Source organism: Mesorhizobium sp. M0437 (assembly GCF_040321335.1).
In the GTDB taxonomy this organism is placed as follows: Bacteria; Pseudomonadota; Alphaproteobacteria; order Rhizobiales; family Rhizobiaceae; genus Mesorhizobium.
On sequence record NZ_JAMYRK010000002.1, the window covers coordinates 55,206 to 168,890 of the forward strand.

Sequence of the window (113,685 nt, forward strand, 5' to 3'; positions counted from 1 at the left end):
CCCGACATGCCCACCCGATGAATAGCGCCGACCCAAGGGCGCCGCGGCGCGTTCGATGGCCAGGCGCCTATTTTATTAGACTTATCTGATATGACGGCGCAAGCGCAACTGCGACCCTCGGAATGACCAGCGTAGCAGCTGCCGGAGAACTTCAAAGCGGCGGCTACCGCCTCACTGCCCTCCTCGTCTCGACGAAAGAGTTCGTTCGAATGATGCTTTTCCGTGGCTTTGCTCGCAAGTTTTCGTCAGCCAGCACAGGGCCTCCTCTTACGGTCGCTGGTCGTCAAGGCCCAGCGGCCACTAGCTGACAGTCCCCCCCGTAGCCAAGCCGCTGGGCCCCTCGACGTGGGGAACGAGCATTGGAGAGATGTCTCGCTTTCCGTTACAGCCCGAAGGCGGGTGACAGATGACCGCGTCAGCCTCTCCACTCCGAGCTACGTTTTCACGCATTCGATCAGGCACAGCTCTCTCGGGCTAGCGCGCCAAGCATGAGTCAGCTCCCGAATGAGCAGGTGCCGCCCAGTTCAGCTTCGGCCCTTGCGCGCGCAAAGTATTGGGCGAGATCGATCGGCAGTCCGATCGGCAAATTGGGGCAGCGATGGCGAGAATGAATGCCAGGAACTTCCCTTCGGTGCCGCTTCGTCGATCTGTTTGCCGAGAAGACGCGCGCTGCGTGCCGCCCCCCATACCGCAGAGAACTCACTTCAGGTCACACACACACGACGCCACCGAGATCCTGCATCACTTTTCTACTCCGACGCCGCCACGTCACCAAGATCAGTCGCAAGCGTGATCGCGGCTATCGATCGCGCACCAGAGCGCTCTATGAGTGAGCCCCGAACGGCGCGCTCGAGCAATCCGGCTCGACGTAAGGCGGGCCATCCGTGCCGGCCTCGTGACTAAGACGGGCGAATGGCGGTTCCTGGACTCACCTTTTTGGTCTGAAGTCGCTTCCTTGAGCCGGTGGCGGAGTTCTTGCTTGATCGACCTCAGCACTGTTTTAGAATCGGTTTTCGGAAAATTTGTCTTGTGGCATCAATTTTCATGGGATAGGATCATTTTTCATAGGTTTTGCCGACTAAACCAAAATTCAATGGAAGGATTCGCGTTTCATGCCTGCGGTGCAACAGCACCAATTTTCAGGTCCTGTTACCGTTTTTCAGGAAATCCGCCTTCCTGAAACGGCGACCCCGGCCGGGTACAGCGCCCTGATCGGAGCCTACAGGCTCGCCGCGCCCTTGCCCCGTAGGTTGTTCGCCACTGGCGAGCATCATCGCATTACCGAACGGGATGGCTGGCGGATCATGACCCCCCGCCATGCCCCAAATCCTACCCTCGAAGGCCACCTGACCTTTGCGCTCAAGTACGAGGGACTGGACCTTGCCGTCCTCAAGCGGCTGTTCCAAGTGACCGGTCCCGCGCCGATCGAGGCGCTGGTCCGTGAAAGCCCGACCGGCAGTTATGCCCGCCGCATCTGGTTTTTATATGAATGGCTGAGGGACGCGCGTATCGATCTGCCGGACGCGGAGGCCGGACGATACATTCCGGTTGTCGATCCCGAGCTGCAGTGGCCCGGACCCGACAAGACCGCTTCGCGCTATCGCGTAAGGGACAATCTCCCCGGCACGCGTGAGTTCTGCCCTCTGGTGTTCCGCACCAAGATTCTCGAAAAATTCATCGGCCTTGAACTACCGCGGCGCGCGGAGGCAATCGTAGCGGACGTGCCGCGCGACCTCCTTGCTCGGACCGCCGCCTTTCTTTTGCTCAAAGACTCGCGATCAAGCTATGCGATCGAGGGCGAGCACCCGCCGCAAGATCGCATCCAGCGCTGGGGCCGCGCCATCGGCGAAGCCGGCCGCTGGCCGATCGATCGCGATGAGCTGCTGCGTCTGCAAAGAATTGTACTTGGTGACGCTCGTTTCGTAAGACTTGGCTTCCGAAAAGAAGGAGGTTTCGTCGGTGAGCATGATCGAGACAACGGTACGCCCTTGCCCGATCACATCAGCGCTCGGCCCGAGGACCTGCCGCGGCTAATCGATGGAATGGCGGCGTTCGATCAGGGCCCCGCGCAAAAGCTTGATGCAGTCGTAGCCGCCGCAATCCTCGCCTTCGGCTTTGTCTATATTCACCCGTTCGAGGACGGAAACGGCCGCATTCACCGCTACCTAATCCACCACGTCCTTGCCATGCGCGGCTTCAATCCGCCGGGAGTGGTCTTTCCCGTCTCGGCCGCGATCCTGGACCAGATCAACGAGTACAGGGGCGTGCTCGAGAGCTATTCGCAGCGCCTTCTGCCGTTGGTGGAATGGGAACCGACGCCGCAATTCAACGTCCGGGTGCTGAATGACACCGGTGATTTCTACCGGTTCTTCGATGCAACCCCGCACGCCGAATTCCTCTATGCTTGCGTTCAGCGGACGATCGAACGGGACCTTCCCGAGGAAACCGCATTTCTGCAGCGCTACGATCAGTTCCGGCAGCAGGTGGACGCCTTTATCGACATGCCCGAGCGGTTGACCGATCTGCTCTTCCGTTTTCTTCACCAGAATGATGGCCATCTATCGAACCGCGCGCGCGAGAAGGAATTCGCCGCGCTGACCAGTGACGAGGCAGGAAGAATCGAGGCGATCTACGCGCAAACCTTTGGTGCCCATTGAAGGTGTGATCATCAGGATCGATTTTTAGTCCGACGCTTTGCGATTCCCTTGTCCTTGCCTTCATCTCCGACGCTTGACTTGTCACCGAGACATGCACGATTTTTTCCGCACGGTCTGACCGGCCGCCGATCAGCCGCGGCCAGAACGCGCTTGACAAACCGGAGCCGTCCCGTCCAACCTCACGCATTCACCAGGGGAGTCCCGGCAAGGGGCTGAGATACTGCTGGCTTTCGCGGCGCAGTGACCCGTTGAACCTGATCCAGTTCATACTGGCGTAGGGACGGTGCAAGCGCTTTGCGGGAGTTCACGCCCGAGGTCCTGTTTCGGCAGGTCGACAGAAGCGTCTTTTCATCCTTCCGGCACAGAACTGGGTCTCCAATGCACGAGCAAAGGAGCCTCAAGATGAATGCCCTCACCCCCGCCGTGTCGACGGGACCGCTGCCTGCCTCACGCAAAATCCACAAGCCCGGTGCCATCCACCCGCAGATCAGGGTGCCGATGCGCGAAATCTCCGTCCATCCGACGGCAGGCGAGCCGCCGGTGACCGCTTACGATCCGTCCGGCCCCTATACCGACCCGACTGTCGAAACCAGCATCGAAAACGGCCTTGCACGGCTTCGCCATGAATGGGTCACCGCGCGCGGCGATGTCGAAGCCTATGACGGCCGCCACGTCCGGCCAGAAGACAATGGGTTTGCGGCGGGCGAGCGCCTAACACCGGAATTTCCAGTCCGCAACCGGCCACTCCGGGCCCAGACCGGCAAGGCGGTGACACAGCTTGCCTATGCGCGCGCTGGCATCATCACGCCCGAAATGGAGTTCGTCGCCATCCGCGAGAACCTTGGTCGCGAGATCCTGCACGGCAAGCTTGAGCGCGACGGCGAGGCCTTCGGCGCGGCGATCCCCGACTTCGTCACGCCTGAATTCGTGCGCAACGAGGTGGCGCGCGGACGGGCGATCATTCCCGCCAACATCAACCATCCCGAGAGCGAGCCGATGATCATCGGCCGGAATTTCCTGGTCAAGATCAACGCCAATATCGGTAACTCCGCCGTCACATCGTCGATGGCTGAAGAGGTCGAAAAGATGGTGTGGGCGATCCGCTGGGGCGCCGACACGGTGATGGATCTGTCGACCGGCCGCAACATCCACAACATCCGCGAATGGATCGTCCGCAACTCGCCGGTGCCGATCGGCACGGTGCCGCTCTACCAGGCGCTCGAGAAAGTCGGCGGCATTGCCGAGGATCTTACCTGGGAGGTTTACCGCGACACGCTGATCGAACAGGCCGAACAGGGCGTCGACTATTTCACCATCCACGCCGGCGTGCGGCTGCATTACATCCCGCTGACCGTTGACCGGGTCACGGGTATCGTCTCGCGCGGCGGCTCGATCATGGCAAAATGGTGCCTGCACCATCACCGGGAAAGCTTCCTCTACGAGCACTTTGCGGAGATCTGCGACATCTGCCGCGCTTATGACGTCTCCTTCTCGCTCGGCGACGGCCTTCGTCCCGGCTCGATCGCCGACGCCAACGACGCGGCGCAATTCGCCGAGCTGGAAACGCTCGGCGAGCTGACGCAGATCGCCTGGGCGAAAGATTGCCAGGTGATGATCGAGGGGCCCGGCCACGTGCCGATGCACAAGATCAAGGCGAACATGGACAAGCAGCTCGCCGTCTGTGGCGAGGCGCCGTTCTATACGCTTGGACCGCTGACGACCGACATCGCGCCGGGCTACGACCACATCACTTCCGGCATCGGCGCGGCGATGATCGGCTGGTTCGGAACGGCCATGCTCTGCTACGTCACGCCCAAGGAGCATCTCGGCCTTCCCGACCGCGATGACGTCAAGACCGGCGTGATCACCTACAAGATCGCAGCGCACGCGGCCGACCTGGCGAAGGGCCACCCGGCGGCGAAAGTCAGGGATGACGCCCTTTCCCGCGCGCGCTTCGAGTTCCGCTGGGAGGACCAGTTCAACCTGTCGCTCGACCCCGAAACCGCACGGTCCTTCCACGACCAGACCTTGCCCAAGGAGGCGCACAAGCTGGCACATTTCTGCTCGATGTGCGGACCGAAATTCTGCTCGATGCGTATCTCTCACGACATCCGCGCCGAGGCACAGAAAGAGGGCATGGCGGCGATGGCGGCGAAATACCGCGAGGGCGGCGATCTCTACGTGCCAGCGGACGAGATCGGCGCACCGGTCACGCCTCAGCCAGGTAAGCCATCATGAAGGTGCTGATAAAGGGGGCCGGCGTCGCCGGCCTCACCGCCGCCTTCGAACTCGCCGCCCGCGGCGCGACGGTCACGGTCGCCGAGATCCGGCATGGCCTTGGAGGCAATGCGTCGTGGTTCGCCGGCGGCATGCTGGCGCCATGGTGCGAGCGTGAAAGCGCCGAGCAGCCGGTGCTGGACCTTGGACGTGACGCTGCCGACTGGTGGGATGCGGTGCTGCCGGGTCAGGTGACACGGGGCGGAACACTTGTCGTGGCCGCCCCGCGTGATGCCGGCGAGCTCGACCGCTTCGCCAGCCGCACGTCGGGCCATCGGCGTGTCGATGAAGACGAAATTGCGCTCCTGGAACCCGACCTCGCCGGCCGCTTCCGGCGCGGACTGCTCTTCCCAGATGAGGCTCATCTCGACCCGCGCCAGGCGATGGCAGCACTTCATGACAAGCTCGCAGCCATGGGTGTCAAATTCCACTTCGGCACCGACGCCCGGCATGTTTCCGGTTTCGATCGTCAGATCGACTGCCCGGGGATGGCCGCCGTCGATGACAGGCTTCGCGGCGTTCGCGGCGAAATGCTGATCCTAAACACGCCAGACTTCTCGCTGTCGCGCCCGGTCCGGTTGCTGCATCCGCGCTTTCCGCTCTATGCGGTACCGCGTGCCGACGCCCAGTTCATGATCGGTGCGACGATGATTGAAAGCCGGTCCGCCAGACCGGTCACGGCGCGTTCGATGATGGAGCTTCTGGGTGCTGCGTATGCCCTCCATCCGGCCTTTGGCGGGGCCGGGATCGTTGAAGCCGGCGTCGGCGTCCGTCCAGCCTTTCCAGACAATCTGCCGCGCGTCGAAATGAGCGGAGACACCGTCGCGATCAACGGGCTCTATCGCCATGGCTTTCTTCTCGCCCCCGCCATGGCGCGCCTGGCGGGCGAAATTGTCTTCAATCACGACAAACCCGTGGAGCTTGCTCATGAAACTGATGGTCAACGGCAAAGTGCATGAGGTTGCCGCCACCACGCTGGCCGAGCTGCTTGCCGCGCTTGACTATGAGGGCGATTGGCTCGCGACCGCCGTCAACAACGACCTCGTGCACAAAGCCAGCCGGGCGGAATTCCAATTGAACGACGGCGACCGGATCGAAATCCTCTCGCCGATGCAGGGAGGCTAGCATGTTCGATCTTCTCGGGACGACGCTTCCCTCCCGCCTGCTTCTCGGCACCGCTCAATATCCTTCGCCGGCCATCCTTGCCGATGCAGTCAGGGCATCGGGCACCTCGGTGGTGACCGTCTCGTTGCGCCGTGAGATGGGAGGCGGCAGGGCCGGCGAAAAATTCTGGTCGTTGATCCGGTCGCTTGGTGTCAGAATCCTGCCCAACACTGCTGGCTGCCACTCCGTCAAGGAAGCGGTCACGACCGCACAAATGGCGCGCGAAGTCTTCGGCACGCCCTGGATCAAGCTCGAAGTGATCGGCAATCACGACACGCTGCAGCCGGACGTGTTCGGTCTGCTCGAAGCCGCCCGCATCCTGTGCGAGGACGGTTTTGCGGTGTTCCCGTATACTACCGACGACCTTGTCGTCGCCGAGCGGCTGCTTGCGGCGGGCTGCAAGGTCTTGATGCCCTGGTGCGCACCGATCGGTTCCGCCCTCGGGCCGGTCAACATCACGGCGCTGCGCTCGATGCGCGGACATTTCCCTGATGTCCCGCTGATCGTGGATGCTGGTCTCGGACGGCCATCGCACGCGGCAACAGTCATGGAGTTCGGCTTTGATGCCGTGCTCCTGAACACAGCGGTCGCCAAGGCGGCCGATCCGGTCGGCATGGCGCGTGCGTTCGGCAAGGCGGTCGACGCCGGTCGAGAAGCTTTCAGCTCGGGGATGCTCGAACCCCGCGACGTCGCGGTGCCATCGACACCAACATTCGGCAGGGCGGTTTTCTCATGAAGCTCGATCCCTTCTATCTGATCGTCGACAGCGCCGCCTGGATCGAACGGCTGGTGCCACTTGGCGTCAAGCTGGTTCAGTTGCGCATCAAGGATAGGGACGAGGCCACGCTGCGGACGGAAATCCGCCGCGCGAACGGCGTCTGCGCGGTCCATGGTTGCCAACTGATCGTCAACGACTATTGGCGGCTCGCCATTGAGGAAGGCTGCGACTTCGTCCATCTCGGCCAAGAGGATTTGGCTGCGGCTGACCTGCTGGCGATTAAGTACGCCGGATTGAAGCTCGGGCTCAGCACGCACGATCATCTCGAACTGGAAACGGCCATCGCTGCCGAGCCCGACTATATCGCGCTCGGCCCCATCTATCCCACCATCCTGAAGCAGATGAAATGGGCGCCGCAAGGGCTCGAGCGGATCAGCGAGTGGAAGCATCGGGTGGCGCCGATCCCATTGGTCTCCATCGGCGGCCTCAACCCCGACCGGCTCGACGGTGTCTTCGAGGCTGGTGCGGACAGCGCGGCGGTGGTCACCGACATCACGTTGAATGCCGATCCCGAAGCGCGCACGCGAGAATGGATCGAAAAGACAAAGCCATGGCGCTGAGGCGAGAACCGCGTGTGCTCGTGGTTGGCGGATCAGACTCCAGCGGTGGGGCTGGAATTGCACGTGATATCGAGACGATCTCTTCCATTGGTATGCGCACCTGCCTGGCTGTCACAGCGCTGACGGTGCAGACGCACGAAGCCGTAATGGAAATCCATCCTTCGAAGCCCGATCTTGTGGCCGATCAGATGTGCGCCGCGCTGCAGGCCAACAAGGTGGCGGCAATTAAGATCGGCATGCTCGCAACGGCCGAGATCGTCGTTGCCATTGCCGGCGTGCTGCGCGAAAATCCGCAGGTGCCGGCAGTGCTCGATCCGGTGCTGGCCTCGAGCTCCGGCCGGGGGCTTCTGGAAGCAGGTGCCATCGCTGCCATGAGGCGCGACCTGATGCCGCTTTGCTGCCTTGTGACCCCCAATCTCCTCGAGCTGGCGCTCCTTGTTGGTGCGGAACCGCCAGCCGACGAGAGCGACGCGGTGAGACTGGGACGGAAATTGCTGGCAGCCGGCGTGCCGGGCCTGCTGATCAAAGGGGGCCACGCATCAGGACCTCGATCAACCGATATTCTGTTGCGTTCCGATCAAGAACCAATTCGCTTCGACGCACCTCGTCTTGTCGCATCAATCCGCGGGACGGGTTGCATGCTGGCTAGCGCGATTGCGGCGCATCTGGCGAAGGCGAAGCCGCTCGAAGACAGTGTGCGCGAAGGCAAGCGGCTTGTCTTGGCCATGTTTAAGAAGAATGCAGCAGACCGACGAAACTTGTAAAATTTTCCAACTCTCGAAAGACACGCCTGCCTCTCGCGGGTCCGGGCTGGTAATTTCGCCTCGTAATTCACCTCACTCGAGAGGAGTAGTTTGACGGCCTCGCCAGGCGGCGACCGCGAGATCAACGATGGCGAGGCGGCCGTCGTGCGCCGTATCTAGTGCGTTGGCATCCTTTCCCCACATCCGACTGCGATCCTGGAATTCACCTTGGTCGCGAGCTCCTGCTAAACGACGCCCCTCGACGGGAGCGGTCGATCCCGCGTCTCGGCTGCGGCGGCGCTAGGCTGACGCTCCCTAGGCCGTCCTGTTGAATCGGACTCGGGATCACGAACTGCCCCCGACAATGAATGAACATTGTCCGTCTTACGGCCATTTCATCGTCACCGCCGATGTGCTCAAGCGATGCAGGCCATCCCTGTCATTCAAGGGATTATCGGCTTCGAAAAACAGTGAAGCTTCATCCGTCCTTGCATCCGCTTCGCTCAGGCTCAGCAGACGTCAGCAGGTTCTTCACCAGGTTAAGAGCGAGGGCGTGTGGCTCAAGCCGGCTTGGCACGAGGGCCGGGAGGTGATCGCGGTGTTCGAGACCGAGCCGACGCGAAACCCAACCACTTTATGTGGCTCGAGTGGTGTGAAGGTCGGATCAGCTTCATTCGCGACTACCGCAATGCCCGCTATGTTGCCGATGATGCGGAGCTGGCGCTGGACGCCACGTCCCACGGCGACGGAACCGGCAACTATGCTCGTCGCGACGCCTAATCAAGCCCGATGGCAGCTCCATCCGGCACTCGTTGACAAGCCTGCCGTGATATGAACAGGATTATACAGGCTCACTGAACAGGTACCCATATGAAGCGGCGCTCGGTTCAACTGTCTCCCGGCACGGGCAAGCCCGAACAGATCGCCACCGTTCTCGAACATGAAATCCGCTCCGGTGTTCTCGGCTTCGGCGACCGGCTGCAAAGCGAGAACAAGCTCGTCCAGCGTTTCTCCGTCAGCCGCAACACCGTCCGCAAAGGCCTCGAGGAACTGTCCAACCGCGGGCTGATCACGACCAAAGTCGGCATCGGCTCTTTCGTCACCTTCGATGGCAAGCCCGTTGATGACTCCATCGGTTGGTCGCGGGCGCTCGCCAACGCCGGCGCCAACGCCGAGACGCGGACGCTGCGGCTCGAGGTGATCGAGGACCCCGGTCTTGCCGCACTGCTTGGTATAGAAAACCCGTTTTTCATCGCTGTCGACCGGGTGCGCACCAATGCCAGCGACGGCCACGCCATCTCCATCGAGCGCAGCCGCCTGCCATTGTCGCCGGAACTGGAGGACGTGCCGTTGCGCGGCCTGCGCGAAGGCTCGCTGCACCAGACGCTGCGCGGCGCGGGCCTCATTCCCGACCATGGCGAGGAATGGGTCGGCATCGAAATGCTCAACGCCGAGGACTCTGCAATCCTCGGTTGCCCGCAAGGCACGCCGTTTCTTCGCGGTCGCCGGTTGACCCGCGCCGCCGATGACCGGCCGATCGAATATGTGACCAGCCTGCTCAACCCGGCGCATTTTGCGCTGCATATGAGGTTCTGAGTGATGCCGGACGACAACACCGGGAATATGACTGATCGGGCCATGGGGGCGCTTGTCGGCGGGGCACTGGGGGATGCGCTGGGCATGCCGACGCAGCTTTTGTCGCCGGCCCGGATTGCCGAACTCTACGCCCATGTAGAGGGCTTCATTGCTCCTTTCGCCGACCATCCGGTGTCGAAGGGGCTTCCCGCTGGAACGATCACCGACGACACCGAACAGGCGCTTCTGCTTGGCCGTATCCTGGTTGAATCCGGTAACCGCTTCGATCATGCGCGGTGGGTCAACGCGCTGCTCGACTGGGAGCGCGACGTCAAAGCGCGCGGCAGCTACGATCTGCTGGGACCATCGACCAAACGCGCCATCGACGCCATCAACAATGGCGTGCCGGCCGAGGAAGCGGGGCGCAGCGGCGACACAAATGGTGCGGCCATGCGCATTGCGCCGGTCGGCATCATGATGCCGCCAGAGCCGCTGGACGCGCTGGTCGCCAAAGTTGCCGAGACCTGCCGGGCCACGCACAACACCTCGGTTGCCATTGCGGCCGCAGCCGCCGTTGCGGCGGCCGTCAGCCGCGGCGTCGCAGGCGGCGACTGGCGCGCCGCTTCCGACAGCGCCATCGCCGCGGCGAGGTGCGGAGCAACGCTCGGCCATTGGGTGACCGGCGGTGACATTGCTGCGCGCATTGGGTGGGCGCAGGAGCTTGTGCGCGGCAAGGCGACGAAGGACGCGATCCGGCTGATCACCGATCTGGTCGGCACCGGCGTCGCCAGTCAGGAGTCCGTTCCGGCTGCATTCGCCGTGCTGGAAGTCGCCAGCGGTGATCCCTGGCAAGCGGCGGTCATCAGCGCCAATCTCGGTGGCGACACCGATACGATCGGCGCCATCGCGACCGGCATGGCCGGCGCCTGCACCGGCTTTTCCCGACTGCCTCAGAACCGCATTGCAGACCTCAAGGGCATCGACATTGCGGCGGTTGGCGCGCTCACCGCCGACCTTGTTGCGGCCCGTATATCCAAGCGCCGTGCCGACAGGACGGGTCCCGGCAAGGATGCGGCGGCATGAGTGGGCGTCTCGTCCATGTCGGCAGCGCGGTGGTCGACTATGTCTACCGCATCGACGCCTTGCCGGCGCCGGGTACGGAGAAGACGGCGTCGAGCTACACGCAAGTCGCCGGCGGCGGCTTCAACATGATGGTCGCGGCCAGCCGCACCGGCATGAAGGTGGTGTTCGGCGGCCAGCTCGGCAGCGGACCCAATGGCGACTTCCTGCGCACGGCCTTAGCCAATGAGGGGATCGAGACGCTGACGACGCCATCGCCCGTCATGGACAGCGGCAATTGCGTCGCCATGATCAGCAGCGATGCCGAGCGCACCTTCGTCTCGTGGCCTGGTGCGGAGAGCTTGCTCAGCCTTGACATGATGGCGCCCGTCTCGGTCGCCCCGGGGGATTGGGTGTTCACCTCCGGCTATACGCTTAGCTATCCGGGAAGCCGAGACGCGCTTGTCGACTGGATCGAGGCACTTCCGGCCGACACACCGCTTGTCCTCGACCCGACACCTGTCGTCGTCGACATTCCCCGCCCTATCCTGCCTCGGATACTCGCCCGCACCACCTGGTTGAGCTGCAACAGGATGGAAGCGGCCGCGATTGCCGGTCCGGGCGACGTCGAGGCACTCGCGTCACGGCTTCTTAGCGACCACTCCCCGAAGGCCGTCGGCGTCGTTATTCGCGCCGGAGCGAAAGGCTGCCACATACGGCTGGCCGATGGCTCGGCGCAAACGAGTGCCGGCTTCGAGGTCGACGCCATCGACACCAATGGCGCCGGCGACACCCATATCGGCGCTTTCGTCAGTGCGCTGGCGCGCGGCGCGCCGCCTTTTGAAGCAGCGCGCTACGCCAATGCGGCGGCGGCCATTTCCGTCACCCGCCACGGTGGTTCATCAGCGCCGACCGACCACGAAATCCAGACATTCCTAAGCCATGCCGGCGGTCCGCCGATCGGCCTCCATGGCCGGAAGCAAGAGGCCAAACGCCCGACAGCCTGACAAAGCCCGGGAAGCGGGCAAACACAGAGAGGAACGAACATGCGCATGCCCGACTTGACTGCCCTGCTGACGGCGACCGCCGTCTTCACCTCCGCACTCGCATTTGCCGCCAAGGCCGACGAGGTGCACGTACTCAACTGGAAGGGCTACGGCGCCGACGAGCCGTGGGCCATCGAAGCCTTCGAGAAGGCGACCGGCCACAAGGTCGTCAACGATTTTTTCAATTCCGAACAGGAGATGCTGACCAAGCTCAGGACCAATCCCGGCCTTTACGATGTGGTCATGATCAACGCCGCTTTCAACGACCAGGCGATGGCGGAAAAGCTGATCCAGCCGATCGACACGTCCAAGCTGCCGAACTTTCCCGACATCAGCAAGGACAAGGCCGGATCGCCGATGCTCGTCCATGACGGCAAGGTCTATGGCGTGCCGTGGGTCTGGGGGCTGACGGCGCTCGCCATCAATGAAAAATCCTTCGATAAGCCGCCGACGAGCATCGCCGAAATGTGGGATCCCGCTCACAAGGGCCGCGTCACCATCCGTGATGATGCCGTCGAGGCGGTTCAGTTCGGCGCCATTGCCACCGGCCAGAACATCAACGACATCAAGGATATCGAGGCGGTCAAGGCAAAGCTCACCTCGCTGATGCCGCAGATCAAGACGTTCTGGAGCTCGGAGAACGACTGGAACCAGATGGCTGCCTCTAACCAGATCGACATCGGCACCTATTGGAGCGGCTCGGCCGATCGCGCCAAGACCCATTTCAAGCTGCCGGTCTCGCTCGTGATCCCGCAGGAGGGCGCTGTCGCCTGGCTCGACGCCTTCTCAATTCCGGTCGGTTCCAAGAATGTCGCCGGCGCCGAGGCCTTCATCAACTACATGATCGACCCGAAGTTCTATGTCGAATGGGTCACCAAGGTCGGAGCCCCGGTATCCGCCAACACCAAGGCTGTAGAAGCACTTCCCGGGGATGCGTTCAACCGCAAGGTGATGGGTGACCCGGCAGTCGCCAAGCGCATTCAGTTCCAGGCGCCGATCACAGACGCCCAGCGCGAAACCTATCTGTCGCTCTGGCAGCAGCTCAAGGTCGACGTGAAGTAACAGCAGAAGCCGGGATCAGCCGACCATCCATGTCGGCTGATGCTTCCCCATCCTGGGAGGTGGATGTCATGGCAGCACAGGTTGCGGCCGCGTCGCGCAGCGGATTGAGATCGGCCTTGCCACTGCTGGCGCCTGCCTATCTCTGGCTGACGGTTGCGATCTTCCTGCCGCTCTCAGCCATGGTCTTCTTCTCCTTCATGACCGACCTGCCGCTGTCGGGAAAGCCGTGGGCGTTCACGCTCGAAAACTATGCCGCCTTCTTTTCACAAAGCCTTTATCTGACATTGCTTTTGGCCTCGCTGCGCCTCGGCCTCGAGGTGACGCTGTGGTGCATCGTCATCGGTTATCCCGCCGCTTATGTGCTGGCCAAGGTGCTGAAAGGCCGCACCCGAGAGGCGATTTTCCTGCTCGTCATCCTGCCGTTCTGGTCGAACGGGCTGGTGCGTATCTTCTCCTGGGCGATGGTGTTGCGTGAAGGCGGCATTCTCGACACTGCGCTCAACGCCGTCCTGCCGTTCAAGATCAACATCGACCTAATGTATTCCTATCCGGCCGTAATCATCGGGCTGGTGCACTCCTACGTGCCTTACATGGTGCTGACCTGCTATCTGACCCTGCAGGCCATCGATGACTCGCTAATCGAAGCCGGGCGCTCGCTCGGCGCCTCGCGGCTGCAGGTGCTGAATCGAGTCATCATTCCGCTGTCGATGCCGGGGCTGGTGGCGGGCGCAGCGCTCGTCTTCGTCCCGGTTGTTGGTTCGTTCATGGAACCGCGCATCCTCGGCGGCCGTACCGGCACCTTTTACGGCACTGTCATCGAGGACCAGTTCGTCGCCGTGTTCAACTGGCCGCTGGGTGCTGCGCTCTCCTTTATCCTGTTGGCCGTCGTGCTGGTCATCCTGGCGGTTGCCTCGCCGGTGCTGCGGAGGGCTACGTGATGGCGACGACACGTGTTCTCGAATGGCTCGGCCGCCTTTACATCTGGCTATTGCTCGCCTTCCTCTATGTGCCAATCATCATCATGGCGCTAATGTCTTTCAACGTTTCGCCCTTCTACCAGCTGCCGTTCGAATGGACGGCGGAATGGTATGTCTCGCTGTGGCAGAACGACCAGCTTATCTCAGCCACCTGGAACAGTGTCGAAATCGCAGTCATCACTACCATCATCTGCGTCGTGCTTGGCTCGGCGGCGTCACTTGCGCTCTACCGCTATGAGTTTCGCGGCAAGAAATTCCTCCAGGCGCTGCTGTTTCCGCCAATCGCCATTCCGTGGCTGATAACCGGCACAGCGATGTTGATCTTCTTCTTCGGCGTCGGCATTGGGCGCGGCCTGTTCGCCATCCTGCTTGGCCATGTCGCGCTTGCGCTTCCCTACGTCATTGTCGTCGTGTCGGCCCGACTGCAGACCTTCGCGCACGAGCTGGAAGAGGCGGCGCGCTCGCTCGGCGCCAATCAATGGCAGTTGACGAACCGCGTCACGCTGCCCTGGATCATGCCGGGCGTCATTGCCGGGGGGCTGTTCGCCTTCGCCGTGTCCTTCGACCAGTTCGTCGTATCCTACTTCTTGTCGACGCCGGGCCAGACGACGCTGCCGGTCGAAATCTACGCCGCGATCCGCAAGGGTTTCACGCCCGAGATCAATGCGGTCTCGACGATCATCATTGTCGTGTCGATGGCGCTGATGCTGCTGACAGCGCGCTTCTTCAAATTCGGCGGAGAGAAATAATGGCTGGCGTCCAAGTAGCGAACGTGTCGCGCGCTTTCGGTGCCCACAAGGCGCTGGACGATGTGTCTATCGATTTCGCCGACGGCGGCTTCTACGCCCTGCTCGGTCCCTCCGGCAGCGGCAAGACCACGCTGCTGCGCCAGATCGCCGGCTTCGACTTTCCCGACTCTGGCCGCATCTCCATAGGCGGCGAAAGTGTCGAGCGGGTGCCGGTGGAGAAGCGGCGCATCGGCATGGTGTTCCAGAACTACGCCCTGTTTCCCAATATGAGCGTTGCTGGCAATGTCGCCTTTGGCCTGTCGGTGCGCGGCGAGCCCAAGGCGGTGATTGCCAGCGAGGTACAGCGCGCACTCGACCTTGTGCAACTCGGCAGGCTCGGCGGCCGCCGGCCGCATCAGCTGTCCGGCGGCCAGCGCCAACGGGTTGCGCTCGCTCGCGCGATCGTCATCCGGCCGCGCGTGTTGTTGCTCGACGAGCCGCTCGGAGCGTTGGACAAGGCGCTGCGGGTCGACATGCAGATCGAGCTCAAGCGCATCCAGCGCGAGATCGGCATCACCACCATCTTCGTCACCCACGACCAGGAAGAAGCGCTGACGATGAGCGACCGCATCGGCATTCTGCGCGATGGCAAGCTGGTGCAGGAAGGCTCGCCCGAGGAGATCTACGATCGGCCGAAGAGCGAGTTTGCCGCCACTTTCCTGGGCGACGCCAACATCCTTCGCGGCGACAGCACGGGCAACGGCATCCGACTGCCGGACGGCACAGCGATTGCCGCCGGCGCGGGTGCCAAGCTTGCCGCTGGGGCCAAGGCAAGCTGCGCCGTGCGGCCCGAACGCATCCGCATCTTCACCGATGCCGAGGCTCCGGATGCGGCCAACGCGAATCTGCTGCGAGGCCAGGTATCGAAGCGCATCTTCGCCGGAAATAGCAGCACCTACTTTGTCGAGCGTGCTGGCCAGACGCTCAAGGTGATTGTGCAGAACACCGGCGCTGGCAGGCTGGCGGAAGGTCAGGATGTCGTGCTGCATTGGTCGCCGGAAAGCACAGTCTTGATCGTCGCGGGGTAGCAGGCCAGAGATAGACCACTGACCGACTCAGATGGGGCTTTTGTGATGGTAAAGATTGCGACCTCCTGGTTGAGGTCCGCGCCAGAAACGCCGATACGTCCCGCCTACGAGACCATGCCATTTTTTGGTGGTCTTGCGGCCCGGAGCAACCGATCCCGGCAATGATGATGGACAACGACATGGTTGGCATCGCCAAGGTCTTGCCGATTGACAGTTTCACTCAGAAGCGGTGCGCCGGGCTTGCGGCTAGTGCGCCGTTTGCTGCTGTTTTGAGATTTGGCCAGGCGCGTATTCATTGGCCTCGAAGACAAGCCTCCGTCAAGCCAGGCATCACGATCTTTGCCTCTAATCCTCCCAGATTCAATGTCGCTTTCGGGACCCGGCAAACCGATCCAAGGCACGGCTGCGAGCACGCGCCCTGGGGAGCCGGAGTAGACCTTTGAGCGGGGTGCGGATGGCAGTTTTGAACGTGCGATCCCATCGTCCCGAACGATGTGGATTTACCAGCAAGTCGTTATTGTTCCTGGGCTCCTTCGCCACGTTCGCTCACGACTGGTCGCGTTTCCTTTCGCCGTTTCTGTGGGAAACCTGTGGGATGAGCACACCGCGTTCGTGTCTTGTGATTTGAGTTATACTCGGAACGGTTTGCGGCGACTTGGAGAAAACCGGCTTCTTCGTGATCTTCTCGGCGGCGTCTGCCAAGAAATTAGGATGATGATGGCCGTAAGTTTCGATCAGGACATCCACTGTAATGCCAAGAAAGCCCGCAGCCTGCCACAGATCGGTGCCGGCCTGCATCATCCAAGTCGCCGCGGTGTGGCGGAACACGTGCGGAGTAACGTCGGGCCCTAGGCCGGCGATTTCGCGCGCCGTCTTGAAGCTCTTGTCTATCGACTGCACCGGCTTTCCATTCCATTCCACGACAAAATCCTGCGATATCTTGCGACCGATGTTCGCACTTTTGCCGCGCGATTTGGTCTCGAGGTGAAGATCAGTGCGCGCCCAGCGCCGGAGGTGCGCCAGCAGCCGCTCGGGCAACGGTACAGGGGGTTGGCGCTTCTTGGTCTTCCTTGCGCCGGTGGCACCGCGATAGAAGATACCGCGGTCTAGGTCCACATGACCGCGCCCTTTCGTTGGGCGCATGGCGGCACCGCAGATTGCGGCCGAGCGCGTTCCTGTATAAAGTGCGACGAGGATGAAGCGCGCGAGATGTCGCCCAGTGCGCCGGCCACTCGCTTGGCCCTTCCATGTCTGCTTCATTCGCCAAGCTGCCCAGATCAGTGCGGCCGCCTCACTGCGGGTCAACCAGCGTTCGCGGGCGGCGGCCTTGTCTGGCAGGGTGATGACCGGTGCGGCGGTTGTATAACCCTCCTTGCGGTAGTAGTTGATGGCGGCACGAAGATCCTCGAGTTGGCGGCGCGCCGCGGCTTCGGTGGGGCGCGACGCAATGTACTCGCGGCAGAGTTTGCCATTGATGGCGGCGAGAGTTTTTTCCCCGAAGTAATCAAGGACCTTATCCAGCCGAGCCGCCGTCTCTTCTGGTGTCGCGTGCTTCGGTGCAACCTCTTTAAGGTAGAGGTTGACCACATCGGCAATTAAGACGTCCTCGGCTCCCCGCGCTCGGTGGTATTTGCTTCCAATGTAGGCGGCGAGCGCCTTTTCAGCTTCAGTTCCTGGACGGCCTTTTTCGCCGCCGCCAGCGCTGATGAAGCTGGTTCCATCGCGGATAAACCATCCAGCTTTGTTTCGGCGCGTTCCATCTTTTTTCCAGCTTTCGTCACGCCATACCAGGCGTGGCCCTTTCGAAGTCCGCGGCATAGTTCCCTCATCCTCGCGATTGCCATCAAGCTGACGTATTCCTTTCCGGCGATTAGCTCCGTTTCAAGTCGACCGGCGTCACGTTCCTTGCGTAGGCCTGCTGCGCTCATCGAGCCGTCGGGAAAGGCAATTCGCGCAGCGATTTCGACGCGCAGTGGTGTGGTCTCGTCGAATTGGTCGGGGATTTTCATAAGAAGTCCTCAGCAGTTCTTAGGTCTGAGCTGTTCGCCGACCTCGTTGAGCACTCCGTCCTGTCTCGCCGTTCTGGACACGGTCCTGCAGGAGAACTCTTCTCCAAAAAACCGGCTGCGAAAACCGCCCGCCGGAGGTGCTGCGGCGAAGAGGCGCCTTCGACCTGTCAATCGGAGTGGTTGCGCAACAAGTCTATGGCTGGCCTCTGCTTCCAGTCCGGCCAGACACACTCCTAAAGGGATCCGACCATCGTTTCAGTATCGATACGGCCGGCAGGGCCTATTGCGTCGCAACGCCCGCGCGCGCCGCGCCGCGTTCAGGCGAGCAGGGCAGCGGAGTACCTCCTTCGCTTCTTGGCTGGCAGCGTCATTGCTGGCGACGATTAGCGGCAAGCCGCCCGTGATGACCAACCACGTCCAAATCGATTTCCCGTCGCAAAAAGCGCTCTGTTCGCTCTCGAACTCAGCCGCATGCCCTCGGTGTCGCACGCCACAGCGCCGAAGGCGTGATGAAGAACGCAGATACTTCCAATGGGGCGACCGGCCCGCTCGTCGTTCATCGCCGCGCTGTGGTCCTTAATCGCTACTGCTGCACGTTTGTATGTTGCAGCCGCGTTTGTAAACAGGAACGCCGTCACTGAGTTGCTACCCCGCAACAACCTCGGTTGGCTGCCAAGCACAAGAGGACGAGGAGTGCCGGGATCTCCATGACGAGTTTGAAGGTCGAGAGAGAGGCTCTCGACTGCCCGTCTCGGAGTACATCCCGATGGCGACTACCCCTCAGAAAATTACCCTTCTGTCCTCGCGAGACATTGCCTTCAAGAACGTGGAGTTCTCCATGTCCCAGGTCCGCGTCAAGGCTGACATCTGGATCGAGGACCTACCTGACCTCGTAGCCGAAGTGACGACCCACTCGCACCTCCTCGTGCGCAAGACGACCAGTGGTTGCATCGAGCGCCTTGCCGTCGAGATTCGCGCAGGGTCGGCCAGTCCCACTGAGCCACAGGCGCCCGAACCCGCAATTCTGGGCAAGGTGCTGGAGCGCTATCAGCGCATCGACTCGCGGGAGGATGCATGATGCCTCGACGCGACGCGTCCGAACTGGCCCACCGCCTGGGCCGACAGGCCGAAGCGGTTTGTCGCCACTATCTTTCGAACGGACATCGCGAGGGACGCTACTGGCTTGTTGGCGATGTCCGAAACACGCCGGGTCGCTCTATGTTCGTGCGGCTCGTCGGCTCGCAGAGCGGAAAGGGCGCAGCCGGCAAATGGACTGACGCGGCGACCGGGGAGCATGGCGATCTTCTCGATATCATCCGCGAAAGCCGCGGTTTGAGCGACTTCAGGGACGTTGCCCATGAGGCAATAACGTTTCTCGGCCTACCGCATCCCGGACCAGAGCAGACATCAATGCGGTCGAAGTTGCTGGCCGCGCCGTCGGAAATGTCGGAGAAAGCGCGTCGGCTGTTTGCGATGTCGCAGCCGATTGCGGGTACGGTCGTAGAGGCGTATCTGCACAACCGCAGTATTGCCGCTTTGCACGGGACCGGAAGCCTGCGTTTTCACCCGCGCTGCTACTACCGGCCCGACGAACAAGCGCCGACTGAGACCTGGCCGGCGATGATCGCTTCCGTTACCGATCTCGACGGCCATTTGACTGGCGTACATCGCACATGGCTTGATCCTTCCGGCAGGGGCAAGGCACCGGTCAGTACGCCGAGGCGCGCGATGGGCGATCTTCTCGGTCACGCGGTTCGCTTTGGCCTACCGGGCGACGTCATGGCGGGCGGCGAAGGCATCGAGACCGTCTTGTCGCTTCGGTGCATCCTGCCCGATATGGCCATGGCAGCGGCACTCTCGGCCGCCCATCTTGCTGCCATGCTGTTCCCCCTCACACTGAGACGGCTCTACATCGTGCGCGACGCCGATCCAGCCGGTAACGGCGCGCGTGACACCTTGATCGAAAGAGCGAATGCTGCCGGGATCGAGCCGGTCGTGCTCTCGCCGGCACTTGGGGACCTCAACGAAGATCTCTGTACGCTAGGCTTGGATGCCGTTCGAGCAGCAGTCCGTGTTCAGCTCGCCCCGCAGGACATCGCCCGTTTCATGGCAGTGGCGGGATAACTCGGAACGAACAGCCTGTCCGCTGTCGCCATCATCACTTGGATGCTCCTGAAGTCGGAGAGAACCGCGCCTGCGGGCCTTCGAGAGGGCGATCGGCCAGCAAACGACTCGGCCCCGCAATGTCTCCGGCCGACTATTTTCCGGCGCGCTCCCCAAGGGAGCGCTTTCCATCGCGAAGCAAAATAGCCGGCCTCCACCCTCCTCCGCTGACACTCCGGCCCTTCGCTTCGCTGCGGGTGCAGGTCCGTCCCGTCCGCCGGCTTCCGTCGCCATGAAGGCCGCGAGGGTCGCGGTCCAACCGGCGGAGCATCCAATGAGCGAGCATGACGACTACGAACCACAGCACTCGTCTTCACCCATCGACCACGTCCTCACCGAACTCCAGCTCTATGGCTACCGTCCCTTCGTGGATGAGCCTGATCCTCGACCGCTTCCAGAGGGCCACTGCGTCGCCGGCGCGATGGCCGACATCTTCGACGCCCTCATCGTGGCACTGCAAGACACTCGCCTCGAGCCCGATCTCGACGATCTTCTGTGGTCGACCGTCAACATCTTTCACCGCGCCGCAGATCGGATCGAGCGCGAACTCGATCACAACGAGCAGGCGCAACGCCGCAGCCAGCGTGAGCAGGACGGCAGCGAAGTGAAATCCGTCGAGCTGGAACGCCTGACGGCCGAAGGGCAGACGCTGATCGAACGCCAAAGCGCCTTCGAACTGATGCGTGATCAGGCCGCGGAGCACTACGAGCGCCACACCGGATCGAGTTGGCGACCGCGCAGCGGATCGATGGTCAACCATCGCAACATGACCTCTGCGCTGATCGACAGCCGCGATTTTCTCAGCGCCAAGAAACGCGCCTCGCAGGAAGTCCTTCTGCCACCTGGCCCGAAAATCGCCTTCACCGCTGGGCTCGACTTCAATGACCACCAGCTGATCTGGGCCAAGCTCGACCAGGTCCACGCCAGGCATCCCGACATGGTATTGATGCACGGGAAATCGCCGAAGGGTGGCGAAAAGATCGCCGCCTGTTGGGCAGACCATCGCAAGGTACCCCAAATCGGCTTTGCCCCTGAATGGACAAAGCATGCCAAAGCCGCCCCGTTCAAGCGCAATGATGCAATGCTGGAGGCGCTGCCGATAGGCGTCATCGTCTTTCCCGGGACCGGAATTCAGGACAATCTTGCAGACAAGGCAAAGAAGCTCGGCATCCCAGTCCTCGACTTCCGCCCCAAGGGAGGCGGCGCGTAAGCGCTGCCCGCCGCTACCCTTTTTTCGATTGTACGATACGGCCGCGATCGGGCAGCGGGTACTGTATTTGCAGCTCGCTGGAGTGCTTGGCCCGGGATGCCGGATCTCCGGCTTCCTGCGCCGCCCGTCTTTTTGCGATACTCAAGTCCGCGCCCTAGCAAAGGCGCGCGACGCCGTCACGCTTGCCGTCAACGTTCAGCTGCGTCGCAGCTGGCATCACAGCTGCGAATAACGACGCCCGTTCAACCGAACAGGGCCTGGATCTAGGCGAACTCACCGAACAACCGGCGTGGGCAGGATGCTTTTTTCGGCCATCGCATTGTTAGGATCGTCGCTGACACGGCATCGCGCGACGCACAGTTCGAATCCACAACGGCGTGCCGTCTCGCTCCAAAGATAGCGCATATCCGGTGGTGCACGTCAGCCGTGACTTGAACCGTCACGTGCGTGTCTTATGCGCGTTTCCGACAACAGCTTGCGGCTTCGCGATGCCTGTACAGAGGAGCATCGACGCCGGTGATCGTCGTAGCCGGGATTTCGCCAGCGACGGTATCGCCAGGTTCTCCGTTGATGTCTCTATCTGGTGGGCCGCTCCAAACGGCCTCTTAATGGGCTGATCTGGCCGAAGGTCGGCTGCGCCTCGATCGCCTAAGCCGCAATGGCGCCGATCGACTTTCTTCCCCTGCCGGCTGCGCCGTCATTCCTCGCGAAACAACAAAGTCACTTGGCTGCCATCCTCCGCTGGCGCTGCGGTCGCAAGCGATGCGGCGTCGATCGCCTCCGGCCCGCCGATCGCTATCGAGGCCGCAATGGTGCGGGCTCGAAACAGAGTTCAAGGAGAAAACTCATGGCGATAATCGGAAGCTTTAAGAGGACCGGCAACAACGAGTTCACCGGCGAAATCGTCACCCTCTCGCTCCAGGCCAAGAACGTCCGCATCGTCCCCGAGGCCAACCGCTCTGGCGACAACGCCCCCAGTCACCGTGTCTTCGTCGGGCGGGTCGAGATCGGCGCCGCTTGGTCCAAGCGCTCCAATGAGGGCCGCGACTTTCTCGGCCTGAAGGTGGACGATCCGAGCTTCACTGCTCCGATCTACGCCAACCTCTTCAACGATGAGCAAGGCGAAGACTACAGCCTTATCTGGTCCCGCCCCAACGGCCGCCGCAACGCGGAGTAAGGCCCCGACCAAGGCTCCGCCCGGACGAACAGGGCGGGGCCGTCCTCCTTTTCACGGCAAGATGAGCGCAGTCGCTGCCCAACGAGCTCCGTCGGACTTTGGGGCGACTACCTGTCGTGTTCGCGACTGGAGACTTCATTCCTGCATGTCGCCTCGCCGATCATCGAAAATTCGAGGTGTTTCCCGCGTCAACTCACGGTGCCGATTTTCTGATCAACTCGCATGGGTCCACATTCAGCGCAGTTGCGATCCTCCCAAGAACACTGATGCTGGCCGAGACCCGAGCGCGCTCGATCGATCCGACGTAACGCATGCTCAGTCCAGAGCGGGCGGCCAGTTCCTCCTGCGTCACGTTCTGGTCATGGCGCAGGCGACGCATGTTGGCCGCCATGATCTCCTTGAGATTCATGGCGGATTAGGGACCAGAAAGGGAACTATCGTTCTAGGAATGATCGTTCCTATTCGCTATGATTGGTGCTCGATCTAAAGGACGGCTCCTTCGAGATCGCGATCGAAATATGGTCAAATACCATGCTTAAACCGCTGCTCGATCCTGACGTCGCCGACATTGCGCCGGATGCCTCGGTCCTGACCGGCTATGACGAGGAGCGTCTGCTCACCTACATTCGCCTGCTTGACGCGGCGGCGGAAGATGCCGATTGGCGAGAGGTGGCCAGGATCGTCTTGCATATAGACCCGGAGCAGGAGCCGGAACGAGCGTACCGGTCCTGGGAAACCCATCTTGCCCGCGCGCGATGGATGACGACCAGCGGCTACCGATATCTTCTCGCTGGCGGCGCTCCGCACTGACGCGGCCGTCGCTCCACTTTGCTGAGTCGGCATAATGGTTTGCCGACTCTCCAACTATTCAACTTCCTTATCCGCCGGGAATGTTGACGCCGACGCCTCACATCCGGGTACGCGGAGAGGACAGGAACAGTGCAAGGCGATTGGACCGATCCGGCGGCGTATGCACACATGTGCAGCTACCAGGCTACGGAATTCGCTGCCGAGTATCTGATCCGGAATGACGAATTCGTGGCAGAGTGCAGCCAGCTTGCATCGCAACTCGCTGGTTCTGGAGAACCTGCCGGTCAGCCCGATCTCGCCGCCCGTTGGGGCGCGCGATTTCAAAACTGCCGGTGCCGGACTTCCGAAAGCTGACAATATCATCTGGACGGAACAGGCCTCGCCGCGCGTGCTCCGGGTCATGCGGGTATCTACATCCCATCAAACAGTTCGACCTTCCAGCCTTGCCGGAGCCAGCGTTTGGCCGCAGGACGAAGGCCTTCACATTATTTGGTCTACCTTAATTGGGAAAAGTCATCTCGTCGCTGATGACCGCGCCGGTGAATTCAACGCTACCCTTCTGCCGCTCGACGCTGCATTCGAGACGCGGCTCGATGCAGCGCGCCGGTTCTGGCGCGCACTGAACGGCCGGGCAGGAAGTTCATCTTACGGCGCGCTGCCGCAACAGACCAAGACCAGGCATATCCTCAATTTGCGCGCACATGATGGTCACCGCATGGGTGCAACCTATCGTCAGCTCGCGGAGGTGCTGTTTTCGCAAGAGCCGATTGTGCCGCGAGATTGGCGTGATCATCATCTCCGCCACAAGGTCCGAGCTATCTTACGCCGTGCAGCTTTTTTAGTCGCCGGCGGCTATCGCGATCTTCTCTTCTATCCCCACAACCGCAGCGAAAAGTCCGGCCGCCGAAGTCCTTCTTCGGGATAGCAAAGGGGTAGCAAAAACGCGCCCCCCAATCTTTGCCCTCCCTCGCCTTTCCTCATTTCGATCATGGTCCACTTCGCGCGTCCCGGCAGGCCAGGACGACAGCAGAACCGAATGGAGATCGAGCGATGTCGAAGGGTCCCGCGGACGCGCCCCAAAAGTATTTGCGCACGAAGGAGGCAGCACCCATCGTCGGGCTCTGCGTCCGCACACTCGAAAAGCACCGGACCTACGGCACCGGCCCAAAATACCGGAAGGTCGGCGGGCGCGTTCTCTACGACATCAACGACCTGCACGCCTGGATAGAGCTGGGCGCACGCACCTCCACCAGCGATGCCAACGCGACCTATGTTCCGCCGGCAAAACCCCATGCAGCCCGCGCGCCCGCCTATGTCGGCCGGCGCGACCGCAGCTCCTGATCTGTGGCGCACCGAAAATGCAGTATCGCGAGACCGTTCAGCAGCAATTTGCGCTGTCTTATGTCCCCTCAACCGGCTTCCCTCCACGCGGCACGCGGGACGTCGTGGCGCGGCAGCTCGTCTTATTGGTGAAATCCCGCCGCCTGACACCGATCCACCCTCATGCGGGCGAAGAATCGACCTGCGTTGAGGCGGCAAGTGTGCACGGCATGGGAACGATTTGGAACGCTGCCATCCTGGTCTGGGCTGCGTCGCAAACCATCCACGCGCAAGCCAGGAGATTGCAACCGCGCCGCTTGGTAGCGGCGAAACAGCAGCAAATCCTGACCTTCATGTCGCCGCGTCAACGGCGGCACGTCCACAGCCGGATAGCCGCACGCGAGCAGCCGAGTCCATACACCGGCAAGCGTCGTAAAGCTTTCCTGCTGCGCCCCGGGATCGAGTCATGAGCAAACGCACAAAGATCATCGCCACCATGGTTGGCGGCGCAGTGCTCGCCGCGGCGCCGGCATGGATTAGCCATCCGCCGCTGTCCATCTGGAACGCATCGGCGAGCATCCCCGTCGGGCTCTATCGCGTCCAGCCGGCCGACAAAATCGGTATTGCCAATATCGCCGTCATCATGCCGCCCGAGCCATTGGCGGCCTTCATGGCAAGACGCGGCTATCTGCCGAAAAATGTGCCGCTCCTCAAGCATGTTTTGGCACTCGGGGGCGCAACCGTCTGTCGCCAAGGCACAATGATCATTGTCAACGGCAAGACGTATGGACATGCGCGCGAGCGTGACAGTCGTGGTCGATCCCTGCCCATCTGGCAGGGCTGCCGCGACGTTGCCGAGGCCGACGTCTTCCTTATGAACCCGGGTGCAGCCGACAGTTTTGACAGCCGCTATTTCGGCCCGCTCCCGCTCTCATCGATAGTTGGCCGCGCGGTTCCAGTCTGGACCACGGAGCGCACCACTCCGGTACTGGATATCACCAACGATCCCCTCGCTAGCGAGCCGTGAGGGCTCGGCTCGACGCGCACTAACACTCAGAAAGGAGCACTGCAATGACCCAGATCGGAACCTTCACGCGCAATGATGACGGCTTCTTCGGCAATCTCTCCACGCTAACAATCGAGGCGAAGATTGCCATCCTGCCTGCCGAGAAATCCAAAACCGAAAACGCGCCCGACCATCTGATCTATTGCGAAGGGATGGCGGTCGGTGCGGCTTGGGACCGCGCCGGAGACAAGGCTGGGGATTACCTCTCCGTCTCAATTGACGACCCGTCCTTTACGCAGCCGATCCGCGCCAAGCTGTTTCGGTCCGATGCAGAGAACAGCGTCTGGAGCCTGCACTGGAACCGATCATCGAAGCGCGACGGGCGAGGCTGAACAGATGCTTCTGGAGCCCTTCGACGAATCTTTCTCGCCAACCCTTTTGATCCATTGCGCGCCGGTCAAACCCTTCGACCCGACCGCCCGCGAGGCAGCCCAGAGGGGGCCGGACACTTGCTTGTGGCTGCGGACGCCGATTTCATCACAATTTTGGCAAAGCCGGTTCGATTGGCGAGCCCCTGCCCTTAACGGAAGCGAACACCGTCGCAGGCTGGCGGCGCATCGGTTCTGCGGTCTGCGGGACGCAGCCCACAGAGGCATGACGACGTTTGCCGCATGTGTGATGCTCGGCTTCGTGGCGCCCGAAACTGGTGCAGCGGCTTCCTCTGCTGGTGAACGGCCGGCGCACTCCGAGTCGACGATCTTGTCGGCTGGCCCGTGGTCGCGGCATATCCGGGAAGCGTCAAAACGCTTCGCCATTCCAGAGCAGTTGCTGCGCGGCGTCATGCATGTTGAGAGCGTCGGCGATGTTCGTGCGCTTTCAAGCAAGGGCGCAATGGGCTTGATGCAGATCATGCCGGCGACGTGGCAAGAACTGCGCATCAAATACCGTCTCGGTGACGATCCGTATCAACCGCGTGACAACATTCTTGCAGGTGCAGCATATCTTCGCGAAATGCTCGACAGCTTCGGGCGCAGCGGCTTTCTTGCCGCTTACAATGCCGGTCCTGGTCGGTACACGGAACATCTCTTAACCGGCCGTCCGCTGCCACGCGAGACGGTCGACTACGTCAGGAAACTTGCGCCGCTGCTCGATGGTGCAGTTCTCACTCCGCGGCGCGCGCGGCACGGAAGGGGCAGAGCCAGCTCACTCCGTGCAACGATCTTTCCGCATCCCCATGACATTCGGAACGCCGCTGCATCGGATGGCAATGGTTATGCCGAGACGATCTTTGCGGCGATTCATTCGTCTGCAATGCGGTCGCCAATGGGCAATCCTGTTGCGGACCTGACCGCGATCGAGCCACAGCCGGGTGAAACCGATTTCCAATCGAACCACGCTGGTTCCGGCCTATTCGCTCAGCCCTCTTTAGCCATATCGCAATGATCGCCACGTTCCTCCTCAATTGCATTCCGGCCTGTTCCGTCGCGGAAATTCCGGCGGAAGGGTTGGCTGTGGATGAGAACAGAGAGATTGGCAGGATAAAGGGCCGCGAGGTGCGGCTCGGTTCGGCCGATTGTTTTCCTTACAATTTTCGTCTCATTTCGCAATGTGCTGGCACAATCAGCGATGTGCGCTATTCCCAATTTTTCAGTGTTTCAATGGAAACCGCACCTCGTGGCCGTCTAGCATGAAGCGTGACCATAGCTTTCGCGTCCGCCCTGGTCGCATCCGCTCCCGCGCCGGCCAGCGCGCACGACCCTTCATCTTCCAGGCTCTTGCGGCCACACAGCGCGCCGGCGGTCACCTTACACGCGAGGGTCGGATCACCTCCCCGCGAGCTTCAACGTTTGGCCGCGGCAGGTCAGCGAGCATCCGCGCCAGTCGCCTCATCTCTGACCGGTCACGCGGCGCCGTCGTCAAGACCCGTGTGGTACGGCAGTTCAGAGGGTCTGGGCCACTCGCTACCCATCTCAAATATCTTCGCCGCGAAGGTGTTACACGTGATGGTGAGAAGGCGAGGATGTTCGGTCCCGACACTAAAGATGCAGACCATGACGCCTTCTGCGACCGCTGCAAGGATGATCGGCATCACTTCCGTTTCATCGTTTCGCCGGACGATGCAATGGAGCTCGGCGACCTCAAGAACTTCGCTTGTGACCTGATGGCCGACATGGCGCGCGACCTCGGCACGAGGCTCGACTGGATAGCCGTCGATCACTGGAACACCGAACATCCGCACGTTCACATCCTCGTTCGCGGCGTTGCCGACGATGGCGAGAGCCTTGTCATCTCGCGGGACTACATCCGCCAGGGCATGCGCGATCGCGCGAGCGACATTCTCACCCAGACGCTTGGGCTCCGCACGGACCTCGACATCCGCCGGGCCATCGAGCACCAGGTCGACACTGAGCGCTGGACGCAGCTCGATCGCCAGCTTGTTCGTGACGCCGACCGTCATGGTATCATTGATCTCGCGCCACACCCTGATCGCCGGCCCGACGAGTTCCTGGGGCTCAAAGTCGGCCGGCTGCGGCAACTGGAAAGCCTGGGCCTCGCGAACGAGATCCGTCCCGGCCAGTGGATAGTGGTCGAAGAGGCCGAGCCCACTTTGCGCGCCCTCGGTGAACGCGGCGACATCATCAAGCGCATGCACCGCAGCCTCACTGTGCATGGGCTAGAAAAAGGGACGGCCGACTATGTGCTAGCCGCCGAAAAGATTGATGCGCCCGTGATCGGCCGACTGCTCGAACGCGGCCTTTATGACGAACGGCGCGGCGCGGCCTATGCCATCGTCGATGGCATTGATGGACGCACGCACCACATTCGCTTCCATGACCCTGATGCGGCCGGAGACTCCGACCCGGGCTCGGTCGTGGAGTTGTGCCGCGATGCGAGTGCAAATGGCGGTGGCCGGGTCACCCTCGCGGTCCGCTCCGACCTGTCAATCGAACAGCAGGTCCATGCTTCCGGCGCGACTTGGCTCGATCGCCAACTCGTTGCACGCGAGCCTGCCGAATTCGGTGACGGCGGCTTTGGTAGGGACGTAAGACAGGCACTGCAAGATCGGGTCGACCACCTTGTCAGCCGCGATCTGGCCAGGCGCGAGGGACAGCGCGTCATTCTTGTGCGCAATCTGATCGATACTTTACACGATCATGAGGTGGAATCGCTCGGTGCCCGCCTCGCCGCCCAGACGGGCCTCTCGTTCACGAAGGCTGCCAACGGCGATCATGTGGCTGGGATTTACCGGCGGCGTTTCTCGCTGGCTTCAGGCCGGCTCGCGATGATCGACAATGGACTTGAATTCAAGCTCGTGCCCTGGTCGCCGTCGCTCGAAAAGCGATTGGGTAATCAAGTCATCGGGGTCGTGTGCTCGGATATGGGGGGCGTGGATTGGAACCTGGGAAAGAAGCGCGGCATCGGGCTATGAAGGTTACAGGCGTATGCTCTATCCTGATGCTGGGAAGCCAGCACGATCGCACATTCTATTTGTACCTGCACAGTGAAGCGCCGATTGCCTCGCAAGAAACAGGGACTTTGCGCATCCTCGATTCAGTCTGGCGCCGGCAATCGCGGCACTGGCGCTGTTTGCCTTCGTCTATCACTGGAATAGCTATCTCTGGCCGCTGACCGTTCTACAGGGCAAGGCACACGAATATCCGATCGTCATCAGCCTTAGTCGCCTGCTCAGCTACAACAGAGGCGCTCTAAACACGGGACTGGTGATGGCTGGCGCGACGCTTGCCGTGCTCCCGCCACTGGTGCTCTTCGTCTTGCTGCAGCGCTTCTTTGTGGATTCGATCGTCGGCTCGGCCGTCAGGGGATAATGGATCAGCGGCGCTCTGTGCTAAGGTGTACACAGATCAACACAGGACACCGCTATGGCCGCTAGCACCACTATGACAATTCGCGTCAGTCCCGATGTAAAGGAAAGCTCGACCGGATCGCAACCGACACCCGGCGTAGCAAGTCGTTCCTCGCAGGTGAAGCCGTCGCAGCGTATGTCGATCGCGAGCTTGAAATCATTGAAGGTATCAAGCCCGGCCTTGCTGATGTCGAAGCTGGGCGCATCGTGTCTCATGATAAGGCTATGGCAGAAATTTATGCCGCGATTGATGCCGGCACGGGCCGCAAGGTGTGACGCGAGCCGTTCAGTGGTCTCGCGGTGAGCTGGACGACATCAAGGAACAGATCGCCTATATCTCGCAGGATAATCCGCGCGCTGCGCGCCTGGTAGCAGACCGGATTCTGGACGCAGGGGCCGCGCTTGGGGAAATGGCAACCGGGCGACCCGGCCGTGTATCCGGCACCTATGAAAAGCCTTTGAGCCGCCTGCCCTACATCATCGCTTATGCCGTGACCGCCAAGGGCGCCCGAGAAAGCATTTCAATTTTGCGGGTGATCCACGCAGCGCGCGATTGGCAGGACGAGGAATGGCCGAACTGAACGAAATCTCGTGACGAAGGGCTTTAAGCGCGAGCGGATTTGCTGCCAACAATTTTGACAGCAAGCTGCCGGGTATTGCTCCCGAGTTTAACCGGAGACCTGGGTGGGAGCATATACGTCGAGCCCGTTCTGAGTTTCGTCCGTTCGCAATGAGTTATGGCTGCTAACGATCTGGCAAAACCACGATTCAGTCCGCGGTCAGCACGACCTTGACACTCTGTGAACGGTCGGCGGCAAGTCGGAACGCGTCTGGGGCGCAAGAAAGCGTGCGCTCCGCTGTCATCAGCTTCAGGACGTCCACCTCCCCCGACACGATGAGATCGACCGCCCGGCCGAACTCCGTGCCGAAGCGGAATGTGCCTTTGAGGTCGATCTCCTTGGCCATCACTGCATTGGCAGGCAGCGGGATCTGGCCACCGGGAAGATTGCCGACCTGGACCACCGTGCCGCCGCGCCGGACACTGGCGATCGCCGCGGCAAGGCCGGCGGCAGTGCCTGAAATCTCGAACGCGACATCAAGCGAATCCCCGGCAGCAAGCGCCTGGAGTTCGGCGTCGCCGCCGGAAAGGTCGATCGTCCTGTCGGCGCCAAGCCGGCGGGCGAAGGCGAGCGGCGCGGCGGCGATATCGACGACGGTCAGTTCAGCGCAGCCGGCAAGCCTGGCCGCGAGCATGGTCAAGAGACCGATGGGGCCGGCACCGAACAGGACGACGTTGCGGCCCCTGACGTCGCCCACCCGCGCGACGGCGTGCAGGCTCACCGCCAACGGCTCGGCAAGTGCGGCCGCCTGGTAGGCCACGTCAGATGGAACCTTGAAACATTGCGCGGGCGTGGCGTCGAACAGGCTGGCGAATCCGCCCTGCATATGCGGCGTCTTCGATGCCGAGCCCATGAAATAGATGTTCTCGCAGAGATTGGCGCGGCCTTCCAGGCATCGCGCGCAACGCCCGCACCAGCGCGACGGATTGACCGCGACATGGTCGCCGATGCCGAGGCCGGGCGCGGCGCCGTTGATCTCGACGATTTCGCCTGAGATTTCGTGGCCGAGGACAAGCGGCGAAGTGACGACGAAGTCGCCGGTACGGGCATGGCGGAAATAATGCAGGTCGGAGCCGCAGATGCCCCCTGCCCCAAAGCGCACCCGCACCATGCCTGGTGCCAGCGGTTCAAGCGGACGCTCCACGACGCGCAGGTCCTGCGGGCCGAACAGCGTCGCGGCAATCACCTGACCACTCACCGGATCAAGCCCATCTCGGTCGGCAGCCAAAGCGTGATGGCGGGTATGAAGGTGATCAGAAGCAGCGCCACGACAAGCGGCACCAGCCACGGCAGGATCGCCATGGTGGTGCGCTCAACCGAGAGCTTGGCGACGCGCGACAACACAAAGAGCACCATGCCGAGCGGCGGGTGCAAAAGCCCGATCATCAGGTTGAGCGTCATGATCAGCCCGAAATGCACAGGGTTGATGCCGTAGACGGCGGCGACCGGCAGCAGGATCGGCACCAGAATCGTGATCGCGGCGATCGTATCGAGGAAGCAGCCGACCACCAGCATCAGGATGTTGACCAGGATCAGGAAGACCCACTTGTTTTCGGTGAGCGCGAAAATGAAGTTCGAGAACAGCTGTGCTGCCTGGCTGACGGTGAGCAGCCAGGCGAAGATCGATGCGGCGGTGACGATGAAGAGCACCGAAGCGGTCGTCTCGATCGTGTCAAAGCTGGCCTTGGCAAGCAAACGCAGCGTCATCGTGCGGTAGCGCACCAACCCGAGGAAAAGCGACCAGATCACAGCCGCCATCGCCGCCTCGGTCGGCGTGAACCAGCCCATCGTCATGCCGCCGATCAGGATAACCGGCGTCATCAGCGCCATGACCGCGGAGAAATCGAAATACCAGTCCGCCACGATCAGCACCAGCAGCGCTATGCCGACCGCGATATTGATCGACAGGCCAAGCTGCACCAGCACATAGCAGCCAATCGGAAAGGCAGCCACCACCAGCACCTCGCCCGCCGCTTCGGCCAGCCGCCGAAGCTCGAAGGATGTGTCGGAGCCCCAGCCGCGCCTATAGGCGAAGATAGCGACCGTGATCATCATCAGCACGGTCATGACCACGCCGGGCAGGATGCCGGCCATGAACAGCGCGCCAATCGAGACATTGGCCATCATGCCGTAGATGACGAAGGGCAGCGAGGGCGGAAAGATCGGCCCGAGCGTGGCGGAAGCGGCGGTAACCCCGACCGCGGCGTCGATAGGATAGCCGTGGTCCTTCATCGCCTTGATCTCGATAGTGCCGATGCCGGCGGCGTCGGCGAGCGCGGTGCCCGACATGCCGGAAAAGATCACCGATCCGATGATGTTGACCTGCGCCAGGCCGCCTTTCATCCAGCCGACCAGGGCAAGGGCGAAGGAATAGATGCGCCCGGTGACGCCGGCGATGTTCATGAGGTTGCCCGCCAGGATGAAGAACGGAACGGCGAGCAGCGGAAAGCTCTCCACCCCGGCGATCATGCGCTGGGCCGCGATGATATCGGGCGCGACGCCGTAGATGACGAGGTAAAGGATCGAGGCGGCCGCCATCGAAACGGCGACCGGCACGCCGATGAGCATCAGGACAAGAAAGCCCCCGACCAGAAGCAGCATCGCTCAGACCCCCGCCGTCTCGAACGCGCCAGGACGCTCGAGCACCGAATAGCCGCGCCTGTAATTGCCGATGAAGACCTGGATCGAGCGCAGAAGCATCAGCACGAACCCGGCCAGTACGGCGTAGAAGAACCAGCGCCGCGGCAGGTTGACGGTGACCATGCGCTCATGCGCCACGATCGTGACGTAGCGCCACATCAACCAGGATCCGTAGCCGAAGAATGCAATGCGGATAACATCGACGGCGAGCGCCAGCCAGCGGCCGACGCGCTCCGGCAGATAGTGGTAAAGCACGTCGACATGGATATGGCGCGAAAGGCGCACGCACATGGCGGCGCCCAGAAAAACGACGACGACGAGCGCGTTGATGGCGATCTCCTCGGTCCAGGCAAGGCTGTTGTTCAGCGCATAGCGGGTGAAGAACTGCAGGAAGACACACACGACCATGCCCCAGAAAACGGCAAGCGTGATCCAGTCCTCGACGCCGTGGTCCGACAGGTCGACGTGTACCGGCACCTCCTCGAAGGCGTGCGCGATCTCTTCGACGGTGATCTCGATGTGGTGTTCCTCGGCCATCGGCGCGGGCTCCCGAAGCTGGTGGGTCGTCAAGGATTGAAAAGGCCGTCCGGCGCAATTTGGAGCCGGACCGAAGAGCAGGTTAAAGCAGCAAATCCGATTGCCGCTCTATCCTCTTGATCAAGCATCTGATTTCCCGGTGCCCTACTTAATGGCGCGGATCGCTTCCCAATCGGCCTTGTTGTAGCCGAACTCCTCGAAGGTGACCTTCTCCAGCACATTCTTCTCGAAGTCGGCACGGTCGACATCGGTTACGCTGATGCCGCGGTCCTTGAATACCTGCACCAGTTCCTTTTCGCGGGCGACGATCTTTGCCGTGGCGCGGGCGGCAGCCTCCTGCATCACCTCGGTGAAGATCTTCTTGTCCTCATCGGAAAGCGAGGCCCAGCGCGACGCCGATATGATGGTGTTTAGATGATCGACGATATGGCCAGTGAGCACGATGTTCTTCTGCACCTCGTAGAATTTCTTCGCCTCGATGGTGGTCAGCGGATTCTCCTGGGCCTCGACCGTGCCGTTCTGCAGGGCCAGATACACCTCGGCGAAGGCAATCGGCGCCGTGTTGGCGCCGCAGGCACGCGGCATGGCCAGATAGGCCGGCACGTCGGGAACCCGCATCTTCAGGCCCTGCATGTCGGAGCACTTGGCGATCGGCCGATTCGAGGTGGTCTGCCGCGTCCCGTAATAGGTGGTGGCGGCGATGTGATTGCCGGTCTTGTCCTCATAGCCCTTGGTCAGGGCCTTGTAGACGTCGCTCTTGGTGTATTTCAGCAAATGGTCGGCATCGCGGAAAGTGTATGGGAAATAGGTGACGCCGATCGGTGGATATTCGCGCGCCGCGAAGCTCGATCCGGAAATGATGATGTCGACGGTGCCGAGCATCAGGCCCTGGTTGATGTCCGCTTCCTTGCCAAGCTGCGAGGCCGGATAGACGTCGATGGCGTAGCGGCCCTGGGTGCGCTTCTTGATTTCGTCGGCCGCCCACACGGATTCGGTGTGGAAGGGCTCCGTCGTCTCGTAGACATGTGCCCATTTCAGGACCGTTTCCGCCGAGGCCGACGCCATGGGTATGGCAATTGCGGCGATCGCACCGAGCAGAACTGCGTATTTTCTCAGCATCTAATTCCTCCCTGGTTGAACTTGACGGCCGGATCTCCCCCCGGCCAACTGCTATTCCGCAACCTCCTTGGCTGCGGCTCTCTCATCGAAATTGCGTGAGAATCTGATTTGCGACTGGCGCAGATGCTGCTGCATGGCGGCCTTGGCCCGCTCGGGGTCGCGCGCGGCAATTGCATCACGCACGGCACGATGTTCCTTTGCCGCGACCTGCCAGGAATCGCTGGTCTCGAAATAGATCGACAGGCGTTCGAAGTACGGGTTCATGCGCTGGTCGAAAAGCTCGCCGATGAAGCGCACCAGCACCGCGTTCTCGAGAATGCCGGCGACAGCGGTGTGGAATTCCCGGTCGAGCGCAATGGTCATCTTGTTGGGGTGACGCATGGCCTCCATCCGGCGCAGCACGTCGTCGAGCCGTTCGATATCTGCAGGCCGGACATGGAGGGCCGCTTCGGCGGCGATCGCGCCTTCGACGAATTCGCGCGCGCGCAACAGCTCGAACGGGCCTTCCTCGACTTCGGGTTCGGAGGCGGGGGCGCTCGGCGGATCGGTGACGTAGATACCCGAGCCGACGCGGATGCGTATGCGGCCTTCGACCTCCAGCGCTATCAGCGCTTCACGGACTGTCGGGCGGGAAATTCCGAGCTGGTCGGCCAGATCCCGCTCGGTCGGCAGGCGGTCGCCCACGGAAAACTCGCCGGCATCGATCAGCTGCCTGAGCTGATCGGCGACCTGTCGGTAAAGCCGGCGTGGTTCAACGGCCTGGATCGGCATGTGCGTTTAGTTCCCTCCCGGGCCAACCCTGGTACATTGGTCTGACCCATTGACCGCAGCTTAGACAGAGGACGCGGAGAGTCAAGCTCGATGGAACCGTGGCCCGCACAACCGGAACGCGGCGGCATTGCGCAAGCATTCCATGCGTCAGCGCCGTCCCCCGCGAATGACCAGGACGTTCCCGGCGGCGACGAGGGCGAGCCCGGCGACCGCGTAAGCGGTCCAGGCATAGCCTTCCAGCGCCGTGGAGATCAAAAGCGCAAAGACGGGAAATATGACGGTCGCATAGCCGGCGCGGGCGCCGCCAATGCGTCCGAGCAGCGTCAGGTAGGCGGCGAAAGCCATGACCGTCGATATGACGGCGAGGAAGACCAGCGAGCCGATATAAGAGGCGGTCGTCGCGAACACGAACGGCTCACCAAGCAGGAAGGCCAGCAACGCCGACCACAAAGTGCCATAAAGCATGCCCCAGGCGCTCGTTGAAACGAGCGGCAGGCCGCGGCGCTGGTTGGCGACGGAGACGAGATTGCCGGCGCAGAAGCTCAGCGTGCCGCAGAGGCACAGAAGAAGACCCACCAGCGTGCCGCCGGAAAGCCCGTTGGCGGCGATTTCGGGAAAGAACATCAGCGCTATTCCGGCGAAGCCGATGGTGCCGCCGGCGAGAATGCGCGGCGCCGGGCGCTCGCCGACGACCAAGGCAGCGAGCAGCATGTTGATGACCGAGGCGAGCGAGAAGACGACCGAGAGCAAGCCGCTGACGAGATAGCCGGCGCCGTAATAGAAAAACAGGAAGTTCGACGAGAAGATGAGGATGCCGAGCACAGCAAAGCGCAAATGATCGGTGATCGGAAAGCGGAGCCGCCGACCGGAAAAGCCCGCCCAGGCAAACATCAGCAGCGTGGCGATGGCGAAGCGCCAGACCAGATTGACCTCGTTCGACACGCCGCTGCCGACCTGAAGTTCGATCGCGAACCACGATGCGCTCCAGGCAATGACCGTCAGCGCGTAAAGCCCGTAGTCGACCGGTTCGAAGGGGCGGTCGCGCGTCGTCATGCGCATTTCCACGTTAGCCGGTTCCGCCGCGCCGTTTGGTTCTCTTGTTACTGACATGCTGGCCAACACTCTTCCGCTCACAAGACGCTTACAGACCGATTGTCCTCCTTCGCCGCTTCTGAACCCAGAAGACGAGACCGAGCAACAACAGGGCCGGGATGGTAAACCAATAGCGCGATGGCCGTTCCGCAGGGACTAGCACCTGGTTGATTTCGTCGCCGGGCTGCAGGCCGAATTTGGCTGCCTGGCTGCCCAGTCGCACGACGCCGACCGTCACGCTATCGCCAAGCGCACTGACGTCCAGGCCCGCCGCCTTCAGGCGTTCGGCCGATGAATTTGCAGGCCCGAGCTGCAGCCGAACCAGCTTCGATATCTCATCGCCGTTGAGGTTCAGTGTCGTCAGGCGCAAGCGAACCGCGCCTGCCTCGGCCGTCTCGTCGACGATACGGCTGAGTTCGGTGGCGGGTACTGCCCGATACGGTTCACTCACCTGATCGAGCAACAATCCCGGCCTGAACAAGATGAAACAGGCCACAAGCAACGCAATCGTCTCGTACCAGCGGTTGCGCACGAGCATCCAATTCTGCGTCGCTGCTACAAACGAGACCATGGCCAGCGTCGATGTCGCCACCATCGCGACGAAATCGAACGGACCTTCGAGATCGACCATCAGCAGTCCGGTGTTGAAGATGAAGATGAACGGCAGCAGGCCGGTACGGATCTCGTACTTGAAGCCCTGAATGCCGGTCTTCACCGGATCGGCGCCGGAAATTGCAGCAGCAGCATAAGCTGCCAGACCCACTGGCGGCGTCACGTCCGCCATCAGCCCGAAATAGAAAACGAACATGTGGACGGCGACCAGCGGCACGGCAAGATCGTTCTGCGCCGCCAAATCGACGATGACCGGCGCCATCAAGGTGGCGACGACGACATAGCTCGCAGTGGTCGGCATGCCCATGCCGAGAATGATGCAGATCACCGCGGTGAACAAAAGCATGACGATGAAGCTGCCGCCCGAGATGAATTCGACCAGCTCGGTCATTACCAGCCCGATGCCCGTGAGCAGAACCGTGCCGACGATGATGCCGGCCGTCGCAGTGGCAATGCCGACCGTCGTCATGTTGCGTGCGGCGGCGGACAGCCCACCGACCAGATCGTCGAAACCGTGAAGCCAATGCTGCGCCAGCGCGCGGTCCTTGCGGAAAAAGGCGGTGAGCGGCCGCTGCGTGACGATCAGCGCCATAAGGGCGACAGCGCCCCAGAATGCCGACAGGCCGGGCGACAACTCCTCCACCATCAGGCACCAGATCAGCAGGATCACAGGCAGCAGAAAATGCAGGCCGGTGCGTGCCGTCTCGCCGAAGTGGGGAATCCTGACGATCTCGCCCTCCAGATCCTCCAGCGGCAGGTCAGGATAACGCGCCCGGTAGGCGACAAGGCCGATGTAGACGGCGATCAGCGCGGCAGTGATCATCCAGGTCGCGGCCGCGCCGAAAACGATCTTCGTCCAGCCAATGCCGTAATAGACAAGCCCTGCGAGGACGATGAAACCGCATACGCCCATCAGCCCGCGCAGCGCGCCCTGAAATGCGGAGTGCGTGCTGCGTGACGGCAGGCCCTTCATCCCCGTCTTCATCGCCTCGATATCGACGATGTAGAACAAGGAGCCGTAGGTCAGCAGCGCCGGATAGAAGGCGTGCTTGACCACCTCGGCATAGGAGATGCCGACATATTCCGCGATCAAGAACGCGGCGGCGCCCATCACCGGAGGCATCAGCTGACCATTGACGCCGGCCGCGCATTCGATGGCGCCCGCCTTCACCGCAGAATATCCGACCCGGCGCATCAGCGGGATGGTGAAGGTTCCGGTGGTCACGACATTGGCGATCGACGACCCGGAAATCATGCCGGTCAGGCCGGAAGCCACGACACCGGCCTTGGCCGGACCGCCGCGGTATCTGCCGAGCAGCGAGAAGGCAAGCTGAATGAAAAAGCCGCCGGCGCCGGCGCGCTCCAGCAATGTTCCGAACAGAACGAACATGAAGACGACGTTGGTGGACACACCGAGGGCAACACCGAAGACCCCCTCCGACGTCAGCCACATCTGCGAGGCTGCGCGCGATAACGTCGCGCCCTTATGGCCGAGCAGGCCAGGTAGGTGAGGCCCGGCAAAGATATAGATCAGCATGCTCGCCGCGATGACGGTGATGGCAGGCCCGACGGCGCGACGGGCGGCCTCGAGCAGGATGAGGACGCCGGCGATCGAGACGACCAGGTCAGCCGTAGTAGGAAGACCCGGCCGATGGGCGATATCGCTGTAAAAGACCAACAGATAGAGGGCGGACGCCGCCCCGGCGATGCCTAGCACCCAGTCGGGCAGCGGCACCCGGCTGCGCGACGAGGTCTTGAAGGCCGGAAACGTCAGCATCGCCAGAAACAGGGCGAAGGCCAGATGGATAGAGCGGGCGATGCCGTCGCTGACGACACCAAAATTGAGCATGAACGGAAGGGACGAGGCATACCAGAGCTGGAACAGCGACCATGCCAGCGATACGCCGAGGATCAGCTTCGCGGTGCGGCCGGTCGGCTTGCGCCCACCGGTGTCGGCCTCGGCGACGATCTCGCTAAGCTTGTCAACGTCGATAACGGGTTGGTCAGGCCCTGCCGCCCGCTGGCTTTGATCTGTCATCGTTCCCCACAATTATTTGCAATGCGAGGCGCCTGTGGCGCCTCGCATTGAAGGCCTAGAGCCACCCCTTCTCCTTGTAATAGCGCTCCGCGCCCGGATGCATTGGCGCCGACAGACCGGTCTTGATCATCTCCTTGGGATCGAGATTGGCGAAAGCCGGATGCAGTTTCTTGAAGTCGTCGAAATTTTCGAAGACCGACTTCACCAGTTCGTAGACCACCTCATCGGGCGTGCTGGCATTCGTCACCACGGTCGCGCGGACGCCGAATGTCGTCACGTCGTCCGGATTGTTGGCGTACATGCCGCCCTTGATGGTGGCGACTGAATAGTACGGATGAGCTGCCAGCAGCGCGTCCACTGCCGGACCGGTCAGCGCGATGAGTTTGGCACCACAGGCCGTGGTCGGATCCTGGATCGCCGCGGAAGGATGACCAACGCCATAGAAGAAACCGTCGATCTTGTTGTCGCACAGCGCGCTGCCCTGCTCGTCCGCCTTCAGCTCCGCGGCAAGCGAGAAATCGCCGAGCGTCCAGCCCATCTGCTTGAGCAACTCCTCCATGGACGAGCGGGTGCCTGACCCGGGATTGCCGACGTTGAAGCGTTTGCCTTTGAAGTCCTCGAATTTGGTGACGCCGGCGTCTGGCCGCGCCAGCACGGTAAACGGCTCGGGATGGACAGAGAACACGGCCCGCAGATCCTTGAACGGCTTGCCGTCGAAATTTCCGGTCCCCTCATAGGCCTGGTACTGGACGTCCGATTGGGTCAAGCCGAAATCGAGGTCGCCGGTCTGGATGGAGTTGACGTTGAAGACCGAACCGCCGGTCGACTCCGTCGAGCATCGGATGCCGGTTTTCTGCCGGTCCTTGTTCATCAGTCGGCAAATGGCGCCGCCGACGGCGTAGTAGACGCCGGTGACCCCGCCGGTGCCGACCGTGACGAAGCGCTGCTCGGCTCCGACGGATGGCAGCGCCAGCAGCATGCAGGCCGCCGCGCCGATCAGGGTTTTCATTGAACTGTACATGGTTGCTACCTCTCTGGTGGGTGTCCCGGCCCGTCGCCGATGACGCGTTGGAACTGGTTGAGGCGGTCCGCGTCGTGCGGCTCAGGCCGCTGAAGCGATCGCAGCGTCGATCGCCTCACCGAGCCGTTCGACGATCCGATCGATATCCTGTTTGGAAATGATGAATGGCGGCGCCACAAGCACATGAACGCCCCGCACACCATCAATCGTCCCGGCCATCGGATAAATCATCAGGCCGCGGGCCATTGCTTCGCGCTTGATGCGGGCGTTGAGTTCAAGCCTCTGGTCGAATGGTTCCTTGCTGGCGCGATCAACCACCAGCTCGATTCCCCTGAATAGACCCCGCCCGCGAATGTCGCCGACGTGATGGTGGTTATCGAAGCGTTGGTGCAGGCGTTCGTCCAGCTGCGCGCCCATTGCGCTGACGTTGTCGAGCAAACCGTCACGCCGGATGACCTCCTGCACGGCAAGGCCGGCCGCCGCTGCCATTGGATGGCCCATATAGGTATGTCCATGCTGGAAGAAGCCCGAGCCTTGGGCAAAGGCATCGAATATATGCCGGCCGAGCAGCACCGCGCCAATCGGCTGGTAGCCACCGCCGAGTCCCTTGGCGATGGTCAGCAGGTCGGGAGCGATGCCGTCCTGCTCGCACGCATGCAGCGTGCCGGTACGGCCCATGCCGCACATCACCTCGTCGAGAATGAGCAGCACGCCGTAGCGGTCGCAAATCGCGCGAATGTGCTTGAAGTAGTCCGCGACCGGCGGCACCGCGCCGAGCGTGGCACCCACCACCGGCTCGGCGACAAAGGCGATGACCTCGTCCGGGCCGAGTTCGAGGATCTTGTCTTCGAGCTGCTGGGCGGCGCGCGCCGCATAGGCTTCGTCGCTTTCGCCATGCTTTTGATAGCGATAGGCGTAACAGGGGTCGATATGGTGGGTCTCGATCAGCAACGGCCTGAACTGGGCGCGCCGCCATTCGTTGCCGCCGGTGGCGAGAGCGCCGAGCGTATTGCCGTGATAGCTCTGCCGGCGTGCGATGAGATGGCGCCGTTGCGGCTCGCCTTTCTCGACAAAATATTGCCTGGCCATCTTGAGCGCGGCCTCGACCGCCTCCGAGCCGCCGCTGACCAGATAGACGTGGTCCAACCCTTTCGGCGCGTCCTCGACCAGCCGGTCCGCCAAGCGCTCCGCCACCTCGGTGGTGAAGAAGCTGGTATGGGCGTAGGCGATGCGGTCAAGCTGGGCGTGCAGCGCGGCAATCACGTCGGGATGGCCGTGGCCGAGACAGGACACGGCCGCGCCGCCCGATGCGTCGATGTAGGACTTGCCCTCTGCGTCGAACAGTTCGATGCCTTGGCCGCGAACGGCGACCGGCAGCGTCGAGTGGATGGTTCGATGAAGAATGTGTGTCATCGACGGTCCCTCAGGGGCATTTTCTTCGGCGCACGCTGGTTCAGGTGGGTCTTGAGGGCGGCGCCCTGCTCATCGAAGCGTCGCAGCGATTCAACGGCGCCCTCGCCTGCCTGTCCTGCGACAAGAGCACCGAGGATCTCAGCAACGATGAAAGCTGGCGTCATGGTGTGGAAAAAGGACGGGCTGCCGGTCGGCACGACGACCAGGTGATCGGCAAGCAGCGCCAAGGGGGCTACCCCGCTGTCGGTGATCGCAATGACCGGTACGCCGCGGCCGGCAGCATACTCGACAAGCTCGATGGTGAAGCGCGTGTAGGGCAGGACGCTGGCGGCGATCAGCACGTCGTCCTTGGTCGCATGGGCCAGAGCGTCGCCATCGGTTCCGCCGATGCCGTGCAACAGCACCGACTTCTCGCCGATCAGCGACAGGATGTAATGCAGATGCCAGGCCACCGCATGGCTCGAGCGCAGGCCGAGGCAATAGACGCGCCTTGCCGCACTCAGCGCCCTGGCCGTGTCGACCAGACGGTCGATCGACCTGCTTTCGGCCAGATGGGAAAGCTGGCTGGAAATCGAATCCAGAATATCGGCCGCCAGCGCGTGGTCGCCCTTGAGCTTTTGGCTGGCCACCTGAAGGCCCGCCTTGCCGGCGAAACCGATTTCGCCGTCCCGGATCGCGGCGGCGTAGATATCGCGTACCGCCTCGTAGCCATCAAGGCCGAGATGCTGGGCCAGCCGCGTCATCGTCGCCGGCTGCACTCCTGCGTGCCGGGCCTGCTCGCGCATGGACAACAGCGCGACATCATACGGCTTGTCAAGGACATAGCGCGCAGCGGACCGAAGCTGCGCCGACATGCCGTCGAAGGCAGTGACGATCTGTCCAGCAAGCTCTCCCTGGTCCATGGATATTGCTAGCTCGCCAGCCCAGCGATTGCAACGTCTGTTTCAGTGTGATCAAAGATTGATTCATATGAATCTTGTCGCTCACAGAACGTCCCCATGAAGCCGGCCACTGGTCTCGACCGCATCGCCATAGCCGTCGCCCCGAATGGGGGACGTCGCAGCAAGGCCGACCATCCGGCGATTCCACTGACACCAGCCGAACTTGCGAGGACGGCCGCGGAATGCGCCGATGCCGGTGCGGCTATGATCCACGTCCATGTCCGCGACAGAAGCGGCAATCATCTGCTCGACCCCGACGCCTACCGCCAGACGATCGCCGCCATCCGCGGTGCTGCCGGCGACCGCTTGATAATTCAGATCACCTCCGAAGCGCTCGGTATCTATTCGCCGGCCCAACAGATGGCCGTCGTACAAGATGTGAAGCCGCAAGCTGTCTCGCTGGCGCTTCGCGAAATCGTTCCTGATGCCGGATCGGAACTCGCCTGTGTGCGCTTCATGGCCTGGCTGCACACCGAGGGGGTTGCGCCGCAGATCATCCTCTATTCGCCCGAGGAGGCCGTCAGGCTTTCGGACATGCAGCAGCGCGGACTGATCCCCTGGGCAAGCATACCGGTTCTCTACGTGCTGGGCCGATACACGCCGGGACAGGCGTCCGTTCCTGCCGATCTCCTGCCATTCCTCGCGGCGAACATGCCGCGCTTCGACCATTGGAGCGTCTGCGCCTTCGGCCGCAACGAAGCGGCGTGCGTGACCGCCGCCGCGTTGCTTGGCGGCCATGTCCGGGTCGGCTTCGAAAACAATCTTTTCCTTCCGGACGGCAGCATAGCCTCGTCCAACGCCGAACTGGTAGCGACCGTCGCACGCATACTCGCCGACTGCGGCGTCAAGATCGCCTCGGCCGCCGAGTTGGCGGCTCAATGGAACGCGCCGTTTCGTTCCATATGACAAACCAAAGCCTATTTTCGGCGGCAAGCTCGCGCAAGACATAGAGAGGCGGCTGCAATGTCATCGCCACGGAAGAACGACGTGTCCCCGCCCGCGGCGCGGCGATTGCAACAACAGTGCCGGTCGTTGTAACCATTCCGGCCGCTTGATATTGGAGGAGACGCAGCATGGACCGATTCACCGGCGGTTGCCTGTGCGGCAACGTCCGAATTGTCGCGTCAGGGCGCCCATACCGGGTCGGCCTTTGTCACTGTCTCGACTGCCGCAAGCATCATGGCGCCCTTTTTCACGCTTCCGCGATTTTTCCTGAGGATGCGGTGACGATCGACGGCGAAACACGCGACTACGCCGGGCGGTTTTTCTGTCCCCGCTGCGGCTCCTCCGTTTTCGGACGCACCGCAGACGAAATCGAAGTAAACCTGGGGTCCCTGGATGCGCCTGACCAGCTGATGCCAACCTACGAAAGCTGGATCATCCGACGCGAGTCCTGGTTGCCGCCGTTTCCGCTCACCAGACGGTACGAGCGCGATCGTGACGCCACGGGTCGCTTTGAGGAATAGGTCGCAGGAACGGTGCCGAGGAGGCAACGACATCAGAACATGGATTTTCACAGGCCGCCTGCTCACGCCGCTAAAATGTGAACTTGCATGTTTACAAGGTGCGCTGCCTTCATCCACATTGCCCCATGGGCATTCGTGAGCGCCTAAGGCGACCCGTGACAGCCAAGGCGCCGGACCTTAGAGGAGGATCGCAGGGGATGGGATTCATCGTCGCGATCCTGACGCAGGCTTTGTACAGAGCGCCGCGTTCAAAGCTGGCCGTTTAGGAGGTCACGCCGGAAGATCGGCCTTGCGGAAGCCATCAACGAAATGCCCAAGCAGCGCAGCGTCGTGGAATGGCTCTGTCGTGGTCCAGTGGCCCGCCGCCTCGAAACGATGATCACAGGCTAATGGTCGCGGCGACAATCAACCCGCCCAAGACGGCGACATTGATGGTGAAGCCGGTACGAAGCGCTTCGCGTTCATCGCCGCTGTAGCGCCAGAAGTTGAGCGCCATGAACGACGCCGCAATGGTGAATACGGCCAAGGTCGCGGCGGGAAAGGGTCCACCAAGGCCCGCTGCTAGGCAAAAGCCGCCTGCGATCTCCAGCACCGATCCGGCCGCGAGAAGAGGCCTGGGAGCAGGAAAGCCCCGCTCGGCCAGGGACGCTGTAACTGCCCGGAACCTGAGGAAATGCTCGGCGCCCGCCCAGATAAAGACGCCGCCGAGCAAAACCAATCCAAGGTGGTGGAGGAACGCGATCATTCCTTGCTGCCGTCCTCGGTGTAAACCGCTAGCTCGTAACCATCCGGATCCGCGAAATGAAAGCGCCGGCCGCCGGGGAACCCATAAATCGGCCTTACGATCGTGCCTCCCGCTTCCTCGACCCGCTTGACCGTTGCCGGCAAATCATCGGCATAGAGAATGACGAGCGGGCCTCCTCCGGACCTCGCTGGGCCAGCGGCGAAGCCACCTGACAAGCGCCCGTCGTTGAACTCGCAATATTGCGTGCCGTAGTCAGTGAAGGTCCAGCCGAAGGCCTTTCCGTAGAAGTCGCGTGACCGCTGAATGTCTTTCACGTTGAATTCGACGTAGTCGATCCGTTGATCGTTGTTGTTGCTCATGATGCATACCTCTCGTGTGATGTACGACGGCGAAAGATAAGCACGCATCTCGCCTGCCGGATTGAACAAAACGGCCATCGACGTATGGCTTCACACGGCGCCGCCGAGGCGATGCATCTGACATGATTATTCACCTACCCTCTTCCTTCCGGCCGGAAGAAACAACCGATTCTTGCAACCGTTTTCGATTGGCAGACGTTGTCGGTCGTGCAGATTGTTGTCTCGAGCGACGGCGGGCGCAGCCACTGCGTCGTAGGTTCACCGCCGGTAATCCGAAGAGGAGCGAGATGAGCGATCCCGTCCCAGCGCAGGCAACGGGTTCATTTCAGCAACGTCCAGCGTCGGCGCGGCTTCACGGGAGCTTTGCTTCGGTGTGGGCGCATCGAATGGACCCGGCGGGCGCACCGCCAATCGTCGTCATGCCCGATGCAACGATCGACCTGCAATGGATCGGAGGCAGCTTCCGAATTGCCGGCCCCGACAAGGAGCCGCAGACCGAGGTCCTGGCGGCAGGCGAGATCGTGATCGGCTTGCGCTTTCATCCTGCCACGGCGGCGGCATGGCTCGGCGTGCCACAAATCGAGCTTGTCGGCCAGAGGCTGTTGCTCGACGATTTATGGGGCGCGCGAGCCCGGCGCCTCGCCAGCCGCGTGCGCGCAGGCGACAATCTCGAGGATCTGGCCTGTTCGCTCGAACAGGTCGTCGCCGAGGAGGCGGCCTCCCGCGCGCCAGACGTTCCCATGCAGGCGGCATATCGCCTGATCGAGCGCGGGCCGCCACCCGACGCGCCGCTCGTCCCTTGGTTGATGCGCGCACTCGAGATGAGCGAAAGGACGTTGCGCCGGCGCTTCGACGAGAGCTTCGGCTATGGCCCCAAGACCGCTTGACCGTATCCTCCGCTACCAGCGCTTTCTGCGGCTTTCGAGCCAATCAAACAGCGCCACGGCCATCCTGGCAGCCGAGGCGGGCTATTCCGATCAGGCGCATCTTGTCCGCGAGAGCCGACGCCTGACGGGAAGCACCCCGCGACAGATTCATCACCTGCTGCAGAACGGGTGAAACCACGTCGCGCTCTTCATTGGCCGTTTTGTTCAATTCGTCACTGTCGCCCGACTTTATCCTGGTGTCTCCGACAACCAGAGGAGATCGCCATGAAACCGCGCATTTCGGTTTTGACTATCGCTGTCGCCAACCTCGAGAGTTCTCTGGCGTTCTACCGCGACGGTCTCGGCTTGCCGACGGAAGGGATCATCGGCCGCGAGTTCGAGCATGGCGCCGTCGCGTTCTTCACGCTGTCCGGCGGGTTGAAGCTCGCGATCTGGGCGCAGGACGACCTCGCCTACGACACTGGCCTGCCCAAGGCGCCGATCAGCTCGACCTCGTTCACAGTCGGACACAACGTTGTGCGCCGCGAAGAAGTCGATCAAGTGATGGATGAGGCCGCTCGCGCCGGAGCCGAGATCATCAAGCCTGCCCGGGACACGTTCTTTGGCGGATATGCCGGATACTTCCGCGATCCGAACGGACACCTGTGGGAGGTCGTCTGGAACCCCGCCAACATACCGAATGAGGACGCTCTCTGAGGGCAGGTATGGCCCTGTAGGATCGGGCCGTTCCGGTCATTCCCGGTGCTGGCAAATTCTATCGGCATCGGGGCGGGCGGCCTGCTTTCCCTGGCAAACGAAGCCAGTTCGACGGCAGTCCACCAGCATAATCTTACGGGGCTGATTATGTAGCTCTATCCAGATTCGCCTCGCCTGCATGGCGCATCATGCGGCGGAAGCTCATTGAGATATGCGCCCGCCTTATGTGCCCGATGGACTCCCAGTCGCCGATTTCGGCCGCGGCAAGGACCTCTTCCATTTCGCGGCGGAATGCGGTGAATTCCTCGACGAGGCCCAATTGCGGCATCAGCTTCAGGACGACGCGCGCGACCTGAAAATACAGGCGCTCGCTGATCTCGCGCAGTGGCTGGTTGCCGGTCATCGCCGTGAGCTCGTAGAAAAAATCCATGTTGAGGCGCAGGAAAGCGCGCTGGTCGGGATTGAGTATATCGGCATCGCAGCGCGCGATGAGCGCCCGTATCCGGTCAAGATCGTCCGCCGTGCGCGGAATCGGCGAAAGCTTGCCGACGAGGAGCGCCAGCTCCAGGCGCAAATGATAGACCTGCTGCAATTCCTCGATGTCGACGTCGGTGACGATCGTGCCGACGCCGTGGACGGATTGAACCAGACCCTCGGATTCAAGGCGCGCCAGCACGCGCCGGACCGGCGTGCGGCTGATCTGGAATTCCTGGGCAAGTTCTTCCTCGGACAGGTGGCTTCCCGGCGCATAATCGAGCAGGCAGATGCGGTCGCGCAATATCCGGTAGATGCGCTCGAACCGCTCCCGCGCGGAGAGCGGGCGCGGCGGCGCGGCGGTCACCGTCGTGGGCGGCTTGGCCTCTGTCTCGATCGTCACCCAGCCTCCAGGACAGCATGCAGGAATTGCCGTGTCCGCTCGTTCTTGGGAGCACCAAACAGTTCGCTTGGCGGCCCCTGCTCGCAGATCTTGCCTTGATAGAAGAAACAAACGCGGTCGGAAAACTCCTTGGCGAAGCCCATCTGATGGGTGACCATCAGCATGGTGAGATCATGCTCGCGCCCGATTTGCCTTATCACCTGCAGCACTTCGCCGACAAGCTCCGGGTCGAGCGCCGACGTCACCTCGTCGAACAGCATGATCTTGGGCCGCATTGCCAGCGCCCTGGCGATGGCGACGCGCTGCTGCTGGCCGCCGGAAAGCTGTGACGGATAGTGGTCCTTCTTCTGGGCCAGACCGACCAGCTCCAGCAGCTCGGCCGCTCGTGCCTCGGCGTCCGCCCGCTTCATGCCGAGCACCGTTATCGGCGCCTCGATGCAGTTCTGCATCGCTGTCATATGCGGAAACAGGTTGAACGACTGGAACACCATGCCGATCTTGGCGCGGATCTTGCGGATGTGGGCGAGATCGGCGGGAACAAGCTTGCCGTTCCTCTCCATATGGGTCAGCGGCTCGCCTTCGACCCAGATGACGCCGTCATTGATCGTCTCCAGCGTCATCAGCATGCGCAGCACCGTCGTCTTGCCCGAACCCGACGGACCGATGACGGAGACTTTTTCGCCGCGCGCTATTTCGAGATTGAGCCCGTCGAGAACGGTTAATGTGCCGTAGCGTTTCGATACATTGTCGAAGCGGACCATCGGTTGTTCAGTCATCGGGTGGTCCTCCGGTTGAGCAGCCCTTCGAGAGAGCGGATGAGCGCCGCCGAAACCAGGCTCATGGCAAGGAAAAACAGGCCGACCAGCGTGATCGGCTCGGTGTAGCGGAACGTTTCGGAGCCGATGATCTTGGCGGTCTGCATCAGTTCCATCACGGCGATTGCGGAAAGCAACGGCGTTTCCTTGAACAAGGCCACCAGATAATTGCCGAGCGCCGGAACGATCGGCGGGATCGCCTGCGGAATGATGATGTCGCGGAACGTCGTCCAGGACGAGAGATTGAGCGCGATCGAAGCTTCCCACTGGCCGCGATGGATGTTGTCGAAACCGGCGCGATAGACCTCGGAGCAATAGGCGGCGTAGTGGATGCCGATGGCCAGCACCCCGGCGGTGAAAGCGTCGAGCACGACACCGAATTTCGGAAAGACGAAATAGAGAAAGAATATCTGGATGAGCAGCGGGGTCGAGCGGATCAGCTCGACCAGCACCGAAATCGTCCAGCTGGTCCATGGCACGGCGATGCGGACAACGGCCAGCACCAGGCCGAGCGAGGCGGCAAGCGCAAAGCCGATCAGCGTCGCTTCGATGGAAATGACGGCGGCGCGGGCAAGCACCGGCAGGATTTCCAGGGCAAATCCCCAATCCCAGATCATGCCGCCTTCCCCCGCGCCAGTCCGAGCGACGCTCGCCTTTCGAGAAGCCGCATGCCGATGGTCACAACCAGCGACATTGCCAGGTACATCAAAAGAACGAGGGTGAAGATCGGAATGGTCTTGAACGTGTTCTGGTTCATTTGCTGCGCCTTGAAGGCGAGATCCGAAAGCGTGATCAGCGAGACCAGCGCCGTCGATTTCAGAAGCTCGATGAACAGATTACCCCAGGGTGGGATCATCGCGACAAAGGCCTGCGGCAGGATGATCCGGCGCAACATCTGTGGGCGGCTCATGTTCAATGCCGTACACGCTTCCCACTGCCCGCGGGCGACGGACTGGATCGCGCCGCGCACGCACTCCGATCCGTAGGCGCCGACATTCAGGCCAAGCGCCAGCACTGCCACCACGAACGCGTTGATCGTGACGCCGAATTGCGGGAGCACGAAAAACAGCCAGAACAATTGCACCAGCGCCGACGTTCCGCGGAAGATCTCGACGTAAACCGTGGCCAGCCATCTGAGCGGCGTCGGGCCGTACATCCTTGCAAGTGCTGCAAGCACGCCCATGATAATTGCCAGCAGGCTGCCGAGGACGGCGATCTCGACCGTCAGGACCGCGCCTTGCAGCAGGCCCGGCATGAACACTCTATAGCTGTCCTGCGTTGCCAACGCGCCGATCACGACCAGCGCGATGACCAGCATGGCAATGAGCGTACGGATTCCCATGCGATTCCCCCGGGAAAAAAGGGCGGCGCTTTCGCGCCGCCAGCAGTTGGGAACCTATTTGCCAGCGCAGAGCTCTGCGGTGGTCTTGTTGGGCAGATAATCCTTGCCGAAGCCGAGTGGCTCGACCAGCGCGATATGCTCCGGCGAACCGATGAACTTCTTCAGCTCGGCGTTGAAAGCCTGCTGCAGGTCGGTGTCTTCCTTGCGGAAGCCGAAGCCGCCATGGCCTTTCACCGACTTGCCGGCGACCTCGCCGAAGGGCTTGGTCGATTCGACACCGTCGGCCTTCTTGGCCATGTCGGCGATCGAAAGGGCGGTAAGCGCGGCAGCATCGGCGCGGCCCGACTGGACGGCGGCGACCAGGCTGGACTGGTCGGGCAAGGAGACGATCTGCCCATCGGCAACGCCCGCTTCCTTGGCGAAGCCGCCTTCAACGGCGCCGGCCATCACGGCAAGCTTGAGATCCGGATTATCCTTGATGCTGGAAAAATCCTTGATGCCTTTCGGATTGCCTTTTGCCACCAGCATAGCCTCGCCGATGCCGTAGGACGGCTCGGAGTAGTTGATCTCGGCGCAGCGCTTCGGGGTGATGAACATGCCGGCGGCGATGATATCGAAGCGGCCGGCCTTGAGACCTGGAATGAGCGAGCCGAATTCGGTCAAAACACCGTCGACCTGCGGTATGCCCATCTTGGCGAGCACCGCCTTGGCGACTTCCGGCGCCTCGCCGGTCAGCTTGCCGTCTGGCGTGGCGTAACCGAACGGCGCCTCGTTGGCGAAACCGACGCGGATGTAGCCGTCCTTCTTGGCCCGTTCGAGGGTGGTTTCCGCGTGAGCGGACAGCGAGGTCAATGACGTCGCGGCGAGCGCGATGCAGGCAGCCGCTTTCACGACCATGCGGCGCGATATCGATGAATTGAACATGCTTTTCTCCCATTGGACAACTGTGGATGGTTCCCAGGGCGCGGCCTTCTTCGAGATCGACGCCTGCTTGATCAGACGTATACAACTGCCCTAGACATTTCGCAAGCAGAGATATAGAAACCATGGAAATTCGGCGATAATTCGTAGTTAGCCAACAAAATTGACGTCGAGTTGTGCACAATTTGGGCCTGCTTGCCCATATTTTATCAAAGGGCAAGCGGCGTACTGGAAGGCAGGATTTCGGTGGCGACCGCGAAGGGCTTCGGGACATTCACGCAAGCGGAGTATGGGCAGCGCCTCGCCGGCGTGAAGACACGCATGCAACAAGCCGGCTTCGATCTCATCGTCTGTCAGGATCCAGCCAACATGTGCTGGCTGACCGGCTATGACGGATGGTCGTTCTACGTTCCGCAGTGCGTGCTCGTCCATCTGGAGGAGGACCGGCCGATCTGGTTCGGCAGGGCGCAGGATGCCAAGAGCGCACGCCTGACCACCGGCCTGCCCGAGACAAACATCGTGCCGTTCTCGGAACGGCTGGTGCAGCAGCCCGTCGAACACCCTTATGACGAACTCGCCCAACTGATCCGGTCGCGCGGCTGGGGAAAGGCCCGTATCGGCGTCGAGATGGACGCGCATTATTACACTGCGCGCTGCCACGCCCACCTTGTCGAGGGGCTGCCCGACGCGCATTTCGCCAACAACCACGATCTCGTTAACTGGGCGCGGCTGGTCAAATCCGAAGCCGAGCTGGTGCTGATCCGCGAGGCGGGTGCGATCTGCACGCATGCCATGAACCGCGCCATCGGGAAAATGCGGCCCGGTGTGCCTCAGAACCATGTCATTGCGGAAATCTATCACGCGCAGATCATGGGGGTGCCCGGAGCGGGCGGCGACTATGCCGCGATCTGTCCGCTGATGCCCGTCGGCGAGGGCACCAGCACGCCGCATCTGACGTGGTCCGACGCGCCGCTGCCGGACAGCGGCCCCGCCATTCTGGAGATCGCCGGCGTGCGGCGCCGCTATCACGCGGCGCTGACGCGGACCGTACATTTCGGCAAGCCGCCGCTAGCCATCCTCGACATGGCCAAGGCAATCGTCGAGGGTGTCGACGCCGGCCTCGAGAAGGCGCGCCCCGGCTACACCGCCGAACAGGTGGAAGCCGCCTGGCAGGCAGTCCTGCGACGGAACGGGCTGAAGAAGGAAAGCCGGGTCGGCTATCCGGTCGGGCTCGCATACCCGCCCGATTGGGGTGAACGCACCGCAAGCCTTCGTCCCGGCGATACTACCAAGATGCAGTCCGGGATGTGCTTCCATTTCATGGCCGGCGTCTGGCTCGACGATTTCGGCATCGCCATCTCGGAGTCGTTCGTCGTCACGGAACGGGGCGGCGAACGCCTCTGCGACGTGGCGCGCGAACTCATCGTCATCGACTGACATGGCGGCCGGGAAACCGGCTGCCGAAAAGACCATGCCCGCCAGCAAGCCGGCAACAAGCACGAGGACGCCCGATGGACCGCAATCCGTTTTCCGAAGCCGAAATCGCCGGCCGCCTGGCAAAGGTCCGTACTGCACTGATCGAGCGGGAGCTCGACGCGGCGGTGTTTGCCTCGCCGGAGAACGTCTTCTATCTCACCGGGCTTGATCACTGGGGGTATTTTGCCCCTCACCTGCTGATCGTTCCGCTCCTGGGAAACCCCGTCCTGGTCACCCGCTCGATGGAGAAGGTGACGATCGAGAAGCAGGTGAAGGCAGCGGAATTCCGTGGCCACTCTGACAGCGAAACGGCGGCCGACCTTGCCGCGCGGATGCTTGCGGAGCTCGGCCTGTCGGGCAAGCGGATCGGCCTCGAATGCTGGACGGCCGGCCTTAGCCATGGACTTGCCGTGGCGCTCCAGACGCAAGCCGATGCAACGTGGAGCGATGTCTCCGGTCTGATCGACAAGATGCGGCGGGTGAAGAGCGCCGAAGAACAGGCGCTGATGCGGCGTGCCGCAAAGGTGACGGACGCCGCCGCCGGTGCCGCGATCGCCGCGATCTCCGATGGCGCTTCCGAACAGGAGGTCGCCGCCCAATGTGTTTCGGCAATGATCCGCGCCGGCGGTCATGCGCCGGGCTTCGGACCGTTCATCCGCCCGGCCGCGCGCCTGGGTGAAGAGCACACGACCTGGGGCGACGGAATCTACCGCAAGGGCGAGCCGGTCTTTGTCGAACTGTCCGGGTGCATCTCGCGCTACCATGCCCCGCTCGGCCGGCTCGTTCGCATCGGCCACATCAGCGATGAAGACGCCGCAATGGCGGAGGTGACCGCCAAGGCCTTCAACGCGGTCGTCGAGGCGCTGCGGCCGGGCGCCAAGGCGCGTGATGTTTACGCCGCCTGGCAGGCCGTCGCCGACGAGGCCGGCCTTTCCCACTATCGCCGCCATCACTGCGGCTACCTTGTCGGCGCCGGCCAGCCGCCGTCATGGACCGGCGGCAATTCGGTGACCGGCTTGCGACACGGCTCCGACCTCGAGATCGAAACGGGGATGAGCTTCCACATCCTGTCATGGCTGATGGGAACGGGTCACGGCAATGACTTCGTCTCCAACACGGTGCTTTTGACCGACGCGGGCGCCGAAGTGCTCACCCGCACGCCGGCCGGCCCGATCGTTCGATAGGCCCGCACGCATGGCGCGCTACTCGGCACTCTCGATTTTCCGCAACGCGCTCGCCGGCCAGAAGAATTGGCAGCGCGCCTGGCGTGCGGCGGAGTCAAAACCGTCCTATGATGTGATCGTCATCGGCGGCGGCGGACACGGCCTCGCCACCGCCTTTTACCTCGCCGAGAACCACGGCATCCGTAACGTCGCCGTACTCGAAAAGGGCTATGTCGGCGGCGGCAATGTCGGCCGCAACACCACCGTCATCCGCTCCAACTACCTGCTCGACGGCAACACCCAGTTCTACGAATTCTCGATGAAGCTCTGGGAGGGCATGTCGCGCGCGCTGAACTTCAACGTCATGTTCTCGCAGCGCGGCCAGCTCGTCACGGCGCATTCGGCCGATCAGCTCGACGGCTTCAGCCACCGCGCCAATGTCATGCGGCTGAATGGCATTGATGCCGATATCCTCGACCGCGACGAGGTGCGCCGTCTCGTGCCCTATCTCGATTTTTCCGACACCGCCCGCTTTCCGATCCATGGTGCCATCTTCCAGGGCCGGGCGGGCACGGCGCGCCACGACGCCGTCGCCTGGGGCTATGCGCGCGCCGCCGACAGCCATGGCGTCGACATAATCCAGAACTGCGAAGTGACAGGCTTCCTCCGCGACCGCGACAGTATCGTCGGCGTCGAAACGACGAAAGGCCGGATCGGCGCCGGCAAGGTCGGCCTCGCTGTTGCCGGTCATACATCCGTGCTCGGTGCCAAGGCCGGCCTTGACCTGCCGATCGAAAGCCACGTCCTGCAAGCCTTTGTCACCGAGCCGCTGAAGCCGCTGGTAGATCACGTCGTCGCTTACGGCGCCGACCATTTCTACGTCAGCCAGTCCGACAAGGGCGGACTGGTCTTCGGCGGCAATCTCGACGGCTACAATTCATACGCCCAGCGCGGCAATCTCGGCGTCGTGCGCGAGGTGGCGGAGGCGGCGATTGCTTTGATGCCGTGCATTTCGCGCGTCCGTCTGCTGCGCCACTGGGGCGGCGTCATGGACATGACTCCCGATGCCAGCCCGATCATCTGCCCGACGCCGATCGACGGCCTCTATCTCAATGGCGGCTGGTGCTATGGCGGCTTCAAGGCGACGCCGGCTTCCGGCTGGTGCTTCGCCCACACGATCGCCACCGGCAAGCCGCATCCCCTGATCGCGGCCTACGGACTCGATCGTTTCCGCACCGGCCACACGCTCGATGAGGCCGGTATCGGCCCTTCCGCCTGGCTGCAATAGGAGGCGGGACAAAATGCTGCGCATCGAATGCCCCTGCTGCGGCCCGCGCGACCATGACGAGTTCCGCTATGGCGGCGATGCCTCGGTCACGCGTCCAACCCATGACGATGCCGATCCGGAGGCCTGGTACCGCTACGTCTATATCAGGACAAACCCGGCCGGCCCGCACCGTGAATTCTGGCAGCACGTGACCGGCTGCCGGCAATGGCTGGTGGTCGAACGCGACACCCGCAACCACGCGATCGCATCCGTCGACTTCGCCAGGAAATCGACTGTCAGGAAACAACCGGCATGAGTTCGAACCGCAAACGCCTGCCAGCGGGTGGCCGCATCAGTCGCGAGGTGCCGGTAGATTTCACCTTCGATGGCCGCAAGCTGATTGGGTATCGCGGCGACACGCTCGCCTCCGCGCTGCTCGCCAATGGCGTCACCCTGGTCGGTCGCAGCTTCAAATATCATCGCCCGCGCGGCATTTTTTCCGCCGGGCCCGAAGAGCCGAATGCGCTGGTTACGCTCGGGAGCGCCGGCAGGCGCGAGCCGAACCTGCCGGCGGCGACGCTGGAACTCGCCGACGGCATGGTCGTGGAGAGCCAGAACCGCTGGCCGTCGCTTGCCTTCGACGTGCAAAGCGTCAACGGCCTTTTCGCGCCGTTTCTGTCCGCCGGCTTCTACTACAAGACCTTCATGGGCCCGACGCGCCGCGCCTGGATGTTTTACGAACATTTCATCCGCAAGGCGGCCGGCCTGGGCAGAGCCGCCACCGGCCCCGATCCCGACCGCTACGAGGTTCATCATGCCTTCGCCGATGTCGCTATCGTCGGCGGCGGCCCGGCGGGATTGTCGGCGGCGCGGGCGGCCCCCGCGGCCGGCGCGCGGGTCGCGCTGATCGAGCCGGATTTCCTGCTTGGCGGCCAGCTTCTGGCGGAACCGTCCGACAGCGCAGCGGCCGCATGGCTGAGGCAGGCCGCGGCCGAGTTGGAGGGCTTCGAAACCATCACGCTGATGAAGCGGACGACGGCTTTCGGCAGCTATGACGGCAATGTGCTTGGACTGGTCGAACAGCGCGATCCAACCGATCCGCAGCCGAATGGCGAGACACGCCAAACGGTCACCATGCTGCGCGCCCGCGCCATCGTTTTCGCCACCGGCGCCATCGAGCGGCCGATCGTGTTCTCGAACAACGACCGGCCCGGCGTCATGCTTGCCTCGGCCGCGCGGACCTACCTCAACCGTTTCGCCGTCCTGCCGGGCAAGAAAATCATCGTCGCCACCAGCAATGACGGTGCCTGGCGCACCGCCTTCGATTACGCCGCAGCCGGCGCGGAGGTGACGATTGCCGATCTGCGCGCCGTCCCGCCCGCAGCACTTGCCGCGGAAGCCGCACGGCTCGGCGTGGTGGTGCGGGCCGCAACGCGCATCGTCGACCTGCACGGCCGCCATACCGTCAGGCGCGTAACGCTCAATGGACCGGAGGGACAATCCTCGGCCGCCTGCGACCTGGTCTGCATCTCCGGCGGCTGGTCGCCAACCGTGCATCTCACCTCCCACCTCGGTGTCAAACCTGTCTATCGCGACGACATTGACGGCTTCGTGCCGGGCGTCTTTTCAGCCAGCCAGTTCGGCGCCGGCGCAATGATAGGAGCTTATGCGACCGCCGCTGCCGTCGAGCACGGCCATCGCGCCGGCATCGAAGCGGCAGCCTCCTGCGGCAAGTCGGCGCCGGTGCCCGCTCCATCGAAACTCGATCTCGATGAGACCGCCTCGACCGTGCTTCGCGAAGCCCTGCCCGCTGGACGCGGAAAGGCCTTCGTCGATTTCCAGATGGACGTGACGACCGGGGATATCGAGCTCGCCCATCGTGAGGGCTATGAATCGGTCGAGCATCTGAAGCGCTACACCACGCTCGGCATGGGCACCGATCAGGGCAAGACCAGCAATTTTCCCGCACTTGCCGCCATGGCAGCGCTGCGCGGCGCAACGATTCCCGAGACCGGCACCACGACCTTCCGCCCGCCCTATACGCCGGTGGCGATCGGCGCGCTTGCCGGACGCGCCGTCGGCCATCATTTCAAGCCGATCCGCCGCACGCCGATGCACGACCGGCACATGGCGAACGGCGCCGAGATGCTCGAGGTCGGGCTCTGGATGCGGCCCTATTTCTACCGGCAGTCGGGCCGCGACGTGAACGAGGCCTATGTTGCCGAAATGCGTACCGTGCGTCAGGCCGCGGGGCTGATGGACATCTCCACGCTCGGCAAGATCGATGTCCAGGGCCCGGATGCGGCAATCTTCCTCGACCGCGTCTATGCCAACGGATTTGCCAGGCTGCCGGTCGGCCGCGCCCGCTACGGCGTCATGCTGCGCGACGACGGCATCGTCTTCGACGACGGCACCACGACGCGGCTGGCGGAAAACCGGTTCTTCATGACCACGTCGACCGCCAAGGCCGCCGATGTGCTGTCGCGTCTCGAATTCCTGCTCGACACGGCCTGGCCGGATTTGCGCGTGGCCGTTACCTCGGTCAGCGATGAATGGGCGGCGATGTCGGTTGCCGGGCCTAACAGCCGCGCAATCCTCGGTGCTGCTTTTCCTGGTCTCGACGTTTCCGACGCGGCGCTTCCGCATATGGGGCTACTCGAAAGCGAGTGGCAGGGCCGTGGGCTCCGCATCCTGCGCCTCAGTTATTCCGGCGAGCGCGCTTACGAAGTCTATGTCGGCGCCACTGCCGGTGAACAGCTCTGGAGCCTCTTGCTCGAAGCCGGCACACCCTTCGACCTGAAGCCTTACGGTGTCGAGGCGCTCGGCGCGCTGCGGGTCGAAAAGGGCCATGTCGCCGGACCGGAGATCGATGGGCGCACGACGCTCGACGATCTCGGCCTCGGCCGCATGGCCGGCAAGCGCAGCGGCTTCGTCGGCGATGTACTGCGCCGCCGCCAGGCCTATCAGGCGCCTGAGCGCCAGCGGCTGGTCGGACTGGAATGCGCCGAAGACGGCAAGCGCCTCCGCGGCGGGGCGATCCTGTTCCTGCCGGACGACAAGATCGAGGGCCATGGCCGCGGCCGGGTGACCTCGATCACCTTTAGCCCAGAACTCGACCGCTATGTCGGATTGGCCCTGCTTGCCGGTGATGTCGCGGCAGAAGGAAGCGAGGTCGTGGCGGTCTATCCGATGAAGGCCGAAACGGTTCGCGCCCGCGTTGTCTCGCCGGTATTCATCGATCCGCAGGGAGAACGGCTGCATGGCTAGCTTGACCTCTTCTCGGGATTTCAGTCTGTCCGTGGCGGATTGTCCGCTTATCCAGATCGAGGGCTGGGACGCGACACTGAGACAATTCGAAAAGAGCGTCTCGGCGTCGCTCAACACGAAACTTCCCGCTTCGGTGGGAGAGACGGTTCGCCACAAGGGCCTTTTGACCATCCGCGTTGCACCTCGCCGCCTTTGGCTGGCTCTCGACGAAGGCACAGAGGCGCCAGCCCTTGTCGTCGACCCCGATCTCGGCTGTTCCGTGCCCCTCGGGGAAGGTCGTGTTCGTTTGAAAATGGCCGGCCCTGGTATCGCAAGGCTTCTGTCCGGCTGCATTGCCGTCAACTGGCACGCGCCGACCGCCGCTCCGGGCCGCGCCGTGCAAACATCCCTCCATCACGTGCCCGTGCTCTTCCTGCGCACCGGCGAGACCGCGTGCGAGCTCATCGTGCCGCGAAGTTTTTCGCGAAGCCTCTCGGATTGGATTGCCGACGGCTAGCCAATACCGGTTCCTCGGGCAAGGGCCGGCTTTAGCGGCGATCCAAGCCGCCATCACGAAGTCATCTACTCTCTTGCCGGCCAGTCCTGCAGGAGCGTAATCCCAAACTTCGGCGCGGCTACTTTGAGCCGCTCGATATCGGCAGGCGTTGGCGGCCCGACCACCTCTCCCTTGCTGCGTTCATGGCCACCTTCGGCGAGAAACTGCTCGAACACACTTGGCGTGTCTATCAGGATATAGCGAACGAGCTGATTGCCGGGATTCATAAGCTGGTGCGGGATGCCCCGCTTCAAAAACATGCTCTCGCCGGGCGAGAGCGTTCGGACCACACCGTCCACAATTGCGGTCAAGTGCCCTTCGATGACGTAGACCGTCTCGTCGTCATTCGCATGAACATGGATTGGCGTTTTGGTGTGCCCGTCGCTTCTGTTTTCGAACAGACTCAACAAGCCTCCCGTCTGTTCGCCGGAGACCAGTCGCTTCATGACGATGCCCGCGAGCACGAATTCTTTTGGTTCAACATCCGTCATTGATCCAATCCTGCCAGGCACATTTGGTGGCCCGTCAAGCAGACGAGCTGCGCAGCGACATCCGGCAAACGTCGAACTGGCTCGCGGGTTCCCGGTCGCCGGAGTTCCCTCTTCTCAAGCTCCGTTTGGACGAAAAGACGGCTTCGTTGTCACCGGACATGCAGGCCGACATCCGCCAATTCGAGGGCGCCGCAGAGGTCCGCCTAACTGACGGCAAAGCTGCAACGTGCTGCCAGGCTCTCGCCGGGCCCAAGCACCGACAGTCCATTCCATTTGTCGATCGAACCCCGATTATGAGCATCGACAACATGACTGACCGGTTCAAAACAGAAGAAGTCGCTCTCGTCCGATGGCGAATAGACCAGGTACAAATTCAAGGGCGATGAAGCTTCAATCCGCTGGCTGCAACTGTGCTCTGGCCAAGATATGGAGGCGACACCATCCCAGCCAGCGAACACATTGTTTATCCATCCGCTCGGCAAGGCGGCCGGGGCGCCGAAATTCCAATCGGGATGGGTTTTGATATCCACAAACCGTTCAGGGAGGTGGTTGGGCCGTTCGATGCAAACCTGTGATGCCGCGGCGTGAAGCGTGGTCAACGCTGTTCTCGGGAACCATGGATGGATGCCAAGCCCGAACGGCAATCTGATCGATGCCCGATTGACGATGCGAAGTTTCAGCTCGAGCCCCTGTCCGGCCAGCGCGTAGCTCACCTCGGCGCGATATCGGTATGGGCCAGGCCCGTTGCTGATGAGCGACAGCTTTGCGTTGTCCTGCGTTATGCTGTCGACGTCCCACTCGCTCGAAAATCCATTGCCGTGAATGGGAAAGGGCTCGCGTGCAACATTGGCAGGCAGTTCGTGGAATTTGCAGTCGAATGTGAACCCGCCGCCCGAGATGCGATTTGACCATGGCAAAAGCAGGTTGCAGGCAAGGTCGAACGGGTTGCTGCTCCCGCCGTTCGGCCAAGGCCTGAAGAGCGGCACGCGTCCATGGTCCAGTCTCGCAAGACCTGCCCCAAGCGATGGGACGATTTCAGCAGACAGGTCTCCGCTTCTGATCTTGATCGTCCCGACCATCCGCTTCAGACGGTATTGGCCTTGGCAGCGGCGATCGGCTGTTGATGGCGGCCTTTGCGAGCCACTGCAAGAAGGTCGTTCGACGCGATCCCGATGAGCGCCTTCATCTGATCGTGTGCATCGTCGGCCCTCCGCATCCTGATTGCCTCCAGCACGTCGCCATGCGCGCTCAGCGTCTGCTGGTAATTAGCGGTGGCCGATGTGGTCAAGCGGAAGGAGAAGCTGAGGGCGGCCGCAAGCATATTGCCGAGATTGGCGAACACCGGGTTGCGGCTGGCACGCAGGATGGCCGTATGAAACCTGACGTCGGCATCGAGACACGCAGCGAGATCATCCTGCGGAGCAATGCGCATGGCTTCATAGGCCGCTTCGATGACCGCGAGATCGCCTGACGTCGCCATCTTGGCCGCAAGTTGGGCGGCAGCGGGTTCAATGACCAGCCGCGCCTCGATCAATCCTCGGACGAAATCGAGATCGGGCTCGATATCGCGCATCCATTCCAAAACCTGTGCATCCAGCCTGTTCCATTCGCTCGACACGCGCACACGCGTCCCGGCCCGCTTGCGCGCCTCGATCAATCCTTTCGCCGAAAGCGTCAGAAGAGCATCGCGAAGCGCGGTGCGGCTCGCCCCGTAGATAACGCAAAGCTCGGCTTCCGTCGGCAGGACGGAGTGCTGGGCGTAGGAGCCGGCGAGGATGCGCTGTCCGAGATCGCGTGCGATGCGATCCTTGAGCGATGACGTGGTGCCATCTGCGGCAGGAATGTCATGCTTGCCTTGGCCAGTCGAAGCGATCGCCGCGTCCATCGTCATGTCCTGTTCAAGTGGTACTCGGCAATTACCACAGCAAGTATCAGCAGCGAGCCCTTGGCAAGCAACTGATAGAAGGTTGGCACGGACGTCAGTATCATTCCGTTGTTGAGGACGCCAATGATGGCGACGCCCAGCAGTGCGCCGACGATCGTGCCCTTGCCGCCCTGCAAGGCGCAGCCACCAAGAACGGCCGCTGTGATGGCCTCGAGTTCCAGGCCTTGGGATCCGGATACGGGCTGCCCGGAGCCGGTACGGGCAGCCAACAGAATCCCGGCCAAGCCGGCCGCCACTCCACTCATGATGTAGATGCCGACGCGGTAGCGGTTGATGTTGATGCCGGAGAAGCGTGCGACAACGGGATTGCCGCCCAGGGCATAGATGTTGCGGCCAACGATCGAGCGGGCAAGGAAGAGATGGAACACGATCGCGGTCAGCAAGAGAATCCAGATCAGCAGAGGCAGGCCGAGGATTCGTCCGATCCCGATGAAGCGGAAAGTCTCGCTGAAAATCGCGATCGATTGCCCGTCGGACATGATGAACGCGATGCCGCGGAAGATCGCCATCGTACCGAGAGTCGCGATGACAGCGTTGACCCGCCCATAGGTGATGATGATGCCGTTCACGAGGCCGGCAACACCGCCCAGGACCAGGCCGGCAAGAATGCCCGCGGCGGGTGATCCGGTGGCCTGGATGGCCATTGCCGTCGATACTGTGGTCAGACCGACAATTGCGCCGACGGCAATATCGAGCCCTCCGGCGACAATAACCACGGTCTGGCTCATCGCCAGAACGCCCAGGATGGTAATGCCTAGACCGATGTTCAGCAGGTTTCGGCTGGAGAAGAACACGTCGCCTCTCAGGGTGCCGAAAATGAGCACGAGAATGGCGAGAGCAACAAGAAGGCTTATGTTGTGAATGCCGATGCGCTCTGCGATGCGCAAGGAAGCGCGCCTTTTGCCGGTTTGCGTTGTTGCTGTCCTGAGCTCAAGGCTGTTCACTGAATTTGTCCTCCAAGCGATGCTGCAGATTGAGGCATGGCATGTCTCAGGATCGTGGCCTCGTCGATGTCAGGGCGGGAAAGTTCGGCCGTGATCCGGCCTCCAGCCATAACAAGCACCCTGTCGGCCAGCCCGATCAGTTCCGGCATTTCCGAGGAAATCAGGATTATGCCGATGCCGCTGGCGGCGAGTTCGTCGATCAGGCGATAGATTTCCGCCTTGGCGCCGATGTCGATGCCGCGGGTCGGCTCGTCGAGGATGAGAAGCATCGGCTGCCGCGCAAGCCAGCGCGCGAGAACGACCTTCTGTTGGTTGCCACCCGATAATTTCGAAACCTGTTCGTCGAGGTTAGGCGCCTTGATCGACATCTTTGCTGCAAGCGGTGAGACGATCTCCAGTGCCTTGCGCCGGTTGAAGAAGCCGAAGGTCGACGTTCTGTCGGGCACGCAAAGCGACGCGTTATCAAGAATGCTTCGGAACAACAGCAGCGCCTCGTGCTTGCGGTCTTCTGGGGCAAAGCCGATGCCCGCCACGATCGCTGCATGCGGACTGTTGGGGCCAACGGGCACACCATTCATCGTTATGGTTCCGTCGAGGCGCCGATCATAGCCGACAATCGCCTTTGCCAGTTCGGATCGACCCGCACCCATAAGGCCGGCAATGCCGAGCACCTCGCCGCGGCGGACCTTGAGGCTCACATCGGTGACGTGGTCGGTGATCAGGCCCGTCACCTCCAGCAACGGTTGCCCCGATTGCCACGTCTCGCGCGTAAACAGATCGGCTATGTCGCGGCCCACCATGAGCTTGGCTATGGTCTGCTCGCTGGCACCGGCAGCGGGGGAATCATCGACCAGCCGGCCGTCCCGCAACACGACAATGCGATCCGCAAGGTCGATGACCTCGTTCAGCCTGTGAGAGATGTAGACGATCGAAGTGCCCTCGCCGCGCAGCCGGCGAATTACTGAAAACAGACGGCGCGCTTCGTCGTCGGTCAGTGACGAGGTCGGCTCATCGAATGCGATCAGCCGGCCGCCGGCACGTATGGCGCGCATGATTTCGATCATCTGGCGCTGTGCCGGACCGAGTGTGCTGCAGAGTTGACGCGGCAGCATATCCTGCTGCATGCCGAAGGTCGCAAGCACTTTATCGGTCTGGTCCTCGAGCCTGTGCCAGTCGAGCAGGACGCCTGCCAACCGCGGCAATTCGCCGACGAAAATGTTCTCGGCCACGGTCAGGTTCGGAACGATCTCCGGCTCCTGATGGATGACGCGTATTCCGGCTCTGTGGCTGTCGCGCGGTTCGCTGAAAACGATCGGCGTGGAGCCATGCAGCACGGTGCCGGTGTCCGGTGCGAACACGCCCTCGAGAATTCGCATCATTGTCGACTTGCCGGCGCCATTCTCGCCAACCAGGGCAAGCACCTCTCCTGGCCGAAAGGCAATCGAGACATTGTCGAGCGCCTGCACGACGCCGAAGCGCTTCGATATCCTGTCGAGCGAGAAGAAATCCGATTGCGTCAAAAGCTCACTCCCGAGGATCGATCCCGTGTGCCCGTCGACGAACTGCCGGCCCAAAGAGGGTCATGCGCACTGCGGCGCATGACGCATATCTGGTTCAGTGGCAGAGCTTGGCTTTGTAGTCCGACGCAAAATTGTCGGCGGTGATGTATTCCGGGTCAGTGAAGGATTGAACGGGAAGCTTGGTTCCGTCCTTGATGGAGGCCAAGAGAATCTTCACCGCCAGCGCGCCATGATTTTCCGAATTGAGCCACATCGTACCACGGAACGCCGAGGGCTTTCCGGATCCGAAGGCATCGCAGGCGCGGCTCCCGTCGATGCCGATCCCCATGCCCTGGTCTGCGGAATAGCCAGCATTCTCCAGTGCTCGCGCACCACCCAGCACGCCGTCATCGTTGCATGAATAGAATATCCAGTTCGTGACGCTGGGATTGGCCGTCAGTGTGGTGGTCATCACGTCGATGGCGTTGACCATCGTGTTGTCGTAGGGGACGCGAACGATGTTGCCCGGCTTGAAATCGGGCACCGCCTTCAGGAACGCTTCTTCCGCGCCCTTGTTGCGCTGCATGCAGGTATCGGCCTTGCGGTCCTCGATCGAGGCGATGCGCACTTCTTTGCCCGCCCAGCCTTCAGCCTTGTAGAGCTTGGCAAGCTCTTCGCCCACCCGCGCACCGATATTGTAAGCATTCATGCCGACATAGGGGACCTGGGTGCCATCCTGGTAGTAGATATCGTCGTCCACCGCCACCAAGGGAATTTTTGCGGCCTTTGCTTTCTCCGCGATGACCGGTCCCAGTGCCTTGTCGGGGACAACGATGGCGATGCCTTTCACGCCATCGCCGACCATCGTATCGAAGGTCGTGATCGTCAAATTGGCGTCGAACTGAACGTCCTGCGACACGAACGCGGCCCCTGCCGCCTCAGCCGCTTTCTTGGCGCCGCCGACTTCGGCGACGAACCATGGGTGGTCTCCCATCTTGTTGATGTAGCCGATCTTGATGTCGTCTGCGCTTGCTGTGCCACTCATCAGTCCGGCAGCCAGTACCGCAAATGTCGCCAAAGCCTTTGTTGTGGTTTTCATGAAGATCCTCCCTGAGCTCAATGGTGGTTGCTAGTCGTGGTAGAGAACCGAGCGCCCACCATCGATGGTGATCGTCTCGGCATTTATGAACGGCGCTTCGTCCGAAGCTAGGAAAACCGCCGTCATTGCAACCTCGTCCGGCCGGCCAATTCGCTTGGGCGGATGGAGGTCGTAGGCTCGCCGCTTCTCCTCGGCGGGGTTCGGGAATGTGTTCCAGTAGGCTTCCGCGATCGGCGTCTCGATATAGCCGGGTGCTATCGCGTTCACCCGGATACCGCGTGCGGCATATTCGATGGCCAGCGAACGGGTCAGGCCCAAAAGTGCATGCTTGGCGACCGGATACGGGAACGTATGGGGAATGATCTGGAAGGCGTGACAGCTCGCTATGTTGACGATGGACCCCGAGCCCTTCGCCAGCATCGTCGGCAAAACCGCCTTGGCGCAGAACCACGCGGCCTGGAGGTCGAGCTTGAGGCAGCGCTCCCATTCCTCATCCGGCATCAGCAATGGTTCGTAGAACACGTTGGCACCGGCATTGTTGACCAGAATGTCGACGCCGCCATAGGCCGTGATCGTGCCGGCGACCATGTCCGCGACCGCGGATGTGTCCGTGACATCCGTCTCGACGAACAATACGTCGGCGCCTCCGGCACGCAATTCGTCGGCGACCGCTTTGCCGCTTGCCGCATTCAGTTCGGCAATGACGGTCTTTGCCCTATGTGTTGCAAAAGCCCGGGCGGTGGCGGCACCTATGCCTTGGCCGGCGCCCGTGATGATTGCGATCTTTCCTTGCAGCCGGCCTGCCATTGCATTCACCAGTCGACCACGGTGCCGTCCGGCATGACGGCATTGCGGGCATGCAGCACTTCCTGCTTGAAGGGGTGACGCGCGATGACGTCCTCATTGACGGTGACGCCAAGGCCCGGCAGATCGGGCAGGTCCCAGCGGCCTGGTTTACGCCGAATTGGCCAGGTAACGACGTCGTCGTACCAGGCGACGGCACCGGACATCTCCTCCTGAATGACGACGTTTGGCGTCGATATGCCGAAGTGAAGAGCAGCGACGCCAGCGATCGGACCGAGCGGGTTGTGCGGCGCAAGGCCGATGCCTGCCGTTTCCGCCATGGCCGCGATCTTCTTTGTCTCCAGCAGACCGCCAGTGTGGCAAATATCAGGCTGGGCAATGTTGAAGGCACGGGCTGCGATCGAGTGCGTGAATTCGCGACGCCCGATCAGCCGCTCGCCGGAAGCGATCGGCACGGCCGATCGCGCCGTGATATGCGCCAGTCCGGCAACATCTTCGGGCGGCACGGGTTCTTCCGCGAACATGATGCGGGCCGGCTCGATTGCTCTGAGGTAGTCCATCGCAGCGTTAACGGATGCAGGGCGTCCATGGAAATCGACCATGATGTCGATGTCCGGACCTATGGCCTCGCGAAGTGAGCCAACCATGTTGGCGACAGAATCAACGGCTTTCGCAGGCGATGCGTAGTGGGTGTAGGGAATGCAGACGACCTTGACCGCATCGTAGCCTGCCTGCGTCACGATGCGTCCGCGTTCCACGATCGCGTCCGCGGATCCGGTCTCATAGACCGCCTTCATGTCTCCGAGGCCGAGATGCGTATAGGTGCGCAGATAGTCGCGAACCTGTCCGCCCAGAAGGCGCCAGACGGGGACGCCCAATGACTTGCCCAGGATGTCCCAGAGCGCGATCTCGATGCCGCTGACGGCAGACATTCCCTCGACGCCAAGACGCCAAAATCCGTGGCGCGTAAGTATCTGGTAGCACTGCTCCACGTTGCGCGGATCCTGCCCGATGAGCAGGGCCTCAAGGTCCTGAAGCGCCCCAACGACGGCTCGCGTCTTCCATTCCAGCGTTGCCTCACCCCAGCCAAACAGCCCGGGCTCGTCGGTTTCGACCCGGACGAAGACCCAGTTGCGCATTTCCGCATTGCAGACGCGCGCCTTGATGGCCGTGATTTTCATCGGTCCTCCCAGACCTGCCGCCTTTTTTCGATGGCAATATGTATGATTTATTACGGATAATATGGACGAGTCAAGTGCAACGTCGATGTGGACCAAGGCCGCCAAGGAACTGGTCCTCAGGAGGATCCGAGCAATTTTCGATCAATCCTTGTCCGCCGATGGAAGGGCTGTCAGCCTCCGATCCGCGAACATCGCGGAAAAGGCGCGGCTAAATCACCGCGCAGACCGTTTTCGTCTCGAGATAGTTCTCCAGACCCGGTGCGCCGTTCTCATAGCCCCAACCGGATTGCTTGTGGCCGCCCTTCGGCAGTTCCGGCGAGAAGTAGGAATGGCAATTGATCCAGACGGTGCCCGACCGGATACGTGCGGCAAGGCGATGCGCAGTGGATAGGTCGCGGGTCCAGACGCTTGCGGCGAGGCCGTAGGGCGAGTCGTTCGCAAGGCTTATCGCCTCCGCGACATCGTCGAACGGTGTCACGGCAACGACCGGGCCGAAGATTTCCTCGCGCATCATGCGCATGTCCGGGCGCACGCCGGTAACCACGGTCGGCTCGAAGAAGTTGTCGAAGCGCCGGCCGCCGGCGATGATCTCGGCGCCGCTGGAAGCACCATCGCCGACGTAGAAGGCGACGCGCGCAGCCTGGGTTCCGTTGACCAGCGGACCAAGGTCGGTATCCGGGCCAAGCCCGTGTCCGAGACGCAGCTTTCGCGCCTCTTCCGCCAGCCCCTCCGCCAGACGGTCGTAGATCGAGCGATGCGCATAGACACGCGAGCCGGCGACGCAGACCTGGCCGGCATTGGCGAAGATCCCCCGAGCCACTCCGGGGATTGCGAGCCCCATGTCCGCATCGGGCATGATGATGGCCGGCGACTTGCCGCCCAGCTCGAGCGTCAGCTTCTTCAGATTGCCGCGCGCTGGAGACGATCATCTTTCCGACTTCCGTCGAGCCGGTGAAGGCGACCTTATCGACATCGGGATCTGCAGCCAATGCTGCGCCCACGGTTTCACCGAGACCGGTCACGATATTGACGACGCCGTCCGGCAAGCCGGCTTCGATCATCAGTTCGCCGAGCCTGAGCGCGGTGAGCGACGTTTCCTCAGCTGGCTTGAGCACGATCGTACAGCCGGCGGCAAGCGCCGGGGCGAGCTTCATCGAGGCCATAAGCAGCGGCGAATTCCATGGCGTTATGGCAGCCACGACACCGATCGGCTCTCGCACCGTGTAGGCGAAAATCTTGCTGCCCACCGGTTGGTAGCTGATGGAGGTGGGGATGGTCGTGCCGAGGATTTTCGTGGCAAAACCGGCAAAATAGCGGAACTGCTCGGCCGAGGCGGGAATCTCGGCGAAGCGCGAGGTCTTCAGCGACTTTCCTTGGTCAAGCGTCTCGAGTTCTGCAAGCTCATCGGCATGGCGTTCAATCAGGTCGGCGATGCGCCATAGCAGCTTGCCGCGTGCCGACGGTGTCATGTCGCGCCAGCTCTCGCCTTCGAAAGCAGCACGCGCCGCAGCAACGGCGCGCCCGGCGTCATCGGCTGTGCCTTGCGCCAGCAGCGCGAGCGTGTCGCCATTCGCAGGATCGGTCGCGGGCAAGGTTGCGCCATCGCTGGCGTCGCACCAGCCGCCGCCGATCAGGTGCCGCATTCTGGGTTTGGCCAGGAACGCCTCGACGCCTGCGTGCCTGGCTGCACCGTTTCGAATGATGACCGTCATGTCCGTACCCCGCAAGCGAACGCCTCGACCGCCGCGAGGGCACCGCGGATGATGGAATGATAGCCGGTACAGCGGCAGATATTGCCTTCGAGCGCAGTGCGGATCTGAGACGCGTCTGGAGCCGGATTCTCCAGCAGCAGAGCGGTCAGCGCAACAGTGATGCCGGGTGCGCAGTAGCCGCACTGGAAAGCGTTTTCGGCCGCCAGAGCCTGGCGCAGGACAATGGCTTCGGGAAGGTCGTCGAAACCCTCCGGCGTGATGATGGTGGCCCCGTCGAGTTGCCACGACATGAGCAGACAGCCATTGACCGCGCGATCGTCCATCAGCACGGAACAAGCGCCGCAGCGGCCGATGCCGCAAGCCATCTTGGCGGCAGTCATGCCGAAATGATCGCGCAGCAGGTCGATCAGGCGCAACTCGGCGGGCACGGCCAGCGCCTGGCGGCAGCCGTTTAGGTTAAAGGTAATCGCGATCTCGGCACTCACGCTGCACTCCTCTGCAGCGCGTCGAGTACCCATTCAGGATCGACCGGGAGGCGCTCGGGCCAAGCCCCTGTGGCGTCCGCAATCGCGTTGACGACGGCTGGCGTCACGGCACCAATGCCAAGCTCACCAACTCCGCGCGGGCCGAACGGGTCGTCCTCGTCCAGATCCTCCAACGCGAAGGTCGCGAAGCTTTCCGGCGTGTCGGCAATGCCTGGCAGCATGTAGAAATCGAGGTTGCCGGCAAGATCCCGGCCATCCCGCATAGCCGCGTCCTCAGTGAGGGTGAAGCCCAGCCCCTGGACGCCGCCGCCTTCGATCTGGCCAAGATAGGCGGCAGCATCGAGCATCGGTCCGGCCGCGGTATGCTGATGGAGCTCGAGCACGCGTATCTGCCCAGTGATGCGGCTCACGGCAACGCGCGCCACGACACAGTGTCGCGCCGAAGGCGAAGATCAGGCGTGCATTGCCTTCCAGATAGTCCGATTTCGGAAACTCGAAGCTGACGGCAGCAGCTGGCAGCCGGTCGGGAGGCAACGCCTCGGCAAGTTCGGCGAAACTCAAGAGCAGTGACCCGCTGTTGGAATGCATCACCGGTGACCGGCCGGACATCGTCGCGGCCGCAGCCGAGCGCTCCGGCGACCGCGGCCTTCACCGAGGTGAGCAGGCCTTGTCCCATCTCGTCCAGGCCATAGAGCGCTTCGATCATGCCATCCGGAGCCAAGCGCAACGCGCCTCCGGCCGGGTCCGGCGGCAGCGTGCCTAGTCCATTGCCTTGATAGTTCATCGCCATCCCGACGCCGATAGTCTCAGAGCCGTCGAACGACGGACCACGCGGCTTGGCCCAGATCGGGTCAGCAGCGGCGGCTTGCAGCATCTCGGCCAGACGTTCGGACGGCGCGACCTGCTGGCCGAGATGGCCTCGCGTGCCAGGCTCGCGCAAATTGCGGCGCCGTATCTCGATAATGTCGATGTCGGCGGCTTCGCCCAGCCGGTCCAGCTGGCACTCTACCGCGAAGGCCATCTGGTTGGCACCGAAGCCACGAAACGCGCCGCAGACGCCGTTATTGGTATAGGCGAGCCTGCCCGAGCTGAGGACGTTGGGAACGACATATGGCCCGCAGGCGTGTTCGAGCGCCGTCTCAAGCACGCCCGGACCGAGCGACGCGTAGGCGCCGGCATCCGCGATCACATCCACCTGTTGGGCGAGCAGACGACCCTCGGCGTCGCAGGCGGTGCGCATATGGATGTGCATGGCATTGCGCTTGGTACCCGCGATGACGGATTCCGCCCGGTCGAGATGCAGCCGCACGGCGCGTCCGGTCTTCAGCGCCAGCAGGGCCAGGGCCGGCTGCACGGTCAGCTCGTCCTTGCCGCCGAAAGCGCCGCCAGTCGGGCTGGTGACCACCCGTATCCGCTCTTGCGGCATACCGAGGATGCGCGAGAGCTGCATGCGGTCGCGGCGGCCATGCTGCCCACCGGCAAAGACGTTCAGGGTACCATCCGTGCCGACGAAAGCGTAGCCGCCCTCCGTCTCCATAAAGCCGTGCATCTGGCTCCGCGTTTCGTAGACAGCCTCGACGATATGAGCTGCCTTGGCAAAAGCCGCGGCGGCATCGCCACGCGTGAACTCGAAGCTGCACTGCAGATTGCCTGAGGCGTGGACCGGCTCGGCCCCAGCGGCGAGTGCCTGTTGGGGATCGCTCACAATTGGCAGCGGCTCGTATTCGACGCTGACGAGAGCAAGCGCGCGTTCGGCCGTCCGTGTGTCAACAGCGGCAACGGCAGCAACAGCGTCGCCGAAATAGCGGACCTTGTCGAAGCACAGTGCCGGCTGATCCTGCACGACAACGCCGAAGGCATTGCTGCCGGCAATGTCGCGGTGCGTTACAACCGCCGCGACTCCTGGCAGCGCCTCGGCCGCGCTCGTATCGATGGAAACGATCCTTGCATGGGGAATGCCGGCACGCCGAATGCGCCCGACCAGCATGGCGGGCTCGCGACGGTCGGTCAGGTATTCGAGCCTGCCTGCGATTTTCGGTGCAAAGTCCGGCCGCTGGTGCCAGCGTGCGCCGATCTCCGATCGCGACACGAGAATTTCGGCAGGTGGATTTCCGGACGGCACGGTCCGCCGGCGCGGCGAATGTGCTCCTTGGGACAACTTTCCGCCGAGCCCGAAGACCAGCGCATTCGCCACGACACTGCGCCGATAGCGGTCGGACCGCCATGCATCATCGATCGCCGGCGCCTCTTCGAGAATTGCGGCGTGCAGCTCGGCCCAATCGATCTCTTGGAGGCGCCGGCCGATGAGCAGCGCTTCGGCGTGACCGAGACGGGCTGCTTCCCCGCCGCCGCTGGCCGCGAGCCGCGCGATCGTGACACGATCGTCCGCCGTTTCGATCAACCCGGCGACACCGGCCACGCTTGGGGTGAAGGCGGCGCGCAGGCCGACTTTGCGATGGGTCCAGCGAGCGGCAGGCTGCGGTGGAACGATGACCGTCTCAATGAGGCCCGCTGACGGTGCGTCGGCCAACCATTGCGCGAGCGGCACGACGGCGCGCCCAGCCGGTGAGACGATCTCCAGCTTCGCATCGATCGCGAGCAGGGCCGGCAGAAGGCAACCCGTGCCCCCCGCGACGTTGCCGCCCAGCGTTGCGAGATTGCGGACGGCGGGTCCCGCCGTGGCGCGGACTGCGGCTGCGAGCAGAGGCAAAGTCTCGCCTATCGCCCGGTCACGCTCCAAGGCACCCAGGGTCGTCAGTGCGCCGATCCGAAACCCGTCGCCGGCCAGTTGGATGCCCTTCAGGCAGGCGATACGGCCGATGTCGATGAGGCGCCGCGGCTTTGGCAGGCCCTTCGCCCAGCCGAGCTGCAGCGCCGTGCCCCCGGCGACCAGTTGCGACGCGCCCTCGCCTGCCAATGACAGCGCCTCGGCAACGGAGGTCGGGCGAAGCACCTGGAGACCCGACTCGGTCATGTGGCTCTCGCGGTCGTGCCGAAACGGATGCCTTTTTCCTTCAGCCAGCGGCGGTAGGCGATGGAGGCGCTGTCGGCGCGGGTCGGGATTTCCATCCGCGGCTCGAGCGGAAGGCGCAGCGGCCGCTGGTTCTCCACGATGATCCGGTCTTGCAGGAAGATGACCTGTTCGAAGTTGAGCAACGCCGTCTGCGTCGAAGCCGAGTCGACGAGATACATGACCGGCTGGGCGCGGCAGCGGTCTTCCTCGATGGGCTGGATGAACAGCGCGATTGCGTCGAGCCGGTCCGGCGCCACGGGGCACACGCGATAGAGCATCACCACGAATGGGCTCGGCACGCGATAGGTCAGATGCACGAACGCGCCGGAGCTTTCCGTGGCGGCAATGCGCGGCTGGAAAAACGTGCAGTTGGTCGCCCAGACCTCGTCTACTTCGCGACGTATCTCGCTCAGATAGGCGGGTACTTCCGTGTGCGGCTCCGAGCCGAGAATGTCGGTATGCACGAAGGGGAAATGCGCCATGTCGAGGAAGTTCTCCACGACACGCAAACCCGACGCCCGCATCGTCACCCAGCCGCAGGGCACGTAGCGGCGGTCGGGTTCCGATGCCTCGGCGATCTCGAAGATTTCCTTCCCGGGCAGGCCCAGCGTCGTCCAGACGCAGCCGTAGCGCTGCCGGACGGGCAGCGCGGGGCCGCGGTTGCCGTCGTCCAGGACCTCCCGAACCGTGATTTCGCCCGTGATGTCACGGACCAGTTCGATGTCTTGGCCGAGCAGCCGCGTATGGCTCGGCGCGCCATCCAGGTCGGCGACCGTCTCCACCGCGTACCAATCGTCCAGTGCCGCCCTGTCCGTCGTCTTCATGACCGGGGCTCGCCTTATTGAGTCCATTGCAGGCTGCCGCCGGAATTCTGGGCAAGGAAAGCGGCGCGCCGGGCGAACAGGCCAGGCGCGACGCGATGGATTTCGGCGATGATCTCGCGCAGGTCGCCGGTGCGCAGCGCGCCGTCCTCGGCCAGGATCTCGCCATCGACCATCGTCAAAGACACGTCGCTGCCGCGCACGGCGTGGACAAGATTGTGATGGAAGTTGAAATAGGGTCCGTCGCGGAAGACCGGCGTCATGCGCGGCGTATCGGTGCGGACCGCGATGATGTCGGCGCGCTTGCCGACTTCAATCGAGCCGATCTCGTGGTCGAGACCGATCGCCCTGGCGCCGAGAATGGTGGCCATGCGCAGCACCTGCCAGCTATCCATGGCGGCGGCGTCGAGGTCCTTGAGCTTGCCCAGCAGCGAAGTCACCTTCATCTCTTCGAACATATCGAAATTGTTGTTCTCCTTCTCGCCGTCGGTGCCGATCCCGACAGGCACGCCGGCCTTCAGCATCTCAGCCACCAACGCGATGCCGCTTGCCAGCTTCATGTTGGAAACAGGATTGTGGGCCACCGAAACGCGGCGCTTGGAAATAAGCTCGATCTCTTCTCGATCGAGCCAGACGGCGTGGGCGATCATGGCGCGCGACGTTTCGAAGAAGCCAAGGTCGTCCAGCGCGAACATCGGGCGTTTGCCGTAGCGCCGCTTAAATTCCGCGATCTCGATCTCGGCCTCGCTGCAATGCGTGTGGAAGCCGGTGTCGTGTTTCCTTGCGAGTTCGATCGCCCGGCGCTGGCCGGCCCCGTCGGCATAAAACAGATGCTCCAGCCCGACCCACACATTGATACGGCCGCCCGCCTTGCGATGCCAGCCCTCGATCATCGCCTCGTTCATGTCGAGTGTGTCGAAGTAGTTGTAGTCGGGATGCTCGCCGACGTAAGGCACGGCGACCAGGCGGTTGCCGATCGCCTCGGCCGCCCTGGCGCTGCCTTCCATGAACCGCCACATGTCGACGACGGTGGTCGTGCCGCCGAGCACGGATTCCGCGTAGCAGAGCCACGATGCCGCCTCGGCCTCGTGCGGCTGCAGCACGCGATGCATCGGATTGATATGGAGCGTCAGCCAGTCCCAAACCGGCAGGTGCTCCGCCGTGCCGCGCAAAAAACCGGAATGCGCATGGGCATTGACCAGCCCAGGCAAAAGCACCGCATTGTCGAGTTTCTTCACGGCCACGGCCGGATACGCAGCGCGCAATGCTGCGAGTGCGCTGACCGCGGCGATACGACCATCCTCGACCAGCACGGCGCCATCAGGCAACACGTGGTTATCTTCATCCATGGTGAGCAGCGTGTCGGCAGCGAGGATGAGACCTTGGGTCATCGCGGGTACTCCGTGTGCGGTCCGTCGGTCATGACATCCTCAAGCTGCCGCCGCGAGCAGGAAATCGGCGGCGCGCTCGCCGATCATCGTGGCGGGCGCGTGGGTGTTGCAGGTCGGGATCGTTGGGATCACCGAGGCATCGGCAACGTGCAGGCCGTCCAGCCCGTGCACGGCGAGACGGCTGTCGACGACGGCCATCGCGTCCTCGCCCATCTTGGCTGTTCCGCAGGTGTGGAAGAACGTCGTGCACGCCTCGCGGATGAAGGCGATTGTCTCGGTGCGGGTCAGTCGGCGGTCAGGTGCGGCAAAGTTGCGGAAGACACCGGCGTTCGCCTTTGCAGCCGCCATCTCCATCACCATCTCGACCGCAGTGACCATGGCGTCGAGATCTTCCGGTTCCGCCAGAAAGTTCGGTTGGATTTCGAGCGGTCCGCCGGGCTTGCCGTCGAGCAACTTCAAGTGCCCGACGCTCTTCGAGCGCATCAGGCCCGCACCGAAGGAAAAGACATCGCCGGATAGATCGTAGCGCGCGCGGATCGCCGGTTCGGCGCTGTTGCCCTGGACGGGGAAGGCATGCAGGTCGGGCTGCGGCAGGTCCGGCCGCGACTTCCAGTTGACCATCGAGCCACCGCCATTGCCCACTATCGGTCCGATCGGTCGTTTCGCGCGGAAGACGCAGGCCTGCGCCAGCGGATGGTCCTGAAGATTCCTGCCGACACCCGGCAGGGCGCGAACGAGCGCAATGCCAAGGCGCTGCAGTTCGATCGGATCGCCGATGCCCGACAGCATCAGCAGGCGCGGCGTGTCGATGGCCCCGGCCGCGAGCACGATGCTCTCTTGCGCGCGCGTTTCGCAGATTTCGCCGCCGACGAGGTGCTTGACCGCGACGCATCGGCTGCCTTCGACCGTCAGGCCGATGGCCGCGGATCCGGTCAGCACCGTCAGCATCGGGTGATCCAGGATCGGCACGAGATAGCCCGTCGCCGAACTCCAGCGCTTGCCGTCGCAGATGTTGAAATTCGCGGCCGCCGCCCCCTCGTTGCCGGGGCCGTTCGGATCGTCGATTACGGGGATGCCGATTTCGGCCGCGCCATCGATCAGCGCCTGCGCGACCGGGTGCAGTGCCGCCGGCCGCTCGATATGGAGCGGACCGCCCGCTCCGCGAAACTCGCTTGCACCGTCGCGCCAGTCCTCGCAGCGCCGGAAATAGGGCAGCACGTCGGCGAAGCTCCAGCCCTTGGCGCCGCCAGCCTCCCAGGCATCGTAATCTTGCGGATGGCCGCGATACCACATCATCGCGTTGATGGCGCTTGAGCCGCCAAGCAGGCGCCCGCGCGGGATGCCGATGGTACGCCCATTCACCCTCAGTGTCGGAGCATAATCATAGCCCCAGTCATAGGTGCTGCGGCCAAGCGGCACCCACTTGCCGGGGTCCTCGATCTCTTCGAACCCAAGACCCGTCGGGCCGGCCTCGATCAGGAGGACGTCGGCGCCGGCATCGACCAGTCGCCGCGTCACCGCACAGCCACCGGAACCCGAGCCGACCACCACGTAATCGTAGCTGCGTTTCAGTGCGCGTCGGGGGACGACAGGTCCGAGGGTGCCCATGATCTCGTCAGTTGTGCTCGCTCGGGCCCATGATGACGATGCCTTCGCTCGCCTCGACATGGCGGACGAAGATATACTTGTCCTCGCGGCCGTCGCTGTGTTTGCGCTTGATGTCCGGCTGGACCGTTCCCGAGACCTTGGCGACCACTATATAGGGTGCCTCCATGGCGAGCCCCCTTGCGCAATGTGCGTCGAACTCCTCCACCGTGCGCGCCGTATGGGCGTTCTCGACGCCGGCGCCGCGCGCGATCGCGGCAAGGTCGACGCGGCCCAGCGCCGTATGGGTCGGCGGGCCGCCGATCGACTGGTAGCACTCATTGTCCCAGACCACGACGAAGAGGTTCTTCGGCTGCTCGTTTCCGAGCGTGGCCAGAATGCCCAGGTTGAAGAGCAGGCCGCCATCCGTATCGAGCGAAATGACGCGGCGGTGCGGCAGGCCGGCGGCGAGCCCGAAGGCCTGCGGCGTGACGCAGCCGAGTTGCTGCTGGAACAGACTCGCCTCGCGCATATGCGGCGCGGCGTTGTACCACTCGTCGACGCTGCCGCCGAGCGAAAGGATCACCAGCTCATCCTTCAGCCGCGCGGCGAGCGCCTTCATGCAGTCGAAGCGTTTCACCGCACCACCTCGCCGCCGAGCGCCACAGCCGAATGGTAATAGGACGCATAGGACCAGGAATAGGCGTCAAGGATGGCGCGCTCGATCTTCGCCTCCTCTGTGACGATCCGGTATGGCACGCGCAGCGCGTTCAGCACCGGCTCCATGGTGATGCCATGCGGGACTGCCCACCAGTTGTTCTCGCCGAGCTCGCCGCGATAGCTCATCAGCATCACGACCGGGATGCCGGCTCCAAGGCCCATGCGGGCCAGCGGCTCGACCGAGGCGCGCAAGCCGGAATTTTCCATGACCAGCGCCGCGCGCTTGCCCGACAGGAAGACCCCGCCACATATCGCCGCGCCCTCACCCTCGTTGGTGACGCGGATCGTGCGGATATCCGGATCGGCATCAAGGGCCGGATAGAGCTCCTTGAACAACGAATCGGGCAGATAGCAGACGATGCTCACTCCCGCCCGCTTAAGCCCCCGAATGACCGCGTCGACCGCACTCTGCTTCATGACATCCCCTTCGGCCGGGAAGTCTCGCAAAGCTCAGTTGTTCGAGATAGGGACAAATTACTCTCTTTATCGATGCGCAAAATGCAACAACTAATCATGCAACGCCTCGACCATGCGGGCCAGCAGCGCCGCGAATGCGGAGGCCGCATCCGACATTTCGCGTTCAAGCCGGGCGAGCAGCATCAGCCGGTGCGGGTTCATGCGAGAATCGCGCAACGGCACGAAAACGAGCGATCCGTCAGCCACTTCCGGCTCGATGCCGAGCTTGGTGCGAAGCACCACGCCGAGGTTGAGGCGCACCATCTCGGTCATCAGTCCGATCGAGTTGGTCCGTGACCGTCGCGTGATGTCGATCATGGAGCGCCCGATCGCATCGTCGATCGAAATGCCCAAAGCAAGGCTGTTGTCCGAGACGATGACCTGTTCGCCGGCAAGATCGAACAGCTTCACTTCCTTGCGGCCGGCAAGGCGGCTGCCCGGATGAGCGACGACGCCCAGCGGCAGAGGCGTGCTCGCGATCTTGCGCACGTTGCGCGGCACGCGCACGTCGAAAGCAAGCGCCAGATCGCATTCGCCGTCGGCAACCGCATCGCAGGCGCGCTGCGACCCGGCGACATGCACATCGACCGATATCTGCGGGTGGCGCTTCCAGAATTCCTTAAGCGCGTTCGGCACCAGCCCGCGCGCCGCGCTCTCCACGATCGCCACGGACAACGAGCCGCGGTTGAGGCCACTGAGATCATTGATCTCGGACGAGGCGCGCGCCAACTCGGTGATGCTCTGACGCGCGTGGTAGAGCAGAAGCTCGCCTGCGCTGGTCAGTTTCAGTCGCTGGCGCACACGCTCGAAGAGCGGCGTGCCCAGTTCGTCCTCCAGGCCCTTGATGACGCGGCTGATGGAGGATGGCGCCACGTTGAGCGCCTGCGCGGTCTGGCGAACCGAGCCCAGCCGCGCGACCATTTGGAAATAATGGATGCGCGGTGAGACCAGCCCAAGTCGGAAGGGATCCACTCAGGCGGCCTCAAAGGCGGGGACGATCTCCATTTCCGGCACCAGCACGAGACCTTTGTCGGTGATACGGATTTCGGGGATGACCGAGAGCGGGATGAGGTTGAAGCCCATATAGGGAATGCAGCAGCCGGCCGCCTCCCATTCCCGTTTGAGGATCTTCACCTCCTCCGCGACCTCAGTGACGCGCTTGTCGGACAAAAGGCCGGCGATCGGCAGTTCAACCATGGCAGTCACTTTGCCGTCGACGACGACACAGACGCCGCCTTGCGTTTCCTCGATCGCCCGCAGCGCCACCTGCATGTCGGCCTCGTTGAGGCCGGCGATGATGATGTTGTGGCTGTCGTGACCGACAGACGATGCGACGGCGCCGCGTCGCAGCGTGAAATTGCTGAGCAGCCCGTAGGCGACGTTGCCGTCCGACTTGCCATGGCGCTCGACCACAGTGACGAAGCACAGGCCGTGGCGGTCGAAATGGTTCTGCCAATCGTTGGACGGATCGAGCGTGATCTTCTGGTGGCCGAGCGTGATCCCCGGCAGTTCGGTGCGGATGGTATGCGCCACCACCTTGCCGGTTGGCAGCTCCGGCGTCAGCTTGATCTGCTTCGGCAGCTTCACTGTGTGGTAGGCCGTGTCCGGATAGCGGTAGCGGGTCGAGAGGGCCTGGTCGAGCAGCGGCATGATCTTGCCGTCATCGACGACGAGTTCGCCGCCATACCACGTGCTAACGGGATCGAAGCCGTCGTCGAGCAGCACCAGGTCGGCACGGCGGCCACCACCGAGGCCTCCGATTTCGCCTTCCATTGCAAAGCGCGTCGCGCCATGCAGCGAGCCCATCGACCAGGCCTGCTCCGGCGTCATGCCGGCCTTCATCGCCTCGCGCGTCACCCAGTCCAGGCCGAAGAGCATCAGGTCGTCAGCATCGCGGTCGTCGGTGCAGACCGCGATGCGCTTATGCGAGGCTCCGAGTTCCGTAATCGTCTTGATCGCTGCGGGCAGGCTGTGCCACGGTGTCGTCGGCGGGCCGCCACGCAGGAACAGCCAGATGCCGGCCTCGAGCATGTCGTCGGCGATCTCGCGGTCGATCGCCTCATGGGTATCGGTGACGCCGGAGGCCGCATAGGCCGACACGAATTCGCGTCCATAGACGTGTCCCGACACCGGGCGGCCGCGTCTCAGCGCCGCAGCGAGGATGGCATGGCTGCGTTCATCGCCCATAGCCACTGGCACGAAATCCATCTTCTCGCCTAGCGCCACGGCTTCCGGCCATTTGTCGAACAATGCGCCGATCTTCTCGGCTGTCAGGTCGCCACCGGCCGTTTCCAGCAACGGCGAAGTTGCCGGGACGGTGCTCGGAACCGTCAGGAAAATGGACAACGGCGCCAGGCGCGCGTCCTCCAGCATCGCCTCGATGCCAGCAACGTCCATGACGTTGCCGATCTCGTGGCTGTCGCAGAAGAGGGTCGTGGTGCCGTTGAGCAGCGCCGCCTCGGCATAGGCGCAGGCCGTCACCATCGAGGATTCGATGTGGATGTGCGGATCGACCAGGCCGGGGGCGACGATGCCGCCCCTGGCGTCATATATCCTGGCGCTGCCACCCTTATAAGTGCCGGCCGGCTTCACAGCGGCGATCCGCCCTCCCGACAACCAGATCTCGCGGCCTGGAAGCACGCGCTCCGAATAGGTCGACAACACGCGTGCGCCGGCAATGACCAGATCGGGATCGGCTCGCCCGGAAGCGACGCCGGCCAGCCGCCGGGTCATGGACGAGAGCGGCTGGACGGAAAAGCGCGTGAGAGAGGTCATTCTGTTGCTTGCCTCGTTCTCGTCGAATGTTGGGCGTCAATGGTAATCGGGGATGCCCGGCATGGTCGTGAAGCCCGGAAGCGCGCGGAAGCGACGCACCCAGCGGCGCAGCGCCGGATACTCGTCATGGTCGACGCCGAAATCGCGGCTCAGCGCAAACGCCGGAAAAAGCGCGATGTCGGCGATGGTCGGGCGGTCCGCAGCGAACCATTCTTTCTTCTCGAAACCCCGCGCGGTCATATGGTCGTCCATGGCGCGGAGTGCGTGCGCGGCACCGGCCCGCAGCGCAGCCTCGTCGCCGCCGGCGCCGAACATGGCATGGCGGCGCGCGGCGCCGGCAACGCCGAGATCGCCGGCCGCGAAGAAAAGCCACTGCATCACCTTGGCGAAATCCGAACCATCCGCCGGCAGCCATGCACCCGTTGAATCGTGGCTGCGCGCCAGATGGACGATGATGGACTCGGCGCCGAACATCGTCACCTCGTCGTCGCGGAGAATGGGCAGGCTGCCCGCCGGGTTCATGGCCAGGAATGGCGGCGTCTTCTGCTCCGCCCCCGGAAATGCATCGACTGCAACGGTCTGCCATTCCAGGCCGAGCATGGAAAGCGCCAGCCGCACCTTGTAGCAGTTTTCGTCCAGCTCGTAGTTGTAGAGCGTGATCCTCGCCATCATGCAGCCCGCGTCGTCGAGGTCGCGCCGGTACGCCCGGTCTCGAGATGATGACGCAGCTCGCTCGTCCAAGCGAAGAAATGCTTCTGCCCCTTGCCGGCATACTTGGCTGCCGGTCCGTCAATCACGATGTGTAGGGCCGATCGTTTGTCGGTCAGTTCCTGCAGGCCAAGAAGCAGCGTGTCTTCGCCGACCGTCAGGCTGAACAGCATCCCGCTCAGCGCCTTCAGCTCAGCGAGCCCGGATCCGCGGGAGAAGGGCCTGGGCGGCATGGCCCTCACGACATCGATCACCATTGCGGCGGGACTGTCGAGATGCAGGCTGCGGACCGGCACCACCTCCTCTGCCAAGGCAGGCAATTCGGGCAATGCTGCTGCCGGATCCAGTGCCGTCCAGACTATCCCAGCCGCCTCGGCCGATCTGTGGGCAGACACGGTAATGGACGCCGGCACCCTGAGATCGGGGTGGGCCGGAATGTATCGGCACTGGCCGGCCGCATCGTACTGCCAGCCGTGATAAAGACAGGCAATATGATCGCCGCGGACAAAACCGAAGCTCAGCTTCATACCGCGATGCGGGCAGCGATCCTCCCACACATGCGCTGCGCCACTGTTGTCGCGCCAGACCACCAGCTCGTTTCCGCCAAGGCGGATTCCGGCCGAACTGCCCGGCTCGATCGATCCCGACAGCGCCACTGGGTGCCATCCAGCCTGTATCGTCATTCTGCGTCTTTCCCTCTGGAATATTCCCAAATTTCGGCCCGTTCGCAGTCCATCACCAGACAGTCGATTGGCCCCAAGCTACATGCCATCTCGAAGGCATCGATGAGATCGGGCTGGCCCGAAACCTGGACGACAAAAAAATCGTCCGCGGCTTCGTGCACCAGCAGATCGAGATTGAGCCGAGCGGCACGCCTGTCGGCGAACTCGCCAAAGCTCGACGACACCAGTCGGCCGATGAAGCGCAGGCGCGTTGTTTGAGGCGGAGGCGCAGGGTTCTGCGCTTCCCGTAGGTGCTTCATGCCTATATTTCTCCCGGTCTGCACATTTTTTAAGCAGTTTTAGAATGTGTCTAGTTAGGCATCATTTTTTGGCTTGTGCAAGCCCCGTTTCCCTGACATCTGTTGCGTATCAGGTGATCGGACAGTTGGAAAAAGCCGCGATTATCGAACAACTCGGCAGCCGTCCGTCGCCCAAGAAAACCAGGTGCGGCTTGGGATTGCCAATCCGGGCGAGTGAGCGTCGATGTCGTTGTCAAGTTTCATTCAGCTCATGCCGAAGGTCGAGTTGCACTTGCACCTCGAGGGCGCCGTATCCACAGAGACATTCGCCGAGCTGGCGGCGCTGAACGCGGTGCCGCTGCCGGACGGCAGACCGACATCGGAGCTCTACAGCTACGGCAACCTGCTGGATTTCCTGAAGATTTACGATCTGGTTTGCGCCTCGATCAGGACTGCGGACGATTTCTCTCGCATCACCTTCGAGGCACTGGAGCGCTGCGCTAAAGCCGGTGCGCGCTACGTCGAACTGTTCTTCAGCCCGCATGCGCATCTGGCTCATGGCGTGGCCTATTCGACTATGCTCGAAGGCATCCTCGACGGCTTTCACCGCGCAAAGGAGCGCTATGGGCTTATGGCAAAGCTGATACCGGCGCATGCGAAGCCGCTCGGCGCGGCAGGTGGCGAGCGCTTCCTGGACATGGTTCTGGCCGAGCGCCCGGCTGAGGTGATCGGCATCGGCTTCGATTACGACGAACGCCCGAACCCACCGCCGATGTTTGCGCGCATCGTCGAGCGAGCGCGGGCTGCCGGGCTCAATGTCACCAACCATGCAGGCGAGGATGGCCCGGCGGACTATGTCCGCGATACCGTCGACGTCCTCGGCCTGAGACGGGTCGACCACGGCTACCATGTCGTCGACGATCCGGCGCTGATGGAGCAGTGCAAGGAGATGGGCATCGTCTTCACCTGCTGTCCGAGCACGACGCTGGCCACCACCGTCTGGCGTGACCTCGCCGCGCCCGACCACGCGATCCGCCGCATGATCGAGGCCGGGCTTACCGTGACGATCCACTCCGACGATCCGCCCATGTTCGCCACGACGCTCGACCGCGAATACGCGCTGATCGCCGAAAATTTTGCGCTCGGGCCGCCGGCACTGAAGCGGATCGCGCTGGCTGGCCTGTCCGCAGCATGGCTCGACGACGACATCAAGCAGGCATGGCTGGCCGACTGGTCGGCAGAAATCGACCGCCTCATGGAAACCGAACTGTCTCTCCCGAACTGAACACGACACGGAACAAAGGACCGAAGCATGATCGACCTGCGCAATCTCTCCCGCCGAGGCTTCCTCAACATGGGCGCCGCGGCCGGCGCCTCGCTGCTCCTGCCGAAATCCGGCCTTATCACGCCCGCCCATGCACAGACGCCGCTCGCCGCCGTCGCCGAGGAAAACGCGGTCATCGCCTTCGGCCACACCGGTCCGGTGACCGATGAAGGCTGGACCTGGAGCCACGACCAGGGCATGAAGGCCGTGCAGGAAGCGTTCCCGAAGCTGAAGACGCTGTTCGTCGAAAGCATCCCCTATTCGGCCGACGCGACCCGCACCTTCCGCCAGTTCGTCTCGGAAGGTGCCAACATGGTGTTTGCCACCTCCAACTATGGCGACTTCCTCTACGACGTGGCCAAGCGTTCGCCGGACGTCGCCTTCTATGAATGCGATGGCCGCAACCCGCTCGAAAATCTCTCGACCTACTATCTCGCCCACTGGTACCCGACCTACGTCACCGGTGTCGCCGCGGGCCTGATGAGCAAGAGCGGCAAGCTCGGCTACGTCGCCTCCTTCCCTGTTCCGTCGGTCTTTTCCGGCACCAATGCCTTCCTGATGGGCGCCCGTTCGGTCAATCCCAACGCCACGATGCAGACCATCGTCATCAACTCGTGGTTCGATCCGCAGGCTGCCACCCAGGCCGGCACCGCGCTCATCGACAACGGCGCCGACCTTCTGTTCGGCATCATGGACGAAGCAGGCTATCTACAGGTGGCCGAGCAGCGCGGCGCGAAGGCCGTGATGTGGAATACCGACATCCGCCGCTACGGGCCGAAGGCCTACGTCTCCTCGATCGCCATCGACTTCAAGAAATTCTATGTCGAGCAGGTGCGCCTGCGCCTCGAAGGCAAGTGGACGCCCTCGCAGACCATCCTGCCGATGGGCGGCGGTATCGACCGCGATGCCTGGGGCGAGACGGTGCCCACCGAGGTCGCAAAGCAGGCCGATGCCGTGCGCGACAAGATTCTCGGCGGCTGGAGCCCGTTCGAGGGCGAGATCAAGGACACCAAGGGCAACGTCAAGGTGGCTGCCGGCCATCGCATGACCGAAGAGGAACTCTACAACTGGGATTGGTCGATCGAAGGCGTCAGCGGCCTCCAAGCGTAATCCCGAAAGATTGCAGAGTTTTCGGATAGACTATGCGGCAGAAGGCAAAGAGCTAAGCGGGATGAATGATTTTGTTCCAGTTCATCATGCTTCGAGCGAGCACCGCTACGGCGGCATGGAGGTGCCGTCCACCTCCCCGGGACGTTACGAGCCTGGCTCCGGCGCGCCGCCGCTCGTGCTGCTCAAGGGCATCAGCAAATATTTCCCCGGCGTCGTTGCTAACCAGGACGTCGACCTGGACGTGATGCCGGGGGATATCCACGCCTTGCTCGGCGAGAATGGCGCCGGCAAATCGACCTTGATGAACATCCTCACCGGCATCTATCAGCCGGATGCCGGTGAGATCGTCGTCGACGGCTATGCCAAGCGTTTCGCATCTCCCGTCGATGCAATCTCCGCCGGTATTGGCATGGTCCACCAGCATTTCAAGCTGGTGACCGCCTTCACGGTCGCCGAGAATATTCATCTCGGCTGGTCCGAAACGCCCAAGCGTGTTGGCTCGTCGGTGCTCGAGGCGCGGACTGCCGCACTGGCCGAGAAGCTGAACCTCGCGGTACGGCCATCCGCGCGCGTCGCCGATCTTTCGACCGGCGAGCAGCAGCGCGTGGAAATCCTACGCGTGCTCGCGCGCAATGCCCGTGTTCTGATCCTCGACGAGCCGACTGCAGTGCTTACTCCGGCGGAAGCGCGCGAGCTCTTCAAGGCGCTCAAGCAGTTCGTGTCCCGGGGCAATGCGGTGATCTTCATCAGCCACAAGCTCGACGAGGTCCTGGAAATATCAGACCGCATCACTGTGCTGCGCGGCGGCCGCAAGGTGGCCACCGAAAATACCGCGGACTGCGGCGAGAAGATGCTGGCGCGCCTGATGGTTGGCCGTGAGATCGTGCTCAGCAATCTGCGTGCCAGGCAGCCAGGCGCGGCCGGCATCTCCGCCGAGCCGGTGCTCAGCCTCAAATCCGTCGTCGCGCGTGACGACGTGGGCGGCATCCTTCTCGACGAGGTTTCGCTCGACATCCATGCCGGCGAGATTCTCGGCATCGCCGGTGTGGCCGGCAACGGCCAGAAGGAGCTGACCCAGGTCGTCACCGGCTTGCGGCCGATCCACTCGGGCCAGATACTGCTCGGCGGAAAGGACGTCACGACCGCCGGCGCGGTCGATTACGCCAAGTTCGGCGTCGGCCACATTCCCGAAGGCCGGCTGCACAGCGGCCTGGCGCCGGCGCTTTCAATCACCGACAACGCCATAATCCGCGAATATGCGTCGGCGCCTGTTTCAAAGGGCTTCGCGTTCCGACCGCGCCTAGCGGCTGCTCTCGCGCGCACGATCGCCGAAGCGGCATCCGTTGCGGTGCCCAATTTCGGCATGCCCATGCGCAACCTTTCCGGCGGTAATCAGCAGCGCCTCGTCGCACGCCGCGAGATGCGCATCGCAAGTAAGGTTCTGATCGCCGCCTATCCGAGCCGTGGCCTCGATGTCGGCGCGATCAACACGATGATGCACTATCTCGTCGAATTGCGCGATGCCGGCGTCGGTGTGCTCTTCATTTCCGAGGAGCTGGAAGAGCTGTTCAACCTGTCGGATCGCATCGCCGTGATGTTCCATGGCAGGATCATGGGCGCGGTGGAGACTGCCTCCACCGACATCGAGGAAATCGGCCTGATGATGGGCGGGCAGATGCGGTCCAGTGCTGGCGCCCAGGCCGCTGCCGGGAAGCACTGACCTTGGCGATCAAGCTCCAGCGCGTTCCATCCGCGCAGCCCTCCGTTGCCTTTGCGGCACGTGCCCTGGCGATCGTGCTGGCGCTGGGGGTCGCCGGCCTGGTTCTGGCAGCTTGCGGCAATGCTCCCGTCGAACTCGCCTGGGAGGTGCTCAACTCGACTTTTGGCTCGAGCTTCGGGCTGGAAGACGTCGGACTTCTGGTCACTCCCCTGATCCTGACCGGCCTGTCGGTCTGGGTAGCGCTGAGAATCGGCGCCTGGAACATCGGCGCGGAGGGCCAATTCTATGCCGGCGCCTTCAGCGCCACGGCGGTCGCGCTGTTCATTCCCGGCCCGACCTGGCTGATCCTGCCTGTTATGTTCATCGCTGGCGCGCTCGGCGGGCTGCTCTGGATACTGGTGCCGACGCTGGCGCGCGCCTACGCCGATGTCAGCGAACTCATCACCACCCTGCTTCTGAATTTCGTGGCGACGCTGATGGTCTATTACGTCGCCACCGGACCATGGCTCGACCCGAGCGGCCATGCGCTCGCGACCACTGCACGTCTGCCGCATGACGTGCCTGAATTCTGGGGTATCGTACACTACGGTTTCCCGCTGGCGATCCTGCTCACCTTTGTCATCGCAGGACTGCTCAACTACACGCGCTGGGGCTACGAGGTAAGGATCGCTGGGTCGAATCCAAGCGCGGCGCTTTATGCGGGCATGCCGTTCCGCCGCCGCCTGATCGTCGTCCTGCTGATGTCGGGAGCGATCGCCGGCATCGCCGGTATGCTGGAAGTAGCTGGCACGGTGCATCGCCTGCAGGGCGGCATCTCCAACAATTTCGGCTATCTCGGCATCATGGTCGCGGTGCTGGCGCGCGGTTCCTCACTTGGCGTGCTCGCAGGCGCGGCTTTGATGGGCGTCATCCTGAATTCGGGCATCATCCTGCAGACGCAAGGCATCACCGTATCGGCCGTGCTCGCCATCACCGGACTGATCCTGTTCTTCACGGCGATCGGCAACGAACTCGCTCACTACCGCATCACGCGGACCGAACCGGTCGCGAGCTGAGGAAACACCCATGGACATGATCGCCGGACTGATCCAGACCTCCATTCTCGCCGGCGGCGTGCTGGCGCTGGCGGCGCTGGGCGAGACGCTCTCCGAGCGCGCCGGCGTCGTCAATCTCGGCGTCGAAGGGCTTATGGCGCTCGGTGCAATCACTGGCATCGCGGTCGTCGTCGCCACGCCGCACCCTATGCTCGGCTTCGTCCTTGCGCTTGTCGTCGGTTTCCTCGTTGGCTGCGTCTTCGCTCTTGGCACCGTCGTCGTCAAAGCGAACCAGGTGTTGTGCGGCCTGGCGCTGACGCTGATGGGCACAGGCATGGCCGCAACGATCGGTCGCGCCTATTCCGGCATGCCGGCGCCGGCGACCTTCGCGCCGATTGCTGTTCCCTATCTTCGCGACATCCCGCTGCTCGGTCGCGCGATCTTCACGCAGAACATCCTTGTCTACCTGATCTACATCGTCCTGCCGGTTGTGCTGCACTACATCATGTTCCGCACGCGCCACGGGCTGAACATGCGCGCGGCGGGCGAAAACCCCGCGGCAGCCGACGCCGCCGGCATTTCGGTGCAAAGCATCCGCTTCTGGTATGTCGCCGCGGGCTCGGCGCTGGCGGCCGGCGCCGGCGCTTACCTCACGCTTGCCTTCGTTCCCTCCTGGTCGGAAGGCGTCGTGGCCGGCCGCGGCTGGATTGCCGTCTCTCTCGTCATCTTCGCAGGCTACCGGCCCCTCAACGCCGTGCTGGCCGCTCTGCTGTTCGGTCTCATCACCTCTCTCGGCTTCGTCGGCCAAGCACGCAACTGGCCGATCGCGGCGCCGATCCTGTCGATGCTTCCCTATCTCGGCACGATCGCCCTGATCATCGTGCCGGTGCTTGCCTGGCAGCGCATGCGCCGGGTAATGGCCGCGCCGGCTGCTCTCGGCGAACCCTATTTCCGCGACATGCGTTGAGACCGTCATGCCCCGCCTGCTTGTCAAGAACATCGATCTGCTCGCCACCTTCGACGGTACGCGCCGCGAGATTTCCGACGGCGCCTTGTTGATCGACGACAACGTCATCGAAGCGGTCGGCACCACCGCGGAACTCAGTGCCTCCAGTGCCGACGAGGTGCTCGACCTATCGGGCCATGTCGTCATGCCGGGCATGGTGAACACGCATCATCATATGTACCAGAACCTCACCCGTGTGATGGCTCAGAACGACGAGCTGCTTGTCTGGCTGAAGACGCTCTATCCGATCTGGGCCGAGCTCGACGACGATGCGATAAGCGTCTCGGCGCGCGTAGCGATGGCCGAGCTCATCCATTCGGGCTGCACGACCAGCTCCGATCACCTCTACATCTTGCCCAACAACTGCACGCTCGACGCGACGATCGGTGCGGCCCGCGATATCGGTCTGCGTTTCCACGCTGCGCGTGGAGCCATGTCGCGCGGCGAAAGCCAGGGCGGCTTGCCGCCGGATCGCTGCGTCGAAAAGGAAGAGGATATCCTGAAGGATGCCGAACGGCTGATCGGCGGCTATCACGACGCGTCGCGGCATTCGATGAGCCGAATCATCCTGGCTCCTTGCTCGCCTTTCTCGGTGACTCCGGAGTTGATGCGGATGCGGCATCGCTGGCGCGCAGCCACAAGGGCGTGAACCTGCATTCGCACCTTGCCGAAGAGCTTTTCGAGGAGAAGTACTGCCTCGAAATCTATGGCAAACGGCCGGTCGAGTTCGCCGAATCCGTCGGCTGGCTCGGTGACGACGTCTGGTTCGCCCACTCGATTTTCATGACCAGCGACGAGATCGACCGCTTCGCCGAAACCGGCACCGGGGTCGCCCATTGCCCGTCGGCTAACATGCGCTGCGGCCAGGGCATCGCGAAAATCCGCGAGATGCTCGACAAGGGCGTGAAGGTCGGCCTTGGCGTCGACGGCTCGGCCTCGAACGACACGTCGAACCTGTTCATGGAAGCGCGGCTGGCGCTGATGCTTCAGCGTGTCGCGCCGCACCACTACCTCTCCGAAAAGCCCGGCGGCCGCGGCGGTTTCGGCGGCACGCCGACGGCGCTGTCCGCGCGCGAGGCCCTCGAAATGGCGACGCGCGGTGGCGCTGCCCTGCTCGGCCGCAATGACATCGGCCATCTCGCGCCCGGCATGTGCGCCGACTTCATCGCGGTCAAACGCAGCCAACTCGGCCTTTCCGGCACCGAGCGCGACCCGCTCGCCGCGCTGGTGCTTTGCGGACCCTTCAAGGTCGACTATTCCTACATCAACGGCCGGCAGATTATCGCGAGAGGCGACTTCGCCTCTTTCGATGTCGAGGCGGCGATGGCCGACCACCGGGCCGTGATGGACCGCATCTATCGGCAGTGAGATAGCACAGGAAGGACGCAACAATGACCATTAAGCGAGCTGCGGAGCAGGCGGCCCTCGACCAATGGTATTGCATTGACGCGCTGAACGAGATTCCGGTCGGCACGATGCCGAACCGGCTTCTGGGCGTCGATCTGTTGGTAGCCCGCGATACGGCAGGCCCGGTCAATGTGTCGCGTGCCGGCGACGGCAGCCAAGTCCCGGCCAAGGAACGCTACGGCTATCTATGGATCACGCTCGGCATGCCGGCCGGCGATGTGCTGTCGATCCCGGAGGCCTATGAGGACGATCGCCGGCCTGTCGTTTGCGGAGCGATCGCGGTAAAGGCGTCCGGCCTGCGCATCGTCGAGAATTTCCTCGACATGGCGCATTTCCCCTTCGTCCATACCGACATATTGGGCGCCGAGCCGCACACGGAAGTGCGGCATTACACAACCGAAATCCGCCGCGACGTGGACGAGGTGTGGGCGACCAACTGCGAATTCTTCCAGCCGCAGGCAGCACTCTCGGCGACCGGCGGCATCATGACCCAATACATGTACCGGGTCGCCAATCCTTTCGCGGTGATGCTCTACAAGACCTGCCCCAACTCGGCTACCCGGTGGGACGTGATCTGTCTGTTCGTGCAGCCCCTCGATCCGGACCGCTGCCGCGCGCACCCCGTCATGTTCCTGATCGACGACGTATCGACCACGACCGAACTTGTGCAGTTCCAGCAGCTTATCTTCCTGCAGGACCGCATCATCCTGGAGAACCAGCGGCCACTTCTTTTGCCGCTCGAGCCGCGCGCGGAAATCCCGACGCGGGCCGACGGCTCGTCGATCGCCTATCGCCGCTGGCTGAAGGAGAAGGGCATCACCTACGGCACGACGGCGCAAGCCGCATGAGCGGCAGCCCTTCCGATATTGTCATCGGCATCGACGGACGGGCAATCGCGCTCTGGCGCTTCGCGACGGCAGTGCGTAGCTGTTCTTCGGCGGAGGACAGGTGAGCGACCTGAGCGGCAAGACGCTTCTGGCCAGCGGCTTTCACGCGCCGGAGCGCGGGCTCGTGGAAGAGTTGCTCCATGCCCTGATCGCAATCGATCAATCAGGCATCATCGCCTCGGTGCTGCATCCGCATGATGCCGGCTATGGCGAGGCGCTGGAGGCCGCGCGCCGGACCGGTTCGCTGGCGACCTTGCCGGCGCAGAGTTATCTGCTGCCCGGCTTCGTCGATCTTCACGTGCACGCGCCGCAATATCCGCAGCTCGGCAGGGCGCTGGACGTGCCGCTCGAGGCCTGGCTCCACAAACACACGTTTCCCCTGGAGGCGCGCTACGCCGATCTCGCCTTCGCGCGGCGCAGCTACGGCCTGCTGGTCGACGACCTGATCGCTAACGGCACGACCACAGCGCTCTACTTCGCAACCATCCACCAGGACGCGACAAGGCTGCTCGTCGACATTTGCCTCGAACGGGGGCAACGTGCGCTGGTCGGCAAAGTGGCGATGGACAATCCCGACGAGTGCCCGGCCTACTATCGCGATACCTCGGCGGACGCGGCCATTGATGGCACGCGCGCTCTGATCGACTACGTGCATGGGCATCCGGACAATGCCACGGGACGGGTAAAGCCGGTCATTACGCCGCGCTTCATCCCCTCCTGTACCGACGCCGCCCTCAAAGGGCTCGGCACGCTTGCGCAGGAATGCGGCTGCCATGTGCAGACGCATTGCTCGGAGAGCGACTGGGCGCATGGCTACGTGCTGCAGCGCCACGGGATCAGCGACACGTCTAGCCTTGATCGCTTTGGCCTGCTGCGCGCCGGCAGCGTGCTCGCGCACGCCAATTTCATTACGCTTGCCGACATGGAGACGATCCGCGTGCGCAAGGCGGCCGTGGCGCACTGCGCCGTCTCCAACGCCTACTTCGCAGGCGCCGTGTTCCCGTTGAGGGCGGCCCTCGAGAAGGGTGTCAAGGTCGGGCTCGGCACCGACATTTCCGGGGGACCGAGCGCCTCGATGTTCGATGCGATGCGCGCGACGGTCATGTCGTCGCGCATGCTGGAAACCGGCACCGACCCGGCGCTAGCGGCCGAGACGCGCGGCACGGCCGGAACAGCACGCGTCGACTTTCGCGAGTCCTTCCACCTGGCGACGGCAGGCGGTGGCGTGGCACTCGGCTTGCCTGTGGGGCGATTCTCGCCTGGCTACCATTTCGATGCGATCCTGGTCGACACCGCCGCGCCCAGAGGCACAATTCACCTGTGGGACGAACTCGACGACGGCGACGGCATCCTTCAGAAGATCGTCTACTCCGCTTCCAGGGCCAACATCGCGTCGGTCTGGGTCGGCGGGAGAGCTGTTCTCGCCTAAGCGGACCGGAGGCTGTGCCGAGAACCAGGACTCTTCCCGTTTTATTCCTTACGGTCGGGGGCACGTCATGGATTTTGATCAGTATTCGCCGACGTCGATGACAGCCTGGGCAAAGGCTTGCGGGGCTTCTTGAGGCAAGTTGTGGCCGATACCGCCGGTGATGATCCGGTGCGTGTATCTGCCCGAGAATTTCTTGGCGTAGGAACTGCTGTCGGGATGGGGTGCGCCATTGGCATCGCCCTCAAGGGTAATGGTCGGCACTGTGATCACGGGAGCTTCGGCCAGCCGGTTTTCCAGAACGTCATATTCCGGCTCGGCCGAGCCTCCAGCGGTAATTGTGAATGACGATGCTGACGTGATCCGGGTTGTCCAGTGCTGCGGCGCTGCGCTGGAAGATGTCATCGTCGAAATTCCACTGCGGCGAAGCGAGTTGCCAGATGAGTTTGGCGAAATCGCGCGTGTATTTCTCGTAGCCGGCGCGGCCGCGATCCGTGGCGAAGTAATACTGATACCACCATTGAAGCTCCGCCTCCGGTGCCAGCGGCACCATGCCGACCTGCTGATTTCCGATGAGATAGCCGCTCACCGAGACGATCGCGTTGCAACGCTCAGGCCAGAGCGCGGCAACGACATTGGCCGTTCGAGCGCCCCAGTCGCAGCCGGCGATCGTGGCCTTTTCGATCCCCAGCGCATCCATCAGGGCCATCGTATCCGCGGCGAGCGCCGACTGCTGGCCGTCGCGCATCGTCTCGTCCGACAGGAAGCGCGTAGTGCCGTAGCCGCGCAGGTAGGGCACAATCACGCGGTACCCCTTTGCGGCAAGCAGGGGAGCGACATCGGCGTAGGTGTGAATGTCATAAGGCCAGCCATGAAGCAGGATCACTGGGGCACCTTCGGCGGGCCCCAGCTCCGCATATCCGACGCTCAGATTTCCGGCATTGACCTGCCCGAGCGAGCCGAATGATTTCTGCGTGGCTTGCGTAGCAGATGCCCTCGCCTCGACCGTCCAAGTGGCCGCCGGCTCGCTCAAGCCGAGTTCGGTGGCGGCGAACGTCATTGCTGCAGCACCAACAATGCGCCGGCGGCGATGATCGACCGTGTCGGGAGCCTTACTCGCATTCATGATGAAGCCTCTGTAATGACCAACAAGCAGGAACGACCGGACCGCCCGCCTCATCGGCCGACAGGAAATGTTGCCTATTTCGATGGTGACTGCGGGCGGCGGACCAACCACTGTAACACTCGGCCAGGAGGCAGTGCGGCGAACTCTGATTGAATGCCGGTCAGGTCAAGCGTTTCCTCGATTTCCCTCTTCAGAAATTCGAGACCTAGGCCGTCCCCGCGCTTGGAAGCGGCTGGATGTAGATTTAGCATCCGCAGGAACGGCAGCATGAGAATGACTCCTGATCTTCTGTTTGGGCGAGAGGACATGTTGCATCTGGTCTTATGCTCGAAGTCGCCCTCGGCTTCAGACGAGGCCCTCACGATCCATTGCGATGCGCACGGCCGGTCGGGCAGCCATTCGGACGCGAAGGGCTTGCAAAGGCGCGGGAACAGGGACTTGGAAGCGGGCCGCCCAAAGCAGCATCACGAAAAGATAAAAATCCGCGACGCTGGGCTTGTCGCCGAACAGATAGTCGGTCTCGAGCCCGTCAGCGACGAACTCGAGTTGGCTCGTAATCGTCGCGCTCGCCCTGGCCTTTTCGGCATCGCTGCTTTGGTGCCACATCGGCTTGAAGCTTCGGTGTATTTCAGTTGAGACGTAGGTCAGCGCTTCGAGAAGGCGGGTACGGCCCAACGGCCCCGCCACTGCCAGTGGCGGGTATTGCGACGCAATCCAGTCGAGGACGGCGATATTTTCCGTCAGCGTTTCGCCGCTATCCAGCACGAGGGCTGGAACATAGCCCTTGCGCGTGACGGTAGTGAAATCATCCCCGGAGCCTGTCCGTTTGGTCTTGAGGTTCACACTTTCGCGCTCGAAGGAAACACCGGCCTCTTCCAGAGCGATGTGGTCCGCCAGGCTGCAGGCGAGAGGGCTGTAGTAGAGTTTCACCGCTTTTCCCTTTCTGAACCCGATTGAATCCCGCAATTGGTCGTCGCCGAGCGGAAAACCTGCCCCGCGCCACGCGAGACAACCGCTCCAGAAACTCGCACTTGGCGGAGACGACGACTACGACACCGACAGCTAGACGTGCCTATGCCGAGGTATGGTCGGGTGAAGTTCGGGATCGCTGTGCGCAATGCCGGGACGTATGCCAGCTCAGCGGCCAACGGTTATCTGGAGGAATCCAGAACCTTCCATGATGGCATCATCGCCAGCCCGGCCAGTCCTTCGCTCAGGAAATCCTAAACGAAAGTATTGGACGCACGTGCCGTTGGCACGATGGCTCACACCCGGCCACGGCCGGCATATTCCGCGCGGCCCGAGCAGACTGGAAACGCGAAAGCCGTGGTCTGCTTTTGCTCGATTGCCACCAACGCGATGACGCAGCTTCCGACAATAGGAGTCGCCATCATGGCCGACCTTTCCGAAACCTCCACAGCCGAGCACACATTGCGCGTCGAGGCGCCCGCCGCGATCGAGGTCGACGTCTCCTCGCTGACGCCGGGAACGTCGCTGATCATCGACTGGCACGGCAAACCGGTTGTCGTGCGCAACCGCACCGAAAAAGAGAGGAAGGACGGCCAGGCAGTCAGTCTCGCCGAGCTCAAGGATCCAATTGCCCGCAACGCCAACCTGCCGGCCGATGCGCCGGCAACCGACGCCAATCGAACTATGCCGGGCAAGGAAGCCTGGGTGGTGATGATCCAGGTCTGCACCCATCTTGGCTGCATCCCGCATGGTCAGGAAGGCGATTTCGACGGCTGGTTCTGCCCCTGCCATGGTTCGCAATACGACACCGCCGGCCGCGTCCGGAAGGGGCCGGCACCCGAGAACATGGCGGTGCCGGTGTTCCAATTCGTTTCCGACACCAAGATCCGTATCGGCTGAGGCAGGGGGCATTTCGATGAGCGGCGGCAAACACTCGACCTATACGCCCAAAACCAGAATCGAACGTTGGTTCGACGCCCGCCTGCCGCTGCCGCGGCTGGTCTATGACAGCTTCATCGTCTATCCCGTCCCGCGCAACCTGAACTATGCCTATACGTTCGGCGGTATTCTCACGATCATGCTGGTTTCACAGATCCTGACCGGCATCGTGCTTGCGATGCATTACGCCCCTGATACGGGGCTGGCCTTCAACTCGGTCGAGCAGATCATGCGCGACGTGAATTCGGGCTGGCTGCTGCGCTATCTCCATTCCAACGGCGCGTCGTTCTTCTTCATTGCCGTCTACATCCACATCTGCCGCGGGCTTTACTACGGCTCCTACAAGGCGCCGCGTGAGCTGCTGTGGGTGCTCGGTTGCACCAACCTCCTGCTGATGATGGCGACGGCCTTCATAGGCTACGTGCTGCCTTGGGGACAGATGTCGTTCTGGGGCGCTACTGTCATCACCAGCTTCTTCACCGCCGTCCCACTGATCGGCGACTGGCTCCAGCAGCTTTTGCTCGGCGGCTTCGCGGTCGATAATCCGACGCTGAACCGTTTCTTTGCGCTGCATTACCTGCTGCCATTTGTGCTTGTGGGCGTGGTGACCTTGCATATCTGGGCGCTTCACGTCGTCGGCCAGAACAATCCGACCGGCATCGAAGTCAAATCGAAAACCGATGTCGTGGACTTCACGCCTTATGCCACCGTCAAAGATGCCTTCGGCATCCTCGTGTTCCTGTTCTTCTTCGCCTATTTCGTCTTCTACCTGCCGAACTACCTCGGCCATCCCGACAACAACAGCATCGCCAATCCGCTGAAGACGCCGGCCCACATCGTGCCGGAATGGTACTTCCTGCCGTTTTACGCGATCCTGCGGGCCATCACCTTCAATATCGGGCCGATCGATTCCAAGCTCGGCGGCGTGCTCGCGATGTTCGGCTCGATCGCCGTGCTGTTCCTGGTGCCGTGGCTCGACACCTCGAAGGTGCGCTCGGCGGTCTATCGGCCCTGGTACAGGGTGCTCTTCTGGCTGTTCGTTGCCAATGCCCTCTTTCTCGGCTGGCTCGGCTCCCGGCCGGCGGAAGGCGCATACGTCGTCATGTCCCAACTGGCGACGCTTTACTATTTTGCGTTCTTCATCATCGCCATGCCGGTGCTCGGGCTGATCGAAAAGCCGCGACGGCTGCCGAATTCGATCACCGAAGCAGTTCTCGAAAAAGACAAGGCCAGCGCCAGAGGCCCGATCGCCGGGCCGGAGACCAAACGTTGAACCGGGCATCGCGGTGATCGTTCATGAACTGGTGGAACTCTCCTCTGGTCTACATCGTGTTGCTCGGCCTCGCCGGGATCGTCGTTTGGTCTCTCATCCCCAGACGCTTCGCCAATGCGAAGCTGGTCGTCCAACTCGCCTTTTTCGTCGCGATGTCGGCCATGGTTCTCCACCTGCGCGTCGTGCCGTACGAGGCCGCAGGGGACAACGAGACAACCGGAGGAGCGATCCTCATCGGCTCGGTCAAGCTGCTCTGGTGGGTTCACCTTGCCTGGGCGCTGATCGGATTTGTCCGTATCTATCTCGTCTTCGAGCGAAAGCCGCGCGAGGCACGTCTCCTGCAGGACGTCGTGGTCGGTGTCGTCTACGCTGGAATGTTCCTGTCGATCCTGGCGTTTGTCTTTGCAGTGCCGGTCGGAACGCTCATTGCCACGTCGGGCGTGTTTGCCGTCATCCTGGGACTGGCGCTCCAGAATACGCTTGGTGACGTATTTTCGGCGATCGCGCTTAACCTCGGCCGCCCTTACGTGCTTGGAAACTGGATCATTCTGGGCGACGGAACCGAAGGCCGCGTTATCGAGACCAATTGGCGGTCGACCCAACTTCTGACCCCGACACACAATGTCGTGGCGCTGCCAAACAGCCTTCTCGCCAAGATCGGGGTAACAAATCTAAGCGGTCCGGACGAGAGCCATGGACTTGCCGTAACCGTCAAGGTGGCGCCAACGAAGACGCCGGCGATCATCGTAGACCTCATGCGCACTGTCTTGCTGAGCTGCAATTCGATCCTCCAGGACCCTTCGCCTTCGGTCACCATCAGAAGCCTGGATGCCACAGCTATCGAGATCGAGTTGTTTTTTCGCGTCGCAAGTATCGACCAGCGAAGTGCCGCTCGGAACGAAATCTTCGATCTCATTTATCGCCATTCAAAGTCGACCGGCATGCTGCTGGCGGAGCCATTTTCAGGCTCGATTGCCATGACCAACCGGCCGGGCCACGAGACGACGGCCTCCCAAGGCTTCACCCCGATCGAACTCATCAATTCCATACCGGTATTCTCGGCGCTAACGGATACCGAGCAGGGTTCGCTCGCCAAAGCGGCCTCGGTTCGCACCTACCATAAGGGCGAAATCATCGCACGACAGGGAGAGATGCTGCCGTCGCTCATGATCGTTCGGACGGGCGTCATCGTCCGGCAAATTGGCGAGGACGATGATCAACTGCAGGAGATCTCCCGGCTTGCACCTGGCGATTTCTTCGGCGAGACCGGCTTGCTCGCCGGTATTGGCGAGATGTCGAGTTTGCGGGCAATGACCCCTGTCACGGTTTACGACATAGACCAGGAAAGCTTTGCGCCGCTGCTGCACGACAGGCCCGAAATGGCCGAAGATCTTGCCGCGATCCTGTCGATGAGGGTGTCGGCTTTTAATGAAAGCGGCATCGCCGGACAGCACCACGCGAGCTCCAAATTCGCGCTCCTCAAAGCCATTCAGACAGTCTTTCGAGCCGCTTCGTTCAAGCGCGTTCGAGCACCTGGCTGACAAGGCATGCAGAAGGACAGAGATCCATGACCATCCGCCAAAGCGGTATCACAGGCATCGATACACTCATCCAGCCAGCTATCCGTGATTTTGCGGACGGACTGAAGATAAGGCGCGTATTGCCGTCCTCGGATCGCCTGATGATCGGGCCCTTCATCCTGTTCGACCATTTCGGCCCCGCTATATTCGACGCAGGTCACGGTTTCGATATGGGACCGCATCCGCATATCGGCGTTGCGGCCGTGACCTACCTGATCGATGGCGAGATCGTCCATCGCGACAATTTGGGAAAAGTGCAGACCATCCGTCCTGGCGAGGTCAACTGGATGACGGCCGGGTCGGGCATCGTCCATTCCGAGCGCACGCCACCGGAAGTCCGGGCGTCGGCAAGCAATCTCTTCGGCGCTCAGGCTTGGATCGCCCTCCCCTCCCGCTATGAAGAAATTGCCGCCGACGTCGCACATTTTGGCGCTCCCGAAATACCGAGGATCTGTGCCGACGGCGTCGAGTTTACGTTGATCGCCGGCGCGTCCGACGGGTTGGTCTCGCCGGTAAGGACGTTCTCCGACATGGTCTATGCCGAAATTGTGCTCACGAGCGGTGCGCGCTACCAGGTGAAACCCGAACACCGTGAGCGTGCGATCTACATCGTCGCCGGTGAGGTTGGAATTGTCGGCCAACTCGGTACGTTTCATGAGGCCGAATTAGTAGCTCTGGCGCCCGGCGCTGAGATTGTGCTGCAGGCGCCTGCCTTCCATGCGGCGAGACTGATGTTGATAGGAGGTGAGCCCCTGGCCGAGCCACGTCGTATCTATTGGAACTTCGTCTCCTCTTCAGCCGAACGGATCGAGCAGGCAAAGGCGGATTGGCGCGAACGCCGCTTCCCCGGCGTGCCGGGAGAGCACGAGCTCATGCCTCTACCAGATGCAGCGTGTGAGGGATAAGGCAGCGGATGGTGACCTCAGCGCCGCGACAGCTTTACGCCGGGTGGCGCAGGCAGACCACTACGACATCAAGTAGAGATCGTTCATCGTTTCCTCATCGAGCAAACCGTCGAACCAGACGTCGAAGATTGTCTCGAGCAGGAACTCGTCGTTGCTTGCTTCGGAAAACAGCGTGAGGGACGCGTGCAACTTCTTCGCATCAACGTCACCGAAGACAGCGCGAGCGCTTAGGCCGGAGAGCCGTTGCAGGGTGCCAACGCATTCCCGATAACGGCCTCCGAGGATCGGAAACGAGAGATAGGCGCTGGCTTCGTCGAGCGATGTGATTGCATATGGCTCAGGCGCTGTACCACTTCGCCTTGTGGCCAACCTTGGGCAGATGAACTCCATGTAGGGAGTGCACATCATCCCTCGACGTAGAATGGCCAGCGCGTCGTCGTAGACCGGATCCTGTGCGCTGACGAATCTCTGCAAATCATACTCGTCAGGCATTTGGATAGATCCTTGGGAAACCCTCAACATTCGTGCCCATGACTAGCCGCCGACGACATCTGCATAGTCCGGGTGCTTGGCGAAAAAGCGGCTCATGAAGGGACATTTCAAGATCGCTTTACGGCCGGTCTTGCGGAGCAGTTCGAAGGTTCCTTGGGCCAATTGCGACGCGATCCCTTGTCCGGAAAATTCCGACGGGACTTCGGTGTGTATCAGCGCAACCTTCCCGCCCTCGAGCCGATAATAGGCCGCCGCAAACATATCGCCGGCGATCGGCAGCTCGAAACGGTGCTGTTGGACGTTTTCGACGACTTGTGCATCCATCTTTATCTCTCGATTGTATGTCACGTTTGTCACCGGAGGCAGATTGGCGGGCCGCTATCGCATCGCAGGCAACCGCAGAGTGACGGTCGTGCCTGCCCCAAGTGTGCTCTGAATATCGATGCTTCCGCCTGATTGCTCGGCAAAGTGCTTCACCATCGGCAAACCGACGCCGCCGAGGCCTTCGCTTTTGGTGGTGAAGAACGGATCGAAGGCGCAGACCATCGTCTCGCTGGTCATCCCGATACCGTTGTCCGCGACGCGGATGTCTACCTGACCGGCGGCAGAGTTTTCAGAGGCCAAGCCGGCATCGATCGAGATGAAACCGCCGTCAGGCATTGCATCGCGCGCGTTGAACAGAAGATTCAGAACCGCATTTTGCAATCCAAAGCGATCGCATCTCACCAAAGGCAGGTCGGACCCAACCCGAAGCTCAAGACCGAAATTGGCATCCAAGGCGCTCCGTACGAGGGTTTCGATCTCAGCCAGGCAAGCACCTACGTTTGTGTATTCGATTTCCGCGTGGCTCTCTCGGGCCAGGCTGATGGTTTGCCGGACAAGGCCACCAGCCCGCTCCAAAGCCGTCTTGGCGCCGGCTATTACAGGCCCGAGCGCCGGAGCCGCTTGGATGCTCGGATCGCGGGCCAGGTGGTTCAACGCCGACGAGGCGACCTGAATGAGATTGCCCAGGTCATGGACGATGCCGGCCGTCGACATTTGCACGGACATACCACTTCCAGGGCCATCGGGCGGGCCGTCGAAGACATCTTCTTTTATGTCCGGACGAAACATTTCGTTCCCCGCTGGCTAAGTCGGCACCTATTGGCTTCAACACGCTATAATTTATGGCTTTTATTTTCCATTATATCTAAGAAGACGCCGATACATACTTCCGTATATTCAATCGCGAGACGATGCTCTATTGATAGCCGATCCCGCTGATGTAGTTGGCAAGCAGCCGTTCCTGCAGTTCCTCTTGTTTGAAGAGCGCCTTCATCGCATCACGGATATCGAGGACGCCTAGCGGTTTCGAGTCGGCCCCGAGCACCGGCACATTCTGCAGGCCTTGCGCGGCCATGGTCTGCCAGACTGAATGAAGATCATCATCGGGACCACAGGACACGATGGACCTGCTCATCAAAGCCGCAATCGGCGCTTCTGTTGGCCCTGAATTCGCCAGATGGCGGACAAGGTCGGACTTGCTCAGCACGCCTGCCGCCTCCCCACTGCCGTGGCACACCACGACCAGGCCTATTGCGGGCCTGGAAAGTGAGAGTGCCGCACTGCGGAGTGGAGCGTCGACATCGACCACCATGAGACGGGCCGATATTACTGGATGCAGATTGTCAATTCGCATGACGCCCTCCTGAGAGCGCCTCGCGGCCGCGGCCGCGGGGCTGGGATCGGTTCCAGTGTTGGTTGCCGAGCTCGGCGCCTTCGTCCGGCCGGTCAGAATGGCGCGCAAACAAGCGCCATTCTGACCCATTCCAAAGATTAGCTCAGTGCTGCTTTGCTCAGGCCAAACTTCGCATCGCCCGAGCCCGGGACGGGTTTGAAGCCGATATTCAGACGGTTCCAAGAGTTGACCGCCATGACAACGAAGGTCAGATCGGAGATTTCCTTCTCGGAAAGCTGCGACCTGACTCGATCGTAGATCTCGTCGGGGACACCCTGCTCGGGCAGCTTGGTCAAGACTTCCGTCCATGCCAAGGCTGCGCGCTCGCGAGGAACGAACAAGGTCGAATCCCGCCAGGCTGCCAGGTGGTAAAGGCGCAGTTCGCGCTCGCCATGGATCTTCGCCTGTTTGACGTGCATATCGAGGCAGAAGGTGCACCCGTTCAGCTGCGCGGCTCGGACTGCAACAAGGTCGCGGATTGGCTCTTCGATCGACCCCTCTCGCGTCGCACCAAGAAATTCAATAAATTTCTTTAGAAGTTCCGGCGACTGCTCCGCATAACTCGCGCGTTGGGCGACGGCTTTTCCTTTCGGAGCGACCGGTGGCGCTGCAATATTCATTACTTATCTCCTTGAGGTGTTTGCAATCCATTGCAGCGTAAGGATGACCGATGAGAGGAACTGTTGCTATCGTGCCGATGATATGTATTGCCACTCGATTGGGCTGGGGCGCCTAAACCGAAGTATAGGAGGTGGAAATTGGCACCTGACCGCTGCCCTCGGCAATTCGCTTTGCCGCATGCATCCGACAGACGCACAGCGTTTGGGTCACTTGAAGGGCAAGGCTGAACCGACCGGTGTCGATAGAACCTGGATCGAAACTGCGTTCACTCTTCAAAGGGAGCGTTCATCACAAGATCAACTGCCGAAGTCGCCTTGTAGCCTGAAACAAAGCGCTCGCCGAAGTCCCGGGCAAAGTTGTCGTAGGTGGTTTCGGGCCTGATCTCGGCGATATGGCAAAAGCATCGCGTCATCCGCCGCTTCATCCCGAGGCGCGGAAATTCGCCAACGATCTTTGCAATCTCGGCTGACGAAACGAGGCTGTATTGCAAGCCGACGACATCGAGGCAGATGCCGGCTGTGCACAGCGCCACCTCAGCCTCCTTGTAGAGGCCAATCGACGGCGTCGAGTTGAGGGCGACGCTGTCCCAGATCAATTGGGCGCGCCGCTCGTCGAAGCCGCCCTCCCGAACGAAGGCGCGGGCGAGATCGGCGCCTTCCACTTCGAAACGGCGCGGCCCGGCGAAGTCCTCATTGAGCGCGACGTCATGCAACAGGGTTGCAACCGCAACAACCTCCGCGTCGTGCTGGATATTCTGAATCTGTCCGATCCGGGCCGCGAAAAGCCAGGATCGGACCACGTGGTTGAACAGGTAGGGTTCACATCGAGCGCGGGCATGTTCGATCGCTCGGCCAACAAGCGGAGTATCGGGGACCAAAATCCCCGCAAGTGTGCGGATGGCGATCGAATTCATGTCACTGACCGTCCCTTCGCGTACGCCCCGATGGTCCTGGGGGCTACGATTTCATTTCGCGTTCGTCGTCAGTTCCGTCTCGCTGGTGTCGACGACGAAAATAGCAAGCAGACGAGCGCCTTCCGTCTTGCTGGCGTTTTCGCTGACGGCATGACGGTCGCCAGGGAATTCCGAGAAACTCTCGCCGGCGCGATAAGTCTTCACCGGCCCGTCATTGACCTGGCTTCGGATCGCCCCCTGCAGGACCGTGGCATAGATGAACGCGGATTTGGGATGGGTATGAGCCGGCGACGTACCCCCAGGCGCGTACTCGACGAGCACGGCTTTCATGCTCTTGCCGGGCACGTTTGGCAGAGCCTGGTCGTAGACAAGCTTCACGCTGGCGGCGTCATTGGCCATTGCTGCGGTGACGGAAGCGGCGGTGAGCGCGGCGCAGAGAAGTGTTTTGATCATGTCTGGTCTCCTTGTTGTGCGAATGGCGGGCCTATCCGATGATTACTTACTTCGGTGGTGTGTATCGGCTGAGCCAATCATCGAAACGCACGGCGCCGATGCGCGCGTTCTCGCCGGGCACCAGCGTTCGATCGTCGATTGCCACTTGGCCGTAGTAGAGCGCGCCGGGATCCGGGACGACTTTGCGCGGGTCCTTGGTGGCCTTCAGGAAGCGCTCGACAAGTTCGCTCATGCGAACACGCTCCGGGCCGGCAATTTCGATCATGCCGTTCAACGGCGCGGCAAGCGCGACGTCCGCCATCGCATCGGCAACATTATCAGCCGCCATGGGTTGGAAGTAGGCCGGCGACATATGAATGGTATCCCCGACGGCGCCCGTGTTTGCGATGGCGGCGGTGAATTCGAAGAATTGAGTGGCGTGAACGATGGTGTAGGGAATTCCGGACTCCCTGATCAGCTTTTCCTGAAGCAACTTGCCGCGGAAATAGCCCATGCCCTGCAGCCGGTCGGTACCGACGACCGACAGCGCCACGTGATGACGGACGCCGGCGGCCGTTTCGGCGGCAAAAAGATTACGCCCGGATGCCGAGAAGAACTCCAGGGCAGCCTTTTCCTCGAACGACGGCGAGTTCGCGAGGTCGATGACGACCTGCGCACCGGCAAGCGCGGCCGCCAGACCCTCTCCCGTAACGGTGTTGACGCCCGAATTCGGCGACGCCGCAAGTACGTCGTGGCCTTTGTTTCGCAGTCTCTCCACGGTCTTTGAACCGATCAGCCCGGTTCCGCCGATGACGACGAACTTCATGTCTGGTCTCCTGGTGTTGCGTGTCTATTTTCGTTGCTCGATCGGATGCTGGGCGTTTCCGGCCTGCTACTGACTGACCGATGCAGCAGCATCCTCGATGAGTGACGTGACCTCGTCGGGATGCGAAACCATGAGCGCGTGGGACGCACCCTCGATGACGACGGTCTTTACCGCGTGCGCACGCTTGGCCATGAAGCTCATGACGGCTGCCGGGATGTTGCGGTCATCCGAGCCGTAGATCATGTAGGACGGCAGCGTCTTCCATGAGGCGACGCCCGAGGCTTCAGCCAGAGCCGCCTGCGCAACAGGGCGTTGAGTGGCAGCCATCAGCAAAGTCTGCTCTTGCGGAACGTCGGCGGCGAACTGCGCGCGGAACTTGGCCGGCTCGATGAAGAGGTCTTGTCCGCCGTCCGGCAACACGACTGGAGCAAGCGCGCTCCCCAAGGTGCTACCGGGAAACATGCTGGACAACGTAAGGCTCGATTCGCCCGTATCGGGCGCGAAACCCGCCACGTAGACCAACGCCTTCACATTGGGATTGCCATTGGCGGCCTCGGTGATGACGGGCCCGCCATAGGAATGCCCCACCAGCACGACCGGCCCGGAAACCGACCGGACGATGGCTGAGACTGCTTTCGCATCGCTGGCAACGCCGCGGAGCGGATTAGCTGCGGCTATCGCCACATAACCGTCTTTGCTGAGCTTGGTGATGACTGCATCCCAGCTCGACGATTCCGCGAAGGCGCCGTGCACCAGTACGATCGTCGGCTTGGGCTGAGAATTCGCGGCCTGCGCCATCCCGCCGCCCGACGCGGCAAGCGCTGCGGTGAGGGCCAGGACTCGAGTTATGTTTCGCATTTGCTTTCTCCCGTGTCGCCTGTGGTGACCAATGCTCAGGAGAATGCGCCGACGCGGCCCGCCAACCTATTGTGCGGAAGGGTCTGTCATACAATGCCAAGGTGCAGGGTAGGTCACCGGGGAGATCAGGTGCCCTGCAGCAAATTGAGGTATCTATGCCGGGTGTGCATTGTCGGCGGTCGCCGGAACAGACACTGAGGGCGCGCCGCAAAGCCTCCTCTCGTCAACGACATAGTCCCTGGCCTTCGGCCTGAATCGCCCAATGCCTTCGTATGGATCAAACAGCCGGACCGTCTGATCGTGTCGCTGCGTCACGACATTTATATTTGTATGGGTGAATACCATCCAAGCCATCAATGGAGTTACTGAAATGAAAATGACAGTCCTTGCTGTCGCCGTGCTTGTTATTACAGCAGGAAGCGCCACTGCCGGAAGCGACCACTATGGATCAAACGGATCCCAGCAGCCTGCGACTGCGTCTTACAACATGTATACATCCTCGATCAAAAAAATGAACAATGATATCGGGGTGCCGAAAACCGTACGCAAGCCGACTGTTCCCAACGATGAATATGGCCAGGGCATCTGGGGTCACTGATCCCGACCTACAGAAAATTGAAGGACCGGGGCGAGACCTCGGTCCTTCCGCCGTATCGGCGAGCCGACTTCTCTCTTGCGCGTCGATCCCTGCAATGCGACTTGCTGCTTACGTGGCTCAATTTGCGGCACGTCGACAAAACGTCTCGCCTCCGACCTATTTGGCGCGACTCGTGCGGCAGCTTCCCGGAAAATCGTCTTGAGGATGACCGATTGCTCAGCCATTTATTCGGAAGTCTATTGGCGCGACGACATCGCAGTCGTGGCTCAGAGCACTGCCATCCCGCCGTCGACCCGCAGATTGATGCCCGTTACGAAACTGCTCGCGTCCGAGGCAAGGAACAGGGCGGCTTTTGCCAGCTCTTCCGGCTGCCCCATCCGGCCCAGGGGTATTGCCTCTGCCATCGCCTTTTCAAACAGCCCGCGCTGCTCAAACGGTATGCCTAGCTTATCGAGAATAGCCGTATCCACCGGACCTGGGCTGAGCACGTTGACCCGGATGCCGCGAGACTTCAGTTCGATCGCCCAAGCGCGCGCAAAGGCATTTATGGCCGCCTTCGAGCCCGCGTAAACAGCATGACCGTCCAGAACCTTCTCGCTGGCCAGCGAGCCTGTGAGGATGATTGCGCCGCCATTCCGCATGATCGGAATCAGCTTCTGGACGCCGAAGAAGACGCCTCGCGTATTGACGGCAAATTGCGCATCATATTCCGCCTCGGAGACGTCGGCCGAGTGCGTGATGGTGTTTATGCCGGCGTTCGCCATATAGATGTCGAGCGCCCCGAACCTCTGACGGATCTGTTGCGCTACCTCGTCATGGTGCGACACCTCGGCCACATTTCCCTGAATGCCCAGCGCGCCTGCCCCGATCTGTGCGACCGCTTCCTCGACCGCCTGCCGCCGGCGGCCTGTAATGACGACTTGCGCGCCCTCGGCCGCAAAGATTTTTGCAGCCGATAGTCCGATCCCGCTGTTCCCGCCGGTGACCACCGCGATCTTGCCCAAGAGTACGCCCATTTCGTTCCTGCCTTCGAAAAATAGCGCCGGTGCTGCTGCGATAGTCGCAACTGCTGGCCAAGAAAATTTCACGCCTAATTGAGACCGCCAAAATGAGCGGCAATCGCAAACGGCTAGCGATTGATAAACTCCCGGTGCTTAGCCAGTTTGACGTCTTGGAGAGCGCTTTGGCCATCAAGGCAGAACAAGCGCGCGGCGGCGACCCCCGACAGCGCGACGTAGTGTCGAACGCCGGCGATCGCCTCCGGGCTGCACAGGCGCAGTTGCCCGAGTGGCAGCCGTGGCGCAGCATATGTTTCGCGCCCCTGCCAGCGCTCCAGCTCGATGGCGCAGTGGTTCGGTTCCACAATCCGGGACATGAGCCGACAGAAGCTATCCTTTGATGAAGGCGAGCAGGTCAGCATTGACCTGATCTTGGTGCGTGGCCGTGATCCCGTGGGGCGCGCCGGGGTAATAAATATCCTTTGCGCCTTTGATCAATCGGGCCGACTTGACTGCCGAGTCCTTGACGGGGACGATCTGGTCGTCTTCGCCATGCAGGACGAGGGTTGGTACGTCGAATTTCTTGAGGTCCTCGGTAAAATCGGTCTCGGAGAACGCCTTGACGCTTTCGTACGCGTTCACGAGACCCGCCTGCATGCTCCAGAGCCAGAACTGATCCAGAGTCCCCTGGGAAACCTTGGCGCCTGGCCTGTTCGCGCCATAAAACAACGGTGCGAGGTCCCGGTAGTACTGCGACCGATCCTTGACGAGGCCAGCCCTTATGCCGTCGAATACCTCGATCGGCAGGCCTTCCGGATTGGCCGGCGTCTTCACCATGATCGGCGGAACAGCGGCGATAAGAACAGCCTTGGCCACCCGCTTCGTCCCGTGCCGTCCGATATAGCGAGCAACCTCGCCTCCTCCGGTCGAATGGCCGACCAGCGTGGCGTTCCGGAGATCCAGCGCCTCGATCACGGCTGCAAGATCGTCCGCATAGCCGTTCATGTCGTTGCCGGACGTGGCCTGGCTCGATCGGCCATGGCCGCGCCGGTCATGCGCAACGACGCGAAAGCCGTTATGGGCAAGAAAGAGCATCTGGCCGTCCCAGGCGTCGGAATTCAGCGGCCAGCCGTGCGAAAACGTGACGACAGGACCCTTGCCCCAATCCTTGTAGTAGATTTCGGTGCCATCCTTGGTCGTGATGGTGCTCATCGTCTTGGTTCCTTTGATTGAGGGGGAAGAGGGAAGGTTTTGTTTTCGGCTCGTTGCCGAAGCAGCGCGGGGCAGTCCGGCGGCTGCCGTAGAGATCAGGCCTGCCAACATGACATCGCGGCGAGATCCGCCGACGGAGAAAAGTCCGTCTTTGTTCATCGTGTCCATCCATGTGCTTTGAACGTCCTGCTCACCATCACGACCGTCGAGTCGGCCTGAGCGGTCGCGTTCGGGGAGGAGCGAGCGAGGAGCGGTAGAAACGCGACGGTCGTGATGGCTTGCGAGGAACAGGATGCACCGATCCGGGCCGCGAACCTACTCTACGGAGGCATCTGTCATACGATGCCAAGGTGCAGGGCAGGCACGCCGAAGATAGGGCCGGGCTAAGGCAAGCTCTTATAGACACACGTCAATTAGGCTTGGGTAGCGGCGCGGGGACCGACGCGGCATGGCCGGCGTCAGTTGCTGTTGCATGAAATGTTGCGCGTTTTTCGGTCAGGCTGGCGCTGCCAAAGAGCGCCGCTCAGTAGTAACCGATGTTTGGCGCGGGCCTTGCCGCGAAACACCAAACAGGACCACCGATGTACATCAGGATCACCCGCAGCAGGACGAGCGTATCAACAGGCAGGAAGGCCTGGGCGCGCTGAGAAAGCACCTGAAATGGCCCGGCGCGCCGGGCGATCCTATTGGATGGGGCATGGATCGGCTTGTGCCAAATTCTAGACCTCGCGCATCGGCGCGGGCAGCGTTTCCCACGCCCGGATCAGCTCACCGATGGAAGCGGCTTCCATCTTGCGCATGACATTGCCGCGGTGAAGCTTGACCGTCACTTCACTGATGCCGAGGTCGAAGGCGATCTGCTTGTTGAGGCGCCCGCGCGCCACTTCACGCAGGACCTCGCGCTCGCGCGGCGTCAGCGTCTCGACGCGCTCGATGTTGCGCTTGACGATCACGGCATCCGCCCGCCGCTTGGCATCCACCGCAATGCCGGCGATCACAGCGTCAAGCAGCGTCTGATCCCGCACCGGTTTGGTGAGAAAGTCCACGGCGCCGGCCTTCATCGCCTGGACAGTCATCGGGATGTCGCCATGCCCGGTCAGGAAGATGATGGGTTTGGGGTTGCCGTTTTTCGCAAGATGGTGCTGCAGATCGAGACCGCTCGTCCCTGGCATGCGCACGTCGAGGATCAAGCAGCCGGGGCTCTCCAACACGTCGGCGTCAAGCAATTCACGGGTTGAGGTAAAGCACACCGGCAGGAAACCCGCCGACAGGATCAATTCAGACAGCGCCTCCCGAACAGAGGCATCATCATCGACAATGATGACCAGCGGCTGCTCGGCTTCAGCCCTTCGCTGCTGTGATGACGGCGTCGATCTCGGTAAGGGCAATTGGTCAACTCTCATGTTTAGCCTCCGTTTCTGGGTTGCGCAAAGCGTCGCCGATCGCCGTAAGCAGTGCCTGGCCATCGAACGGCTTGCGGAAAAGCCTGCCAATGCCCTTGGCGCGGTGCTGATCCACTATCTCGTGGCGGCCGGTGATCAGGAACACAGGCAGATCCGGACGCGCCTTCTTGACCAAGTCGCGAAGTTCAAAGCCGTCCATGCCGGGCATCCCGATGTCGGTGATAAGCATGTCCAATCCAGACAGGCCGCTGACCAGTAACGACCCTGCCGACGAGAAGCTGCGGGCCACATAGCCGGCGGACTCCAGAAGGTCCTCCAGCGACTCGAGCAGCCTTGGGTCATCGTCGACAATCGCCACGACAGGCCTCCGCTTGCTCACCCTCAGTTCCCCCCTGCCCGGCGCGAGTGCGTGATCGGTATTCCCAATCGCTCGGCGATGCGAACGAGGTCGGCGAGCGACGCCGCGACCATCTTCTGCATGACGTTCCTTCTATGAATTTCCAGCGTAACTTCGCTGATCCCCAGTTCAGCGGCCGCCTGCTTGTTGAGCAGACCGCTGACCACCAGCGGCAGCACCTCACGTTCGCGCGGCGTCAGCTCGAGATAACGTTGCTTCAACACGCCCAGCTCGGCGCGCTCCGATCGCTGTACCCGATCCTGGGCAATCGCCGCATGGATTGCGGCCATGAGGTCTGCATCGCTGAAGGGCTTAGTCAGGAAATCCACGGCGCCGTGCTTGATCGCACGCACCGAGGACGGGATATCGCCATGTCCCGTCAGGAAAACGATCGGTGGATGATCGCCCTCGGCAATCTGCCGCTGCAGATCGAGGCCGTTAATATCCGGCAACTCGATATCGAGGATGAGGCAGGCAGGGACGTCCGGCTTGTCAGCGCGGATATAATCGCCCGCCGATCCGAACGCTACGGCACACATGCCGTGTGCAGCCAGCAGCTCGCTGAGCGCCTCCCGAATGCGTTCATCGTCATCTACGATGAAGACAATTTGGCCGTCCGTCGTCATGACGCCGCTTTCGCTTCAATCGGCAACGTGAAGATAAACGTCGCTCCACGTGGTTCGTTCTTCTCGACCCATAAACGCCCGCTGTGCGACTCGATGATCGAACGGCAGATCGCTAGTCCCATGCCCATCCCTTGCTCTTTCGTGGTAAAGAACGGTTCGAATATCCGGTCGGGAAACTCGATGCCCCGGCCGCGATCTCTGACTTCGGTCTGGACAACATCCCCGATATGGCGCACGCGGATGCTGATAACTCCGTCATCCGCACCAGAGTCCATCGCCTCCATGCCGTTGCGGATGAGATTGACCAGAACCTGCTGGATTTGGACGCGATCGAACGCGACTAGCGGACTGTCGCTTCCGACATCAACGCTGGTGCGAACGCCCCGCCGCATCGCTTCCTCGGCCACGAGGTCGCGTGCCTCTGTGATGACACTGCTGAGCGTCGCATTGGTCCTCGTCTCGGTGGATTGCTTGAACAGCGCGCGGATGCGGCCGACGACGTCCGCCGCCGAATTGGCGTCCCGGATTATGCGCTCGGCCGTAATCTTCGCGCGTTCGACGTTCGGAGGGGCGGCGGACAGCCAACGGTGGCATGCATGGGAATTGGCGACGATCGCGGCCAGCGGCTGATTCACCTCGTGCGCGATCGAAGCGGAAAGCTCGGCGAGACTTGCAGCCTGAGTGGCTTGCGCGAGTTTGTCGGAGGCTTGTCGCAGCGCTTCCTGGGCGCGCACCTCTTCGTCGATGTCGAGGGAAACCCCGTACCATTGCACAACCGCCCCGTCTTCATCACGCCGCGGCTCCACCCTGCACTCCGCCCAGCGATAGCCATCTGTTTCGCGCCAGCGAAACCGCATCGCGGAACCGCCGCCTGTTTCGAAACAGCTCAGCAACGTGCGCAGCACCTCGGGAGCATCTTCGGGATGAACCAGTTCTTGCAGCAATTCCTCGATGCGCGGCTCTCCGAGTGTTTCGAAATTGGCGATGACGGCGCGGAAATGGTCCTGGTATCGCTTGTTGAAGTAGACCGGCCCGCCGGTCGGCACCGCGCTCCAAATGCGGACCGGCACAGCGTCGATCATCTGCTGAAGCTGCAATTCGCTCCGCCGCAGGGCCTCTTCGGCTTGCATCTGATCGTCTATGTCGTGACAGAGGCCGTACCACTGCGCGATCAGGCCAGCGTGATCGCGCATCGGCTCCGCCCGGCTCGACATCCAGTGATAGATGCCATCGGCGCGGCGCAAGCGATACCTCATGGAGAAGCGCTCACCGGTGGCGAGGCAGTGACTGAGCGTATCGCCGAATGCTGCTGCGTCGTCCGGATGGACGATGGCCGCTATCATCGCCGCCAGCCGGCTGATGCCCTGTTTGTCCAAATCCGTTACGTCAAGGCCGAGAAAGTCGACCATTCGCTTGTTGAAAAAGGTCGGCTCGCCGTCCGGCGTCAGGCGCCAAACGTGGCTCGGAACCATGTCGACAAGCTGTGAGAGCTCCCGCTCCCGGTCGCGCAATGCCTCCTGCGCGCGCACCTCATCGTCGATGTCGATGCTGGCCGTGTACCATTGCACGATCGTCCCACTCTGGTTCCGCAGCGGCTCGGCGCGGCCCTCCCTCCAGCGGTACACGCCGTCCGCGCGACGCAGGCGATACCTTATGGGATAGGGTTCGCCGGTGGCGAGCGAGCGGCTGAGCCATTCTCTCATCCTGGGTCCATCGTCGGGATGGACGGCTGCCGCGACCAAGGTCGCCAGGCGGCTCGTGCCCGGCTCGTCCCAGTCCGCGATGTCGTTGAGGCCGATATAGTCTGTCGTGCGCTTGCTGAAGAAGGTTGGTTCGCCGTTGGGCGCCATGCGGGCGATGTGAGCGGGGATCATTTCGACCAGCAACGAGAGTTCTCGCTCCCGCTCCCGCAAGGTCTCCACACTTTGGCGCAAAGTGAGCACCGCCGCCTGATGCTGCCTGGAAATGGCGGCCACGACGAGCGCCGAAAATGCAGAGATGGCCAGAAAAAGCTGCAGCATGATCTGGTTGTGCTTCTGGGACTCGGGATCGCCGGCAAATTGGCTGGCGCCGGATATCGTGAATACCGCCGTGATCAGAGCGAGGACGGTCAATGCTACGGCGGCGCCTCTGAACTCAAAACGCACCGCGGCCCAAAGAAGAGGCGGCATGATGATGTAGGCGAAGGGCAGATAGCCGCTCAAGGAAAGGGCGGCGATACCAAGAAAGATCAGCCCCAGGACGCAAGCTTCCATCCATCGCGCTGCCGAGAGCTGCGCTTTGCCGCGCCAGTTCTGGAACACGACCAGCGCCAGTGGCGCTACGATCAGGACTCCCGTCGCGTCTCCGATCCACCACAGCGGCCAAGCCGTCACAAAGGTTTGCGATTGTATGCCAAACCAAGCAAGCGCCGCACTTCCCACCGTTGCGCTTGCAACTGGCGCAATTCCAGCGGCCAGTACGACGAATGCGAGAACGTCCCGCAACGTTTCCAGCCGAACTGGGCGCTTGCAGGTCTGGTTCACAAGCCATGCGCCGGATACCGCTTCAAGAGCGTTGCCGGCAAAGATCAGGAAGGCTGCGGGCAGCGGAGTGTGGAACCACAAGAAGTTGCTGAACAGTTCTGCCACACAGGCCCCCAGCACCCACCACGGCCAGCTATACCTGGAGGCGAAGACAAGAGTAGCGATGAAAAGCCCGCTCGGAGGCCAAATGGAAATCCCTGTTCCAGGTATGATTGCGAGCGACTGGGCGAAGCCGCAGCCCAGGACATAGGCCGTAATAAAAAGCCCCAGATGCAGGAATTGGGGACGGTGCGACCAGACGCGCGACAACCTGCCTCTTCCAAGATCGCTGATCATGTTGCCGCGAATCAGGCCCGGTTCACTCGTCGCGAAAGGTCGGCCACTTCCCGGTCCGGATCGGTTCAAGTCATGCGCTAACGCGAGCGTTGCGCTGGAATCGGTCTCGCCAAGTGAGTTGGGCGCTATCGTCATCGGGTGCCCCTAACGGACAAACAAACTCTGGAGATTGTCGGCGCTTCGTGTAGCACTTGCTCTTGATAGCTGGACTGGGCTGACGGACTCACGTCGCCACCCTAATCCCGCCACGCCCCAACCGCACCTCATGGAAATCCATGCATTGCACGGGGCGGCGGCGCCCCTTCACCGAGAGCCAAAAACCAAGCGCTTACTGAGCGCCGCCAGTTATTGCGCAGCTTTCGCTTCAACCGGGAGGGTGAAGATGAATGTCGCCCCACGCGGCATGCTATTCTCCGCCCAAAGGCGTCCGCCGTGAGACTCGATGATCGAACGGGAGATCGCGAGCCCCATGCCCATTCCGTTCCCTTTCGTTGTAAAGAACGGCTCGAATATCTTGTTGGGACGTTCGATACCCGGGCCTCGGTCGCGGACCTCGGTCTGGATCGTGTCCTCTATCCGGCGCACGCGCATTGCAAGAACCTTGTCGCCCGCCGTGGTGTCCATCGCCTCCATGCCGTTGCGAATGAGGTTGACCAGGACCTGCTGGATCTGGACGCGATCGAACGCAACGAGCGGAAGGTTGCTTTCGACGTCGATGTCCATGCGAACGCGACGCCGCATGGCTTCCTCGGCCATAAGGTCACGTGCTTCGGCAACGACGCTGGGGATCGGCGTGCTGGTTCTCATTTCAAGCGAAGGTCTGAACAAGGCACGGATGCGGCTGACGACATCCGCCGCCGAGTTGGCATCGCGGATGATACGCTCGGCCGTGATCTTCGCGCGCTCGACGTTCGGGGGCTCGGCGGACAGCCAACGGTGGCATGCGTTGGAGTTGGCGACGATGGCGGCCAGCGGCTGGTTCACCTCATGAGCGATGGATGCGGAGAGTTCGGCAAGGCTCGCCGCCTGGCTCGCACGCGCAAGTCTCTCTTGTGCCAGCCGAAGCTCCTCTTGTGTCCGCACCTCATTTTCGATGTCGAGGCAGATAACGTTCCACTGCACTATGGCGCCTTCAGCGTTGCGCATCGGCGCGGCGCGCGTCTCGACCCAGCGATATTCACCATCGAAGCGCCGCAGACGGTGCCGTCGCGCATACGGCTCGCCTGTGGACAGACAATCGGCATATCTCTCTTTGACACCTGTCAGGTCGTCGGGATGAACACCGGCGTCGAGTGTGCCAGCCAGCCGGGACTTTCCCGCTTCGTCCAATTCCTCAAGATTGTATCCGAGGAATTCGCGGAGCTGCTGGCTGCGATATATCGGTTCGCCATCCGGCGCGGCGCAATCGATCATTGCCGGCAGCGTTTCAACGAGCTGCCAGAGAGCCCGTTCTCTCTCGCGCAGCGCCTCTTCGACGCGCAGCTGATCGTCGATGTCGTGCGTAAGGCCGTACCATTGGACGATGCGTCCACCCTGGTCCCGCAGCGGCTCCGCGCGGCCCTCCATCCAACGATAAACGCCATCGGCACGGCGCAGGCGATACTTCATGAAGAATCGCTCGCCGGTGGCAAAGCAGCTGTCGAGTGCTTCCCTCAGGCTGGCTGCATCGTCGGGATGGACGACGGTGGCAATGAAGGCCGCCAGCCGGCTCGTGTCCGGCTTTTCCGCGTCCGCTATGTCCAGGCCGAGAAAATCTATCAGGCGCTTGTTGAAGAAGCTCGGCTCACCGTTGGGAGACAGCCGCCAGAGGTAGCTCGGAACCATGTTGACGAGTTGCGAGAGCTCTCGTTCCCGGTCGTGCAACGCGGCTTGCGTGGTCACCAGGTCATGGATGTCGACGCTCACGCCGTACCATTGGAGAATGCTGCCATCTTCGTCGCGCAGCGGCTCGGCGCGAGTCTCGGTCCAGCGATAGCGGCCGTCGGCCCGCCTCTGGCGATATCTCTGAACGTAAGGCACGCCCGTTGCGAATGAATGGCGGATCGCCTGCCGTGCGGTGTCGATATCGTCTGGATGGATCACGCTCAGCGACGGCGAGCCGTCCGGGGCGGTGATGTCGTGGAGCGTGGCCCCGGTTACATCGGTGAACCGTTTGTTGACGTAGGAAGGCGTCCCTTCCCGTGTCGTACTCCAGATCAAAGCGGGCACGGTGTCGATCAGCTGCTGAAGGCGCCGCTCACTTTTGCGCAACGCCGCCTGCGCGCGCACCTCATCGTCGATGTCGAGAGAAACCCCGTACCACTGCACGACCGTTCCGTCGTCATCGCGTCGCGGCTCGACCCTGCACTCAGCCCAGCGATAGGTGCCGTCTTTTTCGCGCCAGCGAAACCGCATCGCGGAGCCGCCGCCAGTTTCGAAACACCTCAGCAACGTGCGCTGCACCTCGGGCGCATCTTCGGGATGAATCACCTCGTGCAGCAACGTTTCGATTCCCGGCTCGCCGAGCGCGTCAAAGTTCGCGATAACGGAGCGGAAATGGTCC

General features: G+C 62.3%; 112 protein-coding genes, 4 pseudogenes and 1 riboswitch (1 of these 117 cut by a window edge). Of the genes and pseudogenes, 53 read left to right on the forward strand and 63 right to left on the reverse strand.

The genetic code is table 11. The features are described 5' to 3' along the window. Positions 1-1,112: 1,112 nt before the first annotated feature. The 14 genes from NKI72_RS01570 to NKI72_RS01635 all read left to right on the forward strand — a co-directional run bounded on the left by NKI72_RS01570 (position 1,113) and on the right by NKI72_RS01635 (position 15,714). Positions 1,113-2,657, forward strand: a complete 1,545-nt coding sequence (locus NKI72_RS01570; protein ID WP_352470527.1) for a Fic family protein — start codon at positions 1,113-1,115, stop codon at positions 2,655-2,657. A gap of 182 nt (positions 2,658-2,839) precedes the next feature. Beyond that, positions 2,840-2,956, forward strand: a riboswitch (TPP riboswitch). Between the two features lie 103 nt (positions 2,957-3,059). After that, positions 3,060-4,895: a phosphomethylpyrimidine synthase ThiC gene (gene thiC / locus NKI72_RS01575; RefSeq protein WP_352612565.1), complete on the forward strand. Its 1,836-nt coding sequence runs from the start codon at positions 3,060-3,062 to the stop codon at positions 4,893-4,895. Further along, positions 4,892-5,893, forward strand: coding sequence for a glycine oxidase ThiO (gene thiO / locus NKI72_RS01580; RefSeq protein ID WP_352849830.1), 1,002 nt, complete (start codon positions 4,892-4,894; stop codon positions 5,891-5,893). The genes thiC and thiO overlap by 4 nt, the downstream gene beginning before the upstream one ends. After that, positions 5,862-6,059: a sulfur carrier protein ThiS gene (thiS, locus tag NKI72_RS01585; protein WP_023679205.1), complete on the forward strand. Its 198-nt coding sequence runs from the start codon at positions 5,862-5,864 to the stop codon at positions 6,057-6,059. Before thiO ends, thiS begins: the two co-directional genes overlap by 32 nt. Position 6,060: 1 nt before the next feature. Further along, positions 6,061-6,834, forward strand: coding sequence for a thiazole synthase (locus NKI72_RS01590; protein ID WP_352502588.1), 774 nt, complete (start codon positions 6,061-6,063; stop codon positions 6,832-6,834). Continuing rightward, positions 6,831-7,436: a thiamine phosphate synthase gene (locus tag NKI72_RS01595; protein ID WP_352470532.1), complete on the forward strand. Its 606-nt coding sequence runs from the start codon at positions 6,831-6,833 to the stop codon at positions 7,434-7,436. Before NKI72_RS01590 ends, NKI72_RS01595 begins: the two co-directional genes overlap by 4 nt. Beyond that, the gene (locus NKI72_RS01600; protein ID WP_352502600.1) at positions 7,427-8,200 is read left to right on the forward strand and encodes a hydroxymethylpyrimidine/phosphomethylpyrimidine kinase; all 774 of its coding nucleotides are present in this window, start codon (positions 7,427-7,429) and stop codon (positions 8,198-8,200) included. The genes NKI72_RS01595 and NKI72_RS01600 overlap by 10 nt, the downstream gene beginning before the upstream one ends. Before the next feature lie 849 nt (positions 8,201-9,049). After that, positions 9,050-9,775 (forward strand): GntR family transcriptional regulator, encoded by a 726-nt coding sequence (locus tag NKI72_RS01605; protein WP_023679209.1) that lies wholly within the window; start codon positions 9,050-9,052, stop codon positions 9,773-9,775. A 27-nt stretch (positions 9,776-9,802) separates the two neighbouring features. Then, a complete protein-coding gene (locus NKI72_RS01610) occupies positions 9,803-10,837 on the forward strand; it encodes an ADP-ribosylglycohydrolase family protein (RefSeq protein WP_352849831.1) in 1,035 nt (344 codons plus the stop codon). Continuing rightward, positions 10,834-11,820 carry a PfkB family carbohydrate kinase gene (locus tag NKI72_RS01615; protein ID WP_352502586.1) on the forward strand — a complete coding sequence of 329 codons (987 nt, stop codon included), beginning with the start codon at positions 10,834-10,836 and terminating at the stop codon, positions 11,818-11,820. The genes NKI72_RS01610 and NKI72_RS01615 overlap by 4 nt, the downstream gene beginning before the upstream one ends. 39 nt (positions 11,821-11,859) lie before the next feature. After that, entirely contained in the window at positions 11,860-12,921 is a 1,062-nt protein-coding gene (locus NKI72_RS01620) for an ABC transporter substrate-binding protein (RefSeq protein ID WP_352470536.1), read from the forward strand. Between the two features lie 68 nt (positions 12,922-12,989). After that, the gene (locus NKI72_RS01625) at positions 12,990-13,859 is read left to right on the forward strand and encodes an ABC transporter permease (RefSeq protein ID WP_352470537.1); all 870 of its coding nucleotides are present in this window, start codon (positions 12,990-12,992) and stop codon (positions 13,857-13,859) included. After that, entirely contained in the window at positions 13,859-14,647 is a 789-nt protein-coding gene (locus tag NKI72_RS01630) for an ABC transporter permease (protein WP_352470538.1), read from the forward strand. The genes NKI72_RS01625 and NKI72_RS01630 overlap by 1 nt, the downstream gene beginning before the upstream one ends. Further along, the gene (locus NKI72_RS01635) at positions 14,647-15,714 is read left to right on the forward strand and encodes an ABC transporter ATP-binding protein (RefSeq protein ID WP_352502585.1); all 1,068 of its coding nucleotides are present in this window, start codon (positions 14,647-14,649) and stop codon (positions 15,712-15,714) included. Before NKI72_RS01630 ends, NKI72_RS01635 begins: the two co-directional genes overlap by 1 nt. A gap of 546 nt (positions 15,715-16,260) precedes the next feature. Here NKI72_RS01635 and NKI72_RS01640 read toward each other — a convergent pair. Both NKI72_RS01640 and NKI72_RS01645 read right to left on the reverse strand, forming a co-directional pair. Further along, positions 16,261-17,301 (reverse strand): site-specific integrase, encoded by a 1,041-nt coding sequence (locus NKI72_RS01640; protein WP_352612556.1) that lies wholly within the window; start codon positions 17,299-17,301, stop codon positions 16,261-16,263. An 8-nt stretch (positions 17,302-17,309) separates the two neighbouring features. Continuing rightward, positions 17,310-17,723 (reverse strand): excisionase, encoded by a 414-nt coding sequence (locus tag NKI72_RS01645; protein WP_352470541.1) that lies wholly within the window; start codon positions 17,721-17,723, stop codon positions 17,310-17,312. A 766-nt stretch (positions 17,724-18,489) separates the two neighbouring features. Here NKI72_RS01645 and NKI72_RS01650 point away from each other — a divergent pair. From NKI72_RS01650 to NKI72_RS01665, 4 genes are all read left to right on the forward strand, one after another. Further along, on the forward strand, positions 18,490-18,801 hold the full coding sequence (locus NKI72_RS01650) for a hypothetical protein (RefSeq protein ID WP_352502583.1): 312 nt from the start codon (positions 18,490-18,492) through the stop codon (positions 18,799-18,801). Beyond that, positions 18,801-19,847 (forward strand): DUF7146 domain-containing protein, encoded by a 1,047-nt coding sequence (locus NKI72_RS01655; RefSeq protein WP_352612732.1) that lies wholly within the window; start codon positions 18,801-18,803, stop codon positions 19,845-19,847. The genes NKI72_RS01650 and NKI72_RS01655 overlap by 1 nt, the downstream gene beginning before the upstream one ends. A gap of 313 nt (positions 19,848-20,160) precedes the next feature. Further along, on the forward strand, positions 20,161-21,096 hold the full coding sequence (locus NKI72_RS01660; RefSeq protein WP_352612554.1) for an SLOG family protein: 936 nt from the start codon (positions 20,161-20,163) through the stop codon (positions 21,094-21,096). 847 nt (positions 21,097-21,943) lie between these two features. Further along, positions 21,944-22,273 carry a DUF736 domain-containing protein gene (locus tag NKI72_RS01665; protein WP_352502581.1) on the forward strand — a complete coding sequence of 110 codons (330 nt, stop codon included), beginning with the start codon at positions 21,944-21,946 and terminating at the stop codon, positions 22,271-22,273. 193 nt (positions 22,274-22,466) lie between these two features. Here the strand turns inward: NKI72_RS01665 and NKI72_RS01670 are convergent, their stop codons facing one another. Continuing rightward, positions 22,467-22,682 carry a helix-turn-helix domain-containing protein gene (locus NKI72_RS01670; RefSeq protein WP_023674290.1) on the reverse strand — a complete coding sequence of 72 codons (216 nt, stop codon included), beginning with the start codon at positions 22,680-22,682 and terminating at the stop codon, positions 22,467-22,469. Between the two features lie 122 nt (positions 22,683-22,804). On the opposite strand from NKI72_RS01670, the gene NKI72_RS01675 reads away from it, so the two are divergent. The 12 genes and pseudogenes from NKI72_RS01675 to NKI72_RS01730 all read left to right on the forward strand — a co-directional run bounded on the left by NKI72_RS01675 (position 22,805) and on the right by NKI72_RS01730 (position 29,855). Continuing rightward, positions 22,805-23,083, forward strand: a complete 279-nt coding sequence (locus NKI72_RS01675; RefSeq protein ID WP_352612552.1) for a DNA -binding domain-containing protein — start codon at positions 22,805-22,807, stop codon at positions 23,081-23,083. Between the two features lie 168 nt (positions 23,084-23,251). Next, a complete protein-coding gene (locus NKI72_RS01680; protein WP_352452199.1) occupies positions 23,252-23,437 on the forward strand; it encodes a transcriptional regulator domain-containing protein in 186 nt (61 codons plus the stop codon). Between the two features lie 46 nt (positions 23,438-23,483). Continuing rightward, positions 23,484-24,008: a DUF2285 domain-containing protein gene (locus tag NKI72_RS01685; RefSeq protein ID WP_352470697.1), complete on the forward strand. Its 525-nt coding sequence runs from the start codon at positions 23,484-23,486 to the stop codon at positions 24,006-24,008. A 125-nt stretch (positions 24,009-24,133) separates the two neighbouring features. Continuing rightward, positions 24,134-24,424, forward strand: a complete 291-nt coding sequence (locus NKI72_RS01690) for a helix-turn-helix transcriptional regulator (protein ID WP_352502580.1) — start codon at positions 24,134-24,136, stop codon at positions 24,422-24,424. 17 nt (positions 24,425-24,441) lie between these two features. After that, the gene (locus NKI72_RS01695) at positions 24,442-24,873 is read left to right on the forward strand and encodes a replication initiator protein A (protein ID WP_352470547.1); all 432 of its coding nucleotides are present in this window, start codon (positions 24,442-24,444) and stop codon (positions 24,871-24,873) included. After that, positions 24,870-25,430 (forward strand): S26 family signal peptidase, encoded by a 561-nt coding sequence (locus NKI72_RS01700; protein WP_352470548.1) that lies wholly within the window; start codon positions 24,870-24,872, stop codon positions 25,428-25,430. The genes NKI72_RS01695 and NKI72_RS01700 overlap by 4 nt, the downstream gene beginning before the upstream one ends. A 44-nt stretch (positions 25,431-25,474) precedes the next feature. Further along, entirely contained in the window at positions 25,475-25,801 is a 327-nt protein-coding gene (locus NKI72_RS01705; RefSeq protein ID WP_023674284.1) for a DUF736 domain-containing protein, read from the forward strand. Positions 25,802-25,805: 4 nt separating this feature from the next. After that, a complete protein-coding gene (locus NKI72_RS01710; protein WP_352502579.1) occupies positions 25,806-26,852 on the forward strand; it encodes a lytic transglycosylase domain-containing protein in 1,047 nt (348 codons plus the stop codon). Then, complete coding sequence (locus NKI72_RS01715; RefSeq protein WP_352470551.1) at positions 26,849-27,100, forward strand: hypothetical protein; 252 nt, start codon at positions 26,849-26,851, stop codon at positions 27,098-27,100. The genes NKI72_RS01710 and NKI72_RS01715 overlap by 4 nt, the downstream gene beginning before the upstream one ends. Continuing rightward, the gene (locus tag NKI72_RS01720; RefSeq protein WP_352612549.1) at positions 27,097-28,839 is read left to right on the forward strand and encodes a relaxase/mobilization nuclease domain-containing protein; all 1,743 of its coding nucleotides are present in this window, start codon (positions 27,097-27,099) and stop codon (positions 28,837-28,839) included. Before NKI72_RS01715 ends, NKI72_RS01720 begins: the two co-directional genes overlap by 4 nt. A gap of 451 nt (positions 28,840-29,290) precedes the next feature. Beyond that, positions 29,291-29,550: pseudogene (locus NKI72_RS01725) on the forward strand (CopG family ribbon-helix-helix protein). Continuing rightward, on the forward strand, positions 29,547-29,855 hold the full coding sequence (locus NKI72_RS01730) for a type II toxin-antitoxin system RelE/ParE family toxin (protein WP_352849832.1): 309 nt from the start codon (positions 29,547-29,549) through the stop codon (positions 29,853-29,855). The pseudogene NKI72_RS01725 and the gene NKI72_RS01730 overlap by 4 nt, the downstream one beginning before the upstream one ends. 187 nt (positions 29,856-30,042) lie before the next feature. Here the strand turns inward: NKI72_RS01730 and NKI72_RS01735 are convergent, their stop codons facing one another. From NKI72_RS01735 to NKI72_RS01780, 10 genes are all read right to left on the reverse strand, one after another. Further along, positions 30,043-31,092: an L-idonate 5-dehydrogenase gene (locus NKI72_RS01735; RefSeq protein ID WP_352612545.1), complete on the reverse strand. Its 1,050-nt coding sequence runs from the start codon at positions 31,090-31,092 to the stop codon at positions 30,043-30,045. Next, the gene (locus NKI72_RS01740; protein ID WP_352612543.1) at positions 31,089-32,495 is read right to left on the reverse strand and encodes a TRAP transporter large permease; all 1,407 of its coding nucleotides are present in this window, start codon (positions 32,493-32,495) and stop codon (positions 31,089-31,091) included. Before NKI72_RS01740 ends, NKI72_RS01735 begins: the two co-directional genes overlap by 4 nt. A 3-nt stretch (positions 32,496-32,498) precedes the next feature. Beyond that, on the reverse strand, positions 32,499-33,071 hold the full coding sequence (locus NKI72_RS01745; protein WP_352612542.1) for a TRAP transporter small permease: 573 nt from the start codon (positions 33,069-33,071) through the stop codon (positions 32,499-32,501). A 144-nt stretch (positions 33,072-33,215) separates the two neighbouring features. Continuing rightward, on the reverse strand, positions 33,216-34,190 hold the full coding sequence (locus tag NKI72_RS01750) for a sialic acid TRAP transporter substrate-binding protein SiaP (protein ID WP_023717039.1): 975 nt from the start codon (positions 34,188-34,190) through the stop codon (positions 33,216-33,218). Between the two features lie 51 nt (positions 34,191-34,241). Then, on the reverse strand, positions 34,242-34,961 hold the full coding sequence (locus tag NKI72_RS01755) for a FadR/GntR family transcriptional regulator (protein WP_352612540.1): 720 nt from the start codon (positions 34,959-34,961) through the stop codon (positions 34,242-34,244). A gap of 147 nt (positions 34,962-35,108) precedes the next feature. Next, positions 35,109-36,014 (reverse strand): DMT family transporter, encoded by a 906-nt coding sequence (locus tag NKI72_RS01760; protein WP_352612538.1) that lies wholly within the window; start codon positions 36,012-36,014, stop codon positions 35,109-35,111. A gap of 88 nt (positions 36,015-36,102) precedes the next feature. Further along, positions 36,103-38,703: a TRAP transporter permease gene (locus NKI72_RS01765; RefSeq protein WP_352612536.1), complete on the reverse strand. Its 2,601-nt coding sequence runs from the start codon at positions 38,701-38,703 to the stop codon at positions 36,103-36,105. A 55-nt stretch (positions 38,704-38,758) separates the two neighbouring features. After that, the gene (locus NKI72_RS01770; protein ID WP_352502597.1) at positions 38,759-39,712 is read right to left on the reverse strand and encodes a TAXI family TRAP transporter solute-binding subunit; all 954 of its coding nucleotides are present in this window, start codon (positions 39,710-39,712) and stop codon (positions 38,759-38,761) included. A 93-nt stretch (positions 39,713-39,805) separates the two neighbouring features. Continuing rightward, positions 39,806-41,137, reverse strand: coding sequence for an aspartate aminotransferase family protein (locus NKI72_RS01775; protein WP_352470559.1), 1,332 nt, complete (start codon positions 41,135-41,137; stop codon positions 39,806-39,808). Next, positions 41,134-42,039: a MurR/RpiR family transcriptional regulator gene (locus tag NKI72_RS01780; RefSeq protein ID WP_352849833.1), complete on the reverse strand. Its 906-nt coding sequence runs from the start codon at positions 42,037-42,039 to the stop codon at positions 41,134-41,136. The genes NKI72_RS01775 and NKI72_RS01780 overlap by 4 nt, the downstream gene beginning before the upstream one ends. A gap of 96 nt (positions 42,040-42,135) precedes the next feature. Here NKI72_RS01780 and NKI72_RS01785 point away from each other — a divergent pair, with 96 nt between their 5' ends. Beyond that, positions 42,136-42,984 carry a beta-keto acid cleavage family enzyme gene (locus NKI72_RS01785; RefSeq protein ID WP_352470561.1) on the forward strand — a complete coding sequence of 283 codons (849 nt, stop codon included), beginning with the start codon at positions 42,136-42,138 and terminating at the stop codon, positions 42,982-42,984. Positions 42,985-43,151: 167 nt separating this feature from the next. Then, on the forward strand, positions 43,152-43,544 hold the full coding sequence (locus NKI72_RS01790; protein ID WP_352452141.1) for a GFA family protein: 393 nt from the start codon (positions 43,152-43,154) through the stop codon (positions 43,542-43,544). 379 nt (positions 43,545-43,923) lie between these two features. Here the strand turns inward: NKI72_RS01790 and NKI72_RS01795 are convergent, their stop codons facing one another. Together NKI72_RS01795 and NKI72_RS01800 are read right to left on the reverse strand one after the other, a co-directional pair. Next, positions 43,924-44,289 carry a DoxX family protein gene (locus NKI72_RS01795; protein ID WP_352849834.1) on the reverse strand — a complete coding sequence of 122 codons (366 nt, stop codon included), beginning with the start codon at positions 44,287-44,289 and terminating at the stop codon, positions 43,924-43,926. Further along, positions 44,286-44,651 carry a VOC family protein gene (locus NKI72_RS01800; RefSeq protein WP_352470699.1) on the reverse strand — a complete coding sequence of 122 codons (366 nt, stop codon included), beginning with the start codon at positions 44,649-44,651 and terminating at the stop codon, positions 44,286-44,288. The genes NKI72_RS01795 and NKI72_RS01800 overlap by 4 nt, the downstream gene beginning before the upstream one ends. Before the next feature lie 383 nt (positions 44,652-45,034). On the opposite strand from NKI72_RS01800, the gene NKI72_RS01805 reads away from it, so the two are divergent. After that, positions 45,035-45,535 (forward strand): hypothetical protein, encoded by a 501-nt coding sequence (locus tag NKI72_RS01805; RefSeq protein WP_352849835.1) that lies wholly within the window; start codon positions 45,035-45,037, stop codon positions 45,533-45,535. A gap of 43 nt (positions 45,536-45,578) precedes the next feature. Here NKI72_RS01805 and NKI72_RS01810 read toward each other — a convergent pair whose 3' ends face one another. Further along, complete coding sequence (locus tag NKI72_RS01810; protein ID WP_352849836.1) at positions 45,579-45,743, reverse strand: hypothetical protein; 165 nt, start codon at positions 45,741-45,743, stop codon at positions 45,579-45,581. A 56-nt stretch (positions 45,744-45,799) separates the two neighbouring features. Here NKI72_RS01810 and NKI72_RS01815 point away from each other — a divergent pair, with 56 nt between their 5' ends. Further along, positions 45,800-46,231 carry a VOC family protein gene (locus NKI72_RS01815; protein ID WP_352470564.1) on the forward strand — a complete coding sequence of 144 codons (432 nt, stop codon included), beginning with the start codon at positions 45,800-45,802 and terminating at the stop codon, positions 46,229-46,231. 145 nt (positions 46,232-46,376) lie between these two features. On the opposite strand, the gene NKI72_RS01820 is transcribed toward NKI72_RS01815, so the two are convergent. The 5 genes from NKI72_RS01820 to ehuB are packed head-to-tail and all read right to left on the reverse strand — an operon-like array spanning position 46,377 to position 50,189. Beyond that, the gene (locus NKI72_RS01820) at positions 46,377-47,108 is read right to left on the reverse strand and encodes a GntR family transcriptional regulator (RefSeq protein WP_352470565.1); all 732 of its coding nucleotides are present in this window, start codon (positions 47,106-47,108) and stop codon (positions 46,377-46,379) included. Beyond that, the gene (gene ehuA / locus NKI72_RS01825) at positions 47,105-47,884 is read right to left on the reverse strand and encodes an ectoine/hydroxyectoine ABC transporter ATP-binding protein EhuA (protein WP_023717024.1); all 780 of its coding nucleotides are present in this window, start codon (positions 47,882-47,884) and stop codon (positions 47,105-47,107) included. The genes NKI72_RS01820 and ehuA overlap by 4 nt, the downstream gene beginning before the upstream one ends. Beyond that, the gene (gene ehuD, locus NKI72_RS01830; protein ID WP_023674259.1) at positions 47,881-48,540 is read right to left on the reverse strand and encodes an ectoine/hydroxyectoine ABC transporter permease subunit EhuD; all 660 of its coding nucleotides are present in this window, start codon (positions 48,538-48,540) and stop codon (positions 47,881-47,883) included. The genes ehuA and ehuD overlap by 4 nt, the downstream gene beginning before the upstream one ends. Next, complete coding sequence (ehuC, locus tag NKI72_RS01835) at positions 48,537-49,265, reverse strand: ectoine/hydroxyectoine ABC transporter permease subunit EhuC (RefSeq protein WP_352612531.1); 729 nt, start codon at positions 49,263-49,265, stop codon at positions 48,537-48,539. Before ehuC ends, ehuD begins: the two co-directional genes overlap by 4 nt. A gap of 54 nt (positions 49,266-49,319) precedes the next feature. Then, positions 49,320-50,189 carry an ectoine/hydroxyectoine ABC transporter substrate-binding protein EhuB gene (gene ehuB / locus NKI72_RS01840; protein WP_352470567.1) on the reverse strand — a complete coding sequence of 290 codons (870 nt, stop codon included), beginning with the start codon at positions 50,187-50,189 and terminating at the stop codon, positions 49,320-49,322. A gap of 243 nt (positions 50,190-50,432) precedes the next feature. Here ehuB and NKI72_RS01845 point away from each other — a divergent pair, with 243 nt between their 5' ends. The 6 genes from NKI72_RS01845 to NKI72_RS01870 all read left to right on the forward strand — a co-directional run bounded on the left by NKI72_RS01845 (position 50,433) and on the right by NKI72_RS01870 (position 57,855). After that, positions 50,433-51,623: a M24 family metallopeptidase gene (locus NKI72_RS01845; RefSeq protein WP_352849837.1), complete on the forward strand. Its 1,191-nt coding sequence runs from the start codon at positions 50,433-50,435 to the stop codon at positions 51,621-51,623. 74 nt (positions 51,624-51,697) lie between these two features. Next, positions 51,698-52,846 (forward strand): M24 family metallopeptidase, encoded by a 1,149-nt coding sequence (locus tag NKI72_RS01850; RefSeq protein WP_352849838.1) that lies wholly within the window; start codon positions 51,698-51,700, stop codon positions 52,844-52,846. A gap of 10 nt (positions 52,847-52,856) precedes the next feature. Continuing rightward, a complete protein-coding gene (locus NKI72_RS01855; protein WP_352830648.1) occupies positions 52,857-54,113 on the forward strand; it encodes a sarcosine oxidase subunit beta family protein in 1,257 nt (418 codons plus the stop codon). 13 nt (positions 54,114-54,126) lie between these two features. Beyond that, positions 54,127-54,408, forward strand: coding sequence for a sarcosine oxidase subunit delta (locus NKI72_RS01860; RefSeq protein WP_352470571.1), 282 nt, complete (start codon positions 54,127-54,129; stop codon positions 54,406-54,408). Next, the gene (locus NKI72_RS01865; protein ID WP_352849839.1) at positions 54,405-57,359 is read left to right on the forward strand and encodes a sarcosine oxidase subunit alpha family protein; all 2,955 of its coding nucleotides are present in this window, start codon (positions 54,405-54,407) and stop codon (positions 57,357-57,359) included. Before NKI72_RS01860 ends, NKI72_RS01865 begins: the two co-directional genes overlap by 4 nt. Next, entirely contained in the window at positions 57,352-57,855 is a 504-nt protein-coding gene (locus NKI72_RS01870; RefSeq protein WP_352612524.1) for a sarcosine oxidase subunit gamma, read from the forward strand. Before NKI72_RS01865 ends, NKI72_RS01870 begins: the two co-directional genes overlap by 8 nt. 65 nt (positions 57,856-57,920) lie before the next feature. On the opposite strand, the gene NKI72_RS01875 is transcribed toward NKI72_RS01870, so the two are convergent. The 22 genes and pseudogenes from NKI72_RS01875 to NKI72_RS01980 form a co-directional block, all read right to left on the reverse strand. Continuing rightward, positions 57,921-58,385 carry a cupin domain-containing protein gene (locus NKI72_RS01875; protein WP_352470574.1) on the reverse strand — a complete coding sequence of 155 codons (465 nt, stop codon included), beginning with the start codon at positions 58,383-58,385 and terminating at the stop codon, positions 57,921-57,923. A gap of 203 nt (positions 58,386-58,588) precedes the next feature. After that, a complete protein-coding gene (locus tag NKI72_RS01880; RefSeq protein WP_352849840.1) occupies positions 58,589-59,464 on the reverse strand; it encodes an aldose 1-epimerase in 876 nt (291 codons plus the stop codon). Between the two features lie 5 nt (positions 59,465-59,469). Then, positions 59,470-60,270: a FadR/GntR family transcriptional regulator gene (locus tag NKI72_RS01885; protein ID WP_352849842.1), complete on the reverse strand. Its 801-nt coding sequence runs from the start codon at positions 60,268-60,270 to the stop codon at positions 59,470-59,472. A gap of 2 nt (positions 60,271-60,272) precedes the next feature. Then, a complete protein-coding gene (locus NKI72_RS01890; protein ID WP_352849843.1) occupies positions 60,273-61,217 on the reverse strand; it encodes an ABC transporter permease in 945 nt (314 codons plus the stop codon). A 53-nt stretch (positions 61,218-61,270) separates the two neighbouring features. Further along, a complete protein-coding gene (locus NKI72_RS01895) occupies positions 61,271-62,794 on the reverse strand; it encodes a sugar ABC transporter ATP-binding protein (protein WP_352612516.1) in 1,524 nt (507 codons plus the stop codon). 94 nt (positions 62,795-62,888) lie between these two features. Beyond that, entirely contained in the window at positions 62,889-63,872 is a 984-nt protein-coding gene (locus NKI72_RS01900; protein WP_352612514.1) for a substrate-binding domain-containing protein, read from the reverse strand. Between the two features lie 30 nt (positions 63,873-63,902). Beyond that, positions 63,903-64,679 carry an SDR family oxidoreductase gene (locus NKI72_RS01905; RefSeq protein ID WP_352470580.1) on the reverse strand — a complete coding sequence of 259 codons (777 nt, stop codon included), beginning with the start codon at positions 64,677-64,679 and terminating at the stop codon, positions 63,903-63,905. A gap of 5 nt (positions 64,680-64,684) precedes the next feature. Beyond that, a complete protein-coding gene (gene dgoD / locus NKI72_RS01910) occupies positions 64,685-65,857 on the reverse strand; it encodes a galactonate dehydratase (RefSeq protein ID WP_352470581.1) in 1,173 nt (390 codons plus the stop codon). Between the two features lie 208 nt (positions 65,858-66,065). After that, a pseudogene (locus NKI72_RS01915) lies at positions 66,066-67,569 on the reverse strand (aldehyde dehydrogenase family protein). Next, positions 67,566-68,054: a (2Fe-2S)-binding protein gene (locus NKI72_RS01920; RefSeq protein WP_352849844.1), complete on the reverse strand. Its 489-nt coding sequence runs from the start codon at positions 68,052-68,054 to the stop codon at positions 67,566-67,568. The pseudogene NKI72_RS01915 and the gene NKI72_RS01920 overlap by 4 nt, the downstream one beginning before the upstream one ends. Next, complete coding sequence (locus NKI72_RS01925) at positions 68,051-68,464, reverse strand: molybdopterin cofactor-binding domain-containing protein (RefSeq protein WP_352849845.1); 414 nt, start codon at positions 68,462-68,464, stop codon at positions 68,051-68,053. Before NKI72_RS01925 ends, NKI72_RS01920 begins: the two co-directional genes overlap by 4 nt. After that, positions 68,461-71,028: a molybdopterin cofactor-binding domain-containing protein gene (locus NKI72_RS01930; RefSeq protein WP_352849846.1), complete on the reverse strand. Its 2,568-nt coding sequence runs from the start codon at positions 71,026-71,028 to the stop codon at positions 68,461-68,463. The genes NKI72_RS01925 and NKI72_RS01930 overlap by 4 nt, the downstream gene beginning before the upstream one ends. After that, positions 71,025-71,891 (reverse strand): aromatic ring-hydroxylating dioxygenase subunit alpha, encoded by an 867-nt coding sequence (locus NKI72_RS01935; protein ID WP_352612505.1) that lies wholly within the window; start codon positions 71,889-71,891, stop codon positions 71,025-71,027. The genes NKI72_RS01930 and NKI72_RS01935 overlap by 4 nt, the downstream gene beginning before the upstream one ends. Positions 71,892-71,905: 14 nt before the next feature. Beyond that, positions 71,906-73,279: an amidohydrolase family protein gene (locus tag NKI72_RS01940; protein WP_352849847.1), complete on the reverse strand. Its 1,374-nt coding sequence runs from the start codon at positions 73,277-73,279 to the stop codon at positions 71,906-71,908. Between the two features lie 39 nt (positions 73,280-73,318). Next, positions 73,319-74,887, reverse strand: coding sequence for a GMC family oxidoreductase (locus NKI72_RS01945; protein ID WP_352612503.1), 1,569 nt, complete (start codon positions 74,885-74,887; stop codon positions 73,319-73,321). Between the two features lie 7 nt (positions 74,888-74,894). Continuing rightward, positions 74,895-75,503 carry a thiamine pyrophosphate-dependent enzyme gene (locus NKI72_RS01950; protein WP_352612501.1) on the reverse strand — a complete coding sequence of 203 codons (609 nt, stop codon included), beginning with the start codon at positions 75,501-75,503 and terminating at the stop codon, positions 74,895-74,897. Continuing rightward, positions 75,500-76,000 carry a thiamine pyrophosphate-binding protein gene (locus NKI72_RS01955; protein ID WP_352612499.1) on the reverse strand — a complete coding sequence of 167 codons (501 nt, stop codon included), beginning with the start codon at positions 75,998-76,000 and terminating at the stop codon, positions 75,500-75,502. The genes NKI72_RS01950 and NKI72_RS01955 overlap by 4 nt, the downstream gene beginning before the upstream one ends. Positions 76,001-76,090: 90 nt before the next feature. Then, entirely contained in the window at positions 76,091-77,011 is a 921-nt protein-coding gene (locus NKI72_RS01960; RefSeq protein ID WP_352470590.1) for a LysR family transcriptional regulator, read from the reverse strand. Then, on the reverse strand, positions 77,012-78,814 hold the full coding sequence (locus NKI72_RS01965) for an adenine deaminase (RefSeq protein ID WP_352470591.1): 1,803 nt from the start codon (positions 78,812-78,814) through the stop codon (positions 77,012-77,014). A gap of 36 nt (positions 78,815-78,850) precedes the next feature. Next, positions 78,851-79,486, reverse strand: coding sequence for a glutathione S-transferase family protein (locus NKI72_RS01970; protein ID WP_352849849.1), 636 nt, complete (start codon positions 79,484-79,486; stop codon positions 78,851-78,853). After that, entirely contained in the window at positions 79,483-80,205 is a 723-nt protein-coding gene (locus NKI72_RS01975; protein WP_352470593.1) for a Rieske 2Fe-2S domain-containing protein, read from the reverse strand. The genes NKI72_RS01970 and NKI72_RS01975 overlap by 4 nt, the downstream gene beginning before the upstream one ends. Beyond that, positions 80,202-80,504: a hypothetical protein gene (locus NKI72_RS01980; protein WP_352470594.1), complete on the reverse strand. Its 303-nt coding sequence runs from the start codon at positions 80,502-80,504 to the stop codon at positions 80,202-80,204. The genes NKI72_RS01975 and NKI72_RS01980 overlap by 4 nt, the downstream gene beginning before the upstream one ends. 223 nt (positions 80,505-80,727) lie before the next feature. On the opposite strand from NKI72_RS01980, the gene add reads away from it, so the two are divergent. The 8 genes and pseudogenes from add to guaD all read left to right on the forward strand — a co-directional run bounded on the left by add (position 80,728) and on the right by guaD (position 90,400). Beyond that, a complete protein-coding gene (gene add, locus NKI72_RS01985; RefSeq protein ID WP_352612493.1) occupies positions 80,728-81,768 on the forward strand; it encodes an adenosine deaminase in 1,041 nt (346 codons plus the stop codon). A 27-nt stretch (positions 81,769-81,795) separates the two neighbouring features. Then, positions 81,796-82,917 carry a BMP family ABC transporter substrate-binding protein gene (locus tag NKI72_RS01990; RefSeq protein ID WP_352612491.1) on the forward strand — a complete coding sequence of 374 codons (1,122 nt, stop codon included), beginning with the start codon at positions 81,796-81,798 and terminating at the stop codon, positions 82,915-82,917. Between the two features lie 115 nt (positions 82,918-83,032). Beyond that, a complete protein-coding gene (locus NKI72_RS01995) occupies positions 83,033-84,637 on the forward strand; it encodes an ABC transporter ATP-binding protein (RefSeq protein WP_352849878.1) in 1,605 nt (534 codons plus the stop codon). 2 nt (positions 84,638-84,639) lie between these two features. Then, positions 84,640-85,692 carry an ABC transporter permease gene (locus tag NKI72_RS02000; RefSeq protein WP_502908929.1) on the forward strand — a complete coding sequence of 351 codons (1,053 nt, stop codon included), beginning with the start codon at positions 84,640-84,642 and terminating at the stop codon, positions 85,690-85,692. A 10-nt stretch (positions 85,693-85,702) separates the two neighbouring features. Beyond that, positions 85,703-86,638 carry an ABC transporter permease gene (locus NKI72_RS02005; protein WP_352849850.1) on the forward strand — a complete coding sequence of 312 codons (936 nt, stop codon included), beginning with the start codon at positions 85,703-85,705 and terminating at the stop codon, positions 86,636-86,638. 7 nt (positions 86,639-86,645) lie between these two features. After that, positions 86,646-88,045: pseudogene (locus tag NKI72_RS02010) on the forward strand (8-oxoguanine deaminase). Positions 88,046-88,068: 23 nt separating this feature from the next. Further along, the gene (locus NKI72_RS02015; protein ID WP_352470599.1) at positions 88,069-88,932 is read left to right on the forward strand and encodes an aromatic ring-hydroxylating dioxygenase subunit alpha; all 864 of its coding nucleotides are present in this window, start codon (positions 88,069-88,071) and stop codon (positions 88,930-88,932) included. 100 nt (positions 88,933-89,032) lie between these two features. Beyond that, the gene (gene guaD, locus NKI72_RS02020) at positions 89,033-90,400 is read left to right on the forward strand and encodes a guanine deaminase (RefSeq protein ID WP_352612484.1); all 1,368 of its coding nucleotides are present in this window, start codon (positions 89,033-89,035) and stop codon (positions 90,398-90,400) included. Between the two features lie 78 nt (positions 90,401-90,478). On the opposite strand, the pseudogene NKI72_RS02025 reads toward guaD, so the two are convergent. The 3 genes and pseudogenes from NKI72_RS02025 to NKI72_RS02035 all read right to left on the reverse strand — a co-directional run bounded on the left by NKI72_RS02025 (position 90,479) and on the right by NKI72_RS02035 (position 92,917). Next, positions 90,479-91,523: pseudogene (locus NKI72_RS02025) on the reverse strand (alpha/beta fold hydrolase). 345 nt (positions 91,524-91,868) lie between these two features. Continuing rightward, positions 91,869-92,453, reverse strand: a complete 585-nt coding sequence (locus NKI72_RS02030) for a glutathione binding-like protein (RefSeq protein WP_352849852.1) — start codon at positions 92,451-92,453, stop codon at positions 91,869-91,871. 335 nt (positions 92,454-92,788) lie between these two features. Next, complete coding sequence (locus NKI72_RS02035) at positions 92,789-92,917, reverse strand: hypothetical protein (RefSeq protein ID WP_352849853.1); 129 nt, start codon at positions 92,915-92,917, stop codon at positions 92,789-92,791. On the opposite strand from NKI72_RS02035, the gene petA reads away from it, so the two are divergent. The 4 genes from petA to NKI72_RS02055 are packed head-to-tail and all read left to right on the forward strand — an operon-like array spanning position 92,916 to position 97,189. Beyond that, positions 92,916-93,392, forward strand: a complete 477-nt coding sequence (gene petA / locus NKI72_RS02040) for a ubiquinol-cytochrome c reductase iron-sulfur subunit (RefSeq protein WP_352849854.1) — start codon at positions 92,916-92,918, stop codon at positions 93,390-93,392. The two genes, NKI72_RS02035 and petA, sit on opposite strands and share 2 nt — an antisense overlap. A 16-nt stretch (positions 93,393-93,408) precedes the next feature. Further along, positions 93,409-94,704 carry a cytochrome b gene (locus NKI72_RS02045; RefSeq protein ID WP_352849855.1) on the forward strand — a complete coding sequence of 432 codons (1,296 nt, stop codon included), beginning with the start codon at positions 93,409-93,411 and terminating at the stop codon, positions 94,702-94,704. A 23-nt stretch (positions 94,705-94,727) separates the two neighbouring features. Then, a complete protein-coding gene (locus tag NKI72_RS02050; RefSeq protein ID WP_352849856.1) occupies positions 94,728-96,245 on the forward strand; it encodes a mechanosensitive ion channel family protein in 1,518 nt (505 codons plus the stop codon). Between the two features lie 26 nt (positions 96,246-96,271). Beyond that, positions 96,272-97,189 (forward strand): pirin family protein, encoded by a 918-nt coding sequence (locus NKI72_RS02055; RefSeq protein WP_352849857.1) that lies wholly within the window; start codon positions 96,272-96,274, stop codon positions 97,187-97,189. Positions 97,190-97,249: 60 nt separating this feature from the next. On the opposite strand, the gene NKI72_RS02060 is transcribed toward NKI72_RS02055, so the two are convergent. The 9 genes from NKI72_RS02060 to NKI72_RS02100 form a co-directional block, all read right to left on the reverse strand. Beyond that, a complete protein-coding gene (locus NKI72_RS02060) occupies positions 97,250-97,681 on the reverse strand; it encodes a DUF1810 domain-containing protein (protein ID WP_352612469.1) in 432 nt (143 codons plus the stop codon). 42 nt (positions 97,682-97,723) lie between these two features. Then, on the reverse strand, positions 97,724-98,005 hold the full coding sequence (locus NKI72_RS02065) for a GNAT family N-acetyltransferase (protein ID WP_352449832.1): 282 nt from the start codon (positions 98,003-98,005) through the stop codon (positions 97,724-97,726). A 54-nt stretch (positions 98,006-98,059) separates the two neighbouring features. Beyond that, complete coding sequence (locus NKI72_RS02070; RefSeq protein WP_352612467.1) at positions 98,060-98,794, reverse strand: sensor histidine kinase; 735 nt, start codon at positions 98,792-98,794, stop codon at positions 98,060-98,062. Between the two features lie 127 nt (positions 98,795-98,921). Then, on the reverse strand, positions 98,922-99,488 hold the full coding sequence (locus NKI72_RS02075; protein ID WP_352849880.1) for a CBS domain-containing protein: 567 nt from the start codon (positions 99,486-99,488) through the stop codon (positions 98,922-98,924). Between the two features lie 8 nt (positions 99,489-99,496). Beyond that, positions 99,497-100,018: a carboxymuconolactone decarboxylase family protein gene (locus NKI72_RS02080; protein WP_352449835.1), complete on the reverse strand. Its 522-nt coding sequence runs from the start codon at positions 100,016-100,018 to the stop codon at positions 99,497-99,499. Positions 100,019-100,284: 266 nt separating this feature from the next. Beyond that, positions 100,285-100,932 carry an HD domain-containing protein gene (locus NKI72_RS02085; protein WP_352849858.1) on the reverse strand — a complete coding sequence of 216 codons (648 nt, stop codon included), beginning with the start codon at positions 100,930-100,932 and terminating at the stop codon, positions 100,285-100,287. Positions 100,933-100,983: 51 nt separating this feature from the next. Then, positions 100,984-101,385: a cupin domain-containing protein gene (locus NKI72_RS02090; RefSeq protein ID WP_352470610.1), complete on the reverse strand. Its 402-nt coding sequence runs from the start codon at positions 101,383-101,385 to the stop codon at positions 100,984-100,986. 46 nt (positions 101,386-101,431) lie between these two features. After that, complete coding sequence (locus NKI72_RS02095; protein WP_352849859.1) at positions 101,432-102,190, reverse strand: SDR family oxidoreductase; 759 nt, start codon at positions 102,188-102,190, stop codon at positions 101,432-101,434. Between the two features lie 66 nt (positions 102,191-102,256). Next, on the reverse strand, positions 102,257-103,048 hold the full coding sequence (locus NKI72_RS02100; RefSeq protein ID WP_352849860.1) for an alpha/beta fold hydrolase: 792 nt from the start codon (positions 103,046-103,048) through the stop codon (positions 102,257-102,259). A gap of 370 nt (positions 103,049-103,418) precedes the next feature. Here NKI72_RS02100 and NKI72_RS02105 point away from each other — a divergent pair, with 370 nt between their 5' ends. After that, the gene (locus NKI72_RS02105; RefSeq protein ID WP_352612459.1) at positions 103,419-103,646 is read left to right on the forward strand and encodes a DUF680 domain-containing protein; all 228 of its coding nucleotides are present in this window, start codon (positions 103,419-103,421) and stop codon (positions 103,644-103,646) included. Positions 103,647-103,912: 266 nt separating this feature from the next. Here the strand turns inward: NKI72_RS02105 and NKI72_RS02110 are convergent, their stop codons facing one another. From NKI72_RS02110 to NKI72_RS02145, 8 genes are all read right to left on the reverse strand, one after another. Beyond that, complete coding sequence (locus tag NKI72_RS02110; protein ID WP_352612457.1) at positions 103,913-104,662, reverse strand: glucose 1-dehydrogenase; 750 nt, start codon at positions 104,660-104,662, stop codon at positions 103,913-103,915. 113 nt (positions 104,663-104,775) lie between these two features. Further along, a complete protein-coding gene (locus NKI72_RS02115) occupies positions 104,776-105,021 on the reverse strand; it encodes a hypothetical protein (RefSeq protein WP_352470615.1) in 246 nt (81 codons plus the stop codon). 13 nt (positions 105,022-105,034) lie between these two features. Further along, positions 105,035-106,015, reverse strand: a complete 981-nt coding sequence (locus NKI72_RS02120; protein WP_502893737.1) for an alpha/beta fold hydrolase — start codon at positions 106,013-106,015, stop codon at positions 105,035-105,037. A 560-nt stretch (positions 106,016-106,575) separates the two neighbouring features. Further along, entirely contained in the window at positions 106,576-107,259 is a 684-nt protein-coding gene (locus NKI72_RS02125) for a response regulator transcription factor (RefSeq protein ID WP_031211078.1), read from the reverse strand. Further along, positions 107,249-107,638 (reverse strand): response regulator, encoded by a 390-nt coding sequence (locus NKI72_RS02130; RefSeq protein WP_352849861.1) that lies wholly within the window; start codon positions 107,636-107,638, stop codon positions 107,249-107,251. Before NKI72_RS02130 ends, NKI72_RS02125 begins: the two co-directional genes overlap by 11 nt. A gap of 2 nt (positions 107,639-107,640) precedes the next feature. Continuing rightward, positions 107,641-108,282 (reverse strand): response regulator transcription factor, encoded by a 642-nt coding sequence (locus NKI72_RS02135; RefSeq protein WP_352470618.1) that lies wholly within the window; start codon positions 108,280-108,282, stop codon positions 107,641-107,643. Beyond that, positions 108,279-111,116, reverse strand: a complete 2,838-nt coding sequence (locus NKI72_RS02140; RefSeq protein ID WP_352849881.1) for a sensor histidine kinase — start codon at positions 111,114-111,116, stop codon at positions 108,279-108,281. The genes NKI72_RS02135 and NKI72_RS02140 overlap by 4 nt, the downstream gene beginning before the upstream one ends. 372 nt (positions 111,117-111,488) lie before the next feature. Continuing rightward, a protein-coding gene (locus NKI72_RS02145; RefSeq protein WP_352849862.1) for a PAS domain-containing protein crosses the window boundary here: on the reverse strand, positions 111,489-113,685 show its 3' portion. It continues 932 nt past the right edge of the window; 2,197 of the gene's 3,129 nt are visible here — the last part of the coding sequence; its start codon lies beyond the right edge, outside the window; it ends in the stop codon at positions 111,489-111,491.

Coding starts and splice junctions, on each gene's coding strand:
- NKI72_RS01570 (WP_352470527.1), top strand. CDS start 1,113: ATGCCTGCGGTGCAACAGCACCAATTTTCAGGTCCTGTTACCGTTTTT.
- thiC (WP_352612565.1), top strand. CDS start 3,060: ATGAATGCCCTCACCCCCGCCGTGTCGACGGGACCGCTGCCTGCCTCA.
- thiO (WP_352849830.1), top strand. CDS start 4,892: ATGAAGGTGCTGATAAAGGGGGCCGGCGTCGCCGGCCTCACCGCCGCC.
- thiS (WP_023679205.1), top strand. CDS start 5,862: ATGAAACTGATGGTCAACGGCAAAGTGCATGAGGTTGCCGCCACCACG.
- NKI72_RS01590 (WP_352502588.1), top strand. CDS start 6,061: ATGTTCGATCTTCTCGGGACGACGCTTCCCTCCCGCCTGCTTCTCGGC.
- NKI72_RS01595 (WP_352470532.1), top strand. CDS start 6,831: ATGAAGCTCGATCCCTTCTATCTGATCGTCGACAGCGCCGCCTGGATC.
- NKI72_RS01600 (WP_352502600.1), top strand. CDS start 7,427: ATGGCGCTGAGGCGAGAACCGCGTGTGCTCGTGGTTGGCGGATCAGAC.
- NKI72_RS01605 (WP_023679209.1), top strand. CDS start 9,050: ATGAAGCGGCGCTCGGTTCAACTGTCTCCCGGCACGGGCAAGCCCGAA.
- NKI72_RS01610 (WP_352849831.1), top strand. CDS start 9,803: ATGACTGATCGGGCCATGGGGGCGCTTGTCGGCGGGGCACTGGGGGAT.
- NKI72_RS01615 (WP_352502586.1), top strand. CDS start 10,834: ATGAGTGGGCGTCTCGTCCATGTCGGCAGCGCGGTGGTCGACTATGTC.
- NKI72_RS01620 (WP_352470536.1), top strand. CDS start 11,860: ATGCGCATGCCCGACTTGACTGCCCTGCTGACGGCGACCGCCGTCTTC.
- NKI72_RS01625 (WP_352470537.1), top strand. CDS start 12,990: ATGGCAGCACAGGTTGCGGCCGCGTCGCGCAGCGGATTGAGATCGGCC.
- NKI72_RS01630 (WP_352470538.1), top strand. CDS start 13,859: ATGGCGACGACACGTGTTCTCGAATGGCTCGGCCGCCTTTACATCTGG.
- NKI72_RS01635 (WP_352502585.1), top strand. CDS start 14,647: ATGGCTGGCGTCCAAGTAGCGAACGTGTCGCGCGCTTTCGGTGCCCAC.
- NKI72_RS01645 (WP_352470541.1), bottom strand. CDS start 17,723: ATGAAAATCCCCGACCAATTCGACGAGACCACACCACTGCGCGTCGAA.
- NKI72_RS01650 (WP_352502583.1), top strand. CDS start 18,490: ATGGCGACTACCCCTCAGAAAATTACCCTTCTGTCCTCGCGAGACATT.
- NKI72_RS01655 (WP_352612732.1), top strand. CDS start 18,801: ATGCCTCGACGCGACGCGTCCGAACTGGCCCACCGCCTGGGCCGACAG.
- NKI72_RS01660 (WP_352612554.1), top strand. CDS start 20,161: ATGAGCGAGCATGACGACTACGAACCACAGCACTCGTCTTCACCCATC.
- NKI72_RS01665 (WP_352502581.1), top strand. CDS start 21,944: ATGGCGATAATCGGAAGCTTTAAGAGGACCGGCAACAACGAGTTCACC.
- NKI72_RS01670 (WP_023674290.1), bottom strand. CDS start 22,682: ATGAATCTCAAGGAGATCATGGCGGCCAACATGCGTCGCCTGCGCCAT.
- NKI72_RS01675 (WP_352612552.1), top strand. CDS start 22,805: ATGCTTAAACCGCTGCTCGATCCTGACGTCGCCGACATTGCGCCGGAT.
- NKI72_RS01680 (WP_352452199.1), top strand. CDS start 23,252: ATGTGCAGCTACCAGGCTACGGAATTCGCTGCCGAGTATCTGATCCGG.
- NKI72_RS01685 (WP_352470697.1), top strand. CDS start 23,484: ATGCGGGTATCTACATCCCATCAAACAGTTCGACCTTCCAGCCTTGCC.
- NKI72_RS01690 (WP_352502580.1), top strand. CDS start 24,134: ATGTCGAAGGGTCCCGCGGACGCGCCCCAAAAGTATTTGCGCACGAAG.
- NKI72_RS01695 (WP_352470547.1), top strand. CDS start 24,442: ATGCAGTATCGCGAGACCGTTCAGCAGCAATTTGCGCTGTCTTATGTC.
- NKI72_RS01700 (WP_352470548.1), top strand. CDS start 24,870: ATGAGCAAACGCACAAAGATCATCGCCACCATGGTTGGCGGCGCAGTG.
- NKI72_RS01705 (WP_023674284.1), top strand. CDS start 25,475: ATGACCCAGATCGGAACCTTCACGCGCAATGATGACGGCTTCTTCGGC.
- NKI72_RS01710 (WP_352502579.1), top strand. CDS start 25,806: ATGCTTCTGGAGCCCTTCGACGAATCTTTCTCGCCAACCCTTTTGATC.
- NKI72_RS01715 (WP_352470551.1), top strand. CDS start 26,849: ATGATCGCCACGTTCCTCCTCAATTGCATTCCGGCCTGTTCCGTCGCG.
- NKI72_RS01720 (WP_352612549.1), top strand. CDS start 27,097: ATGAAGCGTGACCATAGCTTTCGCGTCCGCCCTGGTCGCATCCGCTCC.
- NKI72_RS01740 (WP_352612543.1), bottom strand. CDS start 32,495: ATGCTGCTTCTGGTCGGGGGCTTTCTTGTCCTGATGCTCATCGGCGTG.
- NKI72_RS01745 (WP_352612542.1), bottom strand. CDS start 33,071: ATGGCCGAGGAACACCACATCGAGATCACCGTCGAAGAGATCGCGCAC.
- NKI72_RS01750 (WP_023717039.1), bottom strand. CDS start 34,190: ATGCTGAGAAAATACGCAGTTCTGCTCGGTGCGATCGCCGCAATTGCC.
- NKI72_RS01755 (WP_352612540.1), bottom strand. CDS start 34,961: ATGCCGATCCAGGCCGTTGAACCACGCCGGCTTTACCGACAGGTCGCC.
- NKI72_RS01760 (WP_352612538.1), bottom strand. CDS start 36,014: ATGACGACGCGCGACCGCCCCTTCGAACCGGTCGACTACGGGCTTTAC.
- NKI72_RS01765 (WP_352612536.1), bottom strand. CDS start 38,703: ATGACAGATCAAAGCCAGCGGGCGGCAGGGCCTGACCAACCCGTTATC.
- NKI72_RS01770 (WP_352502597.1), bottom strand. CDS start 39,712: ATGAAAACCCTGATCGGCGCGGCGGCCTGCATGCTGCTGGCGCTGCCA.
- NKI72_RS01775 (WP_352470559.1), bottom strand. CDS start 41,137: ATGACACACATTCTTCATCGAACCATCCACTCGACGCTGCCGGTCGCC.
- NKI72_RS01780 (WP_352849833.1), bottom strand. CDS start 42,039: ATGGACCAGGGAGAGCTTGCTGGACAGATCGTCACTGCCTTCGACGGC.
- NKI72_RS01785 (WP_352470561.1), top strand. CDS start 42,136: ATGAAGCCGGCCACTGGTCTCGACCGCATCGCCATAGCCGTCGCCCCG.
- NKI72_RS01790 (WP_352452141.1), top strand. CDS start 43,152: ATGGACCGATTCACCGGCGGTTGCCTGTGCGGCAACGTCCGAATTGTC.
- NKI72_RS01795 (WP_352849834.1), bottom strand. CDS start 44,289: ATGATCGCGTTCCTCCACCACCTTGGATTGGTTTTGCTCGGCGGCGTC.
- NKI72_RS01805 (WP_352849835.1), top strand. CDS start 45,035: ATGGACCCGGCGGGCGCACCGCCAATCGTCGTCATGCCCGATGCAACG.
- NKI72_RS01815 (WP_352470564.1), top strand. CDS start 45,800: ATGAAACCGCGCATTTCGGTTTTGACTATCGCTGTCGCCAACCTCGAG.
- ehuA (WP_023717024.1), bottom strand. CDS start 47,884: ATGACTGAACAACCGATGGTCCGCTTCGACAATGTATCGAAACGCTAC.
- ehuD (WP_023674259.1), bottom strand. CDS start 48,540: ATGATCTGGGATTGGGGATTTGCCCTGGAAATCCTGCCGGTGCTTGCC.
- ehuC (WP_352612531.1), bottom strand. CDS start 49,265: ATGGGAATCCGTACGCTCATTGCCATGCTGGTCATCGCGCTGGTCGTG.
- ehuB (WP_352470567.1), bottom strand. CDS start 50,189: ATGTTCAATTCATCGATATCGCGCCGCATGGTCGTGAAAGCGGCTGCC.
- NKI72_RS01850 (WP_352849838.1), top strand. CDS start 51,698: ATGGACCGCAATCCGTTTTCCGAAGCCGAAATCGCCGGCCGCCTGGCA.
- NKI72_RS01855 (WP_352830648.1), top strand. CDS start 52,857: ATGGCGCGCTACTCGGCACTCTCGATTTTCCGCAACGCGCTCGCCGGC.
- NKI72_RS01860 (WP_352470571.1), top strand. CDS start 54,127: ATGCTGCGCATCGAATGCCCCTGCTGCGGCCCGCGCGACCATGACGAG.
- NKI72_RS01865 (WP_352849839.1), top strand. CDS start 54,405: ATGAGTTCGAACCGCAAACGCCTGCCAGCGGGTGGCCGCATCAGTCGC.
- NKI72_RS01870 (WP_352612524.1), top strand. CDS start 57,352: ATGGCTAGCTTGACCTCTTCTCGGGATTTCAGTCTGTCCGTGGCGGAT.
- NKI72_RS01875 (WP_352470574.1), bottom strand. CDS start 58,385: ATGACGGATGTTGAACCAAAAGAATTCGTGCTCGCGGGCATCGTCATG.
- NKI72_RS01880 (WP_352849840.1), bottom strand. CDS start 59,464: ATGGTCGGGACGATCAAGATCAGAAGCGGAGACCTGTCTGCTGAAATC.
- NKI72_RS01885 (WP_352849842.1), bottom strand. CDS start 60,270: ATGGACGCGGCGATCGCTTCGACTGGCCAAGGCAAGCATGACATTCCT.
- NKI72_RS01900 (WP_352612514.1), bottom strand. CDS start 63,872: ATGAAAACCACAACAAAGGCTTTGGCGACATTTGCGGTACTGGCTGCC.
- NKI72_RS01905 (WP_352470580.1), bottom strand. CDS start 64,679: ATGGCAGGCCGGCTGCAAGGAAAGATCGCAATCATCACGGGCGCCGGC.
- dgoD (WP_352470581.1), bottom strand. CDS start 65,857: ATGAAAATCACGGCCATCAAGGCGCGCGTCTGCAATGCGGAAATGCGC.
- NKI72_RS01930 (WP_352849846.1), bottom strand. CDS start 71,028: ATGACCGAGTCGGGTCTCCAGGTGCTTCGCCCGACCTCCGTTGCCGAG.
- NKI72_RS01935 (WP_352612505.1), bottom strand. CDS start 71,891: ATGAAGACGACGGACAGGGCGGCACTGGACGATTGGTACGCGGTGGAG.
- NKI72_RS01940 (WP_352849847.1), bottom strand. CDS start 73,279: ATGACCCAAGGTCTCATCCTCGCTGCCGACACGCTGCTCACCATGGAT.
- NKI72_RS01945 (WP_352612503.1), bottom strand. CDS start 74,887: ATGGGCACCCTCGGACCTGTCGTCCCCCGACGCGCACTGAAACGCAGC.
- NKI72_RS01955 (WP_352612499.1), bottom strand. CDS start 76,000: ATGAAGCAGAGTGCGGTCGACGCGGTCATTCGGGGGCTTAAGCGGGCG.
- NKI72_RS01965 (WP_352470591.1), bottom strand. CDS start 78,814: ATGACCTCTCTCACGCGCTTTTCCGTCCAGCCGCTCTCGTCCATGACC.
- NKI72_RS01970 (WP_352849849.1), bottom strand. CDS start 79,486: ATGATGGCGAGGATCACGCTCTACAACTACGAGCTGGACGAAAACTGC.
- NKI72_RS01975 (WP_352470593.1), bottom strand. CDS start 80,205: ATGACGATACAGGCTGGATGGCACCCAGTGGCGCTGTCGGGATCGATC.
- NKI72_RS01980 (WP_352470594.1), bottom strand. CDS start 80,504: ATGAAGCACCTACGGGAAGCGCAGAACCCTGCGCCTCCGCCTCAAACA.
- add (WP_352612493.1), top strand. CDS start 80,728: ATGTCGTTGTCAAGTTTCATTCAGCTCATGCCGAAGGTCGAGTTGCAC.
- NKI72_RS01990 (WP_352612491.1), top strand. CDS start 81,796: ATGATCGACCTGCGCAATCTCTCCCGCCGAGGCTTCCTCAACATGGGC.
- NKI72_RS01995 (WP_352849878.1), top strand. CDS start 83,033: ATGGAGGTGCCGTCCACCTCCCCGGGACGTTACGAGCCTGGCTCCGGC.
- NKI72_RS02005 (WP_352849850.1), top strand. CDS start 85,703: ATGGACATGATCGCCGGACTGATCCAGACCTCCATTCTCGCCGGCGGC.
- NKI72_RS02015 (WP_352470599.1), top strand. CDS start 88,069: ATGACCATTAAGCGAGCTGCGGAGCAGGCGGCCCTCGACCAATGGTAT.
- petA (WP_352849854.1), top strand. CDS start 92,916: ATGGCCGACCTTTCCGAAACCTCCACAGCCGAGCACACATTGCGCGTC.
- NKI72_RS02035 (WP_352849853.1), bottom strand. CDS start 92,917: ATGATGGCGACTCCTATTGTCGGAAGCTGCGTCATCGCGTTGGTGGCA.
- NKI72_RS02045 (WP_352849855.1), top strand. CDS start 93,409: ATGAGCGGCGGCAAACACTCGACCTATACGCCCAAAACCAGAATCGAA.
- NKI72_RS02050 (WP_352849856.1), top strand. CDS start 94,728: ATGAACTGGTGGAACTCTCCTCTGGTCTACATCGTGTTGCTCGGCCTC.
- NKI72_RS02055 (WP_352849857.1), top strand. CDS start 96,272: ATGACCATCCGCCAAAGCGGTATCACAGGCATCGATACACTCATCCAG.
- NKI72_RS02060 (WP_352612469.1), bottom strand. CDS start 97,681: ATGCCTGACGAGTATGATTTGCAGAGATTCGTCAGCGCACAGGATCCG.
- NKI72_RS02065 (WP_352449832.1), bottom strand. CDS start 98,005: ATGGATGCACAAGTCGTCGAAAACGTCCAACAGCACCGTTTCGAGCTG.
- NKI72_RS02070 (WP_352612467.1), bottom strand. CDS start 98,794: ATGTTTCGTCCGGACATAAAAGAAGATGTCTTCGACGGCCCGCCCGAT.
- NKI72_RS02075 (WP_352849880.1), bottom strand. CDS start 99,488: ATGGGTCAGAATGGCGCTTGTTTGCGCGCCATTCTGACCGGCCGGACG.
- NKI72_RS02080 (WP_352449835.1), bottom strand. CDS start 100,018: ATGAATATTGCAGCGCCACCGGTCGCTCCGAAAGGAAAAGCCGTCGCC.
- NKI72_RS02085 (WP_352849858.1), bottom strand. CDS start 100,932: ATGAATTCGATCGCCATCCGCACACTTGCGGGGATTTTGGTCCCCGAT.
- NKI72_RS02090 (WP_352470610.1), bottom strand. CDS start 101,385: ATGATCAAAACACTTCTCTGCGCCGCGCTCACCGCCGCTTCCGTCACC.
- NKI72_RS02095 (WP_352849859.1), bottom strand. CDS start 102,190: ATGAAGTTCGTCGTCATCGGCGGAACCGGGCTGATCGGTTCAAAGACC.
- NKI72_RS02100 (WP_352849860.1), bottom strand. CDS start 103,048: ATGCGAAACATAACTCGAGTCCTGGCCCTCACCGCAGCGCTTGCCGCG.
- NKI72_RS02105 (WP_352612459.1), top strand. CDS start 103,419: ATGAAAATGACAGTCCTTGCTGTCGCCGTGCTTGTTATTACAGCAGGA.
- NKI72_RS02110 (WP_352612457.1), bottom strand. CDS start 104,662: ATGGGCGTACTCTTGGGCAAGATCGCGGTGGTCACCGGCGGGAACAGC.
- NKI72_RS02115 (WP_352470615.1), bottom strand. CDS start 105,021: ATGTCCCGGATTGTGGAACCGAACCACTGCGCCATCGAGCTGGAGCGC.
- NKI72_RS02120 (WP_502893737.1), bottom strand. CDS start 106,015: ATGAACAAAGACGGACTTTTCTCCGTCGGCGGATCTCGCCGCGATGTC.
- NKI72_RS02125 (WP_031211078.1), bottom strand. CDS start 107,259: ATGAGAGTTGACCAATTGCCCTTACCGAGATCGACGCCGTCATCACAG.
- NKI72_RS02135 (WP_352470618.1), bottom strand. CDS start 108,282: ATGACGACGGACGGCCAAATTGTCTTCATCGTAGATGACGATGAACGC.